This is a genomic window from Stieleria bergensis (genome assembly GCA_007745635.1).
Classification (GTDB): Bacteria; Planctomycetota; Planctomycetia; order Pirellulales; family Pirellulaceae; genus Stieleria; species Stieleria bergensis.
In genome coordinates this window covers 1,639,911-1,755,253 of sequence record CP036272.1, presented here as the reverse complement: position 1 = coordinate 1,755,253, position 115,343 = coordinate 1,639,911, and the positions used below count along the sequence as shown (strand labels likewise).

Annotated in this window: 100 protein-coding genes and 5 tRNA genes (1 of these 105 only partly in view); 62 read left to right on the top strand and 43 right to left on the bottom strand. The window is 55.3% G+C overall.

Going from position 1 to position 115,343, the window contains the following annotated elements:
- Positions 1-187, bottom strand: partial view of a hypothetical protein gene (locus SV7mr_RS05940; protein WP_145270111.1) — the 5' portion only. 2 nt of this gene lie to the left of the window's left edge; 187 of the gene's 189 nt are visible here — the first part of the coding sequence; it begins with the start codon at positions 185-187; its stop codon straddles the left edge of the window (only 1 of its three bases is visible, at position 1).
- 826 nt (positions 188-1,013) lie between these two features.
- Between SV7mr_RS05940 and rpsJ the strand changes: the two genes are divergently transcribed.
- The 23 genes from rpsJ (at position 1,014) to SV7mr_RS05825 (ending at position 18,505) form a co-directional block, all read left to right on the top strand.
- Positions 1,014-1,340 carry a 30S ribosomal protein S10 gene (gene rpsJ / locus SV7mr_RS05935; protein WP_145270109.1) on the top strand — a complete coding sequence of 109 codons (327 nt, stop codon included), beginning with the start codon at positions 1,014-1,016 and terminating at the stop codon, positions 1,338-1,340.
- Positions 1,341-1,776: 436 nt separating this feature from the next.
- Complete coding sequence (rplC, locus tag SV7mr_RS05930; RefSeq protein WP_419188451.1) at positions 1,777-2,430, top strand: 50S ribosomal protein L3; 654 nt, start codon at positions 1,777-1,779, stop codon at positions 2,428-2,430.
- Between the two features lie 4 nt (positions 2,431-2,434).
- The gene (gene rplD, locus SV7mr_RS05925) at positions 2,435-3,085 is read left to right on the top strand and encodes a 50S ribosomal protein L4 (protein ID WP_145270105.1); all 651 of its coding nucleotides are present in this window, start codon (positions 2,435-2,437) and stop codon (positions 3,083-3,085) included.
- A gap of 52 nt (positions 3,086-3,137) precedes the next feature.
- On the top strand, positions 3,138-3,461 hold the full coding sequence (gene rplW / locus SV7mr_RS05920; protein WP_145270103.1) for a 50S ribosomal protein L23: 324 nt from the start codon (positions 3,138-3,140) through the stop codon (positions 3,459-3,461).
- 67 nt (positions 3,462-3,528) lie between these two features.
- Positions 3,529-4,386 (top strand): 50S ribosomal protein L2, encoded by an 858-nt coding sequence (gene rplB / locus SV7mr_RS05915; protein WP_145270101.1) that lies wholly within the window; start codon positions 3,529-3,531, stop codon positions 4,384-4,386.
- A 38-nt stretch (positions 4,387-4,424) separates the two neighbouring features.
- A complete protein-coding gene (gene rpsS / locus SV7mr_RS05910; RefSeq protein ID WP_145270099.1) occupies positions 4,425-4,691 on the top strand; it encodes a 30S ribosomal protein S19 in 267 nt (88 codons plus the stop codon).
- A 9-nt stretch (positions 4,692-4,700) separates the two neighbouring features.
- Positions 4,701-5,060 (top strand): 50S ribosomal protein L22, encoded by a 360-nt coding sequence (gene rplV / locus SV7mr_RS05905; RefSeq protein ID WP_145270096.1) that lies wholly within the window; start codon positions 4,701-4,703, stop codon positions 5,058-5,060.
- Positions 5,061-5,103: 43 nt separating this feature from the next.
- Positions 5,104-5,814: a 30S ribosomal protein S3 gene (gene rpsC, locus SV7mr_RS05900; protein WP_145270094.1), complete on the top strand. Its 711-nt coding sequence runs from the start codon at positions 5,104-5,106 to the stop codon at positions 5,812-5,814.
- A complete protein-coding gene (rplP, locus tag SV7mr_RS05895; RefSeq protein ID WP_145270092.1) occupies positions 5,753-6,169 on the top strand; it encodes a 50S ribosomal protein L16 in 417 nt (138 codons plus the stop codon). Before rpsC ends, rplP begins: the two co-directional genes overlap by 62 nt.
- A 46-nt stretch (positions 6,170-6,215) precedes the next feature.
- On the top strand, positions 6,216-6,437 hold the full coding sequence (gene rpmC / locus SV7mr_RS05890) for a 50S ribosomal protein L29 (RefSeq protein WP_145270090.1): 222 nt from the start codon (positions 6,216-6,218) through the stop codon (positions 6,435-6,437).
- A gap of 4 nt (positions 6,438-6,441) precedes the next feature.
- Entirely contained in the window at positions 6,442-6,765 is a 324-nt protein-coding gene (gene rpsQ, locus SV7mr_RS05885; protein WP_145270088.1) for a 30S ribosomal protein S17, read from the top strand.
- A gap of 100 nt (positions 6,766-6,865) precedes the next feature.
- Positions 6,866-7,234 (top strand): 50S ribosomal protein L14, encoded by a 369-nt coding sequence (gene rplN, locus SV7mr_RS05880; protein ID WP_145270086.1) that lies wholly within the window; start codon positions 6,866-6,868, stop codon positions 7,232-7,234.
- Positions 7,235-7,332: 98 nt separating this feature from the next.
- Positions 7,333-7,680 carry a 50S ribosomal protein L24 gene (gene rplX / locus SV7mr_RS05875; protein WP_145270083.1) on the top strand — a complete coding sequence of 116 codons (348 nt, stop codon included), beginning with the start codon at positions 7,333-7,335 and terminating at the stop codon, positions 7,678-7,680.
- 5 nt (positions 7,681-7,685) lie between these two features.
- Positions 7,686-8,258, top strand: coding sequence for a 50S ribosomal protein L5 (gene rplE / locus SV7mr_RS05870; RefSeq protein WP_145270081.1), 573 nt, complete (start codon positions 7,686-7,688; stop codon positions 8,256-8,258).
- Between the two features lie 63 nt (positions 8,259-8,321).
- Complete coding sequence (locus tag SV7mr_RS05865) at positions 8,322-8,507, top strand: type Z 30S ribosomal protein S14 (protein WP_145270079.1); 186 nt, start codon at positions 8,322-8,324, stop codon at positions 8,505-8,507.
- Positions 8,508-8,529: 22 nt separating this feature from the next.
- A complete protein-coding gene (gene rpsH / locus SV7mr_RS05860) occupies positions 8,530-8,925 on the top strand; it encodes a 30S ribosomal protein S8 (protein WP_145270077.1) in 396 nt (131 codons plus the stop codon).
- Between the two features lie 168 nt (positions 8,926-9,093).
- Positions 9,094-9,633 carry a 50S ribosomal protein L6 gene (gene rplF, locus SV7mr_RS05855; protein ID WP_145270075.1) on the top strand — a complete coding sequence of 180 codons (540 nt, stop codon included), beginning with the start codon at positions 9,094-9,096 and terminating at the stop codon, positions 9,631-9,633.
- A gap of 81 nt (positions 9,634-9,714) precedes the next feature.
- A complete protein-coding gene (rplR, locus tag SV7mr_RS05850) occupies positions 9,715-10,083 on the top strand; it encodes a 50S ribosomal protein L18 (protein WP_145270073.1) in 369 nt (122 codons plus the stop codon).
- A gap of 114 nt (positions 10,084-10,197) precedes the next feature.
- Positions 10,198-10,761, top strand: a complete 564-nt coding sequence (rpsE, locus tag SV7mr_RS05845; RefSeq protein ID WP_145270071.1) for a 30S ribosomal protein S5 — start codon at positions 10,198-10,200, stop codon at positions 10,759-10,761.
- A 42-nt stretch (positions 10,762-10,803) separates the two neighbouring features.
- A complete protein-coding gene (rplO, locus tag SV7mr_RS05840) occupies positions 10,804-11,301 on the top strand; it encodes a 50S ribosomal protein L15 (RefSeq protein ID WP_145270069.1) in 498 nt (165 codons plus the stop codon).
- Between the two features lie 372 nt (positions 11,302-11,673).
- The gene (gene secY / locus SV7mr_RS05835; RefSeq protein ID WP_145270067.1) at positions 11,674-13,062 is read left to right on the top strand and encodes a preprotein translocase subunit SecY; all 1,389 of its coding nucleotides are present in this window, start codon (positions 11,674-11,676) and stop codon (positions 13,060-13,062) included.
- 37 nt (positions 13,063-13,099) lie between these two features.
- Positions 13,100-13,666, top strand: a complete 567-nt coding sequence (locus tag SV7mr_RS05830) for an adenylate kinase (RefSeq protein WP_145270065.1) — start codon at positions 13,100-13,102, stop codon at positions 13,664-13,666.
- A 300-nt stretch (positions 13,667-13,966) separates the two neighbouring features.
- Positions 13,967-18,505: an outer membrane protein assembly factor BamB family protein gene (locus SV7mr_RS05825; RefSeq protein WP_145270063.1), complete on the top strand. Its 4,539-nt coding sequence runs from the start codon at positions 13,967-13,969 to the stop codon at positions 18,503-18,505.
- Between the two features lie 476 nt (positions 18,506-18,981).
- Here SV7mr_RS05825 and SV7mr_RS05820 read toward each other — a convergent pair whose 3' ends face one another.
- From SV7mr_RS05820 to SV7mr_RS05805, 4 genes are all read right to left on the bottom strand, one after another.
- Entirely contained in the window at positions 18,982-19,620 is a 639-nt protein-coding gene (locus SV7mr_RS05820; protein ID WP_145270061.1) for a rhomboid family intramembrane serine protease, read from the bottom strand.
- Positions 19,589-20,641 (bottom strand): hypothetical protein, encoded by a 1,053-nt coding sequence (locus SV7mr_RS05815; protein WP_145270060.1) that lies wholly within the window; start codon positions 20,639-20,641, stop codon positions 19,589-19,591. The genes SV7mr_RS05820 and SV7mr_RS05815 overlap by 32 nt, the downstream gene beginning before the upstream one ends.
- A gap of 147 nt (positions 20,642-20,788) precedes the next feature.
- The gene (locus SV7mr_RS05810; protein WP_145270058.1) at positions 20,789-22,027 is read right to left on the bottom strand and encodes a 3-dehydroquinate synthase; all 1,239 of its coding nucleotides are present in this window, start codon (positions 22,025-22,027) and stop codon (positions 20,789-20,791) included.
- Complete coding sequence (locus tag SV7mr_RS05805) at positions 22,027-23,046, bottom strand: alpha/beta hydrolase (protein WP_419188151.1); 1,020 nt, start codon at positions 23,044-23,046, stop codon at positions 22,027-22,029. Before SV7mr_RS05805 ends, SV7mr_RS05810 begins: the two co-directional genes overlap by 1 nt.
- Before the next feature lie 362 nt (positions 23,047-23,408).
- On the opposite strand from SV7mr_RS05805, the gene SV7mr_RS25110 reads away from it, so the two are divergent.
- Positions 23,409-26,417, top strand: coding sequence for a hypothetical protein (locus SV7mr_RS25110; protein ID WP_419188150.1), 3,009 nt, complete (start codon positions 23,409-23,411; stop codon positions 26,415-26,417).
- Positions 26,418-26,477: 60 nt separating this feature from the next.
- Here the strand turns inward: SV7mr_RS25110 and SV7mr_RS05795 are convergent, their stop codons facing one another.
- Positions 26,478-27,452, bottom strand: coding sequence for a DUF502 domain-containing protein (locus tag SV7mr_RS05795; protein ID WP_145270056.1), 975 nt, complete (start codon positions 27,450-27,452; stop codon positions 26,478-26,480).
- A 361-nt stretch (positions 27,453-27,813) separates the two neighbouring features.
- Positions 27,814-28,926, bottom strand: a complete 1,113-nt coding sequence (locus tag SV7mr_RS05790) for a phosphoribosyltransferase family protein (RefSeq protein WP_419188149.1) — start codon at positions 28,924-28,926, stop codon at positions 27,814-27,816.
- A gap of 242 nt (positions 28,927-29,168) precedes the next feature.
- Here SV7mr_RS05790 and SV7mr_RS05785 point away from each other — a divergent pair, with 242 nt between their 5' ends.
- The 20 genes from SV7mr_RS05785 to rplK all read left to right on the top strand — a co-directional run bounded on the left by SV7mr_RS05785 (position 29,169) and on the right by rplK (position 43,679).
- Positions 29,169-29,387 (top strand): hypothetical protein, encoded by a 219-nt coding sequence (locus SV7mr_RS05785; protein ID WP_145270052.1) that lies wholly within the window; start codon positions 29,169-29,171, stop codon positions 29,385-29,387.
- Positions 29,388-29,471: 84 nt separating this feature from the next.
- Complete coding sequence (locus SV7mr_RS05780) at positions 29,472-29,846, top strand: hypothetical protein (protein ID WP_145270050.1); 375 nt, start codon at positions 29,472-29,474, stop codon at positions 29,844-29,846.
- Positions 29,847-30,340: 494 nt separating this feature from the next.
- Positions 30,341-30,922 (top strand): RNA polymerase sigma factor, encoded by a 582-nt coding sequence (locus SV7mr_RS05775; RefSeq protein ID WP_145270048.1) that lies wholly within the window; start codon positions 30,341-30,343, stop codon positions 30,920-30,922.
- A gap of 383 nt (positions 30,923-31,305) precedes the next feature.
- On the top strand, positions 31,306-31,866 hold the full coding sequence (locus SV7mr_RS05770; RefSeq protein ID WP_145270046.1) for a response regulator: 561 nt from the start codon (positions 31,306-31,308) through the stop codon (positions 31,864-31,866).
- Positions 31,867-32,103: 237 nt separating this feature from the next.
- A complete protein-coding gene (gene tpx, locus SV7mr_RS05765) occupies positions 32,104-32,619 on the top strand; it encodes a thiol peroxidase (protein WP_145270044.1) in 516 nt (171 codons plus the stop codon).
- Positions 32,620-32,690: 71 nt separating this feature from the next.
- The gene (trhO, locus tag SV7mr_RS05760; protein WP_473163676.1) at positions 32,691-33,680 is read left to right on the top strand and encodes an oxygen-dependent tRNA uridine(34) hydroxylase TrhO; all 990 of its coding nucleotides are present in this window, start codon (positions 32,691-32,693) and stop codon (positions 33,678-33,680) included.
- A gap of 412 nt (positions 33,681-34,092) precedes the next feature.
- Positions 34,093-35,076, top strand: a complete 984-nt coding sequence (locus tag SV7mr_RS05755) for a dihydrodipicolinate synthase family protein (RefSeq protein WP_145270029.1) — start codon at positions 34,093-34,095, stop codon at positions 35,074-35,076.
- An 86-nt stretch (positions 35,077-35,162) separates the two neighbouring features.
- Complete coding sequence (locus SV7mr_RS05750) at positions 35,163-36,140, top strand: hypothetical protein (protein WP_145270027.1); 978 nt, start codon at positions 35,163-35,165, stop codon at positions 36,138-36,140.
- The gene (locus tag SV7mr_RS05745) at positions 36,137-36,979 is read left to right on the top strand and encodes a TrmH family RNA methyltransferase (RefSeq protein ID WP_145270025.1); all 843 of its coding nucleotides are present in this window, start codon (positions 36,137-36,139) and stop codon (positions 36,977-36,979) included. Before SV7mr_RS05750 ends, SV7mr_RS05745 begins: the two co-directional genes overlap by 4 nt.
- A 60-nt stretch (positions 36,980-37,039) precedes the next feature.
- Positions 37,040-37,852: a hypothetical protein gene (locus SV7mr_RS05740; RefSeq protein ID WP_145270023.1), complete on the top strand. Its 813-nt coding sequence runs from the start codon at positions 37,040-37,042 to the stop codon at positions 37,850-37,852.
- A gap of 248 nt (positions 37,853-38,100) precedes the next feature.
- Positions 38,101-39,036 carry an MBL fold metallo-hydrolase gene (locus SV7mr_RS05735; RefSeq protein WP_145270021.1) on the top strand — a complete coding sequence of 312 codons (936 nt, stop codon included), beginning with the start codon at positions 38,101-38,103 and terminating at the stop codon, positions 39,034-39,036.
- A 478-nt stretch (positions 39,037-39,514) separates the two neighbouring features.
- Positions 39,515-39,587: transfer RNA gene (locus tag SV7mr_RS05730), tRNA-Thr, on the top strand.
- 81 nt (positions 39,588-39,668) lie between these two features.
- Positions 39,669-39,750, top strand: a tRNA-Tyr gene (locus SV7mr_RS05725).
- 71 nt (positions 39,751-39,821) lie between these two features.
- Positions 39,822-39,892: transfer RNA gene (locus SV7mr_RS05720), tRNA-Gly, on the top strand.
- Positions 39,893-39,901: 9 nt separating this feature from the next.
- Positions 39,902-39,973 (top strand) — tRNA-Thr (locus SV7mr_RS05715).
- Positions 39,974-40,508: 535 nt separating this feature from the next.
- Positions 40,509-41,705, top strand: coding sequence for an elongation factor Tu (gene tuf / locus SV7mr_RS05710; protein ID WP_145270019.1), 1,197 nt, complete (start codon positions 40,509-40,511; stop codon positions 41,703-41,705).
- Between the two features lie 145 nt (positions 41,706-41,850).
- Positions 41,851-41,923: transfer RNA gene (locus tag SV7mr_RS05705), tRNA-Trp, on the top strand.
- A gap of 33 nt (positions 41,924-41,956) precedes the next feature.
- Positions 41,957-42,436, top strand: a complete 480-nt coding sequence (secE, locus tag SV7mr_RS05700) for a preprotein translocase subunit SecE (protein ID WP_145270017.1) — start codon at positions 41,957-41,959, stop codon at positions 42,434-42,436.
- 66 nt (positions 42,437-42,502) lie between these two features.
- Positions 42,503-43,141, top strand: a complete 639-nt coding sequence (gene nusG, locus SV7mr_RS05695; protein WP_145270015.1) for a transcription termination/antitermination protein NusG — start codon at positions 42,503-42,505, stop codon at positions 43,139-43,141.
- A 112-nt stretch (positions 43,142-43,253) separates the two neighbouring features.
- Positions 43,254-43,679: a 50S ribosomal protein L11 gene (gene rplK, locus SV7mr_RS05690; protein WP_145270013.1), complete on the top strand. Its 426-nt coding sequence runs from the start codon at positions 43,254-43,256 to the stop codon at positions 43,677-43,679.
- Between the two features lie 14 nt (positions 43,680-43,693).
- On the opposite strand, the gene SV7mr_RS25105 is transcribed toward rplK, so the two are convergent.
- Positions 43,694-44,206, bottom strand: a complete 513-nt coding sequence (locus SV7mr_RS25105; RefSeq protein ID WP_419188148.1) for a hypothetical protein — start codon at positions 44,204-44,206, stop codon at positions 43,694-43,696.
- A 289-nt stretch (positions 44,207-44,495) separates the two neighbouring features.
- On the opposite strand from SV7mr_RS25105, the gene SV7mr_RS05680 reads away from it, so the two are divergent.
- Both SV7mr_RS05680 and SV7mr_RS05675 read left to right on the top strand, forming a co-directional pair.
- A complete protein-coding gene (locus SV7mr_RS05680; RefSeq protein ID WP_145270009.1) occupies positions 44,496-44,861 on the top strand; it encodes a hypothetical protein in 366 nt (121 codons plus the stop codon).
- Positions 44,862-45,833: 972 nt separating this feature from the next.
- Entirely contained in the window at positions 45,834-46,817 is a 984-nt protein-coding gene (locus SV7mr_RS05675; protein WP_419188147.1) for a hypothetical protein, read from the top strand.
- A gap of 64 nt (positions 46,818-46,881) precedes the next feature.
- Here the strand turns inward: SV7mr_RS05675 and SV7mr_RS05670 are convergent, their stop codons facing one another.
- From SV7mr_RS05670 to SV7mr_RS05660, 3 genes are all read right to left on the bottom strand, one after another.
- A complete protein-coding gene (locus SV7mr_RS05670; protein WP_145270005.1) occupies positions 46,882-47,313 on the bottom strand; it encodes a hypothetical protein in 432 nt (143 codons plus the stop codon).
- A gap of 234 nt (positions 47,314-47,547) precedes the next feature.
- Positions 47,548-47,880, bottom strand: a complete 333-nt coding sequence (locus tag SV7mr_RS05665) for a hypothetical protein (RefSeq protein ID WP_419188146.1) — start codon at positions 47,878-47,880, stop codon at positions 47,548-47,550.
- A gap of 133 nt (positions 47,881-48,013) precedes the next feature.
- Entirely contained in the window at positions 48,014-48,382 is a 369-nt protein-coding gene (locus SV7mr_RS05660; protein WP_145270003.1) for a DUF2200 domain-containing protein, read from the bottom strand.
- Positions 48,383-48,798: 416 nt separating this feature from the next.
- Between SV7mr_RS05660 and SV7mr_RS05655 the strand changes: the two genes are divergently transcribed.
- The 5 genes from SV7mr_RS05655 (at position 48,799) to SV7mr_RS05640 (ending at position 54,278) form a co-directional block, all read left to right on the top strand.
- On the top strand, positions 48,799-50,415 hold the full coding sequence (locus SV7mr_RS05655; protein WP_145270001.1) for a DcaP family trimeric outer membrane transporter: 1,617 nt from the start codon (positions 48,799-48,801) through the stop codon (positions 50,413-50,415).
- A 255-nt stretch (positions 50,416-50,670) separates the two neighbouring features.
- Positions 50,671-52,353, top strand: coding sequence for a patatin-like phospholipase family protein (locus SV7mr_RS05650; RefSeq protein WP_145269999.1), 1,683 nt, complete (start codon positions 50,671-50,673; stop codon positions 52,351-52,353).
- Positions 52,347-52,487 carry a hypothetical protein gene (locus SV7mr_RS25100; protein ID WP_419188145.1) on the top strand — a complete coding sequence of 47 codons (141 nt, stop codon included), beginning with the start codon at positions 52,347-52,349 and terminating at the stop codon, positions 52,485-52,487. The genes SV7mr_RS05650 and SV7mr_RS25100 overlap by 7 nt, the downstream gene beginning before the upstream one ends.
- Before the next feature lie 60 nt (positions 52,488-52,547).
- Positions 52,548-52,766 carry a hypothetical protein gene (locus tag SV7mr_RS05645; RefSeq protein WP_145269997.1) on the top strand — a complete coding sequence of 73 codons (219 nt, stop codon included), beginning with the start codon at positions 52,548-52,550 and terminating at the stop codon, positions 52,764-52,766.
- Positions 52,767-52,931: 165 nt separating this feature from the next.
- Entirely contained in the window at positions 52,932-54,278 is a 1,347-nt protein-coding gene (locus SV7mr_RS05640) for a DUF1552 domain-containing protein (RefSeq protein ID WP_145269996.1), read from the top strand.
- 101 nt (positions 54,279-54,379) lie between these two features.
- Here the strand turns inward: SV7mr_RS05640 and SV7mr_RS05635 are convergent, their stop codons facing one another.
- The 14 genes from SV7mr_RS05635 to SV7mr_RS05570 all read right to left on the bottom strand — a co-directional run bounded on the left by SV7mr_RS05635 (position 54,380) and on the right by SV7mr_RS05570 (position 74,014).
- Positions 54,380-56,110, bottom strand: coding sequence for an arylsulfatase (locus SV7mr_RS05635; RefSeq protein ID WP_419188144.1), 1,731 nt, complete (start codon positions 56,108-56,110; stop codon positions 54,380-54,382).
- Positions 56,111-56,347: 237 nt separating this feature from the next.
- A complete protein-coding gene (locus tag SV7mr_RS05630) occupies positions 56,348-57,352 on the bottom strand; it encodes a sugar phosphate isomerase/epimerase family protein (RefSeq protein ID WP_419188143.1) in 1,005 nt (334 codons plus the stop codon).
- Positions 57,353-57,447: 95 nt separating this feature from the next.
- Positions 57,448-58,068: a DUF4254 domain-containing protein gene (locus tag SV7mr_RS05625; RefSeq protein WP_145269992.1), complete on the bottom strand. Its 621-nt coding sequence runs from the start codon at positions 58,066-58,068 to the stop codon at positions 57,448-57,450.
- Between the two features lie 278 nt (positions 58,069-58,346).
- A complete protein-coding gene (gene ilvC, locus SV7mr_RS05620) occupies positions 58,347-59,354 on the bottom strand; it encodes a ketol-acid reductoisomerase (protein ID WP_145269989.1) in 1,008 nt (335 codons plus the stop codon).
- A gap of 300 nt (positions 59,355-59,654) precedes the next feature.
- Entirely contained in the window at positions 59,655-60,209 is a 555-nt protein-coding gene (ilvN, locus tag SV7mr_RS05615; RefSeq protein ID WP_145269987.1) for an acetolactate synthase small subunit, read from the bottom strand.
- A 389-nt stretch (positions 60,210-60,598) separates the two neighbouring features.
- On the bottom strand, positions 60,599-62,194 hold the full coding sequence (locus SV7mr_RS05610) for a sulfite reductase subunit alpha (protein WP_145269985.1): 1,596 nt from the start codon (positions 62,192-62,194) through the stop codon (positions 60,599-60,601).
- 64 nt (positions 62,195-62,258) lie between these two features.
- On the bottom strand, positions 62,259-64,106 hold the full coding sequence (locus tag SV7mr_RS05605) for a NirA family protein (RefSeq protein ID WP_145269983.1): 1,848 nt from the start codon (positions 64,104-64,106) through the stop codon (positions 62,259-62,261).
- Positions 64,107-64,214: 108 nt separating this feature from the next.
- Positions 64,215-66,383, bottom strand: a complete 2,169-nt coding sequence (locus SV7mr_RS05600; RefSeq protein ID WP_419188450.1) for a molybdopterin oxidoreductase family protein — start codon at positions 66,381-66,383, stop codon at positions 64,215-64,217.
- A 111-nt stretch (positions 66,384-66,494) separates the two neighbouring features.
- Entirely contained in the window at positions 66,495-68,243 is a 1,749-nt protein-coding gene (locus tag SV7mr_RS05595; RefSeq protein WP_145269979.1) for a DmsC/YnfH family molybdoenzyme membrane anchor subunit, read from the bottom strand.
- Between the two features lie 45 nt (positions 68,244-68,288).
- Positions 68,289-69,125 carry a GAF domain-containing protein gene (locus tag SV7mr_RS05590; protein WP_145269977.1) on the bottom strand — a complete coding sequence of 279 codons (837 nt, stop codon included), beginning with the start codon at positions 69,123-69,125 and terminating at the stop codon, positions 68,289-68,291.
- Between the two features lie 111 nt (positions 69,126-69,236).
- A complete protein-coding gene (locus tag SV7mr_RS05585) occupies positions 69,237-70,085 on the bottom strand; it encodes an ABC transporter ATP-binding protein (RefSeq protein ID WP_145269975.1) in 849 nt (282 codons plus the stop codon).
- Between the two features lie 63 nt (positions 70,086-70,148).
- Positions 70,149-71,093 carry an ABC transporter ATP-binding protein gene (locus tag SV7mr_RS05580; protein WP_145278088.1) on the bottom strand — a complete coding sequence of 315 codons (945 nt, stop codon included), beginning with the start codon at positions 71,091-71,093 and terminating at the stop codon, positions 70,149-70,151.
- A 23-nt stretch (positions 71,094-71,116) separates the two neighbouring features.
- Entirely contained in the window at positions 71,117-72,163 is a 1,047-nt protein-coding gene (locus SV7mr_RS05575; RefSeq protein WP_473163675.1) for an ABC transporter permease, read from the bottom strand.
- 375 nt (positions 72,164-72,538) lie between these two features.
- A complete protein-coding gene (locus SV7mr_RS05570) occupies positions 72,539-74,014 on the bottom strand; it encodes a CmpA/NrtA family ABC transporter substrate-binding protein (protein ID WP_419188449.1) in 1,476 nt (491 codons plus the stop codon).
- An 832-nt stretch (positions 74,015-74,846) separates the two neighbouring features.
- Between SV7mr_RS05570 and SV7mr_RS05565 the strand changes: the two genes are divergently transcribed.
- Positions 74,847-76,502 (top strand): alginate export family protein, encoded by a 1,656-nt coding sequence (locus tag SV7mr_RS05565; RefSeq protein ID WP_419188142.1) that lies wholly within the window; start codon positions 74,847-74,849, stop codon positions 76,500-76,502.
- A gap of 241 nt (positions 76,503-76,743) precedes the next feature.
- On the opposite strand, the gene SV7mr_RS05560 is transcribed toward SV7mr_RS05565, so the two are convergent.
- The 8 genes from SV7mr_RS05560 to yajC form a co-directional block, all read right to left on the bottom strand.
- On the bottom strand, positions 76,744-77,829 hold the full coding sequence (locus SV7mr_RS05560) for a Gfo/Idh/MocA family oxidoreductase (RefSeq protein WP_145269969.1): 1,086 nt from the start codon (positions 77,827-77,829) through the stop codon (positions 76,744-76,746).
- Complete coding sequence (gene lpxA, locus SV7mr_RS05555; protein ID WP_145269967.1) at positions 77,826-78,650, bottom strand: acyl-ACP--UDP-N-acetylglucosamine O-acyltransferase; 825 nt, start codon at positions 78,648-78,650, stop codon at positions 77,826-77,828. The genes SV7mr_RS05560 and lpxA overlap by 4 nt, the downstream gene beginning before the upstream one ends.
- Positions 78,651-79,016: 366 nt before the next feature.
- The gene (gene lpxC / locus SV7mr_RS05550) at positions 79,017-79,904 is read right to left on the bottom strand and encodes a UDP-3-O-acyl-N-acetylglucosamine deacetylase (RefSeq protein ID WP_145269966.1); all 888 of its coding nucleotides are present in this window, start codon (positions 79,902-79,904) and stop codon (positions 79,017-79,019) included.
- Between the two features lie 156 nt (positions 79,905-80,060).
- On the bottom strand, positions 80,061-80,690 hold the full coding sequence (locus SV7mr_RS05545; protein WP_419188141.1) for an OmpH/Skp family outer membrane protein: 630 nt from the start codon (positions 80,688-80,690) through the stop codon (positions 80,061-80,063).
- 226 nt (positions 80,691-80,916) lie between these two features.
- Entirely contained in the window at positions 80,917-83,001 is a 2,085-nt protein-coding gene (locus SV7mr_RS05540; protein ID WP_145269963.1) for a M28 family peptidase, read from the bottom strand.
- A 64-nt stretch (positions 83,002-83,065) separates the two neighbouring features.
- Positions 83,066-83,317 carry a hypothetical protein gene (locus tag SV7mr_RS05535; RefSeq protein WP_145269961.1) on the bottom strand — a complete coding sequence of 84 codons (252 nt, stop codon included), beginning with the start codon at positions 83,315-83,317 and terminating at the stop codon, positions 83,066-83,068.
- Positions 83,318-83,446: 129 nt separating this feature from the next.
- A complete protein-coding gene (gene secD, locus SV7mr_RS05530) occupies positions 83,447-86,698 on the bottom strand; it encodes a protein translocase subunit SecD (RefSeq protein WP_419188140.1) in 3,252 nt (1,083 codons plus the stop codon).
- 121 nt (positions 86,699-86,819) lie between these two features.
- Complete coding sequence (gene yajC / locus SV7mr_RS05525; protein ID WP_145269959.1) at positions 86,820-87,257, bottom strand: preprotein translocase subunit YajC; 438 nt, start codon at positions 87,255-87,257, stop codon at positions 86,820-86,822.
- A 539-nt stretch (positions 87,258-87,796) separates the two neighbouring features.
- On the opposite strand from yajC, the gene SV7mr_RS05520 reads away from it, so the two are divergent.
- Positions 87,797-88,876 (top strand): DegT/DnrJ/EryC1/StrS family aminotransferase, encoded by a 1,080-nt coding sequence (locus SV7mr_RS05520; RefSeq protein WP_419188139.1) that lies wholly within the window; start codon positions 87,797-87,799, stop codon positions 88,874-88,876.
- Between the two features lie 180 nt (positions 88,877-89,056).
- Here the strand turns inward: SV7mr_RS05520 and SV7mr_RS05515 are convergent, their stop codons facing one another.
- On the bottom strand, positions 89,057-90,316 hold the full coding sequence (locus SV7mr_RS05515) for an SGNH/GDSL hydrolase family protein (protein ID WP_419188138.1): 1,260 nt from the start codon (positions 90,314-90,316) through the stop codon (positions 89,057-89,059).
- 316 nt (positions 90,317-90,632) lie between these two features.
- Here SV7mr_RS05515 and SV7mr_RS05510 point away from each other — a divergent pair, with 316 nt between their 5' ends.
- Entirely contained in the window at positions 90,633-90,845 is a 213-nt protein-coding gene (locus SV7mr_RS05510) for a hypothetical protein (protein WP_145269953.1), read from the top strand.
- A gap of 52 nt (positions 90,846-90,897) precedes the next feature.
- Entirely contained in the window at positions 90,898-91,743 is an 846-nt protein-coding gene (locus SV7mr_RS05505) for a histidinol-phosphatase (RefSeq protein ID WP_145269950.1), read from the top strand.
- A 40-nt stretch (positions 91,744-91,783) separates the two neighbouring features.
- On the opposite strand, the gene SV7mr_RS05500 is transcribed toward SV7mr_RS05505, so the two are convergent.
- Positions 91,784-92,488 (bottom strand): DUF2293 domain-containing protein, encoded by a 705-nt coding sequence (locus SV7mr_RS05500; protein ID WP_145269948.1) that lies wholly within the window; start codon positions 92,486-92,488, stop codon positions 91,784-91,786.
- 648 nt (positions 92,489-93,136) lie between these two features.
- Here SV7mr_RS05500 and folE2 point away from each other — a divergent pair.
- Complete coding sequence (folE2, locus tag SV7mr_RS05495) at positions 93,137-93,958, top strand: GTP cyclohydrolase FolE2 (RefSeq protein ID WP_145269946.1); 822 nt, start codon at positions 93,137-93,139, stop codon at positions 93,956-93,958.
- 7 nt (positions 93,959-93,965) lie between these two features.
- Here folE2 and SV7mr_RS05490 read toward each other — a convergent pair whose 3' ends face one another.
- From SV7mr_RS05490 to SV7mr_RS05475, 4 genes are all read right to left on the bottom strand, one after another.
- The gene (locus SV7mr_RS05490) at positions 93,966-97,814 is read right to left on the bottom strand and encodes an ATP-binding protein (RefSeq protein ID WP_145269944.1); all 3,849 of its coding nucleotides are present in this window, start codon (positions 97,812-97,814) and stop codon (positions 93,966-93,968) included.
- Between the two features lie 482 nt (positions 97,815-98,296).
- The gene (dsrP, locus tag SV7mr_RS05485) at positions 98,297-99,556 is read right to left on the bottom strand and encodes a sulfate reduction electron transfer complex DsrMKJOP subunit DsrP (RefSeq protein ID WP_145269942.1); all 1,260 of its coding nucleotides are present in this window, start codon (positions 99,554-99,556) and stop codon (positions 98,297-98,299) included.
- A gap of 30 nt (positions 99,557-99,586) precedes the next feature.
- A complete protein-coding gene (locus SV7mr_RS05480; RefSeq protein WP_145269940.1) occupies positions 99,587-100,537 on the bottom strand; it encodes a 4Fe-4S dicluster domain-containing protein in 951 nt (316 codons plus the stop codon).
- A gap of 14 nt (positions 100,538-100,551) precedes the next feature.
- Complete coding sequence (locus tag SV7mr_RS05475) at positions 100,552-101,253, bottom strand: hypothetical protein (RefSeq protein WP_145269938.1); 702 nt, start codon at positions 101,251-101,253, stop codon at positions 100,552-100,554.
- A 644-nt stretch (positions 101,254-101,897) separates the two neighbouring features.
- Here SV7mr_RS05475 and SV7mr_RS05470 point away from each other — a divergent pair.
- The 4 genes from SV7mr_RS05470 (at position 101,898) to SV7mr_RS05455 (ending at position 106,416) form a co-directional block, all read left to right on the top strand.
- Entirely contained in the window at positions 101,898-104,375 is a 2,478-nt protein-coding gene (locus tag SV7mr_RS05470) for a molybdopterin-dependent oxidoreductase (RefSeq protein ID WP_473163674.1), read from the top strand.
- Positions 104,372-105,280, top strand: a complete 909-nt coding sequence (locus SV7mr_RS05465) for a diheme cytochrome c precursor (protein WP_419188137.1) — start codon at positions 104,372-104,374, stop codon at positions 105,278-105,280. The genes SV7mr_RS05470 and SV7mr_RS05465 overlap by 4 nt, the downstream gene beginning before the upstream one ends.
- 185 nt (positions 105,281-105,465) lie before the next feature.
- Positions 105,466-106,110, top strand: coding sequence for a 4Fe-4S dicluster domain-containing protein (locus tag SV7mr_RS05460; protein ID WP_419188136.1), 645 nt, complete (start codon positions 105,466-105,468; stop codon positions 106,108-106,110).
- 3 nt (positions 106,111-106,113) lie between these two features.
- Positions 106,114-106,416 (top strand): hypothetical protein, encoded by a 303-nt coding sequence (locus tag SV7mr_RS05455; RefSeq protein WP_419188135.1) that lies wholly within the window; start codon positions 106,114-106,116, stop codon positions 106,414-106,416.
- 614 nt (positions 106,417-107,030) lie between these two features.
- On the opposite strand, the gene SV7mr_RS05450 is transcribed toward SV7mr_RS05455, so the two are convergent.
- The 4 genes from SV7mr_RS05450 to SV7mr_RS05435 form a co-directional block, all read right to left on the bottom strand.
- The gene (locus SV7mr_RS05450; protein ID WP_419188134.1) at positions 107,031-108,704 is read right to left on the bottom strand and encodes a solute:sodium symporter family transporter; all 1,674 of its coding nucleotides are present in this window, start codon (positions 108,702-108,704) and stop codon (positions 107,031-107,033) included.
- A 182-nt stretch (positions 108,705-108,886) separates the two neighbouring features.
- Entirely contained in the window at positions 108,887-109,999 is a 1,113-nt protein-coding gene (locus tag SV7mr_RS05445; protein ID WP_145269933.1) for a Gfo/Idh/MocA family protein, read from the bottom strand.
- A 386-nt stretch (positions 110,000-110,385) separates the two neighbouring features.
- On the bottom strand, positions 110,386-111,330 hold the full coding sequence (locus SV7mr_RS05440; protein ID WP_145268727.1) for an IS110 family RNA-guided transposase: 945 nt from the start codon (positions 111,328-111,330) through the stop codon (positions 110,386-110,388).
- Positions 111,331-111,728: 398 nt separating this feature from the next.
- Complete coding sequence (locus tag SV7mr_RS05435) at positions 111,729-113,033, bottom strand: HD-GYP domain-containing protein (RefSeq protein ID WP_419188133.1); 1,305 nt, start codon at positions 113,031-113,033, stop codon at positions 111,729-111,731.
- A 343-nt stretch (positions 113,034-113,376) separates the two neighbouring features.
- On the opposite strand from SV7mr_RS05435, the gene SV7mr_RS05430 reads away from it, so the two are divergent.
- Both SV7mr_RS05430 and SV7mr_RS05425 read left to right on the top strand, forming a co-directional pair.
- Positions 113,377-114,315, top strand: a complete 939-nt coding sequence (locus SV7mr_RS05430; RefSeq protein ID WP_145269931.1) for an aldo/keto reductase — start codon at positions 113,377-113,379, stop codon at positions 114,313-114,315.
- A gap of 63 nt (positions 114,316-114,378) precedes the next feature.
- Complete coding sequence (locus SV7mr_RS05425) at positions 114,379-115,197, top strand: TIM barrel protein (RefSeq protein ID WP_473163673.1); 819 nt, start codon at positions 114,379-114,381, stop codon at positions 115,195-115,197.
- Positions 115,198-115,343 lie beyond the last annotated feature (146 nt).

Sequence of the window (115,343 nt, the reverse complement as noted above, 5' to 3'; positions counted from 1 at the left end):
ACAGATCAGCCTTTTCCCGGCCGAGACTGTCATAGCGATTGAAGGCAAAATACAAGAACGGCACCGGCAGACAGACCACCAAGAGATAGAAAAACCAGCCCAGCACAGCGCCCATCGCGACACTGAGAGCCAGAAAGACACACCAGACGATCCAGGTATCACGCCACAGACCCAGAATTTGATTCACGACAACCACTCCGCTACACACGCGCTGAACAACCTCACCCGACACCCCGCCCGACAAGGCTAACTATAGGCTGCTGAACCAGAACACCAAGCGACTGCGGCACGAAGCCCCAGACGCTGAAACCCAGACCCTGAAATTCAACCCCAAAACAAACACCCCTGCAATCCAACTGCGGCCAAACACCCAAGACCTCAGGCCGCCCAAACAAGCCTCCGCACCGGAAAACTTGACCACCGAACCCGATAACACAAAGACACAACGCGAACCCTGCCAACCGGCCGCCACGACACAGGCTCAAGCGGAAACCACCGCACTGCAACCGAGCACAAAGCAGCAACCGAGCACTCGGCCCGGAACTCTGCGCACGACGCAGATCAACACACCGCGAGAGAAGGGAAGGGCATCACAGAGAAGCACATCACGTGCCGGAACACGACAAACACAGCCCACCAGATCAATGAAAGCCGCCATCCTGGGGACACAAGTGCTCCGCTGGAACCGGCAACCGCCGCCGAAATCCCATCCCCTTGCCGCAAAACACCCAACTGACCGCGAAACGCACAATCTTTTTTGAACATTTCAAGAAGAGCCGTTGACGACAAGACGGAACGCCCCTAAATTCTCGCCCTCGCAACTGGCGTCCTGCGTGTGAAAGCACTTAACGATGACGACCAGGGGCCACCTAGCTTCGCTAGCCAGCAGGGACTCTCCAAAGAACCTGCTTAACGCTTCACACCAAGCTTCACCCGGAAGCAAGGCAAAGCAGGCAAGCAAGCAAAGCGGTCAGTACCAAGCTTCATCACTCAAGATACCTGGAAGTAAGAACGTGTCAGCCGGAGCCCACGAAGTCATTCGTATCCGTATGGAAGCATACGACCACTCTGTGCTTGACCAGAGCGCCCAGGAGATCGTTGACACTGTGAAGCGAACGCACAGCGAAGTGCACGGGCCCATCCCGTTGCCAACTCGCATTGAGCGTTACACGGTACTGAGCAGTCCCTTTGTGAATAAGAAAGCTCGTCAGCAATACGAGATCCGAACTCACAAGCGACTGATCGACATCGTCCAAGCAACTGCAAAGACGATCGAAGCGCTGAACAAGCTAAGTCTGCCAGCTGGTGTAGACATCAAGATCAAGGCTTCGGCAAGATAGTTCTTGCAGACGCCATTCGGCTCAAGTCATTGGCTTGGGCTGGAGAAAGAAACAAAGTCCCGGCAGCGATCGCCTGAGCACACGTGTTCATCTGATCAACTTCCTGCCTGGCGAACGACGACTCGAAATTAGCGACTCTCCCAAAAGTCAACGCGGTCAGTAGCCGCGAACGACGCGTGGCCCTCACGGGCCAGCTAGAGAAATCACTCTGGCGGACCAGTCGCCGGCAAAAGTCAAACAACAGGTCCGGTATTCCGTATGCACGGAAGCCGTCCCGATAACCCGCGTTAGCCTGCCTTGTCATTCATGACACCGCAAGCGACCTGTGGTTCGGGCCGGTGAGTTCAAAACCCTAGACGATACAAGCGATGAAGCGCCACGGCGAACCCGTGGTGATAGAGCTATGTCACCATCAATCCTCGGTCGCAAGATCGGCATGACTCAGATTTACCTGGAAGACGGCACCGTCGCTCCGGTAACCGTAGTGCAAGCCGGCCCGTGCAACGTGCTTCAGATTCGCAGTATGGAACGAGACGGCTACGAAGCTGTCCAGTTGGGTTTTGAAGATAAACCGCGACGTCTCGCCAGCCGCGCCGAACGCGGCCAAGTTGCCAAGCTCGATAGCAAGCGAGCCAAAGCGCAAGCTGCAGCCGGCGTTGAGCTCGTTGAAAAAGCTGATTGCGAACCGCAACGCTTCATTAAAGAGTTCCGCGGCGCAAGCGACTTGGCAGTTGGCAACCAAGTCACCGTCGATGTCTTCGAAGGCGTCACTCGCGTTGACGTCACCGGCACCAGCAAGGGCCGTGGCTTCGCCGGTGTCATGAAACGACACAACTTCTCTGGACAACGCGCCTCGCACGGTGTGAAGAAAGTCCACCGGCACGCTGGCGGTACTGGTTGCAGTGCTTCGCCAAGTCGTGTCTTCAAAGGACGCCGCATGGCGGGCCAGTACGGCAACGTCCAGGTCACAACACGAAACTTGGAACTGGTCAAGGCGATCGCAGAGGACAACCTACTGCTGATCCGCGGCTCGGTCCCAGGCCCCAACGGCGGTCTGATTTCAATCCGTCAAACGAACAAGGTGGGTTAGTCCAATGGCGACGCTATCGATCGTTAACGAATCCGGCGCTGAAGTCGGCAAATACGAAATTGACTCCGAAGCCATCGCTGACCGCATCAGCAAGCAATTGCTACACGATGCTGTTGTCATGTACCAGGCCAACGCCCGTCAGGGTAGCCACAGTGCAAAGTCACGCGGCCAGGTCAGCGGAACAAACAAAAAGCTTTACCGCCAGAAGGGCACAGGTAACGCTCGTGCCGGTAGCAAACGCACCAACGTTCGCCGCGGTGGTGGTGTTGCTCGCACGATCAAGCCACGTGATTACAGCTACCGCTTGCCAAAGAAGGCGTTGCGTTTGGCCACTCGCATGGCGATCCGCAGCAAGATCGACGACGGCGAAATGGTTGTAATCGACAGCCTGTCGTTTGACGCTCCCAAGACATCGAAGATGGCCGGCATCTTGAAGGCTTGTGGCTTGAACGCCACCACGACCTTGATCGCCACCGATGGCACTGATGTCAACGTTTACAAAAGTGGTCGCAACTTACCGGGTGTCGCTGTTCAGCCAGTGCGTCAGTTGAACGCAATCTCTGTTCTTCGCCCCAACCGCATGCTGATCACCAAAGACGCTTTGGACAAAATTAAAGACGGTTCGTTCTCTGTTTCCGAAGAGACCGAAGCCTAAGTCTTTGCCACGTCACCTCAGTTGCGTCCAACGGACCACACGAGCCTGAACCATGTCACGAATACAACCACCGCAAGCACCCGAACGCAAGATCAAGCTCGAGCCGCACCAGATTCTGTTGCGACCTCTGGTGACTGAAAAGGGTGTTCACCGCGCTACACGAAACAATCAATACGCTTTTGAAGTGCATCGCATGGCGACCAAGCCTGAGATCAAAGAAGCGGTTGAAAAGCTGTTCGACGTCAAAGTCGAAAAGGTTTGCACGCAGAACCGAAAAGGCAAATACCGCCGCACACGTCACGGTGTCGGCCGCACTTCGGACTGGCGTCGAGCCATCGTTCACTTGGACGCAGAAAGCAAGATCGACTTCTTCTAGGCCGCCACTAGAGAAGTCCTTCGGCACAGAAACAAACGTTTAAACCCCAACAACGAAGAAATCAGCGATGGGTATTCGCATTTACAAACCGACCAGCCCTGGGCGCCGAAACGCCTCGGTCAGCGACTTTAAAGAGCTGACACCGGGTTATAAGGTCGAAAAGTCGCTGTTGAAGCCAAAACGAAAAACTGGCGGACGCAACAACCAAGGCAAGATCACTTCACGTCACCGTGGTGGTGGTCACAAGCAGAAGTACCGCGTGATCGACTTTCGTCGCGTCAAAGACGGTGTGGAAGCTGTTGTGGATTCGATTCAATACGATCCCAATCGCTCCGCTCGGATCGCGTTGCTGAAGTACACCGATGGTGACAAGCGTTACATCGTTGCACCCGTTGGCCTGAAGGCTGGCGACAAGGTCATCAACGGTCCAGACGCTCCGCCAACGGTTGGCAACTGCTTGCCGCTAAAGAACATTCCACTTGGAACCACCGTCAGCTGCATCGAGATGCGGATCGGCGGCGGTGCAGTCCTGTGTCGCTCAGCTGGCACCGGGGCAACCCTGATGGCTCGTGAAGCCGATTGGGCTCAGCTTTCGCTGCCCAGCGGTGAAGTACGCCGGGTTCCCAGTCGCTGCCGAGCAACGATTGGCCAGGTCGGTAACAGCGATCACATGAATGTCGTGCTGGGTAAGGCTGGACGAGCTCGTTGGCTTGGCCGTCGCCCACACGTCCGTGGTACTGCCATGAACCCAATCGATCACCCGCACGGTGGTGGTGAAGGTCGTACCAAGGGCGGTCGTCACCCAGTGAGCCCTCAAGGTAAGAGTGCCAAGGGTGGATCAACACGTCAGAAACGTAAACCCAGCAACAGCTCGATCGTTCGCCGCCGCAAGAGCAAACGATATGGCCAGTTGAAGCTGCACTAGTAATCAGCTAAACAAAGTTCCCAGGTAGCCAAAGAACGATGAGCCGCAGTAGCAAAAAAGGGCCTTACGTCGATCCCAAACTGTATTTCAAAGTACAGAAGCAGATCGAAGAAGGCAAAAAGACGCCGATCAAAACATGGGCACGTGCCTGCACGATCGTGCCGGAATTCATCAACTTGACCTTCATGGTCCACGATGGACGCAAGCACGTTGCCGTGCAGGTGACCGAAGATATGGTCGGTCACAAGTTGGGCGAGTTCGCTCCAACGCGGACGTTCAAAGGTCACGGCGGTAGAAAGAAATAGGTTTTCACTATGTCCAGTTATGTAGCCAGCCATCGCAATGCTCGCACCAGTGCCCAAAAGGCACGTTTGGTCGCCGATTTGGTTCGCGGCCAGTACGCGGACGAAGCATTGGATACCCTGAAGTTCCAACCGCAACGAAGTGCACGGATGCTTGAAAAAGTCATTCGTAGTGCGGTTGCCAACGCCTTGGATGTCGAGCAAACCGGCGGACGCCAGTACCGAATTGAAGAGTTGGTGTTGACCGACGTTCGCGTTGACGGTGCATCGATGTTCCGTCGCATGCGACCCAAAGGCCGCGGCAGTGCACACATCATCAAGAAACGAAGCAGCCACATCAGTGTCAAAGTGACACCGATTGATGAGCTTTAACATTAGGCCCCTCGGAAACAACACAAGCAAAGAGTCGTAAACGATGGGACAAAAAGTCAACCCGATCGCGTTCCGTACCGGTGTCACCCGGGGCTGGGCAAGTCGCTGGTACGCATCCAAGCAAGACTTCGCCGATTTGTTGGTTGAAGATCGCAAACTGCGAAACTTCATCACCAACCACCCCAAGAAAAGCCAGTACAAAAGCGCCGGCATCGACCGGATCGAAATCGAACGGACACGTGACGAAGTACGCGTCATGTTGTTCGTCGCTCGACCAGGTTTGATCATCGGTAAAAAGGGGCAGGAGATTGAAATCCTCCAGGCTGAACTGCAAAACCTGATCGGACGCCGTATCAACTTGAAAGTTGAAGAAGTCGGCCGTCCGGAACTGCAAGCACAATTGGTCGCCCAAGACATCGCTCAGCAATTGCAAAAGCGATCGAGCTTCCGCCGGACCATGAAACGCTCGCTGGAACAAACCATGGACGCCGGTGCCAAAGGGATCAAGATCCAATTGGCAGGACGTCTTGGCGGGGCTGAAATGGCTCGCCGCGAAAAGCAAAGCTCGGGCTCAATTCCATTGAGCACGTTGCAAGCACGAATCGATTACGGAACGACCGAAGCGATGACGCCACAGGGGCACATCGGAATTCAGGTCTGGATTAACCAAGGTAACTACGGAGACGACAACGATGGCGCTGATGCCCAAACGGGTCAAGCATCGAAAAAGCCAAAGAGGGCGCATAAAAGGTAGTGCGACTCGAGGCAACACGGTTGTCTTCGGTGATTTCGGCCTTCAATCTTTGGATGCCGGATGGGTTAAAGCAACCACCATCGAAGCTGGTCGTATCGCTGCTCAACAATATGTCCGCGGTGAAGGCAAGCTTTACATTCGGATCTTTCCCGACAAGTCCGTGACCAGTACTCCACTGGAAACTCGGATGGGTAAAGGTAAGGGTGAGCCTGACTTCTGGGCCGCGGTTGTCAAGCCCGGAACCATCCTTTATGAGCTGGGCGGAGTCACCGAACAGCAAGCAAAGGTTTGTTTCGCACGATTGGCAAGCAAACTACCGGTGCAAGTACGATTCGTCAAACGACGCACGTTCTGAGACCGATTATTAACCGAACCACTGATTTTGTAACGAAGGCCTGGTCATGACCAGCAATACCGAACTGCGAGAAATGAGCGACGAACAGCTCCAAGCGACCGCCGATGACGCGGCTCGTGAGCTGTTCCGTTTGCGATTTGAATCACAGAGCGAGCGACTGAGCACGCCGAGTGACATGCGTAAACACCGTCGTTTGATTGCTCGGATTAAGACGATCCAGACCGAGCGAGCCAAAGCAGCAGCCAACACCACTCAAGCCGAAGCTTAAGAAAATGCCAAAACGCGTAGTTTCGGGCATCGTCACCAGCGACAAAATGGACAAGACGCGCCGCGTCGAATTCAACCGTTCGGTGAAGCACCCCAAGTATAAGAAATACATCAGCCGCCGCACCGTTTGTCACGTCCATGACGAGAACAACGAGTCCGGTGCCGGTGACCTCGTCGAGATCATTGAATCAGCACCCATCAGCAAAACCAAACGCTGGACACTGGTTCGAGTGATCGAGAAGAGCACCGACGTCGACTTGCTCGCCCTGCGGGCAGCCCGTCGAGAAGCTGAGAAAGCCGAGACTGCTGAAGACGCCAGCGAAGGCTGATTCAGCAACGCCGGAGAAGAACCGTTGAAACATTCAACTGATCTTCCCGGCTTGGCCACCAATACACAAGTATTAACCGTTTTAGGTTTAACAGTCAGCCATGATCCAACAAGAAACACGCCTTGACGTTGCCGATAACACCGGCGCCCGCGAAGTGATGTGCATCAAGGTGCTCGGCGGAAGCCGTCGACGCTTTGCCCGCCTGGGTGATGTCATCGTTTGCAGTGTCAAGAATGTCATTCCCGGTAGTGACATCAAGAAGAAGTCGATCGTGCGAGCGGTCATCGTTCGCACCAAGACTCCGGTACGACGTACCGATGGCAGCTACATCAAATTCGATAGCAACGCCGTCGTTTTGATCGACAAAGACCAGAGCCCCCGCGGAACACGGATCTTTGGTGCTGTTGGCCGCGAACTTCGCGAACGTAAATTCATGAAGATCGTTTCCTTGGCCAGCGAAGTTGTCTAAACAACTGCTTCCCGCCTGAGTCGAGACTGATCTCCAAACATTTAGAAACCGCCGCACCGTTCACACGGTCTGGCAATCCCCCAAACACAGTTCCTGTCATGTTGCTGAAAGTAGACGACGTAGTCGAGGTGATCGCCGGTGGTGACAAAGGTCATCGTGGCAAGATCCTGGTCTGCGACCGCAAGAAAAACAAAGTCGTTGTGGAAGGAGCCGGCCTGGTTCTCAAGCACGTGGCTCGCAGCCAAAAGAACACGCAGGGTGGCCGTCTTAGTAAAGAGATGCCCATTCAAGCCAGCAACGTGATGTACGTCGAACAATCGACCGGTCAAACGACACGCCTTGGCGTTCGCTACCTGGAAGATGGCTCGAAGGAGCGTTACGCAAAGAAGAGCGGTGCCTCACTCGGCAAGATCGCTCCCGCCCGCGACCGTTACAAGAAGGCGTAAGTAATATGACATACGTTCCACGACTACAAACCGCTTACGAAGAGTCGATCCGCGCCAAGCTGATCGAAGCGTACGGCTACAGCAATCCACACCAAATTCCTCGCTTGGAAAAGGTCACCCTTAACATGGGTGTCGGCCAGGCGGTGGGTGATAAGAAGGTTTTGGACTTGGCTTACGACGCCATGACCCAAATCAGTGGGCAGAAGCCCGTGACCACCTACGCTCGCAAGAGCATCGCTGGTTTCCGTTTACGTGAAGGCATGCCAATCGGCTGCATGGTCACGCTGCGTCGAGCCAAGATGTATGAATTCTTGGATCGTTTGGTTGCCTTGGTGTTGCCACGTGTTCGTGACTTTCGCGGGATCAACCGCAAAGCTTTCGACGGCAACGGCAACTACACCATGGGATTGACCGAGCAGTTGGTCTTCCCTGAGTTGAATCCCGACAAGTTCACCCGCCCGCAAGGCATGAACTTGACCTTCGTTACCTCGGCCAAAACCGACGACGAAGCCAGAACCCTATTGGAATTGTTCGGCATGCCATTCAAAGCGGCTCCCGAAAAGAGCGGTGCCGCGTAGGCGTCGTTTTACAAAACAATTTAGTTTGCATACCGTTTCACTGCTGCAACCCCAAGACAGCCCGTGGCAAGTAAATCAAAAATCGCCAAGGCGAATCGGAGTCCTAAGTTCAGTACCCGTCGCGAAAATCGATGCAAGTTCTGCGGACGACCTCGTGCGGTCTATCGCAAGTTTGGACTGTGCCGTATTTGTTTCCGCGAAAACGCCGACAAGGGTTTGATCCCCGGTGTTCGTAAGGCCAGCTGGTAGGACAACGGAGCGACAAAAAGCCATGATGACAGACCCTATTGCCGACATGTTGACCCGCATCCGAAACGCCGTTCACGTTGAACGCGCTTACGTGGATGTTCCCGCTAGCCGCGTTAAACGCGGTATTGCTGACGTGCTAAAGCGCGAAGGCTTTATCTGGGATTGGTCAGAAGTCGATGAAAAACCCGTCAACGTTTTGCGTTTAGAGCTGAAATACGGCTCCAACGGCGAACGCGTGATCCAAACGATCCGCCGCATGAGCAAACCAGGACGTCGACTGTACGCACACTGCAAAGACCTGAAACCCGTGTTGGGCGGAATGGGAATCACCATCATCAGCACCAGCAAAGGTGTGATCAGTGATCGTGAAGCTCGCCGCGAAAACGTGGGCGGCGAAGTCCTTTGCGAAATCGCCTAAACCAAACGGTTTAGCAGTCCAACAGCTTTCCCGAGTGTTTGCCTGACCACAGGCAAACTCACGCAAAGCCGACACCAAACTACACAGCCGTCAGGCAGTCCGCCTGGCTGGCAAACAAAGCAACCCACGTTTGCAATTTGCAACCACGCTTTCAGCAAGTGATCTGAAATGAGTCGTATCGGAAATAAACCAATCGAAGTTCCCGGTGGAGTGACCATCGGTGTTGCTGACGGAAAGATCACGGTCGAAGGCCCTAAGGGCAAGCTGGATTTCACGCATCGTCCGGAAGTCGCCGTCATCGTCGAAGACAATACCGTTGTCGTGAAACGAGAAGACGATTCACGCACCGCTCGTGAACTTCACGGCCTGACACGCGCCCTGGTCAACAATATGGTTGAAGGCGTGACCAAAGGCTTTGAGCGTCGTCTTGAAATCGTTGGTGTCGGTTACCTTTGCAACATTCAAGGTGACACCCTGCAGCTTCGCGTCGGCTTTGCCAACGAACTGCACCAAACGATCCCCAAGGAACTGACCGTCACTTGCCCCGACCAAACGCACATTGTCGTTCAAGGTTGTGACAAGCAACAAGTGACTCAGTTTGCCGCTGAAGTTCGCTCGCTTCGCAAGCCTGAACCTTACAAGGGCAAGGGCATTCGCTACCAAGGCGAACACGTCAAGATCAAGCCTGGTAAGAGCGCCACCAAGTAATTCGTCTGACGGCCATCATGCCGTCGACAACACCTACCGAAATAACAAAGACTTAAGCCGCGACTTTAGGACGGCATCACCATGGACAAGAACAAGAAACTTGCAAAACAACGTTTGCGTCGCCGCAATCACGTTCGCAATGTGTTGCGTGGCTCGGCCGAACGGCCTCGCCTATGCGTCCAACGGACACTGAAGCACTTTTCGGTTCAGTTGGTTGACGACTCAACAGGCCAAACGGTCGCCAGTGCCAGCACTCGTGACAAAGCCGTGCGTGATGAGATCAAGTCGGGCGGTAACTGCGATGCAGCGGCCACCGTCGGTAAAGCGATCGCCGCCAAGGCTCAAGGCATCGGTGTCACCGCAGCGAAGCTTGACCGCGGACACAACAAATACCACGGCCGCGTCAAAGCATTTGCCGACGCAGCTCGCGAAGCTGGTTTGGTCGTCTAAACACGACGCCAGTCAGCAACCTTACCTGTTTACAACAAGCTCCCTTTTAAGAAACTCACTCCATCGTTCGTGCGGCTGACCTGATTCACCACGGAAATCAAACCAGCCATCTCGATGGACCAACTGAGGGTCGGAACCATTAGTAGCGGAAGCAACCAAAATCGTCGCCGTAATTCCAAGCCAGCGGAAGAGAGAAAAGATGATGGCTTGGTCGACAACGTGGTGAAAATCAAACGTTGTGCGGCAGTTGTCAAAGGTGGACGTCGTTTCAGCTTTGCAGCAATGGTCGTCGTCGGTGATACCAAAGGACGCATCGGCTGGGGCTACGGCAAAGCCAATGAAGTTCCACCAAGCGTCCAAAAAGCCACCAAGCAAGCGACTCGCGACATGATCAACGTGCCGTTGGTCGAAGGCAGCATTCCCCACCAAGTTTGGGGCAGCTTCGGTGCAGCGAAAGTCACCCTGATTCCAGCCGGAGCTGGTACCGGGATCATCGCTGGGCAAGCAGTTCGAGCTGTTTGTGAAGCTTGCGGTATCCATGATATTCTGACCAAGTCTTACGGAACAAATAATCCCGTGACCTTGGTCAAAGCAACTGTGGCAGCATTGGCTAAACTTCGCACCAAAGAAGAAGCTGCTGCCCTGCGTGGCCTGACAGTCGAAGAACTGTCTGCCTAATCACGTTCAACACCATTGTTACATTGAGCACTGGGTTTCGTTATGAACCTAAATGACGTCCATCGCGGAATTCAAAAGAACCGCAAGCGTAAACGAATCGGTCGAGGCCCCGGTAGCGGTACCGGGAAGACTTCGGGTCGAGGTCACAAGGGACAGAAAAGTCGCAGCGGTTTCAGCCGCAAGCCTAGCTTCCAGGGCGGTGCGATGCCGATGTTCCGTCGCGTCCCCAAACGTGGTTTCAATAACCGCTGGGCCGTGACCGTCTTCGCTGTCAACGTTGGCAAGCTGAACGAACGCTTCAACGACGGCGACGAAGTCACCCTGGCAGCCATGGCGGCCAAAGACGTTGCCAAAGGAACCTTTGACGAAGTCAAGATTCTAGGCGACGGGGAACTGACCAAGAAGCTGACCGTTGCCGCTCACCGCTTCAGCAAGTCGGCCGAAGAGAAAATTACCGCTGCAGGCGGAACCGTCGTCAAGTTGGTTGCCAAGCGCACCCCTGCCGAACGTGTTGCAGCTCTGGCAAGCGAAAAAGCCTGATCGCTGGTGTTGGCACTGGCAACACCAGCGTCCTCAGCAAACCATCCAGCTCAACGCCAGTCAGCCATCGTGTGCCGTCTGGCGTTTTGTTTTGCCGGAAACTGACTCCCGACGCACCACCACAGATCGCCTGCGAGATCCAGCGGCGGCCCACCTTTTGTGGGACTCATTGGCTGCTCGCAGCTGGTGATTTTGGATGGATTCCGGTGATTTCGTTCCAGACGCCCCGTCTGGCCTCGTCATCAATCCGGCAAACCACTACATTTCGCGTGTTTGGTACAGCCTGCAAACTGCGGCGTCGGCCACTCACCTACCAGAAGGCGGAGCCTATCAGGTCCCCCACCACTTGTTCTTCACAGATGGATCGAGCGAATGCTTGAAAAACTGCGCATCATTTTCACCATTCCTGAGCTCCGCTACAAAGTCTTTTTGACGCTGGGCTTGCTGGCGATTTACCGGATCGGTTTCCACATTCCGCTGCCGATGGTGTCAGCCTCCGAATCGGGTGGCGCCTCTGACTTTCTGGAACGTGTTAGCCTGTTTGCAGCCAGTGACCTGCGCCAGTTGACCATCTTTGGTCTGGGAATCATGCCTTACATTTCGGCATCGATTATCCTGCAACTGCTCAGCACTACGGTTCCCGCGCTGGCCGAACTGAAGAAAGAAGGGCAGGCCGGTCAAAAGAAGATCAACGAATACACACGTTACCTGACCGTTGGTATCTGTGTCGTTCAGAGCTGGCTCTACCTCTCGTTCGTATTGACCACCACCGGCACAGGCGGCGAGGGTAATATCAATGCCCTGTTCCTGAACGCCGATGGGACTGGACTCGCCTTCGGGTGGCAATTGACCGCCGTGATGGTGATGACTTGCGGTAGTGTGTTCCTGATGTGGCTCGGTGAACAGATCGACGAGCACGGAATCGGCAACGGCATCAGCTTGCTGATCATGGCCGGTATTCTGGCTCAAATGCCCAAGGCTTTGTTTGAGCTCTTTGGATCCATGGAACCCAAACTGACCGGTCTTCAGGCGGGCAACTTTGGGATCGAGACACTGATTTTGCTCTGTGTTCTCTTTGTCAGCGTCGTTGTCGGGGTGGTGTTTATCACACTTGGACAGCGCAAGATCCCTACGCAGTCTGCAAAGTTCACTCGCGGGCGTCGCGTCTATGGTGGCACACGTCAGTTCTTGCCACTGCGAATCAATCAAGCTGGCGTGATGCCCATCATTTTCGCCAGTAGCTTGTTGATGATCCCCGGCTATGGTTTGGACTTCATTGCCCAAGCTTTCGACAACGACAATTCATTCGCGAAGCTACTCCGCACCATGTCGGGTCCGTTGTTGGACCAAGCATCGTTTGTGTTTAACTTGATGTACGTGGTCTTGATCTTCTTCTTCTGTTACTTCTGGACTGCGATTACCTTCAACCCGAAAGAAATCAGCGACAATCTGCGTGACAGCGGAACGTTCATTCCTGGTTACCGTCCTGGTAAACGGACGACGGATTACCTGGAAAAGGTCATGCTACGGATCACCTACGTTGGTGCTGGTTTCTTGTCGATCGTGGCAATCGTTCCGACCATCGTTTACGGTTCGCTCGGTGTTCCCTATTCGATCGCCGGTTTTTACGGCGGAACTGGATTGTTGATCGCCGTCAGTGTCGCCTTTGACCTGGTTCAAAAGATCGACGCTCACTTGGTGATGCGAAACTACCGTGGCATGCTGGAAGACGCCGGTGGCGGTGTCAGCCCAGTCGTCTGATCACGGAATAGACTTACGACAGATTTAGGTTGATACGGTGCGACTCTTATTGATCGGACCGCCAGGTGTGGGCAAGGGAACGCAAGGTCGTTTGCTTGCCCAACAACTCGGCATCCCCCATCTGTCGTCAGGCCAACTCTTGCGTGACGCACGCAACCAGTCGGCAGAGAACGAGGCCATTGCCTCGCACGTCGATAGTGGCAACTTCGCCCCGGATCAGTGGATCCTAAACCTGATGGGGCAGCGTCTAGAGCAGCCCGACTGCTCGGCGGGTTACCTGTTGGACGGATTCCCACGCACCGTGGTCCAAGCCCAGCAACTGGACGAGCATCTGCATGCCAGCGGCCAGCGTCTCGATCGCGTCGTGCAGTATTTGGCACCCGATGAAGTTCTGATTGCACGCCTGTTGCATCGTGGGACCGTCGAGGGGCGTGCGGATGACAATCAACAAGCGATCGAACAGCGTTTGGTGGATTACCAGCGTCAGACCGAACCGGTCATCGAACACTATCGCCAGCAGGGCATCGTGGTCGTCATCGAGGCCACCGCCGATCCAGAGAGCATCGCTGGGGAAACGCTGCGGCAACTGTCCATTGATCCCTGAAGTCGTTCAGCCAGGAAGATCAGCCACTGGGTTGAATCGGCCACTGGCTTCAATCGGCCACTGGGCTGGCGTCTTCGGAGTTCTTCCTCCAGCGCACCGGTTGGGACTTCCCCCGCTTCATGGTCCGCAAAGTTGGCAATTGGGGGCGGAAATCGGGTGGCAAAATGGATTTCTTCGGGTTCCCCCCGCGCCGCAAAACTTGTGCAGCTTTACAATAGTGAGTGCGCAGCGACCAGTTCGCTCAGCGGTCAGTTCGCCAGATTTCAACTCCACCCCACCGGGTTGCTAAAGAGAGATCCCATGCACAGTTCGATTCACCGTCGTGTCGCTACCGCCATGGTTGTTGGCTTGGCCAGCATCATCGTTTTCGGCGATGTCGCGTCGGCCCAGTTGTCGGCGCGTTTTGTGCAACCGCCGCGTGCCTTGACGCAGCGTCTGGGAGAAGCCGCCGAAGCGATCGACGATCAGCGGTTCAGTGATGCGATTGTCCTGCTGGGTGATCTGATGGAGCGCAAAACGTCTGACGAAGACGACCCGACGCTGCAGTCACAAGACTTCTTCCTGGAGATCTCGGACGATGAGACTCAGCACTTAAGCCAGACCGTCCAGCAACAGTGCCGAGCCATGATCGGAAACCTGCCGTCCAAGGGCTGGGAAACCTATCAGCTGCAGTTTGGTGCTCTGGCGGAGAAACTGTTTCGAGAGGCAAGCCAACAGCGTGACTGGGAAAAACTAAAAGAAGTCCGCCGCAAGTACTATCACACCGAAGCTGGCTACAAGGCATCGTTCCTGCTAGCGCAAAACGAACTTTTGCATGGACGCGCGATCTCGGCATCCATCTTGCTGGATGATGTCACCATTCATCCACGAGCGACTCGGATCTGTGGTCCAGAGCTAAAACTGTTGCACGCGGCGGCCTGTTACATGGCCGATCGCAAGTTGCCAGCGGAGGTCGCCAACCAACCGATCACCCTGACCAACGGCGAAACCATTGACGATGTTCGCGCTTGGGTCAAAGCAAACTACAGCAAGACACTGGTTACCAATCCACACACCAAGAACAACTTGCTGACCGGTTCGACCACCGAACGCAATGGCAACGGAGCTGGCGAAACACCACTGCCGAGTGAAAAGTGGAGCACCATCACGGCCACCAGCCCACAGCAAGACAAAAAGATCGATGAACTGGAAGCTGACATTCTGCGTCAGCACCAGTTGTTACCGCCAAGTTGGCTGCCGTTGCAGATCGGCGATTTGGTGCTGTATCGCAACACGGATAAAATCTGGGGCATGGAATTTGCGACCGGCCGTCGGATTTGGCCCTATCCACCCTGGCAAGACGAACAAGAGCCGTCACCCAACCAGGCTGGCAATCCACTCTTTGGTCGCACGACGATACGGAGCAACAGCCCGGCTGACCAATGGAAAATGCGTGTCTGGAATGACATGCCTCATGGCCAGATGTCCAGTGATGGCAAGGCGGTGTTCTTGATCGAAGACCTGGATGCCGTGATGCCACCGCCTCCGTCCCGGATGATAGGCATTGGTCCCATGCGAGTCACCGGCCAGCAAGGTAACACCTTGACTGCGGTCGAACTCAAAAGCGAAGGCAAACTGCTTTGGCAAATCGGCTCCAGCCCCACCATCGACAGTCCGCTCAACGGCGCGCTGTTCTTAAGTGCTCCGATCGTCGTCGAAAGATCGCTGTACACCGTGGTTGAGATCGCTGGCGACATTACGCTGGTTTGCTTGAACCCGGCGACTGGAGAATTGAACTGGCTGCAGCAATTGGCTGCCGTCGAAGGAGCCCCCTTCCTGGCCGACCAAGAACGCCGCGTTTCCGGTGCCACGCTTTCCTACAACGAAGGTGTCCTGGTATGCCCAACCGGTGCGGGTGCAACCATCGGAGTGAATTTGATTGATCGCACGCTGCGCTGGGGCAACGCTTATCCACGCCGTGCCGTCAGCTTGAACAATCGCCCCTTCACCGTCCGTCAGTCTATCCCCGATAGCTCGCATGATCGCTGGATCAACTGGGGTCCGATCATCGACCAACAGAACGTGATTCTGACTCCAGCGATCAGCGATAGCCTTCTGTGTCTCGACCTGCTTTCGGGCAAAACCCGCTTCACCAAGTCGCGCGACGGTCTGTTCTATGCCGCTGGGATCCGCGACGGACTGTTAGTGGCGGTCGGTGCGGACCGAGTCAATGGCTATGACATTCAAGATGGATCGTTCCTGTGGCGGACTGACCAAGACTTGGCCCCCGGTGATCAACAAGTCGTCGGCCGAGGGGTGTTTGGTCAAGACACTTATTTCCTGCCGCTCTCGGGGAACACCCTAGCGCAGGTCTCACTTGCAGACGGCTCGGTCATCAAACGCCAGAAAACGCAATACCCGCTGGGCAACTTGGTCGCGGTTCAAGGCAGCTTACTGTCACAGGACGCCAACCGCATCGTTCGTGCACAAGGCAAAGAAAGCTTACGCGAAACCGTTGAATTCCTGCTTCAGAAAAACCCCGACGATGTCTCATCGCTGACCGACAAAGCTCAGGTGTTGCTTGACGATGGCGACATGGTTGAAGCGCTCAAGCTTCTTGATCGGGCCCGTGAGCTAGATCCCAGTAACGCCGACGTGCTGGATACATCCATTAAAGCGTATCTCAGTCTGTTGCGGACATCGAAACGCCCATCGGCAAAGCTCTTGCAAGAGCTCGATGCCTTGATCGACATGCCGGACGATCGTCGCGAGTTCATTGCGATGCGACTGCGTTCGGCCTTGGACAGCGATGAAATCAGTACCGCAACAAAGATGATCATCGAACTATCGGATTCTGCCTCCGCATTCAATCTGCCTCGTGACCAGGGGCTGCCCAAAACACTCACCGCAGAAGAAACCTCCCAACGGGATCTTTCCTTCGATGCTTGGCTTGCAGGGAAAGCAACCGAAATTGAAGCCAAAGCCAAAGCGTCCGGCAAATCGGCTGAGGTCAACGAACTGGTCAACGCGCACTTGAATTCCACGGAAACTCAAGAGCTGACGACCACTGACCAATTGGAAACACTGGCCCGCCAGTTCGCGCCTTTCCATCCCCAACAATTGCAAACGTCGCTCGCGAAGCGTTTGCTGGCCAACCAATCGGCCCTCGGCGCTGAACGTGCCTTGATGGGACAGACTCGGGCTGACCAGTGGTTGAACACTCCCCAGCCTATCGGAACGCCCGCGCAGCTTGAATTGCTGTCCAGAATCTACAAAGACGCCGGCATGTCACCGGATGCAGATTATCTGAAATCTGTGTTAGCTGGTGATGACGCTCCAGCCAAGGTTCCAAGCCAAGTGGTCACGCGCGGCTCCTCAATACCGCTTGATATCACCCAGCCAGTGAGCGCGCGGTTCGTCAACCGTATCCGGAACATTCCGGGACAGAACTCGCTTCGCGCCACCGCCCCCAGCATCCAAGGCGGCAACTCCTATCGCGGCTGGGTCATCACCAATGACTATCTGGGAACTCGGCTTCAGGATCCCCAGGGGACAACCATTAGCATTCCTGCACCACCACGGCCGAGCAGTGATTCTTCGCAGTCCAACTGCGTGGGAGTGTTCAGCGGAGGGGCGTTTCTGTTGCAACGTGCTGGCAAGCTGTCGCTGCTAGACATGACCACCATTGCTAGCCAGCGCCGATCCGATATGTTGCGCTGGTCACAAGACTTTGCCAAAGAAGCCGGCGGCAACATCACGCGGCGCAATCGCGCGACGGTCTTTGGTGACGCACAACCACGCTACTTTGGCACCGGCGCATCAACCACGCAAGCTGAATTCCGTGTTGGCCCCATCCTGGGCGACCGAGTCATTGTGCTTAACAACAGCACGCTGTCAGCGATTGATGTCATGACCGGTGACCGAATTTGGGCTCGTTCAGGCGTTCCTTCCACCGGACATCTGCTTGTCAAAGAGGACCAGATCGCCCTCGTCACACCGTCTCAGTACGGAAACAATCTGACCGACGGAGAGGTGACCGTTTACTCCATCAGTGATGGCCAGTTGCTTGAAACTCGACCTTGGAAATATGGCGAAGTCTGGTCCGCCAACGGCAAACATGTGGTGGCCTACCAACAAGAAACCGGAGCATCGATCGCGACCGTTCGCCTGATTGAGCCACTGACGAATGAAGTGATCATCGAAATCGAAGCGCCAGTCGCCCAGCCCGTCAACGACCAAGCCGCACGCGGATTCGGACGCATCATCCAAGATCGATTCATGGTGCTGTACGACACCAATGGACGACTTGTGATCTGGGACATCATCGGCGGCAAACAGCTTTGCCAACACGAAACGGAGGCCCTGCCAGACCTGGGTTATCTTCACGTCTTGTGGATGCAAGGCCAGTTACTGGTCGTCCCTGCCGAGGAACAGCAGCCTTCGGAAACAGGCGATGGATACCTCGTGCAGCATTCCACGACGCACCAGCCAGCGCGTCGCATCTATGCGATCTCGACCACCGATGGCTCCATCAACTGGGACAAAGCCTTCGAACAAGCCTGGGGCATCACGATCCTCCAACCCTATGCCTCGCCGGTCATTCTGCTGACCAGAATGCTACGCAAGTACACCATCACGGATGTGGACAAGTACATCGACGTCAACATGCTAAGTGTCAGTGATGGTAAACAGTTGTATCTAAAGAAGGACCACAAGGTTAGCAAAACAACCAACGGGTTTGAAACCACGCAACTGGTGCGTCCTGCCCAGCAGCAAATCATTGCCAAGATAGGTGGCGAATCGGTCACATTTACCTTTGGTGAAACGCCCAAGCCTTCCGTGTTAAACCTGAACCGATAAAAGCGTTTGCCGATTCAATCCCCAACACGTCCGGCTTGGTGTATGTGCTTGCACGCACCAACCGAGTTCAAAATCTTCCAAAGCACTGGTGCGTGCAAGCTCGGCACCCTACGTCCGTGCCGAACGCCGTAGGTGTTCCATACTCACAGCCCAGGGTCGCGCAGCGCACCCTGGGTAAGCGTGGCGATCCATCTGCCGAACGCCGTAGGTGTTCTACACTCGCTGCCGAACGAACCAAGGCAAACACGGCACCCTACGTCCGTGCCGACGGTGGGGGCGTGAGCTTGTCGAAGAAATACTTTGTTTTTAAGTCGAGTGGCTTCGCCTTCACGGCTGTGAACTGCCGTTCCGGCTGGAAGCCTTTCACGGGAAGAACATCACCTGATTTGAAACACCCATACAGCACGGATCAAAGGTCCACTGGCACGCTCCATGCCTCCGTGTTTCCGTGTTTCCGCGTCTCTTTTGGGACGCTTTTATTCCGAAGCGTGGTTCTTGCGGTCCGCTTGATCGGTACTGGCAATTGCTTGAGGTGTCTTGGGCGAGAATCGATGGGCAAGGTAGGCCATTGCGAGCCCCACCACAAAACCGCTTGCATAGGTTCGCCAATGGTCTGGACCTTCAACCGCTTGAAACATGCCACTGGTGATGGTGCCACCAAAGAAGACCGCAACCAAGATTGCGACAATGATGGTCAGCGGACGGCTGTTTAAAAATCCATGCAGGATCAGGTAACCGATCATCCCAGCGCCGAGCGCGGTTGCCCCGACCTGAGTACTGGCGTCGCCCACACACCAAATCACGACTCCACTGCCAAGCCAAATCCCCGCCAGAATCCACCAGGCATTCGATCTCTGCACCAAAATCAACAGCGAACACAGGATCGCGATTGAGATGGAATTTGCGGTTAACTGGGCGTAATCGGCGTGCAACAGTGGCATGGTCACAATGCCAACCAGGCCAGACACGGTTCGCGGCGTCAACCCGAATTCCGTTAAGTTCGCTGGGACAATGCTATCGACAATCCGAACCAGCCAGAACACCAACAGCAAGATGCCGACCCAATAGGCGGCTTGCTTGACTTCACGCAAATTGACTCCAGCGATAGCGCCCACTCAGATTCACCCCCGTTAAGACCGATTCAACAACGCTGCGGGAGGCTTCACCATCGAACAGCAGCAGGTCAATGTAGTTAAACTCAGTCCCTGTCGCACCTCCCAAGATGCGGCCACAATTGGCATCATCAAGTGCCTCTTGAATCTGCTCTTCTAGATTGTACCTTGCCTCTGGCTGCTGATCAGCAGGAAAGGCTTCAGAATCGATTTGCACGTACGCCAATTCGGCACCTGTCCCGGCCATGGGATCCTCCGATAGCCGGCCGCCTTCTTCCATCAGTTCAAACAACAAACCGGGGACGCAAGTGACACCAGCAATCGTATCCCCCCGAGGCCCCTGAACTTCGGACTCAATGGCATACGCAGTAAAGGACTCCGGAGGAGGCAACTTATTCCACTGATGATAACGTTGGACGCCATCGATAAATTTGGGAAGGTCCTTTAAGCGATGAACCCGTTTGCCGTCAATCTGCTGTTCATCGAGCGGCTTCATTTCGAGGCCACCGACCCATCCTTGAGTGCCATATTCCCCCAGGACTTCATCCAACAGCAAGAACGAAAACTGCACCTGCAACTCGTGGTTAAATTGTTCGAACAAGGGATGCCAAATCACGATGTCGAACACCATGGCTTCCTCGTCAACCACCGTTTGCACTAGCATGTCATTCGCGTCAATTTGGCCAACACCATCGATTGCCAAAGAAATACCATCGACGTCATGGTTTGGTTGTCGCGACGGAAAGAACGTCCAGCCCTCGCACTGGGATTGATGTGAATGCCAGTACTCGGCCAGCAGTTGCTTGGGAACAACACCTTCACCGGACACGGTAAAGCTATGCCCGCCACCATCGCCGGGACCGAAGGCCCAGGCGAGTTCGGGCATCGTTTGGCCCATAAACTGGCCCACCTCATCAACCAAATCCGAACAATTCCCCGCTTCGATCTCAGCATAGAAACGCGGCGCAACGCCTTCGAACCAAAGCCAGAACTGATTGACTCGCTGCTTGAATGTCACGTCCATTGTTATCGGGCTCTGTCTTCGGTCGAAGGGTGATGCAATCCATTTGGAACCAAACCCGGCGTTTCGCACGCCTGATAGTAGGCAGCCAATCAAACTCGCACCAACGACGGAGAGAGATTGGCTGGCATCAGCAGGCGCAGCGAAACGTTACGCTGAGGCTGCGTTCCATTGTTGCAACATTTTCAGTGCTTCGTGCATCGTTTCGCGATCGATTTCATGCACATCGCAACTTTGTCCGATCTGTCGCAGCAGCGTGATCGTCAATCGTCCCCCCAGGTGCTGGCGAAACTCTTCCAAGCCAGCCAGCAAGCGTTCCATCGGTTCTAAATCGGGGTGCCACAAAGGTATCCCCAGACGCTTTAAGCAATCGCAAACACGATGCACATCTTCCAGGGGCAAGCCAAGCTTCAAATGCGAGTAAAAGCAATCGATCGCAACACCGATCGCGACAGCCTCACCATGCCGGACTTGATAGTTCGTCAGTGGCTCTAGCTTATGCGCCGACCAGTGTCCAAAGTCCAGCGGCCTGGCTTCTAGCATTTCAAAGGGATCGCCACCCTTGGTGATATGATCCAAATGCAATTGGCAACTGACCGCAATGGCTCGATCGACCTTCTCTTGATCACGCCGCTGAATGCGTTCGGCGTTGCGGCAGAGCCAATCAAATTCCTGAACACTCTTGAGCAAACTGACTTTGACAGACTCGCTAAAGCCGCTGCAAAAGTCGCGATCTGAAAGCGACTGCAAGACCGCCGAGTCATTGATCACTGCCCAGGGCACGCTGAAGGTACCGACCCAGTTTTTCTTGTTGAAGTAGTTGATCGCATTCTTCACTCCCACGCCACTGTCACCCTGAGCGAGTGTGGTGGTCGGAATTCGAATCAGACGAACGCCGCGATGAGCAATTGCGGTGGCGTAACCGACCGCATCCAACATCGCTCCGCCGCCGACGGCCACGACATAGCTTCGACGATCCAGGTGATGTTCATTGATCAACTGCAGAATTGATTCAACGCACTGCGAATCATTCTTGACCGCTTCGCCGCCAGCGGTCACGTACAGCTCGCGCACCAGGTTGACCCCCGGATGCTCGGTGAGCCGCTGAGCGAGCTGAGGCACGAATTCAGATGCCTCGGCAACCGGTCGCTCGGCAAGGAGCAACACGCGTGGCAAGTCATGACCGCCATGCAAGAGCTCCACTAAAACGTGAAAGTCTTGGTCTGCGACGTTGTCGGTTCGGCGCAAGCGATGAACAAACGGGACACTGAACGAGACGTCAGCATCAAAGGAAACGCTGTCGGCAGGTTTGCGAGGGCGATCCGTCAGGTGTGACTCATCCACGGTAACTTCCGAATGTCCGCTACTTCGATCGTTGGAATGTAACATCACAGCGTCCCTTCCTTCCAGCCTCGCCATAACCAACGCAACGAGTCCGGGAAGATTGCCCCGCCGTGATTGCCACTATGGCCACCGGTACCGTAGACAAATTTGTAATCGTATTTGGCGAACTGCAATGACTTGGCCATCTGCTGATTGGCAAGTGGCCAGTTCCCATGCGAGTTGTCTAAATCATTGGCGCCATCTTGCAGGAACACCCGCAACGGCTTCTTGGGGGTTTTGCGGATCAGAGCCTGATAGTCATGCCCACCACGAATGTTGGTGAAACTACCGATGTGGCTAAGGACTTTGTGAAACTGATCAGGGCGGTGCCACGCCACACTAAACGCACAAATGCCGCCCGAACTGTTTCCACAAATGGCACGCAGCTCTGGATTCTTGGTGATGCGATAATCCTTCTCTAGCGCGGGCAGAATCTCGGTTAGCAGAAACTCTGCGTAGTCGCCGTTCATGCTGTCGTATTCGACACTGCGATTGGCTGGGCGAGGTCGCCAGCCTCGTTTTTCGGGGAGCTCGCCGGTGTGCCCGGGATCGATCATGACCGCGATCGTCACCGGCATGTCGCCCTTGGCAATCAGATTGTCAAACACGATCGGCACACGGAACTCACCCGTGTTCCCTTCGAAAGCGTGGCCATCTTGAAACACCATCAACGCCGCTGGCGCCTTGCCGTCGTATTGAGCCGGCACGTAAACGCTGTAACGCCGCTTGGTTCCCGCAAACACCTTGCTGTCGGTCCACACGTGCTGTGAAACAGTGCCTTGAGGAACCGACGAATTGAGCTGTGAATCCACGCCATGTTCGTAGGGCTGTGGATGTTCCACCGTGCCGCCAGCAACCTGCTCAGCAGACTCCTGTGGGGCCTGAGCCGCTAGAGAAACAGGAAACATCACCACAGCCGCAGCACAAAACACCAGCTTGCCAAGCTGAATCCGATGCCGGCCAACGCGGAATCGCCGGGTCAACCAAGCCATTTTAGGGTGCGGAAAAAAACGCAAGACACTCATCGGTGACAACTCAAGGCGTAAGTGGAAGAGCAGGGAAGGCGGGGACTAGCAGGAGGTCGCGCGAAGCGGGCCACTGCTGCCAGGAGGGGAAATTCTCTTCCGCTATGATAGCAACCGGATCAACAATCAGCACCAGTTTCCCCCCAGCCGGGCCCGTCATTGTTCGCATTCAAGCGGAAAAACTTCCTATTTTAACCGCCCACAACGGCAACACCGGATTTCTGGCTCGCTTTCTAGGAGCTCCTAGCGAAGCGGACTTTTGCCAGCCCGGTGAATTTTGCTAAGCAGAACTTATCGACCCTAAAAAAATAGCCGCCGCGAAATGTCTTGGCGGCCGCAGTCTCACGGACGGACCCTGACCCATGAAAGCGTTGAGCTTAAAAATCGGTGCTGGTGTTGCCACCATTGCAGTCGCAACCACCCTGGCTTTACTTCTTAGAAATAGCGACGCCAACCCCGCTTCGGCCAGCAACAACCTGACGGATGATGCGACAGCAACCCTTGCCGATGGCACCGACCTCAGCAAGATCGACAACCGCCTCAAACAGGTCAGCGATGACCTGCGTGGCGATGCTTCTCACCTGAGTGGCGTCCAGGAAGACAACGCGCCCAGCGATTCGCTGTTGCCCGTGAAAGACCCAATCAAACTGGTTGCCTACACCGAAGCAACACTGGATGCCGCCACTGACGAAGCGGCAGCCGAAAACGAAGCCGCAGCAGCACCAGCTGCCGCAGCGTCTGGCATGCGTTTCCCAAGTTTCGAGAGCACCGCCAGCTCCGCCGCTGAAACCGAAGCGCCAACCAAGGCCGCTCCAGCGATCAGTTTGCCATCGACGACCGCTGCGGCTGCTCCAGCCATGCCACTTCCCGACACACTGAATCTACCGGGCTCGGTCCTTGCCGAATCGGCACCCACAGAATCTGGACCTGTAAGCCAACCAACGACTGAAACCAGTGCATCAGAAGCCGCTGCCACAGCGCCGCGCATGGTCATCCACCCAACGGTCACCATCGAGGGTCAAGCAGTGGGATCAGCGGTTGTGGGATCAGCGGTTGTCGCATCGCCCGCTGCAACTCACACCAACCCTGCTGTCTCAGCGGCAGCCAACGGCGCGCCAAGCGTTTCACTGCGTGGCCTGCCAACGGAGACCGGCGCCGCACCCGGGGCGACCAACGATTTACGTCGCGCCACTGAATCTGTCCCCGAAAACACAACAGCCACTGGATTCAGCAATCCGCAACCCGCTGCCAGTCCACGCGGTGAGGCGACGATGCGAATTCGATCGGACAGCTTGCTGCTGCCCGGAAGCCAGCCAAGCGTTGCCTCAGCAAACGCGGCACCAAACGTTGCACCAAATGGGGGCCATTCCACGCCTCAAATCACAACCAACGCGGCTGCCCAGCCTGCGGCAACACCGCAGCCTGCAGCCATCCGCACGCCGGCCTCGATGGGCTTTGTTGGCCAACCGGTTATCATTGGCCAAGACGGCACCGTCGTGAGCGCTCCCGCAGCGGCAGCGGCCAATGCAGCGGCAACCGTTGCTGAACTGCCAGCACCTGCGGCGGCGCCAGCACCTGTACCGCCACCTTCGCGATCCAGCCTGACCATGGGCACGCCAGCGATTTCACCGCCTGTTGGCCCTCCTGCAACAGCAGCCACGGCAACTCAAGGCGTCGCGATCCCTGCTCGCACGATCGGTTTTCGCACCGGACAAAACACACAACCCGCCGTCGGCCCAGCAGCAGAGATCGCAGCCCTGCCTGCGGCGGCTTCACTGCCTGCGTCGGAAAGCATTCAGACGCCTGCCCCCGCGGCGCTCTCCACCGCCAATGAACTTGCTGGAAACAGCGCTGCAGCGACGGCACTGCCAGCGACGGCGACATTCTCTACACCGACGATGCCGGCTTCCGCCACGCCACGCAGCGTGGACTTGCAGGCCCAGCCCACACCTGCTGTCCCCGTTACCGTGGGACCAACCATGGCGGCTCCAGGCGACCGTTACCTGGACGGCCCCCAAAGCCCCTCGGTTGTCATCGAGAAACGCGCCCCGCAAGAAGTCAAGGTTGGCAAAGCCGCCAGCTTCCTGATTCAAGTCCGCAACGTCGGCAAATCCAAAGCCCTCAATGTGCGTGTCCATGATCGCGTCCCAGCCGGCATGACGCTGACCGACGCGACCCCCACCCCGAACCCCAATACAAGCGATGAACTTGTCTGGGAACTCGGTGACTTGGAACCCAACCAAGAACGCACCATTACGATGCAATTGCGTCCAGACCAAGAAGGTGAACTGGGCAGCGTTGCTCGCGTCACCTTTCAGGCAGCGGCCTCGGTACGCACCATCAGCACTCGGCCCGCTCTGAAAGTTTCACAGCGTGCTCCAGAAAAAGTCCTGATCGGCCAACAGCTTGAAATCGAACTCGAAGTCAGCAACCCTGGAACCGGCGAAGCCACAGGCGTTGTGCTTCAAGAAGACGTGCCAGAAGGCCTCAATCACCCGGCGGGCAAACAGCTGGACAACTTCCTGGGCACCCTGGGTCCCGGTCAAACGCGTCGCCAGTTGCTGCGCATGCGAGCGGTCAAACCCGGCATTGTGCAAAACAAGATCCATGTCAAAGGAGACGATGGCTTGGACGCGACTCACACGGTTGCCGTCGAAGTGGTGGCCCCAGAATTGAAGGCTACTCTGACGGGCCCCACCAAACGATTCCTCGAACGCCAGGCCACCTATCACCTCGAAATCGCCAACACCGGCACCGCCGATGCAACCAACGTCGAACTAAGCGTGCAACTGGATCGTGGATTCACGTTCATCAAAACAGACTTTGAAGGCCAGTATGATGCTGCCCGACACGCCGTGTTCTGGTCACTGCCGGTTCTGCCAATTGGGCAAATCGGCCGCGTCCCATTAACACTGTTACCGGTACAGGAAGGCAATCGCATCCTGAAGACCCAAGCAGTCGCGGATCTGAACATTTCGACGGAGCACGAAACCAAGGTGAATGTCGACGCGCTTGCCGAATTGACCTTTTCGATCGCAGATAGCGCCGACCCGATCGAAGTCGGTGGCGAGTCCACGTTCGAAATTCGCGTCGCCAACACCGGATCACGTGATGACACCAATGTCAACATTGCCGTTCAATTGCCGCCGGGAATGGAGTTGCTTGAGCAAGCAAACTTCACACCGCAAGGCAACGGCGTGGTGGCCTTCCCAACTCGGGGACTGCTCAAAGCGAACGAGGAAATTGTGCTTCGCTTCCGAGCCCGTGGTGCCGCACCGGGTAGTCACTTGGTCAAAGCGATCGTGACCAGCGACCAAAACGACGTCCCGGTGACCAAAGAAGAAAGCATCAAGGTCTACGCAGACCAGTAATCCAAGCAAGAGCGGCGTCCTGGCCGCTTGGTACAGAGAAAAGCGGCGTTTTGGCCGCTTCTAATCTGACGACTGAGCCGTTTCGGTCAACACGACTTGGTCACCGACCAGTTTGCCGCGGCCGCGAGACGGATCCGAACCGCTCTCCTCGCCACCTTCGACACGCTGATGTGTTGGAACCACCACACCACAGCTGACGACAAACTGAATGGCTTCATCAACGCTGATGTCGATGTCGTAGGTGTCTTTTCGTTTGATGCTGATGGTGAAGCCAGTCATGGGTGCGGGGCTGGTAGGCATCAAGACGCTGATCATTTGCTCGCCATCATTCAGGTCAGCAAGCTGTCGCATGCTGCTGCCGGTGACGAAGCCGATCGACCACAGTCCCTTGCTGGGATACTGCACCGCAACCACGTTATTGAATTCAATCTGCCGTTCGCTAAAGGCAAAGTCCGTGACCTGTTTCACGCTCCCATAGACTTTGCTAATCACTGGAATTCGCAGGATGGCGGCATCGAAACCGCGCAAGAACCAGCGCCCGATACCGAACGTGAATAGCCGACCCAAGAAGTACAGGATCGTCAAAAAGACAATCAGGAACACCGGCAAGACGCGCGATCGAGGCATCACCTCCATCATCACATAGCGTCTCCAGTAGTTCTTCGCAGAGTCCAGCTCCGGAGCATCGGGCCCGAAGTACTCCGGACGACTGTCCACAACCTCGACCACCTGTAGCGGTAAATACTTCCCACCTGGCCCCATGGTGTAGGTGACGCCCTCGTAATTGAAGCGTCCGTTGCCCTCAGACAGCGAATCCTCAGGGACCGAATCCAAGATCCCCTCGTTCCACTCGTAATAGGCCAGGGTGATCCAACGCGTGGTGCTTTCGACCGGCCGCAAAAGATACGTTTCGACGGTCGCCCAAGCCCAAAGAATGACCACGATCGTCAGCAACAGTGGTAAGATCACTGCCAAACCGCGCAGCAGCAGACCGCGAACGGTCAATGGATTGGCTGGTGAAGATTGCGCATTCACGTGGAATTAACCGTTGAAGCGTAGTGTCATGACGAGGTCAGCGAGTGTCGCTAGACTCCATCATCCAATAACTTTGTTAACCGACAAGTCCTTTACTGGAACAATTGTCACTGTAGACGACGCGCCGTGGCGCTCTAGCCGTCAAAACATGGGATTTGCCAAAACCGCTAATCCTGCCCAGCTTACCCAATAAAATCAGTCTAGTTCATCGGGCAAACAACTGGCAAACTCGCCAATGTTTGCCGATTGCGAACGATTCTAAACACTCAATCATTGCCAAATCGTCACAAACCTCGCAACTCAACCCTTTCGCGTTGCCTGGCACGGGCACTGCGTTGCTTGGCAGCCTGACCGTATGGCGTCACGCCGCCCTGGCTGCGACGGCCACTGTGACCTGAGCTGCCCCGGCCCGCTTTAACACACCAGCGACTTCATTCAGCGTGGCACCGGTGGTCATGACATCATCAACAACCAACACATGCTTGCCCGCGACAATCGCTGCGGTTCCACCGAGCCGATGACGCAGCCAGGAAGAAGGAATCGATCGATTCAGCCAGGGACGCCGGGGAGCAAAGGCACCGCGAACATTCTGTGCTCGCTCCGTTTCACTCAGCCAAGCCTGCTTTTTGACCACCCGAGTGGTTCGCAGCAAGTTAACCCGACACAGATCCGGCCAACGGCGCGTCAAGACAGAGTGAACCGCACGCGCGAGCGCTTGAGCACCGCCGCCGCCACGCGTCATTCGCCGCGAGAAATGCGACGGCACCCAACCAATCAGATCCGGAGCCGCATCCGTGTCCGCGACCGGGCAGGACTGACGAAGCCAGGTGTCATCAGCTAGCAAGCGCCAGCCAAGACGCTTTCCAAGCGTTTCCGCCAGGGGGACCGCCTGTCCAAATTTTGCCGCCACAATCGCTTGCCGCACTAAACCATCGTATCTCCACACCGACAAGCAACGATCGTAATGCAAGGTCTGATCACGACACTCCAGACAACCGCTGGCCGCTGAATCGGCCACAGGGCTGGCCAATGAAGCTCCGGCCAATGAAGCTCCGGCCAATGAAGCTCCGGCCAATGAAGCTCCGGCCAATGAAGCTCCGGCCAATGAAGCTCCGGCCAATGAAGCTCCCGCCCCCGGCAGCCCGCAGCGAGAACAGACTTGTGACGTGTGGCAACGACTGATTTCAAGTTGACGAAAACAGCTGTCGCACAGCTCCATCCCGACCATCACGCTGTGGTCACAAAGTCGGCAGGTTGGCGGCCAAAACAGAGTCATGCAGTGACGTCGCCAAGACGGCGAGTGATCGAATCGCGGGGAATCGAGTCGCTGTCTGGCCAAATGAGCCAGCTCACTCGGCCCGGGACTCCTTTCGCCGCCCTGGCCGGACAGAGTGTCCAGTGAAGTGGGATTGCCGACGGGTGCGTCCAGCGCTAGAGGGCCAATCACCGTCTCAGGTTCCGCCGTTGACGCCATTGCAAGGTGTTTCCCCGTGTTTCTCGGCGATCCCGTGTTTCTGGACGATCCCGTGTTTCTGGACGATCCCGCAGAGGACGAATTCGGCAGACTAGTGGCGGCTGAGGGCATCAATCAACAGACCTGAACGGAAAAAGGGAAACAAAGTCGCATGAAATTTTTTTTCCTGCGAACCTATTCTCGTGCCCCCTGTCTGTACGATCAACAAGGGGAGGGAACCCGGTGAAACCACACGGGAATGAATGTCCCAGTCGTTAAGCCGACGAATTTCGCTGGCCTCCAATGGCACCACCAGTTACTGTATTTTATACGGGAACTTGATGGCTTTGGTGACAAGATCGTTTGCCTTGCGGCGAACACACTTGTACATCGAAACCTTGTTAGACGAGAAAGCTTGTCTGACCACAGACCCCGTCTGGCGATTTTTCTTCCTAAGAAAGCCAGACTTTATCGTTCGCTAACTGAGTATTGGATTCAGTATTCGCGAACAATCGATTTCATCTTTTTTCCACACCGCACCCATGATGGGGCCGGGAGGATTGAAAATGCGTATTCAACGAATCATCGCCGTAGTCGCACGAAACTTAAATAACGTCGTGGCTGTACGTGAACTGATTGATGTTGTTGCTACACGCGCACCTTTCAATCTCCATCTCTGTACGGCCCATGTTTCAAGTGGAGGCTATCCCAGTTCCAGCTACCAACCGGCATCAAGCATGCCCGAGTTTATGAGCTGGCAACCGGAGACAGGCACAGCCACAACGGCCCGCGGCGTCGGCCATTGCATGCATCGCCTAGCAGACCAGCTAGGCAAACGCTGTAAACCGACGCTCGATCGACTGGGATTCATTCCCGCCGATCCAGGCGCCAGAGGGTTGCAACGCGAACGACAAAACGCGTTAGCCCAGCAGGATCGCTAAGCAGGCAGTTTGCCACACGCTTTTTGCGAACCATTGCCGGAAACCTCTGAGGCGCCAGTTGCTTGGCCAGCCTAGCTGTGCCGCTGCAACTGGCATCGATCTCAACGATCGGCCTTAGCAGTTTTCAACCTTGACGATGACTGCGCAGTTTTCAACCTGCAATCCGTCAACGTCGACTCGACAGACCGCCCAACCAGGCCCTGTCACGGTTGTTCCGGCCGCCATCGTTTGACCCTTGCTCCAGCTCCTGAAGCAACCAAACGCTGCACTTGAAACAGACCTTGCTCACTGCCAGAACATCATTTGGTGTCTTGCAGCCGAGCAACTGATACGTCCACAACAACCAAGCGACTTGTTCTGCTTGTTGCGGTGTGCCCAACCGAGCCAACGCCACGGCCACCGAACATCAGCAGTCGCCAACGTTCCGAGTCCTGCATTCTCCCGTCGCAAATCAAAAGGATGCGACCTCGCAGGCCTGGAGAGGAATCACCACGATGGATACTAACAGCGCTGGATTGGAAATGACCGAATTGACCGTTGCTCAATTGGTCGTCCTGGCACAAGACAACGATCGAGAGGCCTTCGGTGAATTGTTTCAACGCTATCGACCAGCAATCGTTGCCGGTGCGATGAATCGAGTTCGCAACGCCGATGAAGCCGATGAATTAGCACAAGATGTGTTCATTCAAGCGATGCAAAAGATCGGCCAACTGCGAACCCCCGAAGCGTTTGGGGGCTGGTTGCGACAAATCGTTCACCGCATGGCGATCAACCGAGTGACTCGAAACCGAGGTGCGGTGAGCTGTGACCCCGAAACCCTGGAAGCCACTTGCGCAAGCGACTTGTCGCCCGACCAAGTGGTCTCCGATCAAGAACGGGCCGAAGCGGTTCGCGACAGCATCGATCAGCTTTGCGACTTGGATCAAGAAACCTTGACTGCGTTTTACTTGCGAGGTCAAACCTTGATCGAGATGAGCAATCAGTTTGATGCACCGATCGGAACCATCAAGCGTCGCCTGCACGTCGCTCGAAAGCGATTGGCGCAGCGCATGGATTCGCTGCAAGCAGCCGTCTGATTGACCACGGAGCAAACAACACGTTTTCTTTCGCAGGGCACGTCCACAGGGCGTGCCCTGTTTTTGTTTGCAAGCACGGCACCCTAAGAAGCGGCGCGCTTCGGCATCGTCGATGCTGTGTCTCTACATCTAGATTGTCTCTGGATTGCTGCGCTGATCACAGACGATCCAATTGGACCCCCTGTGGCCCTTCTGACGGGGCAACCAGATTATCGGCTCATGTGTGCTTGCCATGAACAGTGTGCGTCCTATGTCTTTATGAGCGAAGAAGATGTCTGGCATTCAACGGATGCCCGTGCTGGCTAGCTGACTGGCTGGCTTTCTGATCAGCACCGTCATCGATCGCTGGCGCTACGAAGATTAATCAACGAAGGAATCACAGCATGCAAACAACAGAAACCACTCATCCTTCTGCTGCGGGAACGCTCACGGCACTCAATGGCTTACACAATTTGCTGGACGCTGTTCTAACGACGATCGGTTCGGCGCCGGCCAGCGAGTCCCCAGAGCTGCCATCGATCTCGGAAAGCTCCGGCACGTCGGTAGAGCCATGCGGTTCGAAGGATTCAGCACCGTGGATTCTCTGCATCGAAAATGACGATGACTTTGCCAAGATCCTGCAGGTGCGGGTCAATGAATTTGGTTGGCAAATGCTGAACGTCAAAGAGGCCAGGGCAGGGGGCCAGCAGCGCTTCATTGATGCGCCTTCGGCGATTTTATTGGACTATGAATTGCCTGACGGCAATGGCGATGACCTCTTACGTCGACTCAGGGAATCGAAATCCACGGCGGAGATCCCAGTGATTGTGGTCAGTGGCTGTCATGACGTGTCGGTTCGTCGACAGATGCAAGCCTTGGGCGCCACCGACTTTGTTGGCAAGCCGGTCAATTGGGATCAACTGCGGCGTGCCATCGAACGCCGCATGCCGGTCGCGGCCACATGATCGCGCCCCGGCGACACACCCCGGCGACACACTGGGCGACACTTCGACGGGTGTCCCGTTCGGGAAACCGCCCCCATCGTCAAGCCCTGTCAGCCCAGCGCGTGATGACGACCAGCAACGGGTCGCGGTTTGCCCCTCTTTCTTGGTGCAAGCCGCTGTTGCATAATGTGGCAATCAGGTGGGCGAAACGCCGCCTCCTGGAATGAAACTTCACCCAACTTACTGGAACTTGTCACCATGACACAAACTGGCGTAATCACCTTTAAAAGCAATCCGATGACCTTGGCTGGTAGCGCGTTGGAGGTCGGCAAACCGGCCCCGGCCTTCGAATTGCACTATGCCGACGCTGGTATCCAGACCCTGACCCTGGATGATCTGAAAGGCAAGCCGACGCTGTTAAGCATTGTGCCCAGCCTTGACACCGGCGTCTGCGCAATCCAAACCAAGAAATTCAACGAGGAACTGGCTTCCTTGGGTGATCAAATCAACGCGGTCACCATCAGCCGCGACCTGCCATTCGCACAAGCTCGCTTCTGTGGTGCAGAAAATATCGAAATGCGCACGGCCAGCGATTATCAAACGCATGCCTTTGGCGCAGACTATGGAATGACGATCGAAGAGCTTAAACTGCTCACGCGGGCCGTCATCGTCCTGAATGCCGACGGTGAAGTGGCTCACATTGAAATCGTCCCCGAAGTCACCGACGAACCCGACTACGCCACCGCGATGGCTGCGCTGCGAATGCTGGTCTAACCTGCTGGACACCAAACGGGTTTCCTGCCTGCAGGATCTCAGTTTGCTGGTTTCCAACCGACCGGTTCGCTTTGTCTGACTCGCGAGGCCAGCCTCTTTGGGCGAACCTACTCATGAATGATCCGCAAGCATCATCAAGCGACAACGATCTGCCCATCGTTGTCGCTGCTCTGTACCGTTTTGTCAGCCTGCCCCAGTACGAGTCACTCCGCAGTGGATTGCAGCAGGCCTTGGCTGACAACGACATCAAAGGCTCGTTGCTGTTAGCCGCCGAGGGGATCAACGGAACGGTCGCCGGTTCCCGTCAAGGCATCGATGCGGTGCTTGAGCACTTGAACGCAATCCCTGAGTTTGCGGGTTTGGATGTCAAAGAATCCAATTGTGCAGAGCAACCGTTTCGCCGCACGCGCGTCAAGCTAAAACGCGAAATCGTCACGATGGGTGTTGAAGGCATTGATCCCAAACAAGTCGTCGGCACTTATGTCGATCCGGAGAACTGGAACGAATTGATCTCCGATCCGGAGGTGATCCTGATTGACACTCGTAACGATTACGAAGTTGCGATTGGCACCTTTGAAGGCGCCGTGAATCCGGAAACAGAATCGTTTCGCGAGTTTCCTGAATACGTCGACCACCATTTGGATCCTGAAAAGCATTCCAAAGTCGCCATGTTTTGCACCGGCGGCATTCGCTGCGAAAAATCCACCGCCTTGCTCAAGCAAAAGGGTTTCCAGGAGGTGTATCACCTCAAGGGCGGCATCCTCAAGTATTTGGAAACCGTTCCTGAAGCGGACTCTAAATGGCAAGGCGATTGCTTCGTCTTTGACCAGCGCGTTTCCGTTGGCCATGGTGTCCAAGAAAGCGGACACGTGATGTGCTTTGCCTGTGGCTGGCCCGTCAGCGAAGCGGACCAACAACACAAAGACTTCGAAGCCGGCGTGCACTGTCCCAATTGCGTGAACGAAATCTCAGAAGAACGCAAACGCCGCTTTGCCGAACGACAAGCCATGTGGGAAAAGCAAGGCTTGACCAGCCCTGGAAAGACCCTCAAGGACTGCTAACACGGCATCCACACCACCGCGACACCTATCCCAGCGCGTGTGTTGAAACGATGGCCCAGTTGAAACGATGGCCCAGTTGAAACGATGGCCCAGTTGAAACGATGGCCCAGCGGACCGGCGCGTGAACAGGAAACGAATCCCAGTCGCCTCGGGCTTGCCTTCCCAGCGTTTGATCCCATCAGCAAGCTGCCTCAGGCCGTTGGATGCCGCTTCCACTGGCGCCAGCCGGATAATCGTTGATTCCTACCAGATCGACAAACTGATTCCTGGCATTCATGACACATTGGTCTAGTCTTCCCCCATAGCGACCGATTTCAAACGGGTGTGGATGACTGCAGACCGCCAACTCACGGCAACCGATCGCTCGCCACGCCCTTCCAACACACTTTGAGACCACGCCAGATAGACAACGATGAGCAAGCCGATTTCGGGGATCCTAACCCCCAACATCACCCCTGTCGACAGCGCCGGACGAATCGACGAGGACACCTTACGCCGCTACATTGACTGGTTGATTGAAAAAGGGGTGGACGGTCTGTACCCCAACGGCAGCACCGGTGAATTCGTCCGCTTCACTCCCCAAGAACGACGCCGCATTGTTCAAGTCGTCGTCGAGCAAGCCGCTGGCCGAGTGCCGATTCTGGCTGGGGCTGCCGAAGCCAACGCGCAAGAAACCATCGAGGCCTGCGACCACTATGGCGCGATGGGCGTCCGTGCGGTGGCCATTGTCGCGCCGTTCTACTATCGGCTTTCTGATCAAGGTGTGTATGCGTACTTCCGCGAGATCGCCGATCGCGTCTCGGTGGACGTCACGCTGTACAACATTCCGCTCTTCGCGTCACCGATTTCGGTGGACACCGTGGTTCGTTTAGCAGCCGAATGCCCTCGCGTGGTGGGCATTAAAGACAGCTCGGGTGACCTGCCCAACATGATGCGGATGATTTCCCAGATCCGTCCGATGCGTCCTGACTTTTGCTTCTTAACTGGCTGGGATGCTGCTTTGGTTCCCATGCTGGTTGCTGGAGCAAACGGCGGCACCAACGCAACCAGCGGTGTTGTCCCCGAATTAACCCGCGCGATCCACCGCAGCGTGCTGGATGGGGACATCAAGAAAGCGATGCGGCTACAGTATCAACTGCTGCCCCTGTTTGATGCGATGATCAGTGTTGGCGAATTCCCAGAAGGCTTCCGCGCCGGGGCCAGATCTCGGGGCTGGGACCTCGGCCCAGGACGTGTCCCACTTTCAGATCATCAATTGGACGCGATTCAATCCGCACAGCGCCAAATCGACGACCTGCTTTACAGCTACGTCGACGAGCACAGCGAAACCGCGTCCAACGATGCGGTCGACAAGATTGTGCAACAAGTCATCGCACAGCTCCAGTCACAACAGTAGCCAGTCACAACAGTAGCCAGTCACAGCAGTAGCCAGTCACAACAGTAGTCGGGGCGTTTGCAACGCCGGCAGCGGAGGTGAACCTGATGACACGACTGGCAAGTTTACTGATGATCGCTTGCCTATCCGCTGCCATCGGCGCTGACGAACCGGCCACAGCACCGCAAACTCCATCGCCATCAGCTGGACAGCCACTGCCAGCTTGGCGCGTCGAAGACGCTGCAGTCCGCTCGGGCAATCAAGCCATCAAGTTGATGGAACGACAGCTCACCGAGAGCAGTGGCGTCGCGTTTTCGCGCCGCAAACCGAATCGCATTTGGTCTCACAACGATTCTGGCGGACGTGCTCGGCTGTTTTGCTTCGACCATCGCGGCCAGGCGACCGGATCGGTGACACTGGCCGGCGTGCGGGCGGTCGACTGGGAAGCCATGGACTGTTTCCAAGTCAACGGACGGCCGTATCTCATGGCGGCCGATGTGGGTGACAACGATCGTCGTCGCAGCGGAGTGACGCTGTACGTGTTCTCGGAACCCGATCCGGACCGGCATCAGCACGTCAATGCAATCCTGCAAATCAACCTGACCTACCAGGGCGGAGCGACAAACTGCGAAGCGGTTGCCGTAGATGTCAGCGGCAAACAGATCTTGCTCCTTAGCAAGTCACCGCTGCTGAGCTCACTGCACCGCATCGAGTTGCCAGCGACGGAACAGATCGAGCGGCACATCCAGCAACCCGGCCTGCATCAGTTGGCGATGGAAAGCAAATGGCTCGCTGCGGTGCCGTTGCCGCTGGTGACCGGGATGGACATCTGCCCCAAGACAGGCGACATTTGGGCCTGTAACTATTTGCATGCGATCCGGTTCGCAAAGCTGCCAGAGAAATCGGTAGCTGTGCAAATCCAGCAAAGCCCCGAAATGATCTCGCTGCCGCGACTAAAACAGGTCGAAGCGATTGCCATCGACCAACAGGGGCGAGCCTGGGTGACATCCGAAGGCAGCCCAACACCTCTGCGGCGGGTCGTTCGGCAGAAACCACGTCCCCAGCGGATCGACACCACTCCATGACTGGCAACTCATCATCCGCCGCCGAATCATCGCCCCAGCAACTGCTGGCAGATTATCGCGCCATGAAAGCGCGCCCTGGTGGGACGATCGAGCAGCCTGAGTTCTTCATTGCTGAAGGCAAGTTCATCGTTGAGCGACTGTTGCTGTCCCGGCATCGGGTTCGCTCGGTGATTGTTCAGCAAGGCCGCAGTCTCGAAGTGCTTGGACAGATCCCCGCAAACGTCCCGGTGTTTGAACTTAGCAAGTCAGAGATTCAGGAAATCAGCGGGTTTGATTTCCACCGTGGCTACTTGGCCAGTGCCGATCGCGAACCATTGAAAACCTGCCAGGCGTTCGAGCCCGACTCCGTTTCGCTGGGGCTACTGGGAATCACTGACATGGAAAACATGGGGACACTGTTGCGCACCGCGGCGGGATTGGGCATTCGCCAAGTCGTGTTTGACAAAGCGAGCGCGGATCCATTTTCGCGACGCGTGATCCGAGTCAGCATGGGCGCGACCCTTGCCATGCGATTGATTCGCTGCCAAGATGTGATCGAAGATTTGCAAACCATCCACGGGCGGGGCGTGCAGACCATTGCGGCAGCGATTGGGCCGCAGACATCACCACTGCATCGAGTCAACCTGAGTGATCAACCGAAACTGATCTTGCTTGGCAATGAAGCCCAGGGGCTAAGCGAGCGCGTTCAGCAGGCTTGCCAACATCGCGTCGAAATTGCCATGTCACCGCTGGAATTGAACACCGCCAACGGGGAACTGGCGGTCGATAGTTTTAACGTTGCCGTCGCTGGCGGGATCATGATGCACTGGTTGACGCGGCCCGACAATCCATCCCATTGACATCCGCCGAGCAGCCAAGCTGGCGGTTCAATCATCCAACACCTACACAAGTGTTTATCAATGTCATTGCTAATCATGCTGATTTCTGCCGGAGCGATTATTGTTCTGGTCAAGTACGGTCTACTGAAAGGCATTGACCATGTGTCCGAAGCATTGAACCTGTCCGTCAAGACACGCGGCAAACTGACCGGTTACGCCACCAGTGTTCCCGAATTGGTTTGCCTGGTTGCAGCCGGCTTACATGGCGTTTGGGAAGCCGGCCTGTGGAACATCGCCAGCAGTAACATTATCAACGTCGTGTTACTGATCATGGCTGGAATTCGTTACCGGCAACTCCATGAACTGTTGCACTGGCGATTCTTTGACGAACTGTTCTTTGCTGGGCTGGCGATCTTAACGCCGATTGGCTTGATGCACTTTGGCCTTGAAACGCAGTGGTACCTGGTTCCACTGCTGCTGGGGTTGTTTGTGTTCTATCAGTGGATGGACGCCAAGGCCAACAAGAAAACAGGAGAAGAAGAGCATCCAGCGGGCGGCAATCTGCCGCTGGGCATCATCCTGATGATCACGGTCCTGGTAGCCATCGTGGTCGTCGGAACGTTCCTGGGAGATGCCACCGCGGCGGTTGTCAACGAAATGAATCTGCGACCGGCGCTGGCCGGGTGGATCCTTGGTTTTGCCACCAGTATTCCAGAGATGATCACGTTTTTTGCCGTCTACGGGGCAGCCAAGAAGGAAGGCAAACTGGACGGCCTGGACGACACTCAGGAAGCACTGGACAACCTGACCGGCTCCAACATGTCCAACCTCGGGTTTGTCTATCCGGTGGGGCTGGCGGTTTACCTTGTCGCGTTCAAACTGTTCGGCTCTTAAGCAAAACGCCCAGCAGGGGCGCCAAAGCGAAGTCCAGCGAACGAGGCATCAGGACATTTCAACCAGCGAGCAGAGCAAGGGAAAGCAGAGCTGAGTAAGGGAAAGCAGAGCAAGCGAAAGCAGGCTGCGGCGTGGCTGATTGGCTTGTTCGCCAGGCTGCGTGATCCCCTATGCCATCGCCCCAGCAGATCGCGTATACTGAGAGCGAAACCTGAACGCCATCTTGCCTTTGACTTCGGTGATCGATCATGCAGTTGCATTGCCTGGGAACCGCAGGCTATCACCCTAACGAGACCCGGCACACGAGCTGTTACTTCCTGCCCAGCGAAGGCATCATCCTGGATGCTGGAACAGGTTTATTTCGCGTTCGAGACTTCATCCAGACCGAGACGCTGGACATCATTCTCAGCCATGCTCACCTGGACCACATTGCGGGCCTGACCTTCCTGCTGGACGTCCTTTACGAGAAAAACGTCCGCCGCCTGCGAATATGGGGACAGTCTAAAAAACTTGATGCGATCCGCGCGCACCTGTTCTCCGAGCTGATCTTTCCCGTGGGCCTGGAGCACCTAGACTTGGACTTGCAGTGGCGAGCCCTGGATGAGTTGACAGAGATTCAACTGGGCGACTGCAACGTTGACTGGCGAGCCCAGCAACACCCTGGTGGCTCACTGGGGTTCCGACTGCAGTGGACCGGCGGGTGCAAGCTGATGTACTTGACCGACACCGTTGGCAGCACCGAGACAGCGTTTTTGGACTGGGCGAGCGGAGCCAACCTGATGCTGCATGAATGCTACTTTGCCAACAAGCTTGCCAAGTGGGCCGAGACCACCGGACACACCTGGTCGGACAGGCTCGTTGAGATCATTCAGGGGACGGCGGCTCAGCACGTGTTGATCACGCATCTCAATCCGCTGGACCCGCACCCCGAAGCGATCGTTAATGAGGTCGCCACGGGATTGGACGCTCTGGGGGTGGACGCTCTGGGGGTGGACGCTGTGGAACTGGGTGCTGTGGAACTGGGTGCTGTGGAACTGGGTGCTGTGGAACTGGGTGCTGTGGGATTGGCCAGGAGCCAAGGCCAGAACGGGCTGGAGGCCAGGGTGAAACTGACGCTGGCAGAAGATCATTTGGTGGTGCCCGTCTCGGGTCCCGCCTCGCCTGCTGGCGGAGACATCCCGTGATCGAGCGGTCAGGCGAACGCGGGCGGCCACTGGAGAGCGGGGCAACAGCGGCAATCAGCCTGCGACACGTCAGGCTTCCACCAATCGGCAGGCGAACAAAGGCTGGTTCGGTGGACAAACGCGCGAACTCGCCACCGCCGACAGGAGTCATTCGCAGAGATTGTTTAGCCGAGTGAGCGATGGAACTGTTTTTTTGCGGCTAGAATTGCCACCATTTTACGCATTCCGCTGGAAATTGATCGCTGAACCGGTCAATTCCACCTTGCCGCATGCAGATCGATTGCTAAACTCTGCCCTCTCCCAGCAGCAGCTTTTTTAAGATGTTGTTGGGAAGCTGTCAGGTGACGCGGTCAAAATGCCGATCACAGGGCAGTCCCGTTGTGGAAACCGTTGCAAAGACATGGCACGGCGAAGGCGAGGTTGCGACCGACAAGTTGTGACCTCAGCGATCGTCAAACCGGTCACGTGCGGTCGAATGGCCAGCGTAGCTCAGTTGGCAGAGCAGCTGATTTGTAATCAGCCGGTCGTGGGTTCGAATCCCTCCGCTGGCTCTGGCATCGACAGCATCACCATCGATTGGATGAGGATGCGGCGTCAGGTTGATTCACCGGCCACAACAACAAACAACTTCTGGGGGTTTGCCCGAGTGGTTAAAGGGGGCGGACTGTAAATCCGCTGGCTACGCCTACATTGGTTCGAATCCAATAGCCCCCACTAGAAGTCAATTCGCAGCCATCCTTGCATCGCCTGAAGCCATTGAGGCGGATCGATCCAAGGGCGTTCATGCGGGTGTAGCACAATGGTAGTGCAGCAGCCTTCCAAGCTGAATACGAGGGTTCGATTCCCTTCACCCGCTCTGCCGATTGCTGCTGTAGCTCAGTGGTAGAGCACTTCCTTGGTAAGGAAGAGGTCATGGGTTCAAGTCCCATCAGCAGCTTGTCGATTCGCCGACTGGTTCCGCCTAGCGAGCCGACCGGCGTTCTCTTGAGAACCGGCAGGCCTCTCCAGCGACCGGCAACGGCAAGCCATCAAATGGCAGCCCAGCGGCGTCCCAAGCAGCGGACGGCACCCCTGCCAACCGGCTGGCGATCGGGTCATCAAAAGACGCCGGGAGCAAAACGCGCCGCGAGAGCTGAAAAAAGAATGATTCTTGGAATTTTGTCGTAGAATCGGCAAGATTTTTCCAATCAGCAATTGCAAGGGCGGGCGGGATTGGCAAAAGTTACGCACCCCTGCAGATGGCCCCGAGTCGAGCAAATATGGCAGGGACAAGACAAGACACAGTACGGATCCGCCCACGGTGGGCGAATCCATCAGAATTTCCCGTTTGTTTAAGTAAAAACAAGAGTTTGGTAGGAGCGTTCGCGAGGACGACGATCAACCGTGGGTGTGAACACGGCGTCGCTAAGCGAGTCACAGCAGAGCGTCTCTCCGCTGCGGCAGCCAGCCTGTCAAACGTAGGTGAATGAGAAATGGCCAAGGCAACATTTGAACGGACCAAGCCCCACGTAAACGTCGGCACCATCGGGCACATTGACCACGGTAAAACCACCACCACAGGCGCGATCCTGGCTGTCCAAGCCGCTAAAGGCTTGGCTGAGGCTAAGGGTTACAGCGATATCGCCAAGGGTGGTACGGTCCGTGACGACACCAAAACCGTGACCATCGCTGTGGCTCACGTTGAATACGAAAGCGACAATCGTCACTACGCCCACATTGACTGCCCGGGCCACGCTGACTTTGTCAAAAACATGATCACCGGTGCTGCCCAAATGGACGGCGCTATCCTGGTTGTCTCTGCAGCTGACGGCCCAATGCCTCAGACGAAAGAGCACGTCCTGTTGGCTCGCCAGGTTGGCGTTCCTTACATCGTGATCTACTTGAACAAGTGCGACTTGGTCGACGATCCAGATTTGCTGGAACTGGTCGAACTGGAAGCTCGTGAGCTGCTCAGCAAGTACGACTTCCCCGGCGATGACGTTCCTGTCATCCAAGGTTCGTCACTGCCAGCGTACAACAATCCCTCCGACCCTGAAGCCAGCAAGTGCGTCAGCGATCTGATGGACGCTCTGGATGAGTACATCCCTGAGCCTGTTCGTGAAGACGACAAGCCATTCCTGATGGCAATCGAAGACGTCTTCTCGATCGAAGGTCGTGGTACGGTTGCGACCGGACGTATCGAGCGTGGTGTGATCAAAGTTGGTGAAGAAGTCGAAATCGTTGGCTTGTCTGCCGAATCCGCCAAAACCACCTGCACCGGCGTCGAAATGTTCCGCAAGGAAATGGAAGAAGGCCGTGCTGGCGACAACGTCGGCTGCCTCCTGCGTGGTGTCAAGCGTGAAGAAATCCAACGTGGTCAGGTCCTCGCCAAGCCAGGTTCGATCACTCCTCACACCAAGTTCGAAGCTGAGGTTTACTGCCTGAGCAAAGACGAAGGTGGACGCCACACGCCATTCTTCAGTGGCTATCGCCCACAGTTCTACTTCCGTACAACGGACGTGACCGGTACCGCTAACCTGGAAGGCGCTGACATGTGCATGCCAGGGGACAACGTCCGCGTCTCGGTTGAGCTGCACAAGCCAATCGCGATGGACGATGGCGTTCGCTTCGCGATTCGCGAAGGTGGCCGCACCGTTGGTTCGGGTGTTGTTACCAAGATCGTTGAGTAATCTTGACGAGCGAACTCTGGGCCGCTTGAAGCCCAAAGTTTCGTAAAAAACACAGTAAGAACCAACGGACCGCCTGTCGGTTCGTTGGTTCTTTACGTTAAACTTGGCGTTTCGCTCTGGCGATTTCCACAGCGAAATGCGATGAAGGAGTGTAGCTCAATTGGCAGAGCTCTGGTTTCCAAAACCAGCGGCTGGGGGTTCGAGTCCCTCCACTCCTGCTTGATCACAGAACGTATTGTAAGGACGGACGAGTGTCTCGAGAGATCACCGGAAGCAAATCCGGCGCTGCATCGCCTGAACAGCCCTCATTGATGGGCGAAATGGTCAGCACTGGAAGCTACAAACCCAATCAAGGCCGAATCGTACGACAAGTTACATTGCTCGCAATGTGGGTCGTCGTCGGGTTAGGCAACTGGAGTTTGTACAACACACTGAACGCACAACTCTCGGGCAACGAGGGTAACGGCGATGCGATCGCCGTTGCTGTTCCCGCAGTCCTGATCATCGTTGGATTCTGGGTCACCTACCGACTGGTTCAATGGGTGACCTTCGCTGACTTCTTGATCGCCGTCGAAGCCGAAATGAAAAAGGTTTCATGGCCCAGTCAAGCCGAAGTCAAGCGTGCATCAATTGTCGTGATGGTGACCATCGGACTGATGGCTGTGATGCTGTTTGTTTACGACGCCGGCTGGCAAGCACTGTTCAACGCGCTTTGGATGGTGTTTGGGTAACCAACGCTCACTCCGACATTTGACGGCTCCTGGCCAGCACTTTCTTTCACTGCAATCAGCGTTTCTATGAGCGACGAACACGACGAAAACCCGATCGACGAAACGCCACTGAGTGGCGAAGTGGATCAAGCTGATGATGTCGAATCAGCGGGCGAAGACGAAATTGAGATGGACTGGTACATCTTGAAAGTCGCTTTCAACCGCGAAGAGTCGATCGCCGACGCACTGCGTAAAAAAATCGCAATTGAAGGCATGCAAGAGTTCTTCGGCGATGTAGTCGTCCCCAGCGAGGACGTCGCAACGTTCTCGCGTGACGGCAAAAAACGCATCTCCAAACGACGATTGCTGCCCGGATACATCATGGCCCGGATGGCCATTAACGATGACACCTGGTTCCTGGTTCGCGAAACCGCTGGGATCAGTGACTTCACCGGATCTGCTGGCAAACCCATGCCAATGGATCCCGTCGATGTTGACCGCTTTATCAATCGTCCTGTCGAAGAGGACGAGGAAGACGCACCCATCAAGACCGCCATCCCATTCAAGGTTGGCGATCGTGTGCGAGTCAAAGAGGGCAACTTCGAAAACCAAGAAGGTGACGTCGATGCACTCGATGAAGCCAATGGCCGAATCACTGTCATCATCAATATTTTCGGCCGCTCGGTGCCAATGGAATTGGATCACTGGCAAGTCGAGCCGCTGTAACGGCCACGCTTCCACAATCATCCATTCGCTGGCAGATCCGGCATCATCTCACGATGCGCCGCACATCTGACCTAGCACACACTTCAACTTCAACACCTATTGTTTCTCGATCATGGCAAAACAAGTCACAGGACAAGCAAAGTTCCAAGTCCCCGGTGGACAAGCCACGCCTGCTCCTCCAGTTGGTACCTCGCTTGGTAAGTTCGGCGTGAACCTTGGACAATTCGTCCAAGCCTTCAACGATCGCACCAAAGAATACAACGGCACTCCGATTCCTGTCATCGTCACGGTTTACAATGACCGTAGCTTTGACTTTATCACCAAGAGCCCTCCAGCGGCTTCCTTGCTGAAGCAAGCTGCCGGGATTGCCAAAGGCAGCGGTGAGCCCCACATCAACAAAGTCGCCACCGTCACTCGCGCTCAGTGCGAAGACATCGCCGGCAAGAAGATGGCTGACCTGAATGCTCGCAGCATGGATCAAGCCGTTCGCATGATCGAAGGAACCGCCCGCAGCATGGGCATTGATGTCGAAGGCTGATCGCCTTTGACTCCCTAAAATCCTTGCCACAACGGGATCCGCTCGTTCTCTGGAACGAGCCGACGGTTTTCACGCTCCGGATCCTGGCGGCTGAAGGTCTCTCGCAAAGACGTGCTCACCACCTCGCGAACTTTGCCTTTGTCTCGCCAACGAACCCGATAGCCGCTGTCATCTCGCAAGCGACGCGGCAACTGGGATGGCTGTTTGACCAACCGCCACGCGCGAACTTCTAACTGGCGATCATGCCTGGACCAGTCATAGAAAATGATCTGCTGAAAGACCTCGCGGCCTGTGTCGTCTAGGAAATGGTTCAGCTCAATCAAGTCCACTTCGGCTTGCGCCGGCGGTTCTTCAAAAGTGCTTGATGGTGGCGACGCAGCGGGCGCTGCGTCCGAGCCGACCAGAAGAATGAGACAGGTGAAAAGAAAACACCTGAACTGGCCGTAACCAACGCACCAAGTTTGAACGTTCACCCTCCAGGCCCGATGGCCTGGCCCATTGAATAATTGCTGGCTTTGCAGATTCATCGCCAATCCTCTTTCCGTTAGACACCTCACTTGCACCGCAAGCAAAGCCTCGGAAAAAGCCAAGCTGCTTGGACAGCTTGGCTCAGGATGGAGATTCGTGATGAAACACCAAACCGAACAGTTTGCTTAACGGTAAAAACTTCCGTTTGTTCCCGTTGTGGGATAACCGGTGGGACTTGGATAGCCAGTGCCAGCTGATGTGCTACCAGGAGCATATCCGCTGTTTACACTGGGGCTCGCTGGGGAAGAGGACGAGCCTTGATCTGACAACGTCGCACTTGCAGTGGAAATGCTTGCCGACGGAGTCTTTGGGGCCACGGGCAAATCCTGCAACGCACCACCGGCCAAGGCCGTGGTAGGCGTAGGCAAACCAAGTGACTGGGTTGCCGTTGGCGCTGAAGGAGTACCCGCAGTGGACTTTTCAGTGAACATGGCACCGCTGGGAGTCGCGGGCATTGCCACACTGTTAGCCGACGAAACCTGTTGGGCTGACGGATTCGCTGCAGCAATTATACCAGTGGGTGTTGATCTTGTCTCTCCAGTGGGTACGCCCAACGTTGCCGACGCCGGGCTGCTAGGCAGGCTGAACCCGCCTGAAGCCATTCCTGTGGTGGATCCGTTTCCGCCAAGATTGCTAGCTGATGACGGGAGCTGAAAACCGCTCGTCGAAGCAGGCGCACCGGCCCCACCAGCGGAGGGAGCTGGATAAGAAGCAGGCACGGCAAAACCACCGGGTGCCTTGCCGTCGTCGAGTCGGTAACTCGCTGGAGCGGTCGCGGGGCTGGTCATCGACGGCAGGCTGGGGCCGGCGTTGGGGCTTGGCGGAACTGGCTGGCGAGGTGGTGGACCATTGTTCAAGTACCCGGCCAAAGCCGCATTGGCGGCAGCGGGATTCGACGCAGTCGTTTTGGGAGCCATGCCGGGCGTCGTACCGGGCGTCGTGAACCCATTCGCCGCTGCTGCAGCGTATTTTGCTTTTTCGGACAGAGCTTGCTCGGCTGCAGCCCGATCGGCCTGTGCACTGAAAGCTTTGTTGGCGGCATCATAACGGCCTGACTCTGCTGCCGAAGCGATGGCGGTGCCCGAGGGACGCCCACCAACTGCGTTGGAGACGATGGCGGACGGTGAGGCAGACTCTCCGGGAGGCAACGGGAACGTTGCGGTCGGCCCATCACCAGCCAGCGTTTCAGCCGAAGGCTTGCCCATTCCTAGCAGATTCCATTTTGGCGCGCCGGTTCGGCAGCCAGTGGAAACCAATATCGCGGCGGCGCATCCTGCTGCCAACCAACGCTCTTGCAACTTACTTCGCTTCTGCATCCTTGCAGCCTTGGAGTTGTTTATTCGTAATCTGAATGCCCCGACAAAGCTGGCCATCCATCTAGATCACAGCTTCACCGATTAAACGAGAGACCGACGGGTGGGAGGCTCAGCAAACAGCAACGATGACGACGTGAGAAACTCACAGCGAACACCTTGTGTCGCGACAAAATCGCACCACTCATCGGATCGACGAAGGCACCGTAAGAAACTTTTCTGCTCAAAAGCAAGCCCATTTCTGATATGCTGGTTTGCAAATGGGTTGAATGATTGTGGGCGGTTTCTCAAGGTACTTTCGAGGTTTTCGCGAATGGCCAGTCAAGGCTCTCCGGTTCAGGTGAAGTGTGTCAACTGCTCCACGGTTCTGCGTTTTGTCCCCACTGCAGCTGAAACGCTGCTGACCTGCCCAAAATGCAAGGGGCAGATGAAGGTCAAGACGCCTCAAGCACAGCAGCCGATAGCACAGCAAGCAAATCCTCAACAGCCAGCTCCGTTTGCCGGATCGCCCCAGCCAGCCTTCGATCAACTTCCTCCGGCCGCAGCTCAGCCCGGCGGAGGATTTCCGTCGTTTCCCGCTGCTCCGGCGGGGCAACACGACCCGTTTGCATCAGTGCCCTCTGGGCCCGGAGGCGGAGCCAGCCAGTTTCCCGCTCAGCCGGCTTATCGCATGCCGCCGCCCGGCCCGGGTGCCGGCATGCCAGGTGGCCCCAAGAAGAAGCGTTCCAAATCGGGCAGCAAAGCGGGCAAGACCCTGCTCAAGGTCGGAGCCATCATTGGCGGCGGTGGCGTGGCATTGATTCTGGTCCTGGTCGGCATTGGACTGGCTGTCTCATCGATGCCAGAATCAACCGTTACGGTCACTCAAGACGGCTACACCGTCCAGGCCAAGGGCAAAAAGATGCCGACCCAGACACGCGGCATGATCACTGGACAAACCATTTACTCGCGCCGCACGAACAGCGAATACATGATCGCTTCGCAAAGCTTGTTTGTCGCTGGCCGAACGGTCTCCGCAGAACAGGTCAAACAAGGCCTGATGATGCGAGGCTCGAGCACCGTGACGGACGTTCAGCGAGCGGGCTTGTCAGGCTGGAAGTTTAGAATGACAGACCCACGTGGAATTGAAGGACAGTGTGAACTGTTCACCGCCGCGAATAACAAAGCGTTGATGGTCATCTACATTCCCGGCACCGAACGAGAAGCCGCGGGCATGGGCAAAGCTCTTGTCCCAGATGATCAAGTCGAAAAGATCGACAATCCAGAAGCGTTCTTCGCGTCGCTGAAAAAACCGTAGCCACGAGCCCGTTTGCAAAATCGCTGTGCTCGCCCAACGGCGATCGTCGTGTCTGCTGGAATGGCTAAGCGGTTTGAGCAGGTTTCCCAGGCTTCCCCGGTTGCCCCACCAAGCGTGCGGCGAGCAATCCCATCGGGATGTACGCAAACACCAGGTCCAAAATAGCAAACCAAACGGGGCCTCCATACATCGCGACCATCGTGATTCCTCCGGCCAAGAAGAACACGCCGATGATGACGGCCATCAGCGTTCGATGACTGGTGGCAATTCGAGCCGCAACCATGGCTCCCACCAGGGTGCCAACGGCATGCGCAAGCCAGGGCGCAATGAAGTTCACGGGTTTGAGCTTTTGGAGGTTTTCGGCAAAGTTCTCCATGTCCGACATGTCGACGCCTTCAGGCACTGGTATCACCAACGGCCCAAGACCAACAATCGCAAAGTTGACGACACCACCGATCACAAAGCCAAGGATTAAACCCAGCACATTTTTCACCACGTTGACTCCCGCCTAAAGTTCCACGATTGCAAGTTTGCTGGCTACCAGACTCGATTCAGCTAATTTAACAGCGATCGGATCGCTCGGGGTGTTTTTTACAGGGCATTCTCTAATGCCCGGTGACGAATGCTTGGCAATGACGCATTGCAGGCGTTCAAGGACCCGTCGTCCACCACCTGCGCACCAGCCCGACCGGTCAACCAGATCACACCAGATGGCGATGAAGCTATACAATCAGCTTTCCATGTCGATGTCAGAGACCTGCCCATCAGAGTCAAGGGTGACGCTAAGCAGGTACTGAGTGGCCTCACCGGGCAGCGTGAAATCAATCACCATCTCACCTTCTTCATCGAGGTCAGCTTCCTCATCATCAATCTCCATCGCTTCAAGAAGATTCAGGATCGCGTCAGCAGATGGCTTAGCCGTCCCCGTCTGATTCATCCAATAGTCGGCGGGCAATTCGTCAATGTGATGTGAAACGAATAAGCCAATGCCTGGATAGTCCTCAGACTGAATCCCGGCAGACAAAATGGATCGACGGGCGGTTTCGATGAGATTGGCATTCAAGGGGAGAACCTCAGGGCATCAACAGAAGCGGAAAAAAAAGTCAGGCAGTTCATCGGCGGGTTAGCCAAAACGCAGTCAGAAATCGCAAGCCCCGCGATCTTCAACGCTGTCGAGCGAACCAAGGTTGGTCAAATCACTTCGCTGAACGCAGGATTTTTTCCATCTTGCGTCCCTTAGCGAGTTCATCGACCAGTTTATCCAAATAACGCACTTGCTTGGTGAGTGGAGTCTCAATTTCTTCAATGCGATAGCCACAAATCGTGCCTGTGATCAGGCTTGCGTTGGAATTCAGCGTGGCACCGGCAAACAGATCCTGAAACGTCGCATTGCTTTCGATCAGACGCGTTAGGTCCGCCGGGCAATAGCCTGTTAACCAAGCAATCACCTCGTGAAGCTCGGCCTCGGTCCGACCTTTCTTTTCGACCTTGGTCACGTAATGCGGATAGACCGAAGCGAAGGTCATCGAAGCGATTCGCTGGTCATGTTCTTTCGTGGTGGTCATCGTCGTGGTCACCGTGGATTCGTGTGATGAACGGAGCAGAGCAGCACCGGGAAAGCCCTGATGAGAGAGCCTGTCTCCTGCTAGAAAGAAAATCGGTTCGCAGGGCGAGCCGAATGTCATCTCTGTGGATTGTAGTCAGCTGTGAAACTCAGCCTCAAAACAGGCCATGTTTCCCGCTGGCCAGTTCTTTGGTTCTCCGCTTGCCGGGAACAGTCTCTCGTTCGGCCGCAATGTGCACAATCCCGGCGGGCCGACATTGACAGGCGAAACTCAGCTTTCGTATCCACAGACAAGCGACTGCGTCTCGCTTCCCAACAACGCCTCTCTCGCTGCACGGATGCGCCAAAGTCAATGAAGGCTGGTGCGTTCACACAGCAGGGACCGCATTCACACGTTTTCCTGATACCAACGGCCAGATGTTCTTTGCAATCAAACGACCGCTGCATCACTGGATGCCTGGATTGACCAGCCTCTGGCTGGTGGCATGCTTGTTTGCAAGCAGTGTTCAAGGTGATGAACCGAAGACGGCGCCGGATTTCACGTCGCTGCCGGAGCTGATGACCATCTCGCCAGCCTCACCCATTGCCTTACCACCGATCACACAACCCGAATCGCCAACCATGACTTGGCAGCATCTCGATAGTGTGCCGATCAAGAACAGCTTCACTGATTCCCATTGGACTGCCGACCCATCCAACGACGCCCGACTGGAAGCTTCATGTAATGATGCGCCCGGCAATGATGCATCCGGTATCCAACCGCAGCAGCCCCAGTCCACCGTCACGCCCATCCCAACCGCCCCCAGCATGACGGGTCGGTTTCCAGTGATGCCAGCAATGCTGCAGGAAGATCTTCCGGCGCCGAGTCCCTCAATTTTGTTTGGCACCGGCGGTGTCGCTCTGCTCCCCGACAATAACGGACCGACCCAGGCAGCCAGTTTTGGCAGTGGCGTTGGCGTTGACTTTTACTCTGAACCGCTCTTTGAAGGCGGTCTATTGATTCGCGGAACCGACGCGGTGCTGAAGATTGGCGGATACGTCAAGACAGACTTCATCTATGACTTCAACCCCATTGATTCGCCTGATACGTTTATCACGACGGAGATCCCGGTCGGGGCGCCTCCACGCACCAACTATCGCATTCATGCTCGGCAAACCCGTTTGAGTTTAGACACGCGTTGGCGCACCGGTGGGGAAACGCTGAAGATGTATGTCGAAGCAGACTTTTTCAGTGACGGAGATCGCCTGCGACTGCGGCATGCCTATGGCAATGTCGGTGAATTCACCATTGGGCATACTTGGACCGCGTTTACCGATGTCGCTGCGGCTCCGCGAACCCTTGACTTTGAAGGTTCGGTTTCGTCAGTCAACCGGCGCAAGGCACTGATCCGTTGGAAACGAATCCTGGTCCCTGACCACCTTTCATGGTCACTTTCGATTGAAGACGCGTTGTTCGTCGTTGAAACGCTTCCTTTGGTATTAGGTGAATCACGTTCCCCCGTCCCAGATTTGGTCACCAACCTCAGGTACACCAACGATTGGACTTCATCACAGGTCGCGGTCCTGTTTCGTGAAGGTGGATTCCAACCCCTGGATCAACAAACGGTCCGTGGCGACGGCTGGGGCGTTAACTTGACATCCGTCGTCGCCTTGATCGACGAGTTCCAAGTGTATTCACAAATTCTTGTCGGTGACGGCATTGGCAGTTTCCGTAGCCTTCCCGATGCGGTCTATGACCCGTCGTTCGGCACGATCACCCAGCCTTTGTTTGGCTGGATGGTCGGCTGCACTGTGCAGTGGAGCGAAAAGTACAGCTCGAACTTCACCTATGCTGAAAACACACTCGACACCCAAGTCAGTGGGTTCGCCAATGATGTCGCTGAGACAAGCTATCTGGCGGCCAACCTGATCTGGAGCCCGGCCAAACGGGTCTATGCAGGCGTTGAGTATCTTTACGGCACCCGTCAAAACGCCGACGGGGCATCCGCAGACGCCAATCGACTGCAATTTTCCATTGTCTGCGTGCTTCCGTAGTCACAGGGACGGGGCGACAGTGTTGCCTGTCGTTGGATCTCCCTGATGACTTTGAAAGCGCAATCGGAACATTCCATCGATCCGGCCTGGTTGGCGCAAGCTGCAAACGCTGTGGGTTAGGCAAAACCCATCCTCCAACAAGTCAGTAGCCACTGCAAACCGAGGTTGGATGACCTTCTTTTGGTTTTCAAACGCTGGTCATGGCCCATGTTTATCTAAACATTGCAGATCGCGTTTGGACATGAGCACAAACAGATGACTCAATTTGGATTGGCACTCTCGGGGGGCGGTTTTCGGGCCAGCCTTTACCATCTTGGTGTGATTCGCTTTCTTCATGACGCCAATCTGCTGCAGAACATCTCTCACATTACCGCCGTCTCTGGCGGCAGCGTCACCGCGGCACATTTAATTTTGAATTGGGATCGTTACAACGGTGATCCCGACAGCTTTGACGACGCGGCGCGTGAGCTTGTCCAGTTTGTGCAAAAGGATGTTCGCAACAAGATCGTGCGACGTTTTCCGCTCGCTTCGGGTCTGAACATCCTGCGACAGTCCGTGCGGATGGGCAGCAAACGCAGTCTCACTCGGGCAGGGATGCTGGAATCCGATTACCGTCGTCACTTGTATGGTGATGTTGGCATGCTGGATCTTCCGGCAACACCACACGTTTTCCTGTTGTCGACCAACTTGAACGAAGGCTCGCTTTGCGCCTTTCACCAAGGGGGCATGCTGATGCAGCGTCGCCGGGCGAACGGTGACTTGCATTTCGAACAGATCGATGCTGGCTTGACGACGGTTGCGACCGCCGTTGCCGCCTCATCAGCGTTCCCCGGCTTCTTCCCGCCCATGGAACTCTCAGCGGCCAATCTTGGCGCTCGAGAATCGGACTTTCGCAAACTCTCCCTGACTGATGGCGGCATCTATGACAACATTGGTCTGCGAATGTTCCATTATTTGCGAGGCAAGGAACTACGCAACCAATATCATGCCGACGAACTGAAACGGATCTTCGTTTCCAACGCCGGCGCCACGTTCAAGATTCGTTCTGAAGGTCGTGCCGGTGGCCTGGTTGTCACGGCACTGCGTTCCACCGACATTCTGCTTGACCGCGTCAATCAATTAGAAGACGAAGCATTTCGTGGCTTTGAGAATGCCGTCTTCTTCCCAATCACCCAAACGGTCGAATCGGAGTTCGCAGCGCTCAACCTGCCGCGTTCGATTCAAAAACAGATCGCCTTTATTCGTACCGACATGGATCATTTCAGTGACTTGGAAGTCGACCTCTTGGTTCGACACGGCTACGCCGTTGCCAAATCGATCTGCGAAGAAAAACTGAGCGACGAACTGGCTACGCCGGTCAAGCAAGTGACTTGGAGCCCGCTCAAGCAATCTCGATCGACCTCCCCCTCGCTTCCGAAACTCCCCCAGTCCGAACCCGCTTCACGAACAGCCTCGCCAATGATTCAAGCGGGTCGTGAACTGCGTGGATCATCATCACGCAGTGTCTTTTCCACCCTGTTTGATGGGCGCGATTGGTCAAGCTACTTCTGGATCCCTGTGCTGCTTGTTGTGTTGCTAGCGCCACCGATGGTGCTTTATCGCACGATGAAAAAGTCGCGAACGCAAAGTCAAGTGTTGCAGGCCATTCAGAGCACCAGTCCCGTCTACAATCAAATCATTCGGCTTCTGTCATTGCCAGGCCCCCCGGAGATCGCCACGCCACCGGTGGAGATTGTCGATCAAATCCAAGGTCTTCAGACGACGGGATTCGATGCCATCATGGACCATCGAATCATCGACCTGAGAAAATGGGACGGCACTGAACAGAAAGACATTGCCCCGTACATGTATGCCAGGGTCAAGTTGTTGCGTCAGGAAGATTCGGTTGATGGGCATCTGATTCTTAGCAGCGACGTCTGCGCCACAGCCCCATGGTGAACTCGCTCTCACCGAATTTGGATTTTGTGTTTCGCAAGACAAGACCGGTCGATGGAAACTGTGCCTGGGAGATGGATTTTGACTTGTCAGAGGTTCCCGTCGGCAAGGAAGTCGATTTAATTCTCGAAGGGTAACTTGCTCCAGACGCGGCTTCATCCTCCGGCGGACAAGCCGAGTTCGAGATGCAAATCGTGATGGACACCAACATCACTCAGGTTTGGCTGCTGCTGCCTCAGGGACGCGCCTACAATCGCTTTGAAATCACCTCCTTTCCAATCGACCAACCGGGTGAACGCAAAACCGTGATTCCCAATAGCATCGTCAACCTTCCCGCAGGCTCGATGGTCTCTTTTCAGCTAATCAATCCCAAAGAACACCACCGCTATCAGTGCAAGTGGAACTGGACGGATTAGCCAATCGGCACAGCACACCGCCATCGAGCGACCGGATCGCACAACGATTGTCGGGCCGAACGGGATTTGTGCGGTGATTTTGTGTATAGTGGTGGTTTTCCACGGCACTGGCACACGGTTGCCAACCATGCCTGTTCTCTTTTGTCCTGGAACGGAATCACCACGATGACTGTCTCGCGAAGGCGTTTTTTGCATGGCCTGGGCGGCACCGCTTTGGCTTTGCCAGCACTAGAAAGCATTGCCCCAGGCGCCACCCTGGCCGCAGCGGCACCGCCGTTGCGAATGGCACACTTCTACGTGCCCATCGGAGTCGTTCGCCGCGGTTTCTTTCCCGGTGAAGCCGAGCATGTGATCCCCAAAGGCAATCTCGGCAATGTGATGAGTTCGTTGGGTCAACAGGACCCCAACTACGGTGTCAAACCGCTCGACGAGTTGACGCCGACCATGCAGCCGCTGGAACCGTTCAAAGATCAAATCAATCTGATCACCGGCATGGACCGAACTTTTCAGCAGGGAACGGACGTGCATGCACAGTGCGCCTCGTGTTATCTAAGTAGCGCCAAACCCTATACGATTGAAGGCACCGCCTGGCCGCTGGATCGGACGCTCGACCATTTGGTCGCCGATCAAATTGGCACCACCACTCCATTTCGCACACTTGAATTCAGCTGCAATAGCCACCGCGACAACAAAGAATCCATCTACTTTGACAACATTTCCTGGTACGGCACGGGCCACTTAGCACCTTCGGTCCGGGATCCGCGCAAGATGTATCAGCGTCTCTTTTCGACCAGCGAGGTCGCAAAGTACCGGGACATCACCAGTCTCGTCCTGGAAGACGCTCGCAGTCTGCAACGCAACCTAGGCAAAGAAGATCGCAACAAGTTCAATGAGTACTTTGAATCCATTCGAGCGATCGAAAACCAAATGAATCGCTTGGAACAAATGCGTGGAGAGTTATCGCGCGTTGACTTTGAATTGCCCACCGCGTCCTACCTGCCACGCGGAGACTACATTCGCTTAATGGGCGACTTAATGGTCACCGCACTGCAAACCGGATTGACCAACGTCTCCACCTTCATGGTCGGCCCAGAACGCTGGGACACACCGTACATGTTTGATGGCCTGTTCGATAAACCTCGCAGCCATCACCAAATGTCTCACAATCAAACCAAGATGATCGACGATCTCCTAAGAGTCGATCGCTTCCACATGGAACAGTTTGCCTACTTGGTCGGCCGGATGAAGAGCATCTGCGAATCCGATGGTAGCTCGCTGCTGGATAACACCCTGTTTACCTATGGTTCAGGCCTGGGCGATGGATCCACGCACCAGTACAACGACCTGCCCATCATTGTTGCCGGTGGCGGGGATCGCGTTCGCAAACAGCAACACATTCATATGCCCGAAGGCACACCGCTGGCCAACCTATGGCTGACTCAGGCAAAACTGCTGGGGCTCACGATGGATCAGTTTGCCGACAGCAACGGCCTGATCAGCGATCTAACGTAAGGCCTTCAAACGCTCGATCCGCGAAAGGTTCGTCCAGTGCGCGCGGCAATGACATCACACTCGTCGGGTACCGCGCTTGCACGCACCAATGAACTCCTGGCCTACTTGGGGCGTTTGGGATTCAGTGGCAACACGTTTGCTCGTTCGGCATAGGCTTGCCATGCTGCGGCTAGCTCTTTTGCTTTGGCTGGTTTGGATTCTGCCAAATCGTGCTGCTCACTCCGATCGTTGCTCAGATCGTACAGTTCCCATTTTCCCTTGGCACCACGTGCAACCAACTTGTAATTGCCCATGCGCACCGCACGGTTGCCTTCGTGTTCCCAGAACAAAGCACGCTCGGGAATTTGCTGACCACGAAAGGTTGGCGCCAAGCTCTTGCCCTCCATGGGCTTGATCGCTTGGCCACCGTGAGCCGTCTTGGGATAGGTGGCTTGTCCGACATCGACCGCGGTGGCCATCAAGTCAACCAAGTGCCCGGGAGTGGAATCCAACTCGCCTTGGCGTTTGACCTGATTGGGCCAGTGCACGATCAAAGGTGTCGAGATACCGCCCTCGTGCGTGTAATGCTTAAACAGACGAAACGGCGTATTGGAAACCGTCGCCCAGGCTCCGCCGTAGCCGATATACGTGTCTGCGCCGCCAGCCATGACACCTTTTCCAACTCGTACCGGATAGCCATCACGCGTCTGACGAGGCTGCATTTGTGGCTGCAGATAATCCTTGGCCAGTGGCTCCAACGTTGGCTTATCGGCACGCGGCTTTCCCTTCGGTCCGCGACCGTAGTTTTCTGCACAACCACCATTATCTTGAAAGAAACAGATCAGAGTGTTTTCAAATTCACCGGTGTCTTTCAAGGCACCAACGATACGCCCAATGCCTTGATCCATGCTGTCAACCATCGCAGCATAGACTTCCATGTTGCGTTTGTCCCAATCCCAGAACTCGGTTTCTTTCAAGCGCTCCTCAATGGGAAAAAGCTCCGTCGCATCGGGGTCAATCACCCCTAGCTTGATCATTTTTTCATAGCGAGCTTTCCGAATGGCATCGTATCCAGCATCATACTTCCCTGCGTACTTCGCGATGTCCTTGTCCAACGCATGCATTGGCCAGTGAGCAGCCGTGAATGAGACATACATAAAGAACGGCTGTTCACCATCATCGACATGATGCTCTTGAATGAACCGGACGGCATGATCGGCAATGGCATCCGTGTAGTAGTACTGCCCATTGGCTTGTTGCTCTGGACCGTACTCGGGATCATCGGCAGGTGAAATGTATTGGTTATCGCGCGTTAGCGTGTTGGGATCAAAGAAACTGCCAGCTCCATGAATGGTTCCGTAGAAACGATCGAACCCACGTTGCAGCGGCCAGTTTTTCTTGTCCGCGTCACTTTTAGGGTCAATCTTCTTGGTCACATGCCACTTCCCCGAAAGGTAAGTTCGATAACCAGCCGGACGCAAGGCTTCCGCGATCGTCACGCAGTTACGATTCAAATCGCCTCGGTATCCATCGTGGCCACGATCACTCATCATGTGCCCGATGCCCGCTTGGTGAGGGTACAAACCGCTCAGCAAACTGGCCCGCGTCGGACAACAACGCGCAGTGTTGTAAAACTGCGTGTAACGAATCCCAGAGTCGGCCAGTTGATTCAAGTTGGGCGTGTCAATTTCACTGCCGTAACAACCAATATCCGAATACCCCATGTCATCAGACATGATGTAAATGATATTTGGCTTTGACGATGGTTCAGCAGCGGAAACCCGTGCATGAGGCAAACGACAAAAAACAGCCAGCAGCAAGCCAGCGAACAACATGAATCGCGAACAACGCATCAGAGGCACTCGGCAGGAGGATGAGAAAGGATGCAGAAACTGCATCGGTGGGATTTTGCTAGTTTAACCGACCGCCGCTCGATTGCTAGCTAGATCAATTGCCACTGGATTGAGATCGGTTGGCAATCCAATCGCAGCCGAAAAGAAGACGGCGGTGGAAAGATTGCCGCGTGCGGGCCCCAATCTGGCGTGCCATCCCAGATGAGACGGGACGCGTCTACCGCCGGGCAGTGCCTGCTATTTGACAAGCGGGGAAAGGTTGCGGTAACAGACCTTGGCAGCCTGAATCGGGTCGTATCCGGGCTGCTTAGAAACTTGGCTACTGACCTCGCAATTGATATCCCCGCGATAGCCACCGCGGTGCAAGAGCCGAATCAATTGTGCAAAATCAATCGTCCCCGCTTCACCGGGCAAACAGAATCTCACTCGTTCACCTTCTTGGACGGCATCCTTCACCGCGACATGCGCGATGTACGGCAACGACTGCTGGACCGTCTGCGCCAAATCAAGATCACGAAACGCGTAATGGCTGTAGTCATAAACCATCCGCAACCGCTGAGGCTTGCCGAGCTGATCGAACAACCACAGCGCATCGGCTGGCTTGGACACCACGCCTCCACGATGCGGCTTGATTGCAATCACAACCTCTTGTTGATTGGCGAGCTCAACCCATTGTCCCAAGTTGTCTCGCAGTTGCTGACGCAGCTTCAGAAAGTCTCCGCCGCCAAGCACCGTTTGGATCACGGGTGGATGTTGCGGCGAAAGGTCGTGGGCCAACTGAGCGGCTAACTTCAATCGCACCAAGGCCGCTGGCTGCTGCGATTTCAAAGGAAACACGTGCTCCATCAACGAAGTCAAACGCAGCTTTGCATCGGCAAGCTTGCTGGCAATCACATCGCGGCGAGCCATGGCAAGCGCTGCCGAGTCAGCATCGACGCCTTTGCGAACGCATAACTCAACACTGTCATACCCTATTTGGCCAAGCACCTCAATTGCTTGCTCAGTCTTGACTGACGGCATGCCATAGGTGCTAAAACCAAGCAGGCAACGCTGACCGTCAGACGCACCCAAATCCTGTCCCCTTACATCGCGTCTTGGCCAAGCGAGTGTCGAGAGCGCCACTGCCGATCCAAAACCAACGATCTGCCGCCGAGAAACTTGACCACCGGATTGCTGATCAGACGCTTGATCGGACGCTTGATCGGAAAGAGTCACGTCAGCAGGAACAGCAGATGAAGTCATCAGAGGACCAAAAACAGAGGAAGCAGGGCAGGGACCTTCGGTGCAGTGCAGCATCATTCGCACCACTGCCTTCTCATCACCCCGCCGCAGGGCCCTTATCCGGCTTTGGACTGAGCTTGATAGATTTCGGGGTTCAGTGACGGATCATTGTACATCTTCATCTGCCGATAGGTGCGATGTTGCTTTCGACCGGCCAACAAATCATCGATCAATTGCTGCAGCGAAACAGAGAGATCGGCGTGCTGTTGCTGACAAAGTGCGATCCGTCCAGCGACTTTATCCTGATGCTCCTGATCAATGCCTTCGCGCTCAAACTGCTCCTGGTAGTGATACAATCGCAGCGACATGATGGACAAACGATCGATCGCGCTACCGGCGGTTTCGGTGTTGATCGGCGCCTGATTGCTTGCCCGAACTTGCAACTGAGACAACACATCGGTGATCGCGTCATCCAGCTTTTCAATCATGTCATTGCGTTGCTGGTTCAGCTTGTCGATCGCCCGCTTGACCTTTGCAATCACGGCATCGTCGGCGGTGGGACTACGGGCAATGTCCTCCTGGTGCCACAAACGATAGTTGTGTTCGTGCTGCTGACAGACGAGGGCAAGAAATCCAGACTGTGTGTTGGCGATCGGCTCTTGGTGCCAAAGCGCCACGGTATCAATCTGCAACTGAGTGATTTGCTCAACGGTGGGCAACGATTCAGAATGCGACATGGGGACCTCGAACGAGAGAAGACTGCAGGCAGCGGGAGATGCAGTCATTGTGCGTTCTAGCCATTGCCAACGCGATACCAATCCGCTTGGGGGGGCTCAAAATGAGCAATCTCCCTCATGACCGACACCGCGAGCAGAGCGGTGCCCGTCGCAGAGGCGGCTAGCCTCTGCAACCCACGAATCTGAGTCCCGAGCAGCCCCACAAAAGCGGCAGAATGCCGCTTCGGCAGATTCCCCAAAAGCGACGGAGGACGCCGCTTTTACGGGGCGAGCCCCAATCAGGAAGGCTCTTTGTCGTCAATCCACGACATCATTCGACGTAGACCGCGACCCACTTGCTCAACACCGTGCTCGCGTTCGCGACGACGGGTTGCCTTGAAGTAAGCGGCGCCACCACGGTTTTCCAGAATCCAGTTACGAGCGAAGGTACCGTTTTGGATCTCTTCCAAAACGCGTTTCATCTCGGCCTTGGTTTCGGCGGTAATGATACGCGGGCCAGTGACATAGTCACCGTATTCAGCGGTGTTGCTAATGCTGTAACGCATGTAGCTCAAGCCGCCTTCGTACAGCAAGTCAACGATCAGCTTCAGTTCGTGCATGCACTCGAAATAAGCCATTTCAGGCTGGTAACCAGCTTCGACCAAGGTCTCGAAACCAGCTTTCACCAATTCGCTCACGCCACCGCAAAGCACAACTTGTTCGCCGAACAAGTCGGTTTCGGTTTCTTCCATGAAGCTGGTCTCGATGACGCCACCGCGTGTTCCACCGATGCCTTTGGCGTAGGCCAAACCGATTTGCTTGGTCTCTTCGGAAGCACCTTCGCCCAATGCGATCAACGAAGGAACTCCGCCCCCTTTTTCATACTCGCTTCGCACCAAGTGGCCAGGGCCCTTGGGAGCGACCAACAAGGCATCAATTCCTGCTGGAGGAGTGATTTGTTGGAAGTGAATGTTAAAGCCGTGTGAGCACATCAAGATGTTGCCATCTTCCAAGTTAGGCGCGATGTCAGCGTCGTAGACATCGGCCTGCACTTCATCGGGCAGCAAGATGTTAATGACGTCAGCTTCTTTGGTCGCGTCAGCGATGGACTTGGGCTGGAAACCGTGAGAGACGGCCAGGTCGTAGTTTGCTGAACCTGGACGTTGACCAATGATCACGTTGACGCCACTGTCACGCAGGTTTTGCGCTTGAGCGTGACCCTGGGAACCGTATCCCAAAATCGCAACGGTCTTGCCTTTCAAGTGCGACAGATCGGCGTCGTTGTCGTAATAAACTTTGGCTGCCATGGAATTGCTTGTTTTGTTAGGAAAGGAAGGAAACGGGCTGAACGACAAGGACCGCCTCACTGAGGCCAGATCGCTGGTCGAACAACGACTTTGAATAGGGGTGAAGCCAAAGATCAATTCGTCGCTTTGGCGATGCTAACTGGAACCGTCGGTACTCCATTGCTGTTGCCGCTTTGCAACTTCAGATGAAAACCAACTGCCACCAAACGGTGGCTCACTTGATGGCTGGCAAAAGACATGTCAGGGCCTCGGCGACAATCAAAACCGAGTGACAAGACAAATCTTTAGAAGCGAACTCGATCAGGCAATCACGCGGCTGTTCTGGCCAACGGCTGCCGCAGAGCTGTCGCTACGAACCATTGCCACACGACCGGTGCGAACCAGTTCGGTGATCCCGTAGGGACGCACACGTTCAATGAACGCCTGCACCTTGTTCTCCCGACCACTGATCTCAATCATCAACTCTTCAGGGCCCACATCAACGATGCGACCGCGGAAGATGTCAACCAGTTCGCGAATCTCAGCGCGTCGAGGTCCTGACGGCGCCTGAACTTTGACCAACAACAGGTCTCGTTCCACATAGTCTGATGCACTGACATCAATCACCTTGACCACCGTGACAATCTTTTCCAGTTGCTTACGCACTTGTTCCAAGACTCGGTTGTCCCCGACGACAACAAATGTCATTCGAGAAAGCACAGGGTTTTCGGTTTCACCGACTGCCAAGGAGTCGATGTTGAAGCCACGCGAGGCAAGCATCCCAGAGATATGGGCGAGTACCCCGGGAACGTTCTGTACCAGCGCGGAAAGAACGTGTCGCTGAGTGGGGCTGGGCATCAGTCCAGATTTGACCATGTTAGAGGGGAAAACAATTCGGGAACATTCCCGGATTTTGGGCCCAGAATCATAAGATTGGCCAGCCAAAGCGACAAGGGGCCTGCTACACAGGGGCTGCAAAACCACCCTAAAAAGCGACGTCGCTGCCGAACGGCAAGCCCCCTACGAATCACAATCCCCTTTATCCGACCCTCAGCGGGCATCGACCGCCATTGAATCAGCTGACCGACGCCCACACGGGACGCTTGACGGGGGTTTTCCTGGGCCGCTGGAAGCGACCGATGGAGAGGGCGATTTGCGAACGCTCCGTTGTTGCCGCTCAGGCAGCTTGACCGTCCCGCGGCGTCTGCGTTTCCACACGTTTCCCAACGACCTACGCCAGGACAAACAGGAGACAGCAGCATTGGCTAATAAACGTCACGGACGTATCGCTTGTCCGCCGACAACTGCTTCAGATACGCCTGTGCGTCATCCAGTGACAGCCCTGCCTGATCGGCAATGATCTCGACCAAAGCACGATCCACGTCAACGGCCATGCGTTTGGCATCACCACACACATAGAACACGGCGCCACGTTCGAGCCACCGGTACAACTCCTCTGCCTGCTGACGCATGCGATCCTGCACATAGACTTTGCTTTCACCGTCCCGACTGAACGCCGTGTCCAACCGGTTCAGTGTGCCATCGGACGTATAGGAATCTAACTCTTCCTTGTAGAGAAAGTCACAACTCTCGTGTTGGTCGCCAAAGAACAGCCAGTTATCACCGGGTGCTGCGGTGGCTTTACGTTCTTGCAAGAATGCCAGGAATGGTGCGACCCCCGTCCCAGGCCCGACCATGATCATCGGAACATCGTTTTTTTCTGGGACAGTGAATCCGCCATGGTTCGGCTGGGTGAACACACGAATCGAATCGCCGGGGCTCAATCGTTCGGCCAACATCGTGCTCGCGACACCTTTTCGCAATCGGCCCTCACGATCATAAGCGACTTTGCCAACCGTCAGACACACTTGATTGCCAACTTGCTTTTGACTGCTGGCGATTGAGTACAGCCTGGCATTCATCGGGCCTAAGGTTTCCAGGAACGACTTCACATCGACTGGCATTCCTTGCACTTCTTGCAAGACATCCAGCACGTCATAGCCTTCTGGAACACCATCTTCCAGCATCGCAACCAAGCGTCCTTTGACACTTGAATCGCGAACATCGCTGATCATCAGTTCCAGCAGTTCGTCACTGGGATCTTTCAAACAATAATGATGACAGAGCGCATCAAGCAGCTGCACCTCTGACCCATCGGAAACGGTCACCAAGGACTGGGGATCAGCTTCGATGCACTGGATCACCTGCTTGGCCAAGTCGCAACAGTTACTGGGATAGACTCCTAACGCGTCGCCGACTTCGTAGTGAATGCCGGAATCAGCCAAGTCAATCACCACGTGGCGAGTGTCTTTTGCGGATCCCGGTCCATTCAGCGGACGCGACTCCAGCAAGGTGGCTTCGTAGGGACGCTTGCGGCTATAGCCACTATCGGCACTTGGCTCGGTCGACTTCGCTGCCCCCGTCGATGCTCCGCCTGACGCTTTAACGAGCTTTTTGACCATCTTGGCGGTTTCTTTGCCGCCGGGACTGCAAAGGGTGAGGTTGGATTCTTCTCCCGAGGCGATCGCTTCAGCATAGGTCTGACACAGATAGCCGCAGGAACCGCAATTCAGTTGCGCCATCGCCGCCATCAACTGACGTTCCATTGGCCTCTCTTTTGCCAACTCCATGCGATCAACGATTGGCAACGAATCGTCATGCCAGGGAAAATCTTCTTCTTCAGCAGCCTCGATGGCCTGCTGAGGTTCCAGCGTGTTCAGGCCTCCTGCCGCAGCAACCTGCATTGCCGCTGCCGAGTCCCCGCTGGACTGCATTCCCATCATGCCGGAAAAGAAACCGTTCAACCAAGCCCGTTGCTCTTTGGTGAACGGCGCTGATTCGGGAATTAAGCTCGTAGACATGGATCACTCAAAAGAAAAAAATAGAACGCGGGAAGTGGGAACAAACAACGGCAGTCAAGTCAGATCAGTCCATCGCCGGCTGGCAATTTTCCTCCGGCACCGGGAAACCATCCATTGCTTGTAGCTCTTGATCGCTATGCCGTGCAGTAAACGCGACGAATGACTCGCCGTCGTGACGCTGTTGAAGATAAGCCGAGATCACCGAAGCCAATTTCGCTGGGACATCACTGAAGGCAACGGACTCAAAAACCAAGCGACCGATACCTTGATTCATCCCCCAACCGCCACCGAAATGAATGTGATAGCCGTCGACCATGTCGTCGCCCTGTTCAACCTTGCAGCCCAACAAGCCAATGTCACCGATATAGTGCTGAGCACAACTGTGATGACAGCCCGTCAAATGCAAATTGATCGGCACGTCGAGGTCGAATCGAGATTCCAGAAAATCCGCTAAGAACATGCCATGAGTTTTGGTTTCGGCCGCCGCAAACTTGCAACCGCCACTGCCCGTACAGGCAACCAATCCGGCGCGAAAACTGCTAGCTTCATAACCCAGCCCCATCTCCACTAAGGCATCCTTGACCCGCTGAACATCCTGTTCCTCAATGTCAGGTAGGATCAGGTTTTGCCAGACGGTCAAGCGAATTTCTCCACTGCCGTAGCGTCGACTCAGCAGAGCCAGTTGCCGCGCCTGCTGGCTGGTGAGCCGGCCCACCGGCAGCACAACGCCGACGTACTGTTTCCCGGGCTGTTTTTGAGCGTGAAAACCGATGTGAGCCAAACGATCCTCAACTGTCGACTTTGTGAGCCGGGCCTCATCGCACCTGGGCAGCGGATCACCGAGCTCCTGTTCGACCTCCGTGATGAAGCGTTCGAAGCCCCAATCGTCCAGAACGTATTTGAGGCGTGCCTTCTTGCGATCGGTCCGATCACCACTGCGAACAAAGACGCGCACAATCGCCCCGGCGACCTGCACGCACTGATCCGCTCTCAATAGTACGCCGGTGGGTCGGGCAAAGTCGCAATGCCCAGTGATCCCACCTAACGTCAACTGAAAGTAAATGCCAGCAGGGAACTCTGCGTCACTGTTTTCTTCATTGATCTTCACGGCATGAAAGCCGATGTCATTCGTGTCGTCCAAAGCGCTAATGGTTCCGCCACCATCAAACGCGATATTGAACTTTCGCGGCAAGCCAAACATCTCGCGATGGTTCAGGATGTAATGATGCATGCGCCGTGCAAGCGGGATCGTTTCAATGAACTCGTGAGGATCGATTCCCGACAGCGGACTGGCGGTGCAGTTGCGAATGTTGTCCCCTCCAGCACCAAGATTGATGACGTCCAGGTCGCGCAGGCCATACAGGATGTTCATCGCCTGATCGGCTGGGATTTCACGGTACTGCAGATTGGCGCGAGTGGTGACATCTAAATAGCCGCCAGCTGATTGATCAGCCAGATCAGCCAGTCCTTGCAACTGCCACGCGGTCAGCAATCCACCGGGAAGTCGCATGCGGCACATGAAACTGTTTTGCGCCGGAGCAACGTAGAACATGCCATGAAACTTGGTCAGAAAAACATCCGTTCCTTTGGGAAATTCGCCCGCGTCAGCGCGCTGTTGGATTTCGGACCACATGTCCAAGGGGTTCTTCTCTCGTTTCGCTTTTTCCTCGTTGCACAGACGATCGCCACGATCGAGCACCTCCTGCTGAGCCTGCCAAGCGATCTGTTCCGGACCGGCCGGTGCGGAGGGCGCGGCCGCACCGATGGTTAACTCAGTCGCTTTGCCGGTCGCTGGCGCAGCGGAGTTACTGACAACAGGCAAACCACTGACAGCACGAGCAACATCGGATCCAAAAGCAAATCCGGAAAGGAACTGTTTTTGCTCTTCGCTAAATGACTCTTTCTCAGACATTGGTAAATGCTAATTTCGGCGACGATCTTGAAAAGGAACTGGTTTGAACGGGGGCGATTACGATCCCACATGCTTCCGCGATGACAACGCTGACGGTGAAGACGGCCGTCAAGAAACACGGGGAACAATCGCGACGGCACAGTCCTTAAAACTGGGCTGTCGGGAATGGGGATCAAAATGACTTAGGGTGAGACGGTTGGTCACTTCATAGTGCATGGGCATGAAGACTTGGCCCGACTGGACGGTCGGGGTGACCATTGCCAACACGTCGACTTTCCCCCGTCGTGAAATCACAGTGACGCCATCACCGTTGGCAATTCCAATCTGCTTTGCGTCATGCGGATGGATTTCGACATAGGGATTTTGCGGATACAGTTTGCCCAGGACCAGGCTCTTTCCAGTCCTGGTCTGAGTATGCCACTGGCTGACGGTGCCACGGCCAGAGAGCAATAGAAACGGATAGTCTTCGCAGGGCGCCTCGGGCATTGGGCTGGGGCGTTCAACAATCAAACGTGCCTTGCCGTCCTGATGAAGAAACTTCCCGTCGGCGAATAAGCGTCGCTGCTGCTCAGGGGTCCGATGGCGTTTGGCATCGTCACGCGACCACGGCCATTGAATTCCACCACATTGATCAAGCTGTCGATAACCATCGATCCCAGTGAGATCGTTGGGCCGTCCTGCACTGAGCTCTTGCATGGTTTGGAACACAGCCTCTGGAGCGTCCCATTTTTCAAACATTTCCGGCACACCCCAGTACTGAGCAACGGCGCGAAAGATCTGAAAATCAGCCAGCGCTTCACCGGGGGCTTTGCGAACCTTTTTCAGCAAACCATAGCGACGCTCGCTGTTGATGAACGTGCCCTCTTTTTCTCCCCAGCCTGCCGCGGGCAAAACCAAGTCCGCCTGCACGGCGGTCTCGGTGCTGTGATACATGTCTTGGACGACCAAGAAATCGAGCTGATCGAGCAACTCTCGACATTGGTCTTGATCAATCCAGCTGTGTGCGGGATTGGTCGCAATCACCCACAACCCTTTAATTTCGTCGTTCTTAATGCCTTCGATGATTCGATCATAGGACCAACTGGGCTGATCAGGGATTCGCTGTGAATCGATGCCCAGAATGGAAGCCACCCGATTTCGGTCTTCAGCGGACTCGAAACGATGATGTCCAAGCAGGTTGGTGGTGTTGGACCACAGGCGTGACCCCATCGCATTGCACTGTCCGGTGATACTGTTGGCGCCCGTTCCTGGGCGGCCAATGTTCCCGGTGATTAAGGCTAGATTGATGATCGCTTGCGCGGTCCGTGTGCCTTGATAACTCTGATTGACGCCCATGGTCCACCACAGCGATGCCGCCTTGGCGTGGGCGATCGATTCCGCAGCCCGACGCAGGGTGTGCACCGACAAACCGCTGCGTTGGGCAACCTGTTCGGGAGTGTAAGGCTGCACGTGCTTGGCCAAAGCCTCAAACCCATTGGTATGAGCTTCGATAAAGTCTCGATCAATCCAACCGTTCTCAATGATGACCTGAGTGATGGCATACAAGACCTCAAGATCGCTCTTGGGCTGCAACTGCAGGTGCTGCGTCGCCGCCATCGCGGTCTCGGTTCGACGCGGATCCAGGACAATGATCTCGGGATCATTTTGGTTGCGTAGCACACGTTCCCACATGATCGGGTGACCGATACAGGGATTGCTACCAACAAACACCAAGCAGTCGCTTTGCTCGAAATCATCATACGTGTAGGGCGGCGCATCAAAGCCGAACGATTCTTTATAAGCCGTGACTGCGGTTGCCATGCACTGACGCGTGTTCCCATCGCCATGCAGCATGCCCATGCCGAACTTGGCCAAGGCTCCCAGGTAAGCCATCTCCTCACAGGGAATCTGTCCGGTGCTGAGAAACGCAACCGAGTGATCGCCATGCTGTTCCTGAATCGCTTTGAATCGGCTGACGAATGTCTTCAGCGCAGTGTCCCAGTCGACGCGTTCTTGCGGCTGCCCCTTGCCCGCTCGCAGCAACGGCGACGTCGCTCGGTCATCCGCATCCAGTACCTCCAAGGCCTCCCAGCCTTTGGGACAGGCCATACCGAGGTTGACTGGATATTGAGTTTCTGGAGTTAATCCAACCGCTTGTCCATCACGAACATGTAACCGCAGCCCGCATCCAGTTGCACAGTATCCACAGGTCGCCGTGGTGGTCTGATCTGCCTTCATCGAAGCGTGCGTCATTCCCAACCCATGACGGCCGGGCTCCAACAGCAACTGCCGGGTCATCTTACCCGTTCGAGCCTGCAGGAGTTGCGGCAATCGAACCGGCCGCTTCACTTCTGCATCAACCGGCTTGGTCAAATCATTTTCTTTGGCGAGACTCATTGCGGTTTTCCTTTACAGTGTTCCTGGCATGCGGTCATGAACGACGCTTTGGAAATACAAAATGCGTTCCAAGCACTCACTGAAAATCAAACTTGCCGCAGCAATCGCTAACAGCCCGGCACCAAAACCAGCCAGCAACAAGACCGTGAAAGCACCGACAACTGCGAACACGATTGACACATAGGCCAACCAATTTCGTAGACGCAGTGACTTGACCAAACGCTTATGAATCAAGTTGCGACTGCGTTGGTCGTAGGTGTCTCCATCGACAGCGGTTTCACCGAACAGTCGGGCCTCGCCAATCAGTTTGACAATCAAGCAGACAACGCCCAGCACCGCTAACCAACTGGCCGCCGCGGAGAATCCAGCAAACGCCATCAGAGAAGCACTGACCATTGCACCACCGATCACCATGGTGCCAAAGAACCGAGGCAATGTTCGAGCGGGCCGCCACAGTTGACGCTGTGTGGCGATGTAAATCATCGCGCTACAGTACAGCCCGGCTAATCCGATCACGATCGCCCCCAGCAGCGCTGCTCGCCCCAACCACGACGGGATGGCGTCCACAGGCAGCCAGCTAGGCAGTCCATCATCCAGATAGTTTTCCAGTTCAGGTAGGGCATAAAGCCCAATTCCCAAGGCCAGGATGCCGACGAACTTACCCAGCACCACAGCCTCGCGACTGAGCCAACTTGTCCGCAGTCCCAGAAAGACGCGCCACATCCTGAGCGGTTGCCCCAAGTGCATCGGCGCGATCCCCAAACCAACATGGCTGACCGCAAACCCCAGCACCGCAGCGATCAGCGTGACCGTTGCCGGGATTGCCACACCGCCGATGGCTGCCACTCCAGCAACCAGCGATTCGCAAACCAAGACTCCCACACCGACCTGCGTGGCCACAAGCATCAATGCAAGTGGCCAATGGCTTTCTGCCACCACATCCATGCGATCATCTTGTGGGCGTGCCAACCTGGGATCAATGGGCTGCTCAGCGACATAGCGTGTCGTGGGCGATGTTATCTGTGACGCGGGTGCGGAGGGGACCAGTGTCGACAACTCGGGGCTGTCAAGCGTTCGCCCGGTCGGAACGATGCGAATCTTAATCGCCTCATTGGGACAGGACTGCACACAGGCGGGCGCCTCACCAACAGCAAGCCGTTGGTAACACATGTCGCACTTTCGCACGATCCCCAAGCGATCGCTATATTGCGGCACCTCATAGGGACACATCATGGTGCAATACTTGCAACCGATGCACTGATCATCCAAGTGCCGAACGATGCCCGTGATCGGGTCTTTTTCGTACGCTTTCACCGGGCATCCATTGAGACAGCCTGGATCTTCGCAGTGATGACAAGCGGTTGTCACGTGCTGAATGGCGGCAATGCCTGACTGCTGTGAATCGATCGGCGGTGTCGCTGGGTCCTGTGTCGCTGGGTCCTCATCCCCGATCACCAGCGTGCCAACTTTTCGCCAAGCCTCGTCTTCCTCCAAACCGTTCATGGTATGGCAGGCAACCACACAGGCTTTGCAACCACTGCAAGCGTCCAAATCAACCTCAAACGCCAACTGCTGACCGGGACCAGGCGGCGTTGCAGGCAAGAGTTGTCGATAATACTGCTCTTGAGCAGGAGCGTCGTGATCGGCATCGCCCTGGTGCCACTGGCTAAACTCTTCGACCGCAGTCAGTTGCTGCTGTTCCTGCAGCAATTGATCTAGCAAGGTCGGGTTCGGCTGAACAACGGGAAGCGTAGCGCTCATAAGACGTGACGAGTGTGAACAACAATTATTCGCGAGACAAAAAACTTAAGCAACACAGACCAACACCGAATGGACTTGATCGCCTTGGTAGAACGGAATCGCAATCCCCATTCCGCTGCCAGCTTCACAGCCGTCGCGTCCGATCCATAAACGCTCCGATTGCTCGCCCGTCACAACCGCCCCCTGTTGCAAAGCCAGATCGACCAAGGAGGGCGGTGAGCCGGCCGCAGCGACTGGCACTTTGGCACCGATCTCCAACCGCATGTCGTCGCTGACGCGTTGATACGCCGCTTGCGTTAGCGTGAACTGATCACCGTCGGGATGCCAAACTTCATAAGCCTTGGCAATCGGAAATGCGTCGGAACTAATCAACAGCACCGACGCCAAGAACTCTTCATCCGCCACCGGCATGCCGATGGCAAGTTGAAGCGAATCGGCCGAGGCACCCGCGGCTCGCAAAAAACCGGGATGGCTAGGCAAGTTATCGTGAATGATGCAGTCTCGGTTCTCCCACACCTGCCCCGGAAGCCCCGACCCTTTTTCAAAACGCACATAAGCACTGACATTCTGAAACCGCTCCATGGCTCCAAAGTACCCCAGCGTCAACGACAGCTCATCGTAAACGCCAATCGGTTGCCAAACTTCCATCACGCACAGCGTTTGCTGATCGCAATGCGCCAGAAAACCCGCCATTGAAACGATCTGGCCCTCTTTGTAAACCGGCACCGTCATCGCAACAGAGCCGTCGGTCGCAAGGTCACTTTTCTTGATCGCCGGCAAGCCCGTGGAGAGCGACTCCTGTGCGGCAGCATCAACGACGGGCACGCCGCTTGTAGCGACCATTCCCGCGGAATCGAGCTCAACGGCAAGGAACTGTGACATGAAATTGGTAATCGACAGAGAAACTGAAGGCATTGACGACAACGATCAAAGAGATGACGAAAAGGGAATGAAGGACGTGCAGCCCGAACCGAGCGGGCAGCAAAGCACCCACTAAACGCTAACGGCTTGCTGCGATTCCTCAGCTTGCTTTTGCTGAAGCTTCTCCGCATCCTGCTTCATCTTTTTATGATCCTGTTCCTCCAAGAACGAGATCATGTCTCCTCGCAACTTGTAGTACTCTGGATGCTCAAGCACTTCACTGCGCACACGAGGTCGCTCGAAGGGCATCTCAAAGACTTTGCCGACCCGAGCGCGAGGCCCGTTGGTCATCATCACCACCTTGTCGCTCATGAACAACGCCTCATCAACGTCGTGAGTGATCATCAGCGTGGTCACCTTGTCACGAATCAAAATTTCAAGCAGAACCTCTTGCAGCTCCATTCGCGTCAGCGAATCCAGCATCCCGAAGGGCTCGTCGAGCAATAGCATGTTTGGCTTGAGCGCAAAGGCGCGCGCAATTCCAACTCGCTGCTGCATCCCTTGACTGAGCGAACTGGCACGAACATCCAGACTGTTGCCTAGCCCCACGAGCGTCAGGTAGTAAGCTGCGATGTCATGCCGCTGACTCTTGGTCCCGTGTGGATAAACCTGATTGACCCCCAGCAGGACGTTTTCCAGGGCGGTCATCCAAGGCATCAGACAAGGCGATTGAAACACCACACCACGATCAGGGCCGGGGCCATCGATTTCGTGATTGGCAACCACGATCCCACCATGGGAAATCGGATTCAAACCAGCAGCCATCGTCAAGACGGTACTCTTGCCACAGCCGCTATGGCCAAGCAGGCAAACGTATTCGCCCTTGTCCATGTTGAGGTTAAAATCTTCAACGATCACCGCAGGACCGTTGGGCGTGTCATAGGTTTTCCCCAACCGATAAAATTCGACGTAACCAGCCATGAAGGAGACTCAATGAAAAGGATTGATAGGAGATTGCAACGCGTTTCCGACAGGCGAGATGAATTAAATCGGAGCGTTCAAGATTGCCTTGCTTGGCAACCGCATTGACCTTGGTTTTAGATCGGGCAACTGGATCGGCGGCTGTTCCGATGCCATCTGCTGTTCGTCGCGTGACTTTTGCCGCACCGCCACCAGGTAGTTGGTGACAGCGTTCCGCAAGCCTTTGAATTGCGGACTATCGTTGAGCGCCGTTTTGTTCCGTGGACGATCCAGCTGCACCGCAAACGCCGGCCCCAGTGAAGCATTCGGCCCTGCATTCAAGGGGACAATGCGATCGGCCAGCAAGATGGCTTCGTCAACGTCGTTGGTAATCAACAAACACGTTTGGCGTTCTTCTTCCCAGATCTTCAGAATCTCTTCCTGCAGAACGCTTCGAGTCAGCGCATCGAGCGCCGACAAAGGTTCGTCCAAGAGCAGCACCTTGGGCTTCATGGCCAAGGTTCGAGCCAATGAAACACGCTGCCGCATGCCGCCAGACAATTCATGCGGACGTCGATGCACCGCGTGCGTCAGCCCGACCATTTCAATAAACTTTTCCACGTGAGCTCGACGATCGGCTTTCGACCAATGCTGAAACACACGATCGACCGAGAGCGAGATATTGCCTCGCACTGTCAGCCAGGGCAAGAGCGAATAGTTTTGGAAAACAATGCCACGCTCCTGGCTGGGGCCGATAATGGGCTGGCCTTCCATTTCCAATGTCCCAGAGTCGGGCGTTTCCAACCCTGCCAACATTTTTGTCAGCGTTGACTTTCCACTGCCAGAGAACCCAACGACTGCCAGGAACTCGCCCTGACGCAAATTGAGATTAATGTTCTCCAGCACCTCCACCCGTGACTCACCGCTACCGTATCCCTTGCACACCTGTTTCATTGAAATCAGTGCTGGCGGTGCCGGCGCTCGCACACCGGTCTTTGGCCTCGCTTCATCTGAGACTGCAACATTCATCATGCTCTTTCCTGACCTGGTGACTAGGCGGTTTGTGGATTGCCAAAGCTGACAAGGTTTCGCAAGCAAATCATGATGCGATCGAGGAACAGTCCAATCAATCCAATCACAATCACAATCACGCTAAACGCGATGCGTGCGATGGCGACCTGACTGTTGTTCTGATATTCATCCCAAACAAACTTTCCCAGCCCCGGGTTCTGAGCCAACATGTCAGCGGCGATCAGGACCATCCATCCAACCCCCAGGCTGATTCGCATGCCAGCGAACATTAACGGCAAGCTTGCTGGCAAGATAATTTTGTAAAGCTGCTGCGACCAAGACAGACGCAACACCTTGGCGACATTCATGTAATCCTGATCCACGCTGGCCACACCCAACGTTGTGTTGACCAATGTGGGCCACAACGAACACAGGCAAACTGTGATCGCCGATGTCAAGAAAGCGATCGGCAACCAGGGCTCGCCGCTGCTAGAGAGCGACAGAATGACCAGCATCGCCAAGGGCAACCAAGCCAGTGGGCTAACAGGCTTAAAGACCTGAATCAGCGGAGTGATGGCAGCATTGAACCAGGGGCTCATTCCACACAACACGCCCAGCGGAACCGCGATCAAGGTGGCGATGATAAAACCGAACGCAACGGTTTTCAGCGAGTTGAAGATCTGATCGATAAACGATGGGGCACTCGAAGGCCTGTAGTTGGCAGCCGCTACAGCTCGTTTCTTCAACACGGCCGCGTTGGCCAACAGCATCTCTTTTTGCTGGCCGGACACCGTCTGAGCCTTTTTCTCAGCTGCCGCAGATTTCTGCATGAGCTGAACGGCTTCGATTTTCTTTTCTCGACGAGCCTCTGCATCCAATCGCTTTTGATCGAAGTGAGCACTGATCAGTTTGCCGCCTTCAGAGAAGGTCTTGACCGGACCGGGCAACGAAACACTGTTGGCAACGATGTGCTTGGAAGCCAATCCCCAGAAACCTAGAAACACCGCAATCGCCAACGCGGGAACAAGGATGTACTTGGCAATTTCCTTGAGCTGTTCTTTGGGATCCTCTCCCGCGACGAGCCGCACGAAGGGCTCCAAGATCGGGAGTCCCGCCACTTTACAAAATTTCAAACCTACTGCGCGCCAATTCATTTCCTTTATGCCTCTTTTGTATCGCCTATCATTTCCTTCCAGCCCGGCAAACACGGCCCATCAACGCCTTGCCAAACTGCTTGAACGCTCACATGCCTGCCTCGCATGCCACTTCGCGCTCCTCTCATTTCTTTCGTCACATTCGCCGACCGAGAAGGATGGACATCCTTCCCAAGCCAAGCGATGCTCCCGCGCCAACGACTGGGCCAGGTGAGTGCACCGGAGCCTCACCTGCCCCAATTGATGTCGCGGCCAGACATCTATCAACAATGTTGACAGATCCTGAATTCAATCCCCCGCGAGGAGGACTTATTGCTTTTCAAGTTCAGCTGCTTCCTTGTTGCCGATCGCAAAGCTGTTGATGTAACCGATAGGATCCTTGGCGTCATATGCGTTGCCGTCGATGAATGCATCGGTGGGCTCGCGATAGCCGTCATAACCAGCCTTAGGCAAATCGGTTTCCTCAAGCTTGCCTTCGCTGATCAGCATCTCGGCAGCCTGACGATAAATCTCAGGCTTGTAGATCTCTTTGGCTTTTTCGGCGTACCAGCTCGCTGGCTTGCTCTCGCCGATCTGTCCCCAGCGACGCATTTGAGTCAAGAACCAAATACAGTCACTGTAGTGCGGATAACTGGCGTAGCCTTCGAAGAAGACATTGAACTCAGGCATGCTACGCACGTCGGTTTTCTGGAAGATAAACGTTCCCGTCATGCTGTTGGCGATCACGTCTTCCTCTGCACCAACGTACCTGGCATCGCTAAGAATCTTGGCCGCTTCAATGCGGTTCAGGAATTCACCTTTCTCATCTTTCGCGTCCAACCACTTACCGGCTCGGATCAGCGCCTTGACGACAGCCAAGTGAGTATTGGGATGCTTGTCAGCCCATTCTTTGGAAACACCAAAGACCTTTTCTGGATTGTTATTCCAAATGTCGTAGTTCGTCGTGACCGGAACACCGATTCCGGTTGCAACGGCGACTTGGTTCCAAGGCTCGCCGACGCAGTATCCAAAGATGGTTCCACCCTCGAGCGTTTTCGGCATCTGTGGTGGAGGCGTCACGCTGAGCTCAACCTCAGCATCAACCACGCCTTTCGCATCGTCTTCACCGGTGTACATACCAGGGTGAATACCAGCCGAAGCCAACCAGTAGCGAATCTCATAGTTGTGAGTACTGACGGGGAAAACCATTCCCATTGGGAACGGACGTCCTTTCGCAGCCTTGTACTCTGCAACAACCGGCTTCAGGCTGTCTGCAACAATGGGGTGCTTAGGAGTTGGCGACTTCAGCGCGGGATCAACTTCCTGCATCTTGGCCCAAACTTCATTACTGACAGTGATTCCGTTTCCGTTGTAGTCCAAGCTGTAAGCGGTCACGATAGGAGCGCTTGCACCAACGCCAATCGACGCCCCAATTGGCTGACCGGCCAGCATGTGTGCACCGTCCAATTCGCCGCTGATCACTCGGTTCAACAGGTCGCGCCAGTTGGACTGAGCTTCAACCTTGACGTTCAAACCTTCGTCGTCAAAGAACCCTTTCTCTTTGGCGATCACCAAAGGGGCACAGTCGGTGAGTTTGATAAACCCAAACTGAAGATCCGTCTTTTCCAAATCCAAGATGACCTGATCGCTACCGCCCTCTGCGGCTTCGCCTGACATTTCATCGAGTTCAGCAGCCGCCTTCTCCAAATCCTCCACTGAGATCTTTGACGAAGAACATCCACCGAGAACGACGGCGGCAAGGAAGAGCCCCAGAAAAGAAAACAAAACTTGACCCGACCGAACCATGCGGCGGACTTCACGTCGCTTTGGCGATGGACTCATCTGAATCACTGTTTGCACAACACAATAGTCCTAGAAAATATCCGTTCGGCGCTGACAACGTGCGCAGAGATCGATGAAACAGACCTAAAGTCACCGCCATGAATGCAAGTCTTCTAAAATGTTCTGATCAAAAACCGCCTCATGTCCCCGATGCCAATGTCTTTGGCATCGGATTGAGAGTTTTGATTATTGTTCAGGGCAACTACCGTTCCGCAAAGTGCTGATTTGGCACAAGCCCCCTTCAACCAGGCTCCAGGCACCCATTAAAGGCCGATTAGGCGAGGGAACTCCCCCGTTGCCAAGTTGCACGAAATCTCGCTCGCGACCAGGCGTTCCTGGTCAGGTGCCTGTTCCATTGACATTTCAGCCGATGACCTGCATGACTTTCACGCAGAGGGAGACCGACAACACCTCCCTTTGAATGGGTCTTAAGAGCCCCGAAAGTCGACCGACGAGTCGATCCCCCAGACGTCCATTCAACCCTTGAGACGAGGGTGGACGGTCCATCCCCATCTTTCACGAATGGCTCTCTTTAACGATTAGGCAACCGAGTCGGAGCACGACGCCTCCGGTCAAGATGCCCGTGCGACACGCCGATGACCGCTGCGGGTCGACTGCGCCGGAATGGCCCACTTTTTGATTTGCTTCAAGTCAACAGGGCTCCAGACGACAAGGCACGGGAGCTTGCCCCACTGCCAAAGCGGTTGTCGTTTCCCAGGCTATCACGACACAGGGCAAACTCTTTACCTGCCCCACAGCAGTACCCCTCATATCCATTGGAAGGATAAACAAACACATGCCATCAAGTCATTTCTACGCCATCCGTTTGGCAGCGCTGATGCCGCTAACGCTGATCGGTTGGCAAACAGCCACTGCTGAAGACAGCCAATTCAGTCGTCTGGTCCAGACCACAGCGGTTGAATTCAGCGTCTCCCAATCGCGAGATGCGGTGGCCCTAGCAAGCAACAACGTCGCTGTGTTGCCACAGGAAGGCGATGTGGCAGAAGTCGCCGTTCCACAACCTTCTCCGAGCGATGAAGTTGCCGCTCCGGCGGTTGTTGAATCTCCAGTCGTTAGCCCCGCTCCTTGCACCTGCAATGGAGCCTGTTGCTGCACGAAGAAGAAAAAGGAAGCAGCGACCGCGGCAATGAAGGGCGCCTTCAAAGGCGTCTTTTATGCAAACGATTTCAGCTACCTGAATGACCCTTGCTACTCGGGAGCCCCTCTGTTCGGCGAGGGCCTCAAAGGCCTGCACTGTGGAACGGTTGACGTCGGTGGTGAAGCTCGTGTTCGATACCACCGTGAGCAGAACATGCGCGGCCTGGGACTGACCGGCCGCAGCGATGAGTTCTGGTTGACTCGTTATCGCATGTACGCCAACGTCCACCTCACCGAAAACATTCGTTGGTACGGTGAATGGTTGTACGCCGACTCTGGATCGGAAACATTCAACCCCCGCCCGATTGAAGAGAATCGGGAAATGCAGAACATGTTTATCGATGTTCAGCTGACCGACTCGCTTAACCTGCGTGGTGGCCGTCAAGAAATCTTGCTTGGCAACCAACGTTTGGTTTCACCACTGGACTGGGCGAACACCCGCCGTACCTTCGACGGTCTTCGCGGAACGTACAAGGGCGACAACTGGACCGTCGATTCGTTCATTTTGAACCCCATGCAGTTGGACGTCAAAGGAATTGACTCGACCAACCGAGACGTTCAGTTCTGGGGCATCTACGGAGCCCGCGGCGAGACTGCAATCGGAAACCTGGAAGCTTACTACCTGGGCCTGAACAACGACGCTGCTGACTTTGACTACCAGACCATCGGTGGACGTGTTTACGGCACCGGCGCTCATGGCAACTTGTACGAAGTTGAAGGTGGCGTCCAGTTTGGTGAGAACGCCCCATCGATCGGTGGCAACCGCACCGCTGGCTTCTTCACCGGCGGGATTGGACGCAAATTGTCACTGTGCACTCGCTGTGGCGAATGGAATCCAACGGTTTGGATGTGGTACGACTGGGCCTCTGGTGGCGAAGACTTCCCCGCCAATCGCGGCGATGATAGCTTCGATCACCTGTTCCCATTGGCTCACAAGTACTTGGGCTTCATGGATTTGTTCGGTCGCCGAAACATCAACGACGTGAACTTCCAGTTCATGACCAACATCGGGCCACGCTTCAAAGCCTTGCTCTGGTACCACTACTTCTTCCTCGATCAAGCGACCACTCCCTACGGTGTGACGATGCAGCCCTACAACTCGACGTCTCCAGCTGCATCGAAGGACTTGGGTAGCGAACTCGATCTGATGTTCACCTGTATCCTGAATCCACGTACGACGATTGCCTTGGGTTACTCGCACTTCAACGCGGGCGACTACTACAAAGACACGCCGAACGTCGCGTTCAACGGTGACGCAGACTTCTTCTGGACGCAAATGCAAATGCGATTCTAAGTCGCACGCCGATAGCGATCTCAACGTCCCCATCACTGCGAAAGCGGTGGTGGGGATTTTTTCGTGGGTTCCACGGACGTGAAAGAAAACGGGGAACGAGCCCCCGACCAGCCACGATGTGTTCGAGGGCAAATTGTCGAGCGAGGGCCGCGTTGAAAGACCGCTGGCTAGCGCCACAGACGCTAGTGCATTCGCAGGAGGCTTTGAGCAAGAGTCGTTAGCCCGTCTTAGGCAGCCCGTCTTAGGCAGCCCGTCTTAGGCGGCTGGATTCTTCGATCCGTGATCGCACGGATGCCAAAGCGCCCGATTCCAGAGGGGACGCATCGGCGTACCACTGACGCTGCTTGATCGCATCCAAGATTTGCTCGGCAACCGTGACAGCACGAGCTCCGGCAAACCCATCAACGGTTGGCATGCTACCGGACTGCACACTGATCACGAAGTCGTGCAATTCTTCGAGGATTGCATTACGAGGTTCGAGTTCAGACGTCGCCTCGGCAAGATGTCGCTCGAACAGCGTGTCCGCGTAACCGAGAGGCTGATCGGTTTCGGCGTCCAGCTGGAAGGTGCGATGAACGATGTCGCCACTGGGACACACGCGTGACAGAGAGGGACCGGAAAAATCGACGTCAGCGAAACCACCGGGGCCGTAAACCTGCATGCTTCGCGCAGGTGAGGGACTGATTCGCGAGGCCTTGAGATTAGCGACCAAGCCGCACTCGAATTCGAGACGTGCTTCAGCCAAATCCTCATGGTCACTGACAACGGCCAAACCGCTAGCAGCGATGTGAGTCACGTTGGCATCGGTCATGGCACAGACCAGATCGATATCGTGGATCATCAAATCCATCACGACGCCAACATCCAAACAACGACCGGGAAACCGCGAAGCACGAACAGCTTCGACGTACTTTGGTTCGACCGCCACATCACCCAGAGCGGTGAACGCGGGATTGAATCGTTCGACATGCCCCACCTGCAAGGTCAGCCGATGAGACTGCGCCAGCATGGCCAGTTTGTTCGCTTCGTCAGCCGAGATTGCCAACGGCTTTTCAACCAACAAGTGTTTTCCAGCCAGCAATAGATCGGTCGCGATCTCAGCGTGACTGTCCGTGGGTGCAGCGATCACTGCGGCATCGATCTGGTCGATGCAATCACGGTAATCTTCGTACACATCCACATCGAACATTTCCGCTGCCTGCTTGCGAGCAGGCTCGATGGGATCAGCAATCGCAACCAACTTGGCGCCATCAACGCTGGCCAAGAGTTTGCTATGGATTCGTCCGAGGTGCCCAGCACCGATAACGGCAACGCGTAGTGAACTCATGCTGCTTTTTTCTTCTGTTGTTGATTGCGTTGATCTTGACCGCGTCCCGCGCGTCCACTGCAGGACGTGTCAACACAGTCAAAGAGGTACTTGACGGAAGGATGCACGGGGCCGGTGCTAAAGATTTCCTCGCGAGCTTTTTCAACCCCAACGCGTGCTCGATAGAGCAAGCGGAACGCCCGGGTGACCGCTTTGATCGCATGGGCGTCAAAGCCATGGCGTTTGAGCCCAATGGTGTTGACCGCGCGTGGCCGAGTGGGCTGCCCATCGACAATGGTGAACGGTGGCACATCGTGCAGCACACGGCTCATCGCACTGACAAAACTAAGGCTGCCGACCGTTGCATAGTGCGACACACCAACGCCACCAGCAAAGATGACGTCATCGAAGACCTTCACATGACCGCCCAACATTCCGTTGTTGGCAATCACAATCCGGTTGCCGACTTTACAATCGTGAGCAATGTGCACGTTGGTCATAAAGAAGTTGTCATCACCAACCACGGTGATGCGATCTTCTTTTTCCGTCCCGCGATTGACGGTGCAGTGCTCGCGAAAAATATTGTTTTGCCCAATGACAACCTGAGCAGGGGTGTTTTGATAGCTGGTATCCTGAGGATCGCCGCCGATCACACACCCTGCATAAAATCGGTTGTCGGGACCGACAGAGACTTGGCCCGTAAACACACAATGTTCGTCAATGCGCGTGTTAGCACCAATCTCCACATCGGGACCAATGACACTGTAGTGCCCGATCTTGACTCCATCCCCAATCGTGGCTCGCGGATCCACAATCGCTGTTTGAGCGATTTGAACACTCATATCATTCCGTTTCGCAATCGAATAATGACGGGAAAAATGTTGCTGAATTGCCAACTTGGCTGGGCCTCAGCAACTGCCGACCGATTGAATGTCAATCGCAACGCGATTGCAGCGTTTCCAATCCATTTTTCAACGCTGCCAGACTCCATCAATCGTAAGCAATCAACCTGGCCGCTTGCGCCAGTTCATGCTGTGCATCAACGGTAGCGAAAGCAGTGGTTTGGAATCGAGAGGAGTTTCCAGGAAAATTTGCCGGCAAGTCAAATTCTCTTCCAACCCCTCGCCGACCATTTCCTGTGTGACTCAACACACTGGCCCATTGAGCCCAATGTGCAAATGCACCCAGTGTGCCGCGTGTAACGCGGACTAAGCTCGCTTGCGCAAGAGTGCTGGCGCCGAGCGTGTCTGAGCGGCAAGGTCCCATAAGGCCTTGGCCATTTTTCCATTGAGGTGATGACCGCCGCGATGAGAAACAAATTTCCCAATCAGCTCCACTCCGACCAAGGCAAGGTCACCAATTAAATCCAATGTTTTGTGTCGAGCGCATTCGTTGCGATAACGCAACTCATTGTCAATTGGCCCCTCGTCACCGAAAACCAACAGCTCGTGATAGCCCACGTGATTGGCCACACCTGAGGCGTGCAACTGCTGCGCTTGCTGTTCGGTCACAAACGTTCGTGCATCACAGAGCTCACGCGTAAACTGCCCCGGCGAACAATTCATGCCGTGGCTTTGATTGCAAATCGGACCGGCTTTATCAAAGGCAAGTTGATAAGCAAAATGACTCTCCCCATTGGCACTGGGGGACGCCGTGATCCAAGTGTCGCCTTCTCGCAAGGTAATCACTTGATCGATGACCAAGCGCTGCTTGAGCTGAGCTTGAATGATCAACCCCGCTCTCGAAAGCACATCCACATAGGGCTGACTGCTGCCATCAAGTCCAGGCAGCTCCCAAGAATCAATCTCGACTAAGCAATTGTCGATTTCCAAAGCATAGAGGGCGGCCAGCAAGTGTTCGATCATTTCGAACGAAGCGGCACCGTCATTTAGATTCGTTCGCAATCGAGCATCCGTTCGATTGCTGACATGCGCCAAACACGTTGGCCTGCTGGGCAAGTCGCTTCGCACCAACACGATCCCCGTATTCACCGGGGCAGGGTGCATGACCACCGAAACACGCTTCGCCGACCAATATCCGATGCCCGATAATTCACATTCAGATGCAATCGTGTGTTGATGGCGCGCGTGTATCACAACCAGTCACTCCGTTGAAACGCGTTCGATTCCCCAATCAGTGCTTCTACAGAAAGAGGCACTGATGACAGCCAGCAAACAAAGATGCGACTGCCGCGCAAACCGCAGGCAGTCGCTCAATTCTTTGTCTCTCGCAAGGCTGATCCGCTAAACGTCTTACTTAGCCGTACCAGCAGCTGGTCGACCAGCCACTTGAGCATTCATTTGCTCAAGGTATTGCATGACAGGCTTGGTCAAGTCGATCTGTGCGTCGTAGTAGACGATCGGCTTCATGACACCCATCATCACGCTCTGGGGGTTGGCCAGATCCATCTCTTCGCTGTTGTAACGCAAGACCATGTTGATCTTGTTGAACTCAGCGATGCGTTTGACGACATCAGAGATCAAAGCGTAGTTGTTGTAGTACACCTTGGCTTGCTTTTCAGCAAACTCTTTACGAGCACGTGTGATGTCCAAACGAAGCTTGGTGTCCATCGAGGCCAGCTCGTTTTCCTTTGAGGTGTACTCAGGAGAACCAACTTTCAAGCCCTTCAACTTGGCCGCTTCTGTCTTCAACGTGTCGCGACGCGTGCCGAGCTGTGCGTCAAAGGCCTTCATCTCAGTTTCCAAGTTGGACAACTCGGTTTTGATTTTGGCGTTGTTTTCAAAGATGTAACCAATGTCAATGACCGCCACACGGTGTGGATCTTTATTTTGCGCGTGGGCCTGGTTTGCTACGATCGAAGGCACCAACAACGTGGCCAAGATGATGCCATACCCACAAATTCGACGATAAACGGTTCGCACTTTCGCTCTCCTTGCGTATTGAGTCGCACTTCCATGCGTGCACACTGTCAGGTAAATCACGACGGAATCATCCGTCTTGGATTGGGTTGTAATTCGACTGCCCTGACATCAGGCCATCGCCCCCGCTTCCGTTTCACTGACCGCTCACCAAAGCTTACCTTGGTCAGCCGTCAGAGTTGCAGGATTGTGCCAACCGTGGATTGCCGAGTAAAGATGAATCGCACCACTAATCCGGGCGTTTTTCAAGCTTTCCAGAAATCCGCTGCTGCTGTCCCTCGCGAAGAACTGTGATCTCAAAGTTCTCTTGCGGTGAACGAGCTCGCACCCAGGATTGCAAGTCGTTGTTTGTTGTGATCACCGCCTTGCCGATCTTCTGTATTTGATCTCCCTTTTCTAATCCCGCTTTTGCTGCAGGACTGCCAGGAAGAACCGACACGACGGTGACTGGAGGAGCATCGCTTGATAGCTGAACCCCCAAATAAACCATCCGTTGCTTGCGAATCTGAACACCCTTGGGTGTCTGGGCAAAGCTGGGACGTTGGGGCATGGTTACCATTTCAAACGCTGCCTTAGAAACCATATCGGTTATGCGGGCCAGGTCACCAAAATCGATTTTGTCAAAATCATCAGATGGGCGATGATAGTCATTGTGCAATCCAGTGAAATAAAACAGCACTGGCACGCTGCTGCGTGTGAACGAATCGTGGTCACTGGGACCATAGCCGCCGCTTTCCTCGATCAACTTGAACCCAAACTCAGCGTTGGCACGCTGAATCAGTTGCTTCCAAGACGGTGATGTGCCCACGCCGTAGACGTACAGTTCGTTGTCTTTCAAACGCCCGACCATGTCCAGGTTTAGCATCGAACTGGTCTTTTCGATCGGCAGCACGGGGTTTTTGACGTAGTGCTTGCTGCCCAACAGACCGCGTTCTTCGCCGGTAAACCCAATGAACAAAACGGTCCGGTGTGATGCCACCTCTTGCAGCATGTCTGTCAGGTTGGTTGCGGTCCCCAGCATCGTGACGGTCCCGCTGGCGTTGTCGTCGGCACCGTTGTGCACGGCGATTGTTCCGGGCGCCAAGGAGCCCGTGCCTCCCATCCCAACGTGATCGTAATGAGCTCCGACAACGACAATTTCATCAGCCAAATCACCTTTACCAGGCAAACGCCCGATGACGTTTTCGCTGGTAAAGGACGGATTCGTCAGGTCAACCGAAACGGTGGCCTCAGAATTGGCCAACATCACGCTGCTGGGCTTGTAGGTACGGTTGATCTGCCCCTCCAGCTCGGCAACGGATTGCTGCCCGGCGGCTTTGAGCAAGTCAGAGACGATGTCACGAGCAACCGAGATCACGGGAATCACTCGGCTTTCTCCATCCGGACTGCCAGCAGCATCAATCGCCAGCAAACCTCGTCGCGATGCCTGAATGCCACCTTGCAGCGACTTGAGCATCTGCTGTGATCGTTTTAGCTGACGCTGCTTGCCGTTAGGGTTTTCAACGTCAGAAGCTGCCAATGCCTTCTCCAATCCAGCAATGCGGCCCTGTTCCTGACCGATGCGTCGCTCCTGCACCTTGATCAATTCGTCGATACTGGCTTGATCGTTCACCAAAATCACAGCCGCAGCACCATGGGCAATCGCGTTCTTCACCTTGCTAGCGAAGAAAGCATTTGAAGTGTTTTTCTTGCCGTCAAACGGGCTGTTGGCATCATTGGGACCGGGCTCTTTACGGATCATCATGACGATCGCGCCTTTGACATCCAGACCAGCGTAATCATCGTACGGGGGATCTAATGAAGTGACGCCATAACCGACGAACGCCAACGGCCCTGTGACTTTCTGCTTTGGAACTCCCAAGATCAGAGGCGTAAAACCATCTCCGACCTCAAGTTCAACGACGGTTTCGCCCACCGTCAACTGACAGGTGTTCTTTGTGGGATCATCGATTCGGCTTGGCGTGGCGATCGTCACCGGCTGCAGTGGGGTGCCATCGACACTGTCCATTTGCAATCCGATCTCGCTCATGCGTTTGACCAAGTAGTCACGCGCCTGCAAAATGGCTGGATCGATCGCACTGCGACCCTTCAGTTCATCCGAAGCCAAATACTCCATGTCCTGTTTCAGCCCTTTGGCCAACGGGGACAAAGCGGCCTCGGTGGCAACCATCTTGACGGCAGCTTGCTGCGCCAGGGCTGTGGGTGGAGTGCCAAGCAATGTCAGGGCCAGGGCGAATGCGGCAACCGGCACCAGCGTGGCGGCTGAGACCAGCCTGAACCGACACAACGAATTCGAAACAACGGATGAGTGCATGCGATTTCAATAAAACAAGAGGTCAACGAGTCAGATAAATGAGGCAGGCGCTGAGTGAATCATTCTACTCGGCAAAGCAGCGGGGCCGCGTGATCGATGAAGATTTCGCCAGGAGTTCGGCAAATTTGTCGAACCTAGCGACACCGGCGAGATGAGACTCCAAATGGCCGCAGTGACTGAAGACTGCAACGATCTCGATCCACAAGAAGCTCTTGAAATTGCGAACTCCGCTGGCGATCCGCCGCTCTTTCGCTGCGATCTCCATGATTTGCGAAGATGGATTCTCGCCGGTCATCGTTGCCAAGAGATTGCTCAATCACCAATCGAGTCACGGCCAGCGAACCACACGGCAACGTCATCACGCCACCAAACGGGCACAAAAAAAGCCGAGCACTGTGTGAACGCATCACAGTGCTCGGCATTTGGATCAACAGTTGGCTGCCGTTTAAGCTTTGGCTGCCTTGCGGTCTTCGCGATTGAGCAACCACAGCAACACGGGGCTGGCCACAAAGATCGAACTGTAAGTACCAACCATGACGCCGACGACCAACGCGAAGGCAAAGGCGTGAATGCCCTCGCCACCGAAGAAGTACAGCAGCACGACAACGATCAACGTTGTTAACGATGTCAGCAAAGTTCGGCTGAGCGTCTGATTGATGCTGTGATTGACCATTTCAGCAGTCAGCTTGGCTGCTTTGCCTTTGGTTTCACGAATCCGGTCGAAGACAACAATCGTGTCGTTGAGCGAGTATCCGATGATGGTCAACAGAGCAGCCACAACGGTCAGGCTGATTTTGAACTGGTCGATCTGCAAGAAGCCCAAGTAGTCGGCGACGTAGAAACTGATTGCAATCGCACCCAGGGTAATCAAAACGTCGTGAATCAAAGCAACCACAGCCGCCAAGCCGTAGACGACACGCTGGAATCGGAACCAGATGTACAAAATGATGACCAGCAAACTGGCGAACAACGCCACGCTCGCTCGGCTTTGCATTTGCCCGGCAACACGGCCACCGATCTGACTGCTACTCATCCAAACGGGCTCACTGCCAAGCGTCTTTGAAACTTGACCGAGCACCTTGTCCGCACTGGCAGCGTCCAAAGGAATTTCCATTTGCCAGGTTGCAAAGGGGACCTCTGAACCAATCTTCCAGTCCGCCGCACCTTCACCGGTCGGTGACAGCACAATCGCATTCTCGACCAGCGCGACCTCTGCATCTTCAGAAGCTCGCTTGAGTTCCTCGATCAGAGTGCTGGCATTGACCGCAGCATCAGAATCATCGCCATCGACAGAGAAACTGATGGTTCGCACAGTGCTTTGAGCAGCTTGCACAGAGGCTTCCTCGCTGGCTTCGCCAGTCCCCTCGGCGTCGGTCGAGTCATCGGCCGCAGCTTCGGTCTCATCAGTCGTCACGGTCTCTTCAGCAGCTTCATCTTGCACGGCAACCAAAGCGATGCCGTTGTTGTCGGTCGGCAATGCAGAGCTGTCAGCTTCGGGAGTCGTAACGGTGACTGAATAGGTCACCAAGTTACACTCCGAAGAGGCTTCGAAGATTTTGACCAAACGATCTTGTAATTCAATGTCGCTAGTCAGCGAGGAATCCACTTTGAAGACGGTGTTCGCGTCGGTGCCTTCAATGGTCACGCCAGTTGTGGTGGTCTGGACTTTCGCATCCTCGAACTCTCCGATCCCATCTTTGATCAAGTTCCGAACGGTTTCATTGTCACTCGGCTCGGCCAAGCGGAACTGAATCGACGAACCTCCGACGAAATCGATGTCCAGGATGCCCTTTCCTCGGGCCGCCAAGGAAGCGACGCCAGCGATGATCAACAGCAGCGAAATCACCATCGTGATCTTGGCTTTGCCAATGAAGTCAACGGTGCCGCCGGCTGAGATCACATCACGAAGCTTGTTGACGCCATCAGACATTCCCAAGGACAACTTGCCGAATCGCTCGGCCATGTCGAACAGGGTTCGCGACATGTAGATTGCGGTGAACATCGAAAACAGGATGCCCAAGATCAAGGTCACTGCAAAACCGCGAATCTGGTCAGTACCGATCGCGTACAAAACGATCGCCGTAAACATGGTTGTCAAGTTTGCATCAATAATCGTGATGCTCGCCTTGCCAAAGCCATTTCGGATGGCCATTCGGTCTTTGGCACCTTTTGAGAGTTCTTCGCGAATCCGCTCAAAAATCAACACGTTGGCGTCAACGGACATACCAACGGTCAGGACCAGACCAGCCAAACCAGGCAGTGTCAACGGTTGGTTGATCAGCACCATGGTGGCCAAAATCATTGCCAGGTTCAAAACCAACGCGGTGCAGGCAACCAAACCAGCAAAGCGATAGTAGAACAGGATGAAGAGTAAGACCAAGCCCAGCGAAACTCCGATCGCCCAGACACCCTTGCTAATCGTGTCGGCACCCAAAGTGGCGTCAATCTGGTTCCGCGCGATGGGCTGCTTGCTCAGTGCAGAAGGCAGCTTACCGGCTTGCAAGACATTGACCAGCGACTGAACTTCTTCGGTCGTAAACGAACCGGTGATTTCACCGTTGCTGTCAATGCGTGAATTAATTGTTGGTGCCGACAAAAGGCGATCGTCCATCACGATGCCCAACCGGCGGCGACGATCTCCGTCGGGCAGGTTTTCGCCGGTCAAGTAGCCAAATTTGCGGCTACCAACGCTGTTCATGGTAAAGTTGACCGCCGGTGCACCGCTGGCACTGTATCCAGCACGTGCAAATGCCAAATCCTCACCGGTGACGTCCGCGTTGGGATTGATCACCATCAAGATTTCCAGATCCGAAATCTCGTTTTGCTCCATCCACTTAGCGACTTCGACGGGATCACCACTTGGCGGAGCCACCAAATCACCGTTGTCGGCATTTCGCAGAGTTGCTCCAGAAATCTCAAGACGCAACGGGCGAATGCCGTCAACAGCCTTGACTTCACGGTCCAAGACGACCCATTTGCCGATCGTGCGTCCGTCACTGTCAGTGAACTCCTCCTGCATCTTGACGCTTAACGCGACTTCGCCTGCGCGATCCGTTGCGACATCGATCAGTTCCTGGTGATCCACGCCATTGGCAACGATAGCGAACTGCAGAATCCCCGCCTTGGAGATAATGTCTTCGATGATCGCTACTTCACGTTGATTTTTCTCAGGGATGATGATTTCAACCTGAGTGTCACCGTAAGCTCGAACAACAATTTCGCTGGTACCGCTGGGGTTGATCCGCTTGGTCAGTGGCTCAACCAGTTTGTCGGCATTGACCAACTGGCCTTCATCATCCAGGGTTCGCTTGCCCGGGTCGATTTCGTACTGCAGAATCGTCCCACCGACCAAGTCAACACCCAGACCGGGCAACTTACTGGCCAGCACGGCGACACTGACCGTCACAGCGACCAGAATCAAGCCGAGACGGACGCCGTGAGTGGGCATCTTCATCCGCTTGGCCAACAAGCCACCCAAGTAGAAGGGGGCGACGAAGACAGCAAAAGCGCCTAAAATAAATAGCCATTTGTCTACGGATGCTGAAAGCCCAGAGTCCTCCGAAGCAACCTCAGCGGCAACCTCAGAGGCAGCGGCCTGTGCCAGCAAGGCGGAAGTCGATTCGGGAAGCCAAGTTCCCATCAAGCCGAGCAAAACGTTGCAATCGGCCAGCATGTCGACGAATGAAATGCAGTCCATGTTTGTCGAAATCGTAGTCTGTGGTGCGAAAATGGCGTCAAGCCATTGTGTATTGATCAATCGACTGAGTCACGCTCGGCGAGCTGATCCACAACCAGGTGGCTCAGCGAGCTGATCGACGCTACTCAGATTGTTTATCTGGTTCTTGTTTCTTCTTGTCCACCGCTGATGTCAATGCCCAACGGCTTACCTTGACCTTCAATTCCCCTTTGTCATCCAAGCGAATCGTGATCACATCGCTTCCGCTCGGTGCACTGACAACGGTGCCATGCAGGCCACCAGAGGTGACCACCGGATCGTTCTTTTTGATTCCCGCTAAGCGTTTCGCCTCTTCAGCCCGGCGACGCTTTTCAGGCGCCATCACCAAAAAGTAAAACAGCATCAACAACACACCGATAGGGAACATCGGCTGGCTGACCATCTGCAACCAAAACGGTGCATCAGCAGCAACTTCGCCTCCGCCATTTTCAGCGACCTGCCCAGCGTCTTCTTGAGCGATTAGCAAAAGATTGCCGATGGGAAAGCGATACAGTACGCTTGAAAACGAACCAGAGATCACAGGTAAGTGCTCAAAATAAGGAGGGGTGGATGCAATCCTTGGCCGGCTGTGTGCGACCTGCAAAGGCCACAGACAAACCCCACCACGGAACGCCCCAACAATCGAAAGATTGCGGATCGGGGGAAAATTGCGCTCTCGGACGAGAAAAATGCAAGGTGGGATGATATGGAAGGCCCCACCACCCCACAAGCCCAGCCTGCTGCTTCCACAACAACCTTTTGCCCCCGCATCGCCCAAAACCAGCCCTCTTCAGCCTGCCAACCTCTCGCTGAAATGCTAAAACCATTCCTCAGCACTGCATCCACCAAAGGCTTCTTTGCCGGGCCTCCGGCGAGCCCAACTAGGTTTCAATAGAGTTTTCTCGCAATTCCAGGGTCAAATCGCCGGCCAACACCTCGCTTGCCAGCTCGTGAACCGACCGCGTGGAACGACGAACGCAAATCGCTGGCAGTCCGGCGCCACCTGAAAACGCCAGGAGGATCTGCCTGGGAAAGATTGAAAAAAGTTTTCTCCTCCGGAACTCATTTGAGCCATTTTCATTGAACACCACCGCCAGCCTCCCGCTCCCCGCCTGGCCTCCGCAATGGCCCGAGATTCAACAAGCTGTCCTAGATTGCCTGTCTAGCCAACACTGGGCGGACTACCGGGGGCCCGCTGCGGAACAACTCGCTGGCAACCTGGCCAAACGGGCCGGGACCGAAAGCTGCCGACTCATGAGCAGCGGCTCCATTGGCGTGGAAACGTCACTCCGTAGCCTGGGCTTGCCAACTGGCAGCCGAGTTGCCCTGTGCGGATACGATTACCCAGGCAACTTTCGTGCGATCGAACTCGCCGGGTTTCGACCGCTCCTGATTGATGCCGCAACACACAACTTCTCGCTCGCCCCCGCCCCCCTACGCGAGGTCCCTGCCGAGGAACTCGCTGCAGTCCTGGTCAGCCACCTGTATGGCATTCCAGCAGAGATTCAATCCATCGCTGCAATCTGCCAGGAAAAGGGCTGGCGGCTGATCGAAGACGCCTGCCAAGTGCCCGGTATGACGATCGCCGGCAAGCCCGCCGGTTCATGGGGCGATTGCGGTGTCTTCAGTTTCGGAGGCAACAAACCGCTCACCGCCGGCAGCGGTGGCGCCCTGCTGAGCAGCGATGCAGCCATTGCCGCAACCTGGTCGCGGCTGCTAGACCGCCCCAGCGACGCTCTGCCGATCGGCGAATTGCCAGCCGCCGCCCTCAATGCTCAACTGCCCCGGCTTGATGATTGCAACCAAATCCGCAACCACTGCACTAGGCAATTGATTGAACAGGTGCCTTGGATCGCAGGCGCAACCGAAAAGCGATCTCCGCTGCAAAGCCAATCAGCGTTCACACAGTACAAACTTGCGCTGCAATGCGAATCACGAACTGAGGTGATGGATCAGCTGCGCGAACTTGGGATCCCTGCCGGGCCAGGCTACCGATCGATGCACCGCAGCAGCCAACGCCGCTGTGACCGCTGGGGCGACTTGCCGAACTGCCAAGAGCTGGAACAGAGCCTTTGCTTGATCGACCAACGTGTGTTGCTGTGCCAGGGGCAGGCCAGAGAGCAACTGATCGACGCCTTGAATCGACGTTCGTGCACATGAGCGAACCAATGATCGGTGGCCCGAAAAGAAAGGGCCCCCTTTACCAATCCGCCTAGCGTCCACCCGTGCTGGAGCCTCTAGGTATGGGCGCCAAGCATGCTCCCCCGCGGCGAGTACAGGCCCGCAGTTCGGTCATGCTTGTACTGGCCGGCGCAACTTGAGTCATGACGGCAACTTGAGTCATGACGCGGTGAAATGCAGCACACGGACTGCCTGACCTTTGCTGCTGGGATGACTTTCCGCTGCGACACGCAGCTTCACGTCGTGCTTCTGATGCGGCAACCCTGACTGCAACACGATCGTGCGTGGGTAGTGCAATCCACGGCTAAAGCGATGGTAGAGCTCCACACGCTTCCAAGGCTTTCCGTCAACAGAGACTTCAACGGCACCGGCGTCAGGACCGGCCAATACGAACAGGCCAACCGCGGTTCCTGTAAAAGAAAACGCCAGCTCGGCACCGGCGCTGTCGGCCACAAATAGCTTCTGCATGCCATAACGATCTCGAAAGCCACCCGCAATCTGCGACCAGTTCGGCTGCAGCAGGCTCCACCCTGTCCCCAATTCAACCTGATTGGCTGGCAAGAACCGGCCACTGGCGTAACTTGACGGATCAATCGCAGCGGGCAATTGCTTGGAGTCACCGGCCTGACTGGCAACGTGAACCTTTGGCGAAGAAGGCGTTTTCAGCTCAGGATAACCATGCTGGTCCATAACCTTGGCCACTAAATCTGCAGCGATTCGATTGCCGGGAGCCTGTGGATGAACGCCGCCGTAAGTCTTCCAAGACGATTCACCGGATTCAATTCGCTTGGCCAATTCGACCGCAACATTACAGGTTGAAACGCCATAATGATCCGCCACGGTTTCGTGAGCCGCGATGCTGGTCGGCACTTGGTCTTTTTGTACCAAACCGAGCATGCCTTGATTGACAAAATGAACCATCACCAGATCCATCTCGGGTAACTGCGTCTTTGCCGATCGGACCACGCCTTCCATCCCTCGCAGCGCTTCGGCAAACGAATGCCCCGCGTCCTGATCATCATTGACGGCGAACTCGACCAGCAACAAATCCGGTTTGAAAGCCAACACGTCGGTTGGCAAACGGAAAGCACCAGTATGTGAGCAGGTGGAGGCAATTCCGGCGTTGACGAATTGAAACTCCGTGTCGGGGAATCGGGTCTGCAAATCCTGCATCACCATGGGGCGATAGCCATTCATTTCGGTGATCGAACCGCCCATGAAAGCAACCGTCGCCTTCTCTCCGGCCGAGAATCGGGCCAAACTGTGGTCCAGATTGCCCCGCGCAGTCGCTGATTGAAGCGCGGCCTTGTTCACGTCAGCGGGCAGCGTTTGCGCAGCGACATCACTCACCACGCCAGTCAAAGCAAGGAAACCAAACAAACCGGCACGCAGCATGGCCGAAACAGAGGATGAAAGCATCACGGGAAAGAACTCTTAGCAAGGATGAAGTGTGCGAGTCCCCAATCATAACTAGCCGCGTGAACATCAACCAGCGAAATCGGCGTTGCCAGCGGCCAGTCCGCGCTGCAAGGATGAAGAGTGTTGAAAAATCCACATCAGACCCTGAATCGGTGGTGGTTCCCAATTGACGCTTCCAGCAGACTTCGCAGAGTCTGCTTAGTCAAACGGCCTTCAGACGATCCCTGACGTTCAGGGGACGCCCCATTCCACCTGGGACGTTCCGCTTAGACCGCTAACCGCCAACGATTCCCCCACGGCACGCAGGCACAAGACAATGGCTTCACCTCTGGTAGTAATCGACGACAAGCATGTTCCCCTGGCACGCGTGATTTGGGTCGCAGATTTGCCGCACTTCTGCGGCAATCCGGAATGTGAATGCGAAGGCGAATATGAAGTTCGACTCGAAGCAGATGAATCGCTCTGGACCAGCCAGCGCGGTCGAGACCAAGTCGTGCAAGCCCTGGAAACCTGGTACGAACAGCGCTAACCAACCGCTCCGCTAGACTCCGTCACATTTTCATCACACCTGGAACCGCACTGTGAATCAACCAGCCGTCTTATTCGAATCACATAGCCACACCCCGCTTTGCAAACATGCCGAAGGCTGGCCGGACGAGTACGCGACGGTCGCTCACCAGCGAGGCCTGAAAGGGATGCACGTGACTTGCCACAACCCGCTGCCGGATGGATATTCAGCAGCAGTCCGCATGGCGGAGTCCGAATTCGATCAATACGTTGACTTGGTCGCTAAAACGACGGACCAATTTGCCGGCCAAGTCGATGTGCGACTGGGCCTGGAAGCCGACTATGTGGAAGGATTCGAGGCGTACCTTGAGAAACAGCTCAACAGCGCAGCATTTCATTTTGTCCTCGGCTCGGTGCACCCCCAGATTCCAGAGTTCCGCCGCAAACATTGGCAAGATGACTTGCTGGAAGTTCAAAAGATCTATTTCGAGATGCTCGCCAAGAGCGCGGAGACCGGGCTGTTTGATTCACTGGCCCACCCAGACCTGATCAAGAACTTCACCGCCGAGGCTTGGGATCCCGTCTCGATCCTGGACGTGATTCGCCCCGCCTTGGATCGGATTGCCAAAACGGGAGTCGCGATGGAACTGAACACCAGTGGCATCCTGAAAACCATCTCTGAAATGAATCCTTATCCAGCGATGCTGGAGGAGATGCGATCGCGAGGGATCCCTGTCACCTTAGGAGCCGACGCACACGTCCCTCATCGAGTCGGGGACGGCTACATTACGGCCATGGAAATCTTGAAAGCGGCGGGCTATCAGGAAGTCAACTTCTTCCTTAATCGCACTCGCCAATCCGTCGCGATCGATCAGGCGATTGCTTCGCTGGAATTCGCCGAAAACAGCCTTGCCGAATAACCACCGCCAGCGCTGCTTGGCTTGATCGGCCAGTTGACCATCACGCGTCCGTGCGCTGTTTCCGCAGCGCACTGGCCACAGCGATCGCCAACACACACTGCTGCGGGTCAATGGGATCCCCCTTGCGATAGCGATGCAGCAACTTTCTAGAGTGCTCCGCCAGCTGTCGACGAACTTGCCGACGTTCACCTTTGACTCTGGCGATCTTCAGTGAATCGTAGGCAGTGGTTTGGTGCCGCATCCAAGCGATCACGGCAGCCTCGGCGCGGCGTTCGATTGGAATGCGCTCGGTCCGCGCAACGGTCCCGCTGCCGACCGGCGTTGCATGCACCGCGACCAATGTGCCCATCGATTCGGCCAGTTCTTGATAGCGCGCATCGAAACGCAAGAACTTGATCACTTCCTGGCGAAACTCGTCAACGTATTGAGTCTGTTTCTTTTCCCGCCGCGCTAACTCCGACTGACGCCGCTTTTGATACGCAGGCGATTCACGCTGGGCGACAATCGCTTGCTGGGCATTGCTGATGGTCCTGGCATCGGCCCACACACCCTGTGAAAAGGTGCGTCTTCCTTTTTTGACCTTGACCGTCCAGGTGGGTCCAGCGGCTTTGACGCGTCTCGTTAAGCCAGCGTCACCGGGAGGCAACAACTGCCAACCATCGGGCACCTGCAAGACTTGCCCACTGGTTGTCCGCACACTGCGATCGGTTGGTCCTGGGCTAACCTGCAATGTCTGATCTTTCAAGAATCACTCCACTTCCTGCGGTCTAACGATTTGCTGCGGTCGAACGATTGATGCCTCAATCCCGGCGGCAATCTGATCCTGCGGCGAGCCAGCACGAAGGCGTGACTCGCCGTGCGAATCGGCCGTCGGCAGGCATTTAAATTGGCGACCGACCGGCTTAGCCGCGTGAATGGGGGGCTGAACCTGAGGGGCCATTGAGCTGTTTTCGGTTTTTGCCACGTCATCGCCTGAAAAGGATTGCCAATTTGGCCGCGAGGCCGCAAGACGCTTAGGTGCCAGCCAAGCTCGAAACCAGAGATTTTTCTGGTGCCAGTGGGGTTCAACTGGCATGCTGTGCTGTTGTCTAGGGAGAAAGCAGTTGGCTTGGTGCCCCTTACGGGGCGTTGGACGAAGCCCACTAGATACGCTAAAACCTAGTGACCAACAACACCCCGTTCTCTACGCCGAATCACGCTTCTGCTGGAGGCGCCAGCACCGCTGAACGTCACCGATGCTAGCGTTTTGCCAGTTCGACCGCATGTCGCAAACACCTTTCGGGGGGTTGCCTGTCGTCGATGATTCACCATCCTCGTAGCGTGACCTGAATTTTGGCGTTCACCTCAACGTGACATTCGCGTCAGACGCCGCTCCTTTAGTTTAAGCAATTTGATGAAACCTTCGATCACATCAACTCCGTTACCAGACATTCAATCAACCGGAGACCTTCGCAAGGTTGCCATCAACAAAGTCGGTGTCACCAACGTTCGCTACCCGATTTCGTTACGAACACCGGGGGCAGGGCAGGGCAATGAATTCATTCACACCGTCGCATCGATCAACATGTTTGTGTCGCTGCCACACGATGTGAAAGGCACTCACATGTCGCGGTTCTTAGAAGTCTTGAATGAGTACCACAACGAGATTTCCAGCGACAATCTCTGGCTGGTCGCAAAGCGAATGAAGGAGAAACTGGAATCGGAAGATGCGTTCCTAGAGCTTAACTTCCCTTACTTCATCAACAAACCGGCCCCTGTGACGGGCAAGACCGGGAAACTTGACATCGACGTTGCCTTCGAACTTGCCAGCGGCGTCGAAGATGACTTCATCATGACGTTGAAGATCCCGGCAACAAGCCTCTGCCCATGCTCGAAAGAAATCTCAGAGTACGGTGCACACAACCAGCGCTGTGACATGACCGTCAAGGTTCGCACCGCCGATGGCGTCCACTTGTGGATTGAAGACCTGTTCAATGTCGTTGAGCAGTGCGCATCAACGCAAGTCTTTAGCGTCCTCAAGCGTCCCGACGAGAAATGGGTCACTGAGCGAGCCTACGAGAACCCAAAATTCGTCGAAGACATCGTTCGTGACTTAGCCGTCGCATTGAATGAAGATGACCGCATCGTGTGGTATCAATGCAGCAGCGAGAACTACGAATCGATCCACAACCACAACGCTTACGCATTCATCGAACGCGATAAACGAACCGAGTAGCGTTCGCTCACGTTGCTCGTCGGGGTGGTTCGACGGTGAACAACCGCTGCAGTTTCTCGGGACATTCAACCCCTTCTGCTCGCATCAATCGCTGCAGCGAATCGGCCGTCGCGTAGGGATCATCTAAGTAAGCGATCCAATCAGTTGCCGCTAATTGGAATGGCAACAACTCGCCTTGATCGGCCAATTCAGCAGCCTCAAGAAAATGCTCCCGAGCAGCATCCATCGAGCCAACTTGGCAAGCGAAGATGCCGCGGTACAGAGCAGCTAAGCATTCGCCAAACTCACTCAGTTCGGCAAGCTGAACCAATAGCGTACTGACGTAGTCTGCTTCTCGAAGAGGTGATCGATCTGAAAAGACCGGGCTCTCGACGGCGCTAACGCCATCAACCCGCCCCCAAGATCGCTGCCGCAATTGCAAACAGGTCAGCACGGCCAACTGCAAGGCCGAAAGCTTAATCACGGGCATGACGGCGACCATCGCCGTTTCAATCTCACCGAGCATCCAGTGGACCTTCGCGGCGGCAGAGGCAATCTGGCCTTGATAAAGATCGAGGTTCACCGCTTGAACCCAGTGAAAGATGTCAACCAATTCGAGTTTATCTGTCTTTCCGCACAAGGCCTCGCATTCTTGGTGCAACGCCAGCAATGACTCAACATCGTCCTGACACAGCAGCGCGTTGCCGCAAAAACCATTCGTCGTCAGCATGAGCTGCAAAAGATCGCTCCGCCGCTTGGCGTCGCCCAAGAGCTCATGAAACACCTCTTGCATTTGCTGCCAGTGTCCCAGGTTCCACCGCGCCCAAATCTCTAACCAACGAGCTTGAGAAACCTCGAAGCTCATGGGATTATCATCGTTGCCAAAGTGCAGCAAGGCCTCGCCAATGACCTCAATCACCCCACGCCATTCCGATTTGATCGAGGCGACATATCCTAAGCAGGAATAAAGATTACCACGAATCACTCCCGTGACATGTGGATTCAAACGCGACAACATGCGGACCAAGCAATTGCGTGACTTGGCTGACAGCGGAGAGCGTCCGCCACCCAAGCCAGCCGCCCAAATACTCGACATGCCGCCAAAGTGCAGGCGAACCATTGACGCCTCCTGTGACATGGCACGTTGTGCACCATGCAACGTGAGCCTGATGGCTAATTCCGAATTCATGAACGACATCGAGCGGCCGACATAGGAGCAGAACGTAAGCTCATGACTGGAAAAAGCGATCGGTGCTGAATCAACCGCCAGTGAACCCAATTGCGGGTAAATGACCTCCATCCCATCACTGGTGATCTCGGCCAGCGATTCGGCGAAGCCAGCAAAGGTCTCGACCAAGACCTCTGCGTTGACCGGCTCGTCGGAAACGTTGATTTCGTACAGCTCCATCTGCTTGGCAACCATCGGCATGGCACGATCGATTTGCCCATTTCGAATCAGCCACTGAATGGCGCGGGTCTGGTATTCAATTTGCTTTTGATAATCGGAAGACTCTTCAGCAAGCATCAAAAGATACTCGGCCGCCTTTTCCGGCATGTCCGCCTGTTCAAAGCAATCCGCCGCAGCCATCAGGTGCTTGTTGCGAGCCTGACCGGTGACCTGCTGCAACACACGAACGTGCCAAGCTCCCGCCTCACCCATGGCAAACGCTCGACTGGCATGATCTGCGGCCATGATCGCGTACGGCAAGGCATCCCCCGACTGACCGGCCAGATAAAAATGAGTCGCGATACTGGCGGCATCCTCGAACGGAGAATCACCATTGATAAGCAGTTGTGCCCAAGCCAAATGCGTCTGACGGACCTGCTGTGGGTCAAGTAAATCGGCCAGGCTCTCGGCGACGGTATTGTGCATCACGACCAAGCTATCCAGCCGCGTCCCATTTTCCATCACTAAACGACTGGAAACCAAATCGAAGAGCGGTCGATCGACCTTGGGACCCAAACCCGACACCTTGCTAAGCTGTGCGACCAGAGCCGGCTTGCCTGCAGTAAAGACACAACACAAGAGACGCTTGGCTGATTCGGTGAGCTGGTCAAATCGCTTGCGCCAGTAGCGGTCGGGATCACTGACGTCGGCCAGTTGCGATTCATCGACCTCTTCTAAACTGTGCAAGATCCCGCCCACGCGAAACTCCGTGGCGATCTCCTGAAGCCGGAAGGCGTTGCCTTCGGACAGCTTGACCAATTCACGCAAGGTTTGCTGCTTGACCTGTGCACCATGCTTGGCCACCGATTTCTGCAGCAAAGTCATCGCCGCATCGGTCGACAAACTTCCCAGCACAATGGTCTCCGATGGCGGACAACGTTGCATGGTGTGGCCGCGATAGGAAGTAGTCAAGATCCCCAGGTGCGGCAATTCTTCTTGTTGCAACCCGTCCAGAATGTCATGGCTGCCTCGATCGGCCCAATGAGCATCGTCAACAATGATGATCACCGGGCCAACCGCCACCACCTCTTGAAACAGCTTACACAGGGCATCGATCGCATCGGCTCGCCGTGGCTCAGGCTGAAAGGCCTCGGCATGCGTCCCCATTTTCTCCCGCAGCACATGTCGAAGCTGTGGAAATGAACTCGTCAGAATGGCCACCGTCGGCGGATCCAACTCAATCTGGTCACGGTCGGAGCGGGAAAATCGCTGGGCAATCTGATCCGCGATTTGATCCAACACCTGCATCTTGCCTGACTCGCGCTGACGGCAGGTCACACGGAACATCTGTCCCCAGCTATGGTCGTGGCGAAAACGTGTTTCCAATTCGCTGATCAGTCGCGTTTTCCCCGCCCCCATTTCACCGGAAAGGTGCAACCGGCCGGTGCCGCCTTTGAAGATTTCACGCACCCATTCGCTGCACTGACGAAACTCGTCCTGACGTCCATACAAAATATTGGTCACGGGAAACGGAATCGGGATGTCAACCGTCCGAGCCGTCTTGATCAAGGTCATCAATGAAATCCGCTCGGACCTCACGGGATGCAACATTCGGCCAATCAGTTTGCGCAGATGATCTGGAACCCCGCCGTCCATGCCTTCGACTGCATCAGCAATGACCTGCTGGCGTTCCGAGCGAACCCAATCGTCAAAGTCGCCCTCTTGCAACCACTGCTCACGGCCAGAGACCAGATTGACACAATCCAAGAAAACCAAACCCAGGCTAAAAACGTCCCCAGCAGGTGTGTAACTCTGCTCCCACAGTGCTTCAGGAGAAAAGTAACGCGGTGTTCCAGCGATATAGGAACGCAGTCCATGCCCGTCGGTGTCTAAATCACAAGAAGCCACCAGCCCATAATCAATAATCGCCCCGCGACCATCATCGCGGACCATCAGGTTCATTGGCTTGATGTCGCGATGAACCAAATTGGCAAAGTGGATCGCCAACAGGCCCACCGAATAGTCGTAGAGCAGCCCCAGCAACTGGCGATAAGCTTGCTCACGCGGTTCCTTCACCAGACCTTGAGTGAACTCATAAAGCGTCCGTCCCTCAATCAACTCCATGGTAAAGACCGTCATCTCGTCGATGACCTCTAACCGATCCGCACGCATCAACATCGGGTGAAACACCGTCGACATCTGCCGAAATCCAAGCTTGTTGCGGTACAAATCTTGCGGAGAGAGTCGGCACAAAACCTTTAGCGCGCATTTCTGGCCTGTGACCCGATCGGTCGCTGAATACACAAACCCCGCTTTACCGTAACCAATCAGACGCTCGATCAAGTAATCGCCGAACGGTTCTCCGACCACCAGCGGCGGCTCGATCTTGGCCTCCAAGGCATTGGTCAGAAACGTCTCCCCATGCTTTCGCGGGTAAACCTTGGTTTCGTCGTTCGGGTTGCTCTTGGGAGATTCAGGAGGGGCATCCATGAAGGCACTGCAATCGTTGCCGCCAGTGACTGTCCAGCCACCCAGCGTGGGTCATCATCGCATCAGTAAACCGCCAAGCCTTAACGAGCACTTGATCTGCCCTATCCTGCTGTCCCCATTTCTTCACCCCAGCGAACCACAGTCCTTTCGGAAAAGCTAAGCCGTCCAAAGTGACTGCGATCGTTGCCTAGAAATGCGGCCTAACACGTAGGCGGTCTCGTAAAACGTCAGCGTAACTGATATGTCTCGCGCATTCTTGTGGGTTTCCCCATTTTTGCGGACTCCCCCCAATGCTAGAGACTGTTGGCTCGCGCGGACGATTGCCATCCAACCGCCCAACGCTGCACCGACTGCTTCAGCCCCCCCCGTTAATTGTGATCTACCGGAGGGCAAGATTCCCGAAAGTCTGAAACCGGGACATCAGCCAGTGAATAGCGCACCGCCTAGACGAGCAAAGTTTTTTCGCGACAGCAGAGACTTGATTAGCTTTGGTCGGCCACGGTCATTTTGCCAAGGAACACTTTGGCGATTACTTTCAGCAACAAGGTCAGCACCATCAATCCGAATGCTAGCACGCCAAGGCTGATTTTCCATTCGGTCGTGCTGGGGGAGTACTCGACCAGCTGATGCAAGGTCGATGGAATGAAGCCAGGAATGATCAGCCCCATTCCTTTTTCAATCCAGATCCCTGCGATGCATAGCAGACAAGCGACGATCCGAACGGTTCCGCGTTGTAAAGCAGCGGGCAGAAATAACAGCACTGTCCCCGTCAAATTCAGCAGCAGTGACGACCAAGTCCAAATCACCAGACCATCGTGCCCATGCAGACCAAAGTACATGTACTGCCCGGTGGCTCCATGCGTGCCACCGGTGTAGAACACGGTGAACAGCTCGCTAACGCTCATCACCAAGTTAGCCACCATGGCCACGCGCATGATCTGAATCAAGGTTCGCGCGGGTCCCGCAGGCGCATCGTAATGGTAGATCAGCCGCAGGACTCGCATCACAATGATGATAAAGGCCGGGCCGCTAACAAAAGCCGACGCCAGGAATCGCGGTGCCAGCAACGCCGTGTTCCAGAACGGTCGACCGCCCAAGCCGCAGTACAAGAACGCCGTCACGGTGTGGATACTGATCGCCCAAAAGATCGAAATGAAGACGAAGGGAATGTACCAAAGGGGATTGGGCGTCTTTCCCAAGTAACGCGTGTAAAGCAAATAGCCCACCACGTGCAAATTCAGCAACAAATAGCCATTAAGAACCAGCACGTCCCAGGTCAACATCGAGATCGGCCAATTAAACTTTCCCAACCCGGGCATCAAGTGCCAGAATCGATCCGGCCGTCCAAGGTCCGCCATCACGAACATCAAGCACATCACGATTGCCGCGATCGCCACGGTCTCGCCGATGATGACCACCTGGTGCATCTCTTTGTCTTTGTACAGATAAGCTGGAATGACCATCATCACGCCACCGGCCGCTAACCCCACGCAAAACGTGAAGTTTGCAATGTACAAGCCCCAGCTGACCTGATCACTCATCCCTGTGACAGCCATCCCGGTGGCCACTTGATTTGCCCAAGCATTCAGTCCCACCAAGGCAATGGCGGTCAGGACCGTCATCCATGTCAAAAAGGCGTACGATCCCTCAGTCATCACGACCAGTGATCGCTTCACGAAGCCGGGATAGCTCAGTAAGGCCGTGGAGTGTTTGTCGGAATCGCTAAGGGGAGCAGCGCTCATAGGGATTCAAATTCGTAGCGTGAAAGCGGGTTAGTCAAAGTAATAAAAGAAAGCCGGTTTTGTTCCCAACTCTTCTTTAAGCACATACACTCGTTTGTTTTCTAAGATCCAACGAATGTTTGATTCAGGATCAAGAATATTGCCAAACACGCGTGCCCCGGTGGGGCAGGCTTCCAGGCAGGCTGGCAATTTGCCACGACGTGTGCGATGCAGGCAATAGGTACATTTTTCGACCACGCCGGCGGGCCGAATGCGATTGCTGAGATAGGACTGATCGGGATTCACTTCCTCAGCAGGGATCTCTGGCTGTTTCCAGTTGAAGCGTCGCGCATGATACGGGCACGCCGCCTCGCAGTAGCGACAACCAATGCACCAGTTGTAATCGATCACAACAATGCCATCTTCTTCCTTCCAAGTGGCCTTCACCGGGCAGACATCCACACAAGGCGGCTCATCACACTGCTGACACTGCACCGGAAGATAGAATTTCCCATCCTTGGGCACCACACCTTGATACTCTGAATCACCGTTGCCGAGTTCCATGGACCCTTTATCCATCTCCAGCACGCGAATGTATGACTGGTGCGTTGCTCGATCATGGTTGTTTTCTTCGTGACAAGCTTTGACGCAGTTTCCGTTGCCATTGCAGACACTTAAATTGATCGCATAAACGAACTTTGTCCCTGGGATCGGGCGATCGTCGGCGATGTGCACTTCGGCACCGTACTTTTCCTTGGTTTCCGCTTCCAAGCGAGCGATCACTTTACGTTTGTCTTCCGCGGAAAGCTCACGATAGTGATTTTGAAAAAACGCCTGCGCGGAGGTCTGCTTGGCCGCCGATCGCAGCGGTGAAATCGCAGCCGCGAAAGCAGCTAAGCCCAAGGTTGCGAACCCCGCCTTGACTGCTTTTCGACGCGTCGGATTCACCACAGGCAACTCGGGACTCGCTGGAGTGTTCTGCGCTGAGTTTGAATTTGCCATGACCACGCTCCCTGTTAATGATCGGACGACTGATCGTTTGTTTGCAAAAAGCGATCATGTGGTTTGAATTGCACTTTCATACTTGGATACTTTGGAACGTGAGGATCATGACAATCCACGCAGTTGTTTTTGAACTGCGGACCGCGACTCAAGTCCCAAAAACCGTTCATGCCGCCATGGGCACCGTGTTGATAGGCGATCGCTTGCTGCGAATGACACTGTGAACACATGCTCATCACCTCCCGATAGGCAACCGGTTGGCCATCGGCCAGACGCAACGCATCGGGCTGCTGTGCCTTGTGACAGGCGTAACACGTCAACTGACCATGGGCGAAGGAAAACCCTTGATGAAACTGATCCAATTGCGCCACCGTGTTCTTCAGATTAGGTTTCCGAACCGAGTGGCACGTCGAACAAGCCACTTGCCCCTGACGCTGCAAGGGATCGTCTGCCTGCAACCGAATCATGGGCGCCCCCTCATAACGCTGAATCACAACCGGGTACCGATCGCTTCCCGGGGCCTTCTGAATTGGCACTGCACTCGCTATCCGTGATCCCTTCGCAATTGATACAGAGCGTTCGCTGGATGCCTGCTCCCCCTGGTCGCTCTCGTGACTGACAAAGAACAACTCCGGTTCTGGATTGGATTCCGCCTCAGTGCTGCCCTGATCCCAAGCAGCTGCTTGGTCGGGCGTCACTGATTCTGGATCCGACATGGCCTGAAGCATCCTGGCCGAAGACGCTGACTCTGTTATCACCCCAGCATCTGACCGGTGGCTCAGTTGTTTGCCCATCAGCCAGGAATGGATCCCGACGGCCAAGAAACAACTGCACAGAAGCAAGGCGATGACGATAAAGAAACGTGTCATACGAAAACCGCGGCAGCCATAGGTTTAGCTTGAATGCTTTTTTAGAAACTGACTGAATCACAATGCGATCCAGCATCACGCTAGCGAGCCCTCGCTGACGCGACGTTCACTCACTCGGACCCACCATCGACTTGATGGATGCAGCGAAGTGTATGACACAGTAAGCAGCCTGCAGAAATAAAAAATACTGACATGTGGGTTAGCGTCACAAGTCACGTTCGCGGAAAACCTCAATCGCTGAATGTCCCCTTTAAGGCGTTGGCACAATTGATCTGACGGTGTCCGAAACTACCCCTCAGAAGCTCCGTCCCGCGCGTCGCGCCGTGAGCGATACTTGAAGCATTAAGTCGGTTCCCAATCTTTGCTGCGTTGGGTTCTCGACCAGGTTTTTTGCTCAACCACGGGCGACTGAAACCGTTTCGCCACAGCTCGAAACAACCGGCCGCCCTGAAACAAAACAATCAATCAATCACATCAACTAGATCAATCGAATGGCTGCCTCAGTCAAGCATTCGCAGCGATCGGCTAGCAAAGATCAACCGGGGCCAATGATGGATACACGACGACGGGAATTTTTAAAATCTGCTGCAATGGGTGCTGCCTCATCGCTTGTTGCTGGAACCGCAGCACCGTCACTGCCTGTCGTGACCGCCGATGAGATCCCCACCGACGGCGATCAACTGACATGGAATAAAGCACCTTGTCGTTTCTGTGGCACCGGTTGCCACGTTCAAGTTGGCGTGGAAGGCAACCGCGTGGTTGCGGTCGCTGGCGATCAAGCAGCAGACGTGAACAAAGGGTTGCTATGCGTCAAAGGCTACCACGTAGGATCCGTCCTCTATGGCAAAGACCGCTTGACACAACCGCTCCTGCGCAAAGGGGATCAATATGTCGAGATTCAATGGGACGAAGCCATCGACATTGCTGCGAAACGAATCATGGATGCCCCCGGAGAATTTGCCTTTTACGGCAGCGGGCAATGGACGATCCCTGAAGGCTATGCCGCCAACAAATTCATGAAGGGTGGCTTGGCGAACAATCATATCGATCCCAACGCTCGACTCTGCATGGCCTCCGCGGTCACCGGTTTTCTAGCGACCTATGGAGTCGATGAGCCGGCCGGCTGCTACGACGACTTGGATGCCTGTGACGTGCTGATCACGTGGGGCAACAACCCCGCAGAAATGCACCCGGTGCTGTTTTCACGCGTCACTGACCGACGTTCCAAAGGGGACAAGATTCGGCTAATTGACATCTCAACTCGCCGTACTCGCACCAGCGATGCAGCGGATCTGTACCTGGAAATGAAGCCTCAGGGCGATGTCGCCATTGCACTGGGCATCATGAATCAGTTGATCGCCAACGAGACTTACAACAAGGACTTTGTCGAAAAGCACTGCGCCTTCCGAGCGTTGGAAGACGAAAATCCCACGCTCAAAGGCGAAGCGATCGGTGAAGACGAGTTTCGCAAACGCATCGCCAAGTACACCCCCGAGCATGTCGAAGCGCTCAGTGGAGTGCCAGCCGAACGCATCATTGAATTGGCAAAACTATTTGCCGATCCAGACCTGCGGATCACCAGCCTCTGGTGCATGGGCATGAACCAGCACACACAAGGTACCGCCGTCAACAGCTTGGTGCATGGAGTGCACCTGTTGAGCGGACACTTCGGTCAACCCGGCGACGCCCCGACCAGCCTGACCGGACAACCCTCCGCCTGTGGAACCGTCCGGGAAGTGGGCACGCTGGCACACACGCTGCCTGGCGGACGCGTGGTTGCTAACGCCGATCACCGTGCCCACGCAGAAGAATACTGGAACCTGCCAGCAGGCCGAGTGAACCCCAAGCCTGGCTACCACACGGTGCTGATGTTTGACAGGTTCACCTCCCCATCGACCGGCGAAGGGGACATCAAGACGATGTTCGTTCAAGTCACCAACCCAGGGCAAACCCTGCCCAACCTAAACAAACTATTCAATGACAAAAAGGACAACGATGACAAGTTCCTGATTGTCTCGGATGTCTACCCCACCGCGACAACGCAAGCGGCGGACCTGATCCTTCCGGCTGCGATGTGGGTGGAAAAAAATGGGATCTTTGGCAACAGCGAACGCCGCACCCAGCAGTGGTTCAAAATGGTCTCACCACCAGGCGATGCTCGCGATGACTGCTGGATGACGATTGCGATCGCGCATCGTTTGTTCGAACTCGGGCACCCCGGCATGAAAGACAAGGATGGCAAGTTTCTGTTTGCCATGCAGGATGACGACGGAAACGATGTGCCGATCTGGAAATGGGAGCACTACTATGACATCAATGTCGATCAGCAGCTCTTCGAAGAATACCGCTTATTCAGTCGCTTGAAACACAAGAACCTGGCGCCCTACGAGGAATACGTCAAAGCGCGCGGGCTACGCTGGCCCGTGGTCGAACAAGAAGACGGCTCGTGGCGCGAGACGCGATTCCGCTTCTCTGGCTTTGACGATCCCTTCGTCCCTGAAGGCGAAGACATCGATTTCTACCATTCCAATACAAACGACGGCAGAGCACAAATTTGGTTCCACGACTACAAAGCGCCACCGGAAATCCCTGACGATGAATACCCGCTGTGGCTATGCACCGGACGTGTCTTAGAACACTGGCACTCCGGAACAATGACGCGACGCATCCCCCAACTCAGCCGAGCGATGCCGACAAGCTATGTCGAACTTCATGCCGATGATGCCAGACGCCTGAACGTTCGCCAAGGAGAAACCGTCGTGGTTGAATCCAGACGCGGCTCGGCCAACTTCCCGGTCTGGATCAATGGTCGCGGCAAGCCCCCTCAGGGAACCCTCTTCGTCCCCTTTTTCGACGAAACTCGTTTGATCAATGATGTCACCCTGGATGCCCTTGATCCATTTTCAAAACAGCCGGATTATAAAAAGTGTGCTGCTCGTATTCGAAAACTTAGCCAAGACATCACATGAGTGACTCCACACACGATAACGAACGTTCACCACAAGCTGCTCATTCGACGACTCGCTACGCTTCACTTTGCTTAGCTGGGATCGCATCGATGGCAATCATTGGCTACGTGGTTGGGATTTCCGACGGCGCTCCGCAGCCCAAAGGCATATGGGTCGAACTCTCGGACGACACGCTTGCGGTCGCAGACCTCTCGCGTTCTGAGACCCCCAGCACCGACGACAAAGTCATTGACGCCATTGATTACTGGCAGATCCCTGGTGCCATGATGGGACCCACAAAAGAGTTCCTGAAGCGACCTGCGGCGTTGCCCGAAGTTCCGAAAATCGACCTGTTTGCCAAAGTCACACAGACCGAGGCCGAGAAACTGGCCTCGCTGAAACTGCGTTCCTCGCGACGAGCCTACAACGGCGCGCCTCCGATCATTCCACATGCCATCGCCAGCACCAATGATGCGGCGTGTTATGCCTGCCACCGCCAGGGCATGACACTTGATGGTTTGCTCAAAGATTCGATGGCCGCGATCGGAGTGAAGCGACCCTTGCGCGCTAGCGTCATGTCACACGGTTTCCTGGCCAACTGCGTGCAGTGCCATGCAGCGCCGGGACCACTGGCACTGCCGCCCTCTGATTGGCATGTCGCCAACCACTTCGTTGGCTTGGCTGCACCGCAAGCCGGCCAGCGCGCTTCCCCCGGTGCGCCGCCCACCATTCCTCATGGACAGTGGATGCGGCAGAACTGCAACGCCTGCCATGGTGGGCCGAACGGATGGCTAGGTTTGAACTCAACTCACCAGTGGCGCACCAACTGTTTGCAGTGCCACGGCGTTTCGGCGGTTCAAAATCAAGCGATCGCAGAAACACCCATTCCCATGCTCGCTCCGCTGAAGGTCGTTACATCACCATGACTTCGTCCGGGGGGAGGAACAACACCGAACAACAGGTTGCGACAGCCGTTCAGCGAACGACTGCCTCGCCTGCTGATGCGCAACTCACCGACGCGCAGCGACGCCCCAAGCTCAGTCGCCGTGACCTCCTTCGAGGGCGAATAGGCAGGCTTCTGAACGGGCCATCCGCCAGATCAACCAGCGGCGTGGCAAGCCCACGATTGGTTCGGATCCCCAATCCACTTCAAGACCTGCACACGATCGCGCCAGCAACACCCGGCCATCCCGCCAAACCCATTCGATCGATCAACGGAATCGCTATCGACGCCGTGCCGGCGACAAGTTTTCGCAGCGAACCCCTGGCACCCCAAGTCCCACTGTTTCGACCACCGGGAGCCGTCGAGGAATCGATGTTCCTTGAACGCTGCACCAAATGTGGTGACTGCCAGACAGCCTGTCCCTATCACGCAATTCGTCCAGCCAACGATCGCCTGTCAGCGGCCAACGGCACACCGACAATCGAAGCCGATCACCAAGCCTGCTTGATGTGCGCTGACTTCCCGTGCATCACAGCCTGCCAAACCGGTGCCTTGGAAACCACGGCCCCAAAGGTCATTGGGACGGCAATGATCAAATCCGATCTCTGCTTGGCCGGCCAAGGGCAACCTTGCCGCGAATGCGTGGACCAGTGTCCCGAACCAGGCGCGATCACCACCCAAGGCGGCGTCCCCATTGTGATCGCCGATGCCTGCACCGGATGCGGCGTCTGCCGAACCGCTTGCGTGGCTCCGGACAATGCCGTCGTGTTAATGCCCGTCTTTCAACGCCAGACTCAATTGCCGCAGCGCTAAACCATGATGAACCCTGAAACGATCGAACCGATTGACTTGCCCGAAGTCCTGGAAGCCGAATGGGGCAATGATCAACTGATGCAGTTGTTTGCGGATCTACAAGAAGGCACCGACATCACTCATGTCCAACTGCGAACCGGCAGAGAAGACACCAGCACCGATTTAAAGACCGCCCGGGATGCGTTCCTCAATGGCCAGGCTCAAGCGATCCAAGTCCGCTATCGCTATGAAGGTCAACACTGGGGCGACACCATCCTGCCGGGCGATCCCACCACCAAAATCATTCGCACACTGCTGCCAGTGTAAGCTGACGCTCCGCAGCACTGTTCCGCAGCACTGTTCCGCAGCACTGTTCCGCAGCACTGCCTGGATCACAGCCGCCCACGCCCCGTTGAACCGCTGCACTATCTCCGAAACAACATCTTTTTCAGCAGCGGAAAGCCAAACGCCACCGCAAAACCAAAGATCAAAAAGCCGATCGCGACCGGATCACCTTCAAAGATCTTCTGCAAAAACTCAGAACGCCGCGCGAAAATCAAAGACTGATCAATCAATTCTAATGCCCTTTCCTATGAGTGGTTGTGCCAGTCGGCAGAACAATCCCTTGCCGTCATTCAAGGCAGTACAACTGGCCTGAAAACCGCAAATCACCACCCGATTGTAAAGCATCTTGCCACCGCCTTGGGCGGGCAACTCAAGTTTCGCCGAAACATCCCTTTCGGAGACAAGAGAGCAGGGCGGTTAGGAAAGAAAAGGGGATCGATCCATAGCAACATGAGCGCGCGGCACCAGAAAGACTGGCACCAGAAAGACAGCGTGCTTTGCCAGCCGTTCAGCAAACCGAAAACCTGGCCCGAGCTGGCAAGCGACACCCAACCAGCAAGTCCATTAGCTGGCAAGTCTTTTAACTGGCAAGTCCATTAGCTGGCAACGATCGCCAACAAGACGTACAGCCCCACAGCGAAGGCAATCAGCAATCCGCCGACGGGATAGGCATATTTCCAAGTCGTCAAATCCACCGCACCAACGTCCTTTTGCTCGTACGGTGTTTCACGACTGAAGCCAACTTTTTCAAGCACCAGCTGCAAGACGACCAGAAGGGCAAAAACGAATCCCATGTAATGGAATGGCGACTTAAAGTAGTCTTTCACCCAGCCGTCGACACCGACCGTTTCACTCGTCTCGGGGACACTCCCATTGAAGAAAGTTCCCATGACCATCGCAAACAACCCCACCAGCAAAGCCACCATCGCGGCGCGGCCATCGACTTTCTTGTTGAGCAATCCAACCAGCATGATGGCGAGGATCGGAATGAAATAGATGCCGTTAAGCTGCTGGAAGATGTTGAACAGCCCCTCTTTGCCATGAAAAATCGCCGGTGCAGCAACCACAGCAAAGGCGCCGACAACGAAACTACAAATCTGTCCCGAACGAACCACTTCCTTCGTGGAAGCCTTGGGACGGATAAAGTTTTTGTAGACGTCGATGGAAAACAACGTGGCGGAACTGTTCAGCACCGAATTAAACGTCGACAGAATCGACCCAATCACGACAGCCGAAAAGAACCCTACCAGGGCGTCAGGCAGCACCGAGGCCACCAAGGCACCGTACACAAATTTAGCTTCAGGATCCCCACTGGCACCGGTGACCTTTTCAGCAAACTCAGGGTTCGTGGCCACAAGGTACGCCCCGGCGATCCCGGGAATGACCAGCACCAAGGGAGCACAGACTTTGAAAAACGCCGCCAGCAAAACACCCTTCTGACCCTCGGCCAAGTTCTTGGCGCCAAAGGTTCGCTGAATGATCTGCTGATTGCTTGACCAGTAAAAGAAATTCAGCAGCAAGACACCGGTAAACAGCGTCGGCCAGGAGACCTCTTCATCACGCGTCCCCATCGACTGAAAGGCATCCGGATCACGTTCCGAAATCAGTTTGAACGCTGAAAAAATGCTCTCACCTTCACCCGCCACATACTGCAGCGAAAGGTAGGTAATCAGCAGACCGCCGGTCAGCAAGCCAACCCCATTAAAGGTGTCAGAAACAGCGACCGCTTTTAGTCCACCCCAAATCGCGTAGGCACCGCCAACGACGGCGATAAAGATGATCACGGTCCAAATGACACCAATCTGCGACATCCCCAACATCTCTTGCAGACCCAACATTTGGTTCAGGCCAGTCGCACCCAAATACAACACAAAGGGCAACAAGATCAGCATGTAAGCGACGACAAATAAGAACGTCGTCAGCGTGCGCACGCCAGCCCCAAAGCGTTCCTCGAAGAACGAAGGAATCGTGGCGATCCCAGACTTCAAGTAGCGAGGCAAAAAGAACAATGCCAATGCGACCAAGGAAATGCCGGCGACGACCTCCCAGGCCATGACGGACATGCCCTCTTTGTAGGCGGAGGCATTCAATCCAATCAGCTGTTCGGTCGACAGGTTGGTCAGCAACAGCGAACCGGCGATGAAAACACCAGTCAGTGATCGCCCAGCAAGAAAGTAACCCTCGTCGGTCGTCTCGTCACTACCGCGAACGACCCACCAAGTGGCCAGAGCAACCGCACCAGTAAACAACAGAAAAGTAAATAGAATCACGATCGATATCCCGCCTAGAGTCCAAGTCAATTATTCGTATGCAGCACATTGGACGAGCCTCACGTGCCGGCCTGCGCCACACTGTTGTCTGTCCCCGCTGACCAGCGACGGCTCTGCTGGACAGCCATAATTTGGCTTGGCAACTGAGGCGATCAAATCGAAAAACGCCGTTGCTGAGGGAACTACCCAACCGAATCCAACGCGATAAAGGCTCCACCGTTAGAATCGCTTAAGCGACACGCGTCCAACAGACGCTGCGTCTTAATGGCTCGATCAGCCAGCTCGTCATTGAGTTGCCCCGAACAAACGATGTCGGCAAATGCACGCATCATGTTAACCTCTTGCGCGTTGCCGTGGGCACCGTGAAATTCGTCCGTGTAAAACGGCTCGCTGCGTCGCAAGAAATTCCAAGTGCAATTGTCAATCTGCAAATCATGTCGGTGAATCTGCCAATCCAACTTGGAATCAAACAGTGGCAACACGTAGTCATCCAACGTCAGATAGCCATCGGTGCCGGAAACACTGGCCAATTGCTGGTTGGCAGTCATGAACGAACAGAAGAATCCGGCTGTTAAACCGTCTTCGTATTCAAACTCTGCGGCGAACTGACCGGGCACCCAATCGTCACTGCCAGGTCGTTGCAACTTGGTCACCGTGCGTGCAGAAACCCGAACCGGATCGCGGAAAGCACTGGCCCAAAGGATGAAGCGGATGCAGTACCAACCCAAGTCGCCTAGACAACCATGCTTTTCCAAAACCATGTCGGTGCGAATGTTGTCTTGCTGAAACTCATCGTCGCCATTGAAGGAAAAGTGAGCCTGAATCCGACGAAGCGTTCCGATCGAGCCGCCTTCCAACTGATTGGCGACTTCGCTGATGCGTTTGCTGTGATCAAACATCACACCATCCATGAACTGTACGCCCGCCTGTTTGCAAGCATCTCGCATCTCGATGGCGTCCTGCAACGTATCGGCAACAGGCTTTTCAATCAGGACGTGCTTGCCGGCCTTGGCAGCTGCCAACACCCATTCTTTACGCAACCCCGTCGGCAGCGGAATGTAAACCGCATCGATCTGATCGCTCTCAAGCAACTCCTGATGACTGCCAAAGGCCTGAGGAGCAACCGGCAGCGGTACCTCTGCCATGCACTCGTCAATGTATGTTTTTGCTTTGGCTTCAGAGCGGCTGGAGACGGCTTGAACCACCCCATTACCACTGAGAGTGATGGCGCGCCAGTTTTTCCGACCAATGTTCGCCGTACTCAGGATGCCCCAACGGCAGAGGGAATTCGACATCGTGCTTTACTTTGCTGCTTCGGTATAACGTGACAAACACAAGACCGCGAACGAGCGGCCAGCATTGATTGCCCCGTCGATCAATCGATCACAAGCAGCAAAAGATAACACGGAACGCCGGCGTTTTGAATCCGGGGGCCCGTTTTGGCAAACGTTCTCACCAAAAGGCTGCCGGATCTCAGCAAGAAAGCATAGCCGGCTGCGCAGAGCAAGAAGACGCACCCATCAACCAGGGCAACGCCAACTGCAAGCAGCCACAGCGAAACCCTCCCCGGCCGGCCATGGAGACAAGCGATGCCTCCGATTTGCAAATCTTCGCATCCATCAGCGCGCCACCACCGCAAACCGGCCGCCCCTCCCGCTGGCGGGAGCGGCTGTGTTAGATGTCAAGCGTTTTGTGGATTTTCCCATGCTGTATTTGTTTTGACCATTGTGTTGAGTGTGATGAGGATTTTGCGCATGCATGCGGTAATAACGACCTTTGGAGGCTTGCCTTGTTCGGCCAGTCTCTTGGAAAAGGCTGCGATCGCTGGGTTGTATCGGCGAGCACTCAGTGCGGCCATGTAGAGCGCCGATCGCACTGATCCACGGCCTCCAAAAATCGAACGCTTGCCTCGCATCTGCCCGCTGTCCCGGTTGAACGGTGCTAGTCCAACGAGCGAGGCGATTTCCTGTCGGTTCAGGTCGCCAAGCTCTGGTAACTCTGCAATGATCGTTGCTGATGTCACATCGCCGATACCAGGCATCGTCCCAAGTAATTCGGCGCGATGCTTCCAGTCATCATCAGACTGCACAAGCTTTTGGATCTCACGATCAATCATTTTGATGTCCTTGTTGATTGCATCGAGAACGCGCTGAATGCTCTTGCGAACCGCTCCGGACACGGCTTGTCCCTGTCGGTTCTTCTCGGCAGTTCTGGTGCCGATCAACTGTCTTCTTCGAGTCACAAGCTGATCCAATTCACCCTGCAATTGCTTGGTTTTGGCGACGGCTCGAGGCCTCGTCAATTTCCCAAACAGTGCGATGATGCGTGCGTCGATCTTGTCAGTCTTTGCCAATTTTCCAATCGCTTTGGCAAAGTCTCTCACTTGTCTCGGATTGACCACAGAGACAACATGGCCGGCTTCAACAAGTCGCACAGCGAGTGGACGTTCGTAGTTGCCAGTGGCCTCAATTACGATCAGGCAAGACTTCGCTTCTGGCAACAAATCCACTAGCTCATCAATTCCCTTTGGATCATTGGGAACGACTGTTGTCGTGGCTTGTTCATCAAACGCGAGATCAAGCTTGGCTTTTGAGACATCGATTCCGATAAAGTGTTGAAAACTCATCTTGGATGTATCCCTTCCTTGCAAATGCGAGCTCGAGAGCTTGTCTCGGCTCAGGCGGCTGTTCGGGCTATTTACCAAAGGCCGACGACGATCCAGCTCCCGCACAGTATCTGCGTTGCAGCACTCGAGGGTCAACGATCTGCCGTCGGCCGCAGTTGCTTTAGCCTCTTCGCTACGCTCAGAGGCTAAAGCAACTGCATCTGTAGTGTCCAACGAAACACCACTAGAATGTAACATACAAGAGTGTTGCTGATGGCGGACGCAGCGAACGCCAAAACCACTGATGACAAACCGCACGGTGCCGTGCTTGCACGTACCAATGCCTTCAAACGACGTCGGGTGCCGTACAAGCGTACATAGGCCAGGGGTGATACAGAAGTCGAAACGGTGCCAGAGAGCTATTCCGGCCCGCTGACGGTTGGATAGACCCGTCCTTGCTGTGCCGAGCGATCGGGGAAATCGACGAATTCAACCTGCACGCGAACGATCTCAGACGAGCTTTTGAAGAAGGAGTCTAAGATTTTGGGGTCAAAGTGGCTGCCACGGCCTTCTTCCATGATCTGGAAACACTTTTCGCGTGGCATGGCTTTCTTATACGGCCGCTCTGAACTCAATGCATCGAACACGTCAGCGACGGCGGTGATGCGACCTTCAATCGGAATGTCATCACCAGCCAAGCCGATGGGATAGCCAGTGCCGTCGTATTTCTCGTGGTGTGTTTGCGCGATACTGGCGGCCAGTCGCATCAGCGAGCTGCTATCGCTAAGAATATCTCCACCGCGATCGACATGGGAACGCAAGGCGCTGGCATCGTTGGGGCCGAATGGCTTGATGATTTGTCGACCATGTTTGACGTGTTCGCGAACGATATCAAACTCTTCTGGTTCCAGCTTGCCGGGCTTCAGCAAAATGGCATCAGGAATGGCGATTTTGCCCACATCATGCAGCTGTGCGGCCAATTCAAGATCGTCAACAAATTGAGCGGGCAGGCCGAGGTTTTTGGCGATGATGCCTGCGTAACGGCCCACGCGAATCACGTGGTTTCCGGTATCGTTATCGCGCATTTCAGCAGCGCGAGCCAAGCAGTAAATGATTTCACGTCGCGAGCGTTCGAGTTCTTCGGTGCGCTGTTGGACTTTGCGTTCAAGCTCTTCGGCATGACGCATGAGCTGATCATGGAACTGCTTGTATTGCAGTGCATTGCGAACACGCGGCGCAAGCTCCATCGCGTCAATCGGCTTGACCAGAAAGTCAGTCGCACCCAGTTCCAAGCACTGCAGCTTGACGTCGGTTTGTGTGTTGGCGGTCAGAATCAGGACCGGCAGATGACTAAACCGTTCGACACTGCGAATTTGTGACAGGATTGAGATGCCGTCAATGTGCGGCATATTGATGTCCAGCAGCACCAGATCTGGCTGATAGGTGTGCACCAGATTCATTGCCAATCGAGCATCGGTGGTGGTTTCAAAATTGCGATGCCCTGCTTCGGTGAGCAGTTTACGCGCCACCATCACGTTGGCAGTCTCATCATCCACAATCAGAATTTTTCCCGCAGGAACATCATCTGGGACGCGGACCGAATCCGTTTCCTCCTGGACCAGCGGGACACCTGAACCATTGCCAGGTTCATGCGATGCTCTGGCCATGCCGGGCGTTAGAAGCATGTCATCAAAATTGGGCGATGGAGGTGGGACGCTACTCATGGCTCTCAGCAGGCGGGACAAAGAAATGCTGCCGAATTGTTGTTCCCAGTAAACAACGAGCGGGGGAAAAACCTCGCCGGCAAAGGTTTGACCAGCGATCAGGCATCGGTCAGAGCGAATGCGCCACTTGTAACGATTGGTGCCGAAGTGGCAGGCCGTAGGACGTTGCTGGAAGCCGATCCAAGACCTGATCGCCACCGCCGGTGGCGGAAGAGCAATAAACGACGTCTGATGAGACCGTTCAGCCCCGCTGAATTGATCCCACCGATCCACACCGAGGCCTCCCTGTGGTACTCTGACGCCTGAATTCACACCAATCATGATTTCCGCAGAGGAAAAAACAATGCTGACGCGCCCACTTGGCAACACTGGACTGGAACTTTCAGCCTTGGGGTTTGGTGCCTCCTCTCTGGGCGCTGAATTTCGGAACATCGATGTCAACGAGGCTCTCAAATGCGTGGATGTTGCCCTGGAACGCGGTATGAACTACATCGACACCGCTGCCTACTATGGTCGGGGGATGAGCGAAGTCATGCTGGGGCAAGTCTTGCCCAAGATTCCTCGCGACTCCTACATTCTGAGCACCAAACTGGGACGCTATGCTCCGCAGCACTTTGACTTTTCCGCGCGTCGTGTGGTCGAAAGCATCGATATCTCGCTCGAACGCATGCGACTGGAACAGTTAGACATCGTCTTTTGTCACGACATCGAATTTGTTGACCTCGATCAGATCGTCCACGAAACACTGCCGGCCTTGCGTAAGGAAGTGGAAAAGGGCAAGGTTCGATTCATCGGCGTCAGTGGCTACCCGATGAAGATCTTCCAAGAGATGCTGCGTCAGACGGATCTGGATGTTGTGCTAACGTACAACCACTACACACTGCAAAACGACATGGCACTGCAACTGGTGCAGCCCTGCCACGATCAGGGAGTGGGCCTGATCAATGCCGCACCGTTTTCGGCACGTCTGTTGACCGACGCCCCCCTCCCGGTTTGGCATAAAGCGACCGACGAAGTTCGCACCGTTGCCAAAGCGGCCGCCGATCACTGTCGAAGCAAGGGCAGCGAAATCGCTAAGTTAGCGCTGCAATACTCCGTCGCGAACGAATCCTTTGCCAGTTGCGTGGTTGGTTCAGCCAATCCCAATCGCGTCAATCAATGGTGCGATTGGCTTGATGAACCACTGGACGAAACTCTGGTTGCCGAAGTCAAAGAGATTCTCAAACCCATCCACAACTGGTTCTATAGCGAAGGGCGTCCTGAAAACGGCGATCAAGCCTGATCGTTCAGCCCACGCGCCGGTTGCCTGTCGAATCATCATTTCCTTACGCTTAGTTAAATGAACATGAAGTCCTGCGTCACCATTTCTCTTGTCGAAGAAGCTCGCGGTGGTCCCTTTGTGCTTTGGGATTCACTGGAACAATCCATCGGCTTTGCTGCCGAACTGGGCTATGATGCGGTCGAAATCTTTTCGCCATCCGTCGAGGCCTTGAATCTGGACACCCTCGGTGGACTGCTGGATTCGGCAGGCGTCAAGCTTGCCGCTCTGGGGACCGGAGCCGGCTGGGTCAAACACCAATTGCAACTGGCAGATGCAGATGCCGGCAAACGGGACCAAGCAAAAGCGTTCGTCCGCAGCATCATTGATGCGGCCGGACAGTTTGGTGCCATGGCAATCATCGGATCGATGCAGGGACGCAGCGGCGGCGACGTCGACGCAGCGAGCGCCAAAGCCTACTTGGCTGAAGCCTTGGAAGACGGCGGACAACACGCTCAGCAGTACGGTGTGCCTCTGATCTATGAACCGCTGAACCGATACGAAACCAATCAGTGCTGCACCGTTGAGCAAGGCGTTGATCTGCTGCAATCGTTGTCGACCGACAACGTGCGTTTGCTTTGCGACCTGTTCCACATGAATATCGAGGAAGCGGATGTCGCGCAAGCGTTGCTGGCAGGCGGCGACAAAGTTGGACACATTCACTTTGTTGATTCCAACCGTCGACCTGTCGGTTGCGGTCACATGCAGTTCGGCCCCATCATGGATGCCTTAAAAGCCATCGATTACGACGGCTATCTTTGTGCCGAGGCATTCCCCTGGCCCGATCCGCATGAAGCTGCCCGTCAGACCATGCGAGCGTATCAGTACTGGACCGGCACCTGTTAAGCCGCCCCGGTTGCCCACCACAGGAATCCTCAGCCGGTTTGGCGTTGGCCCTGGTTTCTGCTGAGCATTGATGGCGGGAACGATTGGTCAGTTGGCAGTCGCGTCGACTCTCAAGGCCGTTCGGAGAGTTCTTTGCAGTTGGTTGC

Excerpts from the sequence above, each read along its gene's own strand:
- rplC (WP_419188451.1), top strand. The coding sequence starts at position 1,777 with ATGACTCAGATTTACCTGGAAGACGGCACCGTCGCTCCGGTAACCGTA.
- rplD (WP_145270105.1), top strand. The coding sequence starts at position 2,435 with ATGGCGACGCTATCGATCGTTAACGAATCCGGCGCTGAAGTCGGCAAA.
- rplW (WP_145270103.1), top strand. The coding sequence starts at position 3,138 with ATGTCACGAATACAACCACCGCAAGCACCCGAACGCAAGATCAAGCTC.
- rplB (WP_145270101.1), top strand. The coding sequence starts at position 3,529 with ATGGGTATTCGCATTTACAAACCGACCAGCCCTGGGCGCCGAAACGCC.
- rpsS (WP_145270099.1), top strand. The coding sequence starts at position 4,425 with ATGAGCCGCAGTAGCAAAAAAGGGCCTTACGTCGATCCCAAACTGTAT.
- rplV (WP_145270096.1), top strand. The coding sequence starts at position 4,701 with ATGTCCAGTTATGTAGCCAGCCATCGCAATGCTCGCACCAGTGCCCAA.
- rpsC (WP_145270094.1), top strand. The coding sequence starts at position 5,104 with ATGGGACAAAAAGTCAACCCGATCGCGTTCCGTACCGGTGTCACCCGG.
- rplP (WP_145270092.1), top strand. The coding sequence starts at position 5,753 with ATGGCGCTGATGCCCAAACGGGTCAAGCATCGAAAAAGCCAAAGAGGG.
- rpmC (WP_145270090.1), top strand. The coding sequence starts at position 6,216 with ATGACCAGCAATACCGAACTGCGAGAAATGAGCGACGAACAGCTCCAA.
- rpsQ (WP_145270088.1), top strand. The coding sequence starts at position 6,442 with ATGCCAAAACGCGTAGTTTCGGGCATCGTCACCAGCGACAAAATGGAC.
- rplN (WP_145270086.1), top strand. The coding sequence starts at position 6,866 with ATGATCCAACAAGAAACACGCCTTGACGTTGCCGATAACACCGGCGCC.
- rplX (WP_145270083.1), top strand. The coding sequence starts at position 7,333 with ATGTTGCTGAAAGTAGACGACGTAGTCGAGGTGATCGCCGGTGGTGAC.
- rplE (WP_145270081.1), top strand. The coding sequence starts at position 7,686 with ATGACATACGTTCCACGACTACAAACCGCTTACGAAGAGTCGATCCGC.
- rpsH (WP_145270077.1), top strand. The coding sequence starts at position 8,530 with ATGATGACAGACCCTATTGCCGACATGTTGACCCGCATCCGAAACGCC.
- rplF (WP_145270075.1), top strand. The coding sequence starts at position 9,094 with ATGAGTCGTATCGGAAATAAACCAATCGAAGTTCCCGGTGGAGTGACC.
- rplR (WP_145270073.1), top strand. The coding sequence starts at position 9,715 with ATGGACAAGAACAAGAAACTTGCAAAACAACGTTTGCGTCGCCGCAAT.
- rpsE (WP_145270071.1), top strand. The coding sequence starts at position 10,198 with ATGGACCAACTGAGGGTCGGAACCATTAGTAGCGGAAGCAACCAAAAT.
- rplO (WP_145270069.1), top strand. The coding sequence starts at position 10,804 with ATGAACCTAAATGACGTCCATCGCGGAATTCAAAAGAACCGCAAGCGT.
- secY (WP_145270067.1), top strand. The coding sequence starts at position 11,674 with ATGCTTGAAAAACTGCGCATCATTTTCACCATTCCTGAGCTCCGCTAC.
- SV7mr_RS05825 (WP_145270063.1), top strand. The coding sequence starts at position 13,967 with ATGCACAGTTCGATTCACCGTCGTGTCGCTACCGCCATGGTTGTTGGC.
- SV7mr_RS05815 (WP_145270060.1), bottom strand. The coding sequence starts at position 20,641 with ATGGACGTGACATTCAAGCAGCGAGTCAATCAGTTCTGGCTTTGGTTC.
- SV7mr_RS05810 (WP_145270058.1), bottom strand. The coding sequence starts at position 22,027 with ATGTTACATTCCAACGATCGAAGTAGCGGACATTCGGAAGTTACCGTG.
- SV7mr_RS05805 (WP_419188151.1), bottom strand. The coding sequence starts at position 23,046 with ATGAGTGTCTTGCGTTTTTTTCCGCACCCTAAAATGGCTTGGTTGACC.
- SV7mr_RS25110 (WP_419188150.1), top strand. The coding sequence starts at position 23,409 with ATGAAAGCGTTGAGCTTAAAAATCGGTGCTGGTGTTGCCACCATTGCA.
- SV7mr_RS05790 (WP_419188149.1), bottom strand. The coding sequence starts at position 28,926 with ATGGCGTCAACGGCGGAACCTGAGACGGTGATTGGCCCTCTAGCGCTG.
- SV7mr_RS05785 (WP_145270052.1), top strand. The coding sequence starts at position 29,169 with ATGTCCCAGTCGTTAAGCCGACGAATTTCGCTGGCCTCCAATGGCACC.
- SV7mr_RS05780 (WP_145270050.1), top strand. The coding sequence starts at position 29,472 with ATGCGTATTCAACGAATCATCGCCGTAGTCGCACGAAACTTAAATAAC.
- SV7mr_RS05775 (WP_145270048.1), top strand. The coding sequence starts at position 30,341 with ATGGATACTAACAGCGCTGGATTGGAAATGACCGAATTGACCGTTGCT.
- SV7mr_RS05770 (WP_145270046.1), top strand. The coding sequence starts at position 31,306 with ATGCAAACAACAGAAACCACTCATCCTTCTGCTGCGGGAACGCTCACG.
- tpx (WP_145270044.1), top strand. The coding sequence starts at position 32,104 with ATGACACAAACTGGCGTAATCACCTTTAAAAGCAATCCGATGACCTTG.
- SV7mr_RS05755 (WP_145270029.1), top strand. The coding sequence starts at position 34,093 with ATGAGCAAGCCGATTTCGGGGATCCTAACCCCCAACATCACCCCTGTC.
- SV7mr_RS05750 (WP_145270027.1), top strand. The coding sequence starts at position 35,163 with ATGACACGACTGGCAAGTTTACTGATGATCGCTTGCCTATCCGCTGCC.
- SV7mr_RS05745 (WP_145270025.1), top strand. The coding sequence starts at position 36,137 with ATGACTGGCAACTCATCATCCGCCGCCGAATCATCGCCCCAGCAACTG.
- SV7mr_RS05740 (WP_145270023.1), top strand. The coding sequence starts at position 37,040 with ATGTCATTGCTAATCATGCTGATTTCTGCCGGAGCGATTATTGTTCTG.
- SV7mr_RS05735 (WP_145270021.1), top strand. The coding sequence starts at position 38,101 with ATGCAGTTGCATTGCCTGGGAACCGCAGGCTATCACCCTAACGAGACC.
- tuf (WP_145270019.1), top strand. The coding sequence starts at position 40,509 with ATGGCCAAGGCAACATTTGAACGGACCAAGCCCCACGTAAACGTCGGC.
- nusG (WP_145270015.1), top strand. The coding sequence starts at position 42,503 with ATGAGCGACGAACACGACGAAAACCCGATCGACGAAACGCCACTGAGT.
- rplK (WP_145270013.1), top strand. The coding sequence starts at position 43,254 with ATGGCAAAACAAGTCACAGGACAAGCAAAGTTCCAAGTCCCCGGTGGA.
- SV7mr_RS25105 (WP_419188148.1), bottom strand. The coding sequence starts at position 44,206 with ATGAATCTGCAAAGCCAGCAATTATTCAATGGGCCAGGCCATCGGGCC.
- SV7mr_RS05680 (WP_145270009.1), top strand. The coding sequence starts at position 44,496 with ATGCTTGCCGACGGAGTCTTTGGGGCCACGGGCAAATCCTGCAACGCA.
- SV7mr_RS05675 (WP_419188147.1), top strand. The coding sequence starts at position 45,834 with ATGGCCAGTCAAGGCTCTCCGGTTCAGGTGAAGTGTGTCAACTGCTCC.
- SV7mr_RS05660 (WP_145270003.1), bottom strand. The coding sequence starts at position 48,382 with ATGACCACCACGAAAGAACATGACCAGCGAATCGCTTCGATGACCTTC.
- SV7mr_RS05655 (WP_145270001.1), top strand. The coding sequence starts at position 48,799 with ATGTTCTTTGCAATCAAACGACCGCTGCATCACTGGATGCCTGGATTG.
- SV7mr_RS05650 (WP_145269999.1), top strand. The coding sequence starts at position 50,671 with ATGACTCAATTTGGATTGGCACTCTCGGGGGGCGGTTTTCGGGCCAGC.
- SV7mr_RS25100 (WP_419188145.1), top strand. The coding sequence starts at position 52,347 with ATGGTGAACTCGCTCTCACCGAATTTGGATTTTGTGTTTCGCAAGACA.
- SV7mr_RS05645 (WP_145269997.1), top strand. The coding sequence starts at position 52,548 with ATGGACACCAACATCACTCAGGTTTGGCTGCTGCTGCCTCAGGGACGC.
- SV7mr_RS05640 (WP_145269996.1), top strand. The coding sequence starts at position 52,932 with ATGACTGTCTCGCGAAGGCGTTTTTTGCATGGCCTGGGCGGCACCGCT.
- SV7mr_RS05635 (WP_419188144.1), bottom strand. The coding sequence starts at position 56,110 with ATGCGTTGTTCGCGATTCATGTTGTTCGCTGGCTTGCTGCTGGCTGTT.
- SV7mr_RS05630 (WP_419188143.1), bottom strand. The coding sequence starts at position 57,352 with ATGACTTCATCTGCTGTTCCTGCTGACGTGACTCTTTCCGATCAAGCG.
- SV7mr_RS05625 (WP_145269992.1), bottom strand. The coding sequence starts at position 58,068 with ATGTCGCATTCTGAATCGTTGCCCACCGTTGAGCAAATCACTCAGTTG.
- ilvC (WP_145269989.1), bottom strand. The coding sequence starts at position 59,354 with ATGGCAGCCAAAGTTTATTACGACAACGACGCCGATCTGTCGCACTTG.
- ilvN (WP_145269987.1), bottom strand. The coding sequence starts at position 60,209 with ATGGTCAAATCTGGACTGATGCCCAGCCCCACTCAGCGACACGTTCTT.
- SV7mr_RS05610 (WP_145269985.1), bottom strand. The coding sequence starts at position 62,194 with ATGTCTACGAGCTTAATTCCCGAATCAGCGCCGTTCACCAAAGAGCAA.
- SV7mr_RS05605 (WP_145269983.1), bottom strand. The coding sequence starts at position 64,106 with ATGTCTGAGAAAGAGTCATTTAGCGAAGAGCAAAAACAGTTCCTTTCC.
- SV7mr_RS05600 (WP_419188450.1), bottom strand. The coding sequence starts at position 66,383 with ATGACCCGGCAGTTGCTGTTGGAGCCCGGCCGTCATGGGTTGGGAATG.
- SV7mr_RS05595 (WP_145269979.1), bottom strand. The coding sequence starts at position 68,243 with ATGAGCGCTACGCTTCCCGTTGTTCAGCCGAACCCGACCTTGCTAGAT.
- SV7mr_RS05590 (WP_145269977.1), bottom strand. The coding sequence starts at position 69,125 with ATGTCACAGTTCCTTGCCGTTGAGCTCGATTCCGCGGGAATGGTCGCT.
- SV7mr_RS05585 (WP_145269975.1), bottom strand. The coding sequence starts at position 70,085 with ATGGCTGGTTACGTCGAATTTTATCGGTTGGGGAAAACCTATGACACG.
- SV7mr_RS05580 (WP_145278088.1), bottom strand. The coding sequence starts at position 71,093 with ATGAATGTTGCAGTCTCAGATGAAGCGAGGCCAAAGACCGGTGTGCGA.
- SV7mr_RS05570 (WP_419188449.1), bottom strand. The coding sequence starts at position 74,014 with ATGGTTCGGTCGGGTCAAGTTTTGTTTTCTTTTCTGGGGCTCTTCCTT.
- SV7mr_RS05565 (WP_419188142.1), top strand. The coding sequence starts at position 74,847 with ATGCCATCAAGTCATTTCTACGCCATCCGTTTGGCAGCGCTGATGCCG.
- SV7mr_RS05560 (WP_145269969.1), bottom strand. The coding sequence starts at position 77,829 with ATGAGTTCACTACGCGTTGCCGTTATCGGTGCTGGGCACCTCGGACGA.
- lpxA (WP_145269967.1), bottom strand. The coding sequence starts at position 78,650 with ATGAGTGTTCAAATCGCTCAAACAGCGATTGTGGATCCGCGAGCCACG.
- SV7mr_RS05540 (WP_145269963.1), bottom strand. The coding sequence starts at position 83,001 with ATGCACTCATCCGTTGTTTCGAATTCGTTGTGTCGGTTCAGGCTGGTC.
- secD (WP_419188140.1), bottom strand. The coding sequence starts at position 86,698 with ATGGACTGCATTTCATTCGTCGACATGCTGGCCGATTGCAACGTTTTG.
- SV7mr_RS05515 (WP_419188138.1), bottom strand. The coding sequence starts at position 90,316 with ATGCTTTCATCCTCTGTTTCGGCCATGCTGCGTGCCGGTTTGTTTGGT.
- SV7mr_RS05510 (WP_145269953.1), top strand. The coding sequence starts at position 90,633 with ATGGCTTCACCTCTGGTAGTAATCGACGACAAGCATGTTCCCCTGGCA.
- folE2 (WP_145269946.1), top strand. The coding sequence starts at position 93,137 with ATGAAACCTTCGATCACATCAACTCCGTTACCAGACATTCAATCAACC.
- SV7mr_RS05490 (WP_145269944.1), bottom strand. The coding sequence starts at position 97,814 with ATGGATGCCCCTCCTGAATCTCCCAAGAGCAACCCGAACGACGAAACC.
- dsrP (WP_145269942.1), bottom strand. The coding sequence starts at position 99,556 with ATGAGCGCTGCTCCCCTTAGCGATTCCGACAAACACTCCACGGCCTTA.
- SV7mr_RS05480 (WP_145269940.1), bottom strand. The coding sequence starts at position 100,537 with ATGGCAAATTCAAACTCAGCGCAGAACACTCCAGCGAGTCCCGAGTTG.
- SV7mr_RS05475 (WP_145269938.1), bottom strand. The coding sequence starts at position 101,253 with ATGTCGGATCCAGAATCAGTGACGCCCGACCAAGCAGCTGCTTGGGAT.
- SV7mr_RS05470 (WP_473163674.1), top strand. The coding sequence starts at position 101,898 with ATGGCTGCCTCAGTCAAGCATTCGCAGCGATCGGCTAGCAAAGATCAA.
- SV7mr_RS05465 (WP_419188137.1), top strand. The coding sequence starts at position 104,372 with ATGAGTGACTCCACACACGATAACGAACGTTCACCACAAGCTGCTCAT.
- SV7mr_RS05455 (WP_419188135.1), top strand. The coding sequence starts at position 106,114 with ATGATGAACCCTGAAACGATCGAACCGATTGACTTGCCCGAAGTCCTG.
- SV7mr_RS05445 (WP_145269933.1), bottom strand. The coding sequence starts at position 109,999 with ATGTCGAATTCCCTCTGCCGTTGGGGCATCCTGAGTACGGCGAACATT.
- SV7mr_RS05440 (WP_145268727.1), bottom strand. The coding sequence starts at position 111,330 with ATGAGTTTTCAACACTTTATCGGAATCGATGTCTCAAAAGCCAAGCTT.
- SV7mr_RS05435 (WP_419188133.1), bottom strand. The coding sequence starts at position 113,033 with ATGAGTAGCGTCCCACCTCCATCGCCCAATTTTGATGACATGCTTCTA.
- SV7mr_RS05430 (WP_145269931.1), top strand. The coding sequence starts at position 113,377 with ATGCTGACGCGCCCACTTGGCAACACTGGACTGGAACTTTCAGCCTTG.
- SV7mr_RS05425 (WP_473163673.1), top strand. The coding sequence starts at position 114,379 with ATGAAGTCCTGCGTCACCATTTCTCTTGTCGAAGAAGCTCGCGGTGGT.